119 protein-coding genes (2 of these 119 only partly in view) are annotated in these 109,383 nt (G+C 62.9%); 45 read left to right on the plus strand and 74 right to left on the minus strand.

Features of this window, described 5'->3' with window-relative positions; translation table 11 throughout:
- The 4 genes in view from Mame_RS19295 to Mame_RS19310 are tightly spaced (at most 8 nt apart) and all read right to left on the minus strand, a layout consistent with a single transcriptional unit that may run on beyond the window.
- Positions 1-2,869, minus strand: the 5' portion of a protein-coding gene (locus Mame_RS19295) for a sarcosine oxidase subunit alpha (RefSeq protein ID WP_018065483.1). It extends 83 nt beyond the left edge of the window; the window shows 2,869 of its 2,952 coding nt (coding positions 1-2,869); its start codon is at positions 2,867-2,869; its stop codon lies beyond the left edge, outside the window.
- A complete protein-coding gene (locus Mame_RS19300; protein ID WP_018065484.1) occupies positions 2,866-3,171 on the minus strand; it encodes a sarcosine oxidase subunit delta in 306 nt (101 codons plus the stop codon). The genes Mame_RS19295 and Mame_RS19300 overlap by 4 nt, the downstream gene beginning before the upstream one ends.
- Complete coding sequence (locus Mame_RS19305) at positions 3,172-4,008, minus strand: alpha/beta fold hydrolase (RefSeq protein WP_018065485.1); 837 nt, start codon at positions 4,006-4,008, stop codon at positions 3,172-3,174.
- 8 nt (positions 4,009-4,016) lie between these two features.
- Complete coding sequence (locus Mame_RS19310; RefSeq protein ID WP_018065486.1) at positions 4,017-5,270, minus strand: sarcosine oxidase subunit beta family protein; 1,254 nt, start codon at positions 5,268-5,270, stop codon at positions 4,017-4,019.
- A gap of 348 nt (positions 5,271-5,618) precedes the next feature.
- Between Mame_RS19310 and rpsU the strand changes: the two genes are divergently transcribed.
- Together rpsU and Mame_RS19320 are read left to right on the plus strand one after the other, a co-directional pair.
- Positions 5,619-5,831, plus strand: a complete 213-nt coding sequence (gene rpsU, locus Mame_RS19315) for a 30S ribosomal protein S21 (protein ID WP_026173590.1) — start codon at positions 5,619-5,621, stop codon at positions 5,829-5,831.
- Between the two features lie 176 nt (positions 5,832-6,007).
- On the plus strand, positions 6,008-6,883 hold the full coding sequence (locus tag Mame_RS19320) for a tetratricopeptide repeat protein (RefSeq protein WP_018065488.1): 876 nt from the start codon (positions 6,008-6,010) through the stop codon (positions 6,881-6,883).
- 17 nt (positions 6,884-6,900) lie between these two features.
- On the opposite strand, the gene Mame_RS19325 is transcribed toward Mame_RS19320, so the two are convergent.
- Both Mame_RS19325 and Mame_RS19330 read right to left on the minus strand, forming a co-directional pair.
- Positions 6,901-8,430 (minus strand): TonB family protein, encoded by a 1,530-nt coding sequence (locus Mame_RS19325; protein WP_018065489.1) that lies wholly within the window; start codon positions 8,428-8,430, stop codon positions 6,901-6,903.
- A 38-nt stretch (positions 8,431-8,468) separates the two neighbouring features.
- On the minus strand, positions 8,469-8,903 hold the full coding sequence (locus Mame_RS19330; protein WP_018065490.1) for a hypothetical protein: 435 nt from the start codon (positions 8,901-8,903) through the stop codon (positions 8,469-8,471).
- Positions 8,904-9,078: 175 nt separating this feature from the next.
- On the opposite strand from Mame_RS19330, the gene hemP reads away from it, so the two are divergent.
- Genes hemP through Mame_RS19355 form a run of 5 tightly spaced genes read left to right on the plus strand, consistent with a single transcriptional unit; the run spans position 9,079 to position 13,086 of the window.
- Positions 9,079-9,252 (plus strand): hemin uptake protein HemP, encoded by a 174-nt coding sequence (gene hemP, locus Mame_RS19335; protein WP_018065491.1) that lies wholly within the window; start codon positions 9,079-9,081, stop codon positions 9,250-9,252.
- Between the two features lie 2 nt (positions 9,253-9,254).
- Entirely contained in the window at positions 9,255-10,325 is a 1,071-nt protein-coding gene (locus Mame_RS19340) for a hemin-degrading factor (protein ID WP_018065492.1), read from the plus strand.
- An 8-nt stretch (positions 10,326-10,333) separates the two neighbouring features.
- A complete protein-coding gene (locus Mame_RS19345) occupies positions 10,334-11,206 on the plus strand; it encodes a heme/hemin ABC transporter substrate-binding protein (protein ID WP_018065493.1) in 873 nt (290 codons plus the stop codon).
- A 6-nt stretch (positions 11,207-11,212) separates the two neighbouring features.
- Entirely contained in the window at positions 11,213-12,298 is a 1,086-nt protein-coding gene (locus Mame_RS19350) for a FecCD family ABC transporter permease (protein WP_018065494.1), read from the plus strand.
- 2 nt (positions 12,299-12,300) lie between these two features.
- The gene (locus Mame_RS19355) at positions 12,301-13,086 is read left to right on the plus strand and encodes a heme ABC transporter ATP-binding protein (protein WP_018065495.1); all 786 of its coding nucleotides are present in this window, start codon (positions 12,301-12,303) and stop codon (positions 13,084-13,086) included.
- A 214-nt stretch (positions 13,087-13,300) separates the two neighbouring features.
- On the opposite strand, the gene rsmD is transcribed toward Mame_RS19355, so the two are convergent.
- Both rsmD and Mame_RS19365 read right to left on the minus strand, forming a co-directional pair.
- The gene (rsmD, locus tag Mame_RS19360) at positions 13,301-13,858 is read right to left on the minus strand and encodes a 16S rRNA (guanine(966)-N(2))-methyltransferase RsmD (protein ID WP_018065496.1); all 558 of its coding nucleotides are present in this window, start codon (positions 13,856-13,858) and stop codon (positions 13,301-13,303) included.
- Positions 13,839-15,410: a pseudouridine synthase gene (locus Mame_RS19365; protein WP_018065497.1), complete on the minus strand. Its 1,572-nt coding sequence runs from the start codon at positions 15,408-15,410 to the stop codon at positions 13,839-13,841. The genes rsmD and Mame_RS19365 overlap by 20 nt, the downstream gene beginning before the upstream one ends.
- Positions 15,411-15,500: 90 nt before the next feature.
- On the opposite strand from Mame_RS19365, the gene Mame_RS19370 reads away from it, so the two are divergent.
- Positions 15,501-15,935, plus strand: coding sequence for a nucleoside deaminase (locus tag Mame_RS19370; RefSeq protein ID WP_210162252.1), 435 nt, complete (start codon positions 15,501-15,503; stop codon positions 15,933-15,935).
- Here the strand turns inward: Mame_RS19370 and Mame_RS19375 are convergent.
- The 6 genes from Mame_RS19375 to chrA all read right to left on the minus strand — a co-directional run bounded on the left by Mame_RS19375 (position 15,927) and on the right by chrA (position 23,834).
- Complete coding sequence (locus Mame_RS19375) at positions 15,927-16,412, minus strand: GNAT family N-acetyltransferase (protein ID WP_018065499.1); 486 nt, start codon at positions 16,410-16,412, stop codon at positions 15,927-15,929. The two genes, Mame_RS19370 and Mame_RS19375, sit on opposite strands and share 9 nt — an antisense overlap.
- Before the next feature lie 19 nt (positions 16,413-16,431).
- On the minus strand, positions 16,432-17,100 hold the full coding sequence (locus tag Mame_RS19380; protein ID WP_018065500.1) for a hypothetical protein: 669 nt from the start codon (positions 17,098-17,100) through the stop codon (positions 16,432-16,434).
- A gap of 168 nt (positions 17,101-17,268) precedes the next feature.
- Positions 17,269-20,343, minus strand: a complete 3,075-nt coding sequence (gene ileS, locus Mame_RS19385) for an isoleucine--tRNA ligase (protein ID WP_018065501.1) — start codon at positions 20,341-20,343, stop codon at positions 17,269-17,271.
- 239 nt (positions 20,344-20,582) lie between these two features.
- On the minus strand, positions 20,583-21,563 hold the full coding sequence (locus Mame_RS19390; protein WP_018065502.1) for a bifunctional riboflavin kinase/FAD synthetase: 981 nt from the start codon (positions 21,561-21,563) through the stop codon (positions 20,583-20,585).
- A 20-nt stretch (positions 21,564-21,583) separates the two neighbouring features.
- Positions 21,584-22,432 carry a TIGR01459 family HAD-type hydrolase gene (locus Mame_RS19395; RefSeq protein ID WP_018065503.1) on the minus strand — a complete coding sequence of 283 codons (849 nt, stop codon included), beginning with the start codon at positions 22,430-22,432 and terminating at the stop codon, positions 21,584-21,586.
- A 37-nt stretch (positions 22,433-22,469) separates the two neighbouring features.
- Positions 22,470-23,834, minus strand: a complete 1,365-nt coding sequence (gene chrA, locus Mame_RS19400; RefSeq protein ID WP_018065504.1) for a chromate efflux transporter — start codon at positions 23,832-23,834, stop codon at positions 22,470-22,472.
- Between the two features lie 230 nt (positions 23,835-24,064).
- Here chrA and groES point away from each other — a divergent pair, with 230 nt between their 5' ends.
- The 3 genes from groES to Mame_RS19415 all read left to right on the plus strand — a co-directional run bounded on the left by groES (position 24,065) and on the right by Mame_RS19415 (position 27,066).
- Positions 24,065-24,361, plus strand: coding sequence for a co-chaperone GroES (gene groES, locus Mame_RS19405; RefSeq protein ID WP_018065505.1), 297 nt, complete (start codon positions 24,065-24,067; stop codon positions 24,359-24,361).
- Between the two features lie 79 nt (positions 24,362-24,440).
- The gene (groL, locus tag Mame_RS19410) at positions 24,441-26,093 is read left to right on the plus strand and encodes a chaperonin GroEL (RefSeq protein ID WP_018065506.1); all 1,653 of its coding nucleotides are present in this window, start codon (positions 24,441-24,443) and stop codon (positions 26,091-26,093) included.
- Between the two features lie 286 nt (positions 26,094-26,379).
- Positions 26,380-27,066 carry an outer membrane protein gene (locus Mame_RS19415; protein ID WP_018065507.1) on the plus strand — a complete coding sequence of 229 codons (687 nt, stop codon included), beginning with the start codon at positions 26,380-26,382 and terminating at the stop codon, positions 27,064-27,066.
- A 97-nt stretch (positions 27,067-27,163) separates the two neighbouring features.
- On the opposite strand, the gene Mame_RS27385 is transcribed toward Mame_RS19415, so the two are convergent.
- From Mame_RS27385 to Mame_RS19430, 4 genes are all read right to left on the minus strand, one after another.
- Complete coding sequence (locus Mame_RS27385; protein ID WP_033410695.1) at positions 27,164-27,367, minus strand: hypothetical protein; 204 nt, start codon at positions 27,365-27,367, stop codon at positions 27,164-27,166.
- A gap of 15 nt (positions 27,368-27,382) precedes the next feature.
- The gene (locus Mame_RS19420) at positions 27,383-28,099 is read right to left on the minus strand and encodes an IS110 family transposase (RefSeq protein WP_236953506.1); all 717 of its coding nucleotides are present in this window, start codon (positions 28,097-28,099) and stop codon (positions 27,383-27,385) included.
- A 396-nt stretch (positions 28,100-28,495) separates the two neighbouring features.
- Entirely contained in the window at positions 28,496-28,993 is a 498-nt protein-coding gene (locus tag Mame_RS19425) for a YciE/YciF ferroxidase family protein (protein ID WP_018065509.1), read from the minus strand.
- Between the two features lie 144 nt (positions 28,994-29,137).
- On the minus strand, positions 29,138-29,854 hold the full coding sequence (locus Mame_RS19430) for a glutathione binding-like protein (RefSeq protein WP_018065510.1): 717 nt from the start codon (positions 29,852-29,854) through the stop codon (positions 29,138-29,140).
- 313 nt (positions 29,855-30,167) lie between these two features.
- Here Mame_RS19430 and Mame_RS19435 point away from each other — a divergent pair, with 313 nt between their 5' ends.
- From Mame_RS19435 to Mame_RS19450, 4 genes are all read left to right on the plus strand, one after another.
- The gene (locus Mame_RS19435; RefSeq protein WP_018065511.1) at positions 30,168-30,875 is read left to right on the plus strand and encodes a 3-oxoacid CoA-transferase subunit A; all 708 of its coding nucleotides are present in this window, start codon (positions 30,168-30,170) and stop codon (positions 30,873-30,875) included.
- Positions 30,872-31,555, plus strand: a complete 684-nt coding sequence (locus Mame_RS19440) for a 3-oxoacid CoA-transferase subunit B (RefSeq protein ID WP_018065512.1) — start codon at positions 30,872-30,874, stop codon at positions 31,553-31,555. The genes Mame_RS19435 and Mame_RS19440 overlap by 4 nt, the downstream gene beginning before the upstream one ends.
- 2 nt (positions 31,556-31,557) lie before the next feature.
- Positions 31,558-32,757, plus strand: a complete 1,200-nt coding sequence (gene pcaF / locus Mame_RS19445; RefSeq protein WP_018065513.1) for a 3-oxoadipyl-CoA thiolase — start codon at positions 31,558-31,560, stop codon at positions 32,755-32,757.
- Positions 32,758-32,851: 94 nt separating this feature from the next.
- Positions 32,852-33,607 (plus strand): IclR family transcriptional regulator domain-containing protein, encoded by a 756-nt coding sequence (locus tag Mame_RS19450; protein ID WP_018065514.1) that lies wholly within the window; start codon positions 32,852-32,854, stop codon positions 33,605-33,607.
- 6 nt (positions 33,608-33,613) lie between these two features.
- Here the strand turns inward: Mame_RS19450 and Mame_RS19455 are convergent, their stop codons facing one another.
- Positions 33,614-34,561: a LysR substrate-binding domain-containing protein gene (locus Mame_RS19455; RefSeq protein WP_018065515.1), complete on the minus strand. Its 948-nt coding sequence runs from the start codon at positions 34,559-34,561 to the stop codon at positions 33,614-33,616.
- Positions 34,562-34,796: 235 nt separating this feature from the next.
- Between Mame_RS19455 and Mame_RS19460 the strand changes: the two genes are divergently transcribed.
- Positions 34,797-35,066 carry a YjiS-like domain-containing protein gene (locus Mame_RS19460; protein ID WP_079920940.1) on the plus strand — a complete coding sequence of 90 codons (270 nt, stop codon included), beginning with the start codon at positions 34,797-34,799 and terminating at the stop codon, positions 35,064-35,066.
- Between the two features lie 225 nt (positions 35,067-35,291).
- Here Mame_RS19460 and Mame_RS19465 read toward each other — a convergent pair whose 3' ends face one another.
- The 4 genes from Mame_RS19465 to Mame_RS19480 form a co-directional block, all read right to left on the minus strand.
- Entirely contained in the window at positions 35,292-35,642 is a 351-nt protein-coding gene (locus Mame_RS19465; protein WP_018065517.1) for a VOC family protein, read from the minus strand.
- Positions 35,643-35,705: 63 nt separating this feature from the next.
- The gene (locus tag Mame_RS19470; RefSeq protein ID WP_018065518.1) at positions 35,706-37,079 is read right to left on the minus strand and encodes a glutamate--cysteine ligase; all 1,374 of its coding nucleotides are present in this window, start codon (positions 37,077-37,079) and stop codon (positions 35,706-35,708) included.
- Positions 37,080-37,272: 193 nt separating this feature from the next.
- Complete coding sequence (locus Mame_RS19475) at positions 37,273-38,010, minus strand: 16S rRNA (uracil(1498)-N(3))-methyltransferase (protein WP_018065519.1); 738 nt, start codon at positions 38,008-38,010, stop codon at positions 37,273-37,275.
- A 90-nt stretch (positions 38,011-38,100) separates the two neighbouring features.
- Entirely contained in the window at positions 38,101-38,547 is a 447-nt protein-coding gene (locus Mame_RS19480) for an NUDIX hydrolase (RefSeq protein ID WP_018065520.1), read from the minus strand.
- A 260-nt stretch (positions 38,548-38,807) separates the two neighbouring features.
- Between Mame_RS19480 and Mame_RS19485 the strand changes: the two genes are divergently transcribed.
- Complete coding sequence (locus tag Mame_RS19485; RefSeq protein ID WP_018065521.1) at positions 38,808-38,972, plus strand: DUF1328 family protein; 165 nt, start codon at positions 38,808-38,810, stop codon at positions 38,970-38,972.
- Positions 38,973-38,979: 7 nt separating this feature from the next.
- Here Mame_RS19485 and Mame_RS19490 read toward each other — a convergent pair whose 3' ends face one another.
- Complete coding sequence (locus Mame_RS19490; RefSeq protein WP_018065522.1) at positions 38,980-39,885, minus strand: LysR family transcriptional regulator; 906 nt, start codon at positions 39,883-39,885, stop codon at positions 38,980-38,982.
- Positions 39,886-40,037: 152 nt separating this feature from the next.
- On the opposite strand from Mame_RS19490, the gene Mame_RS19495 reads away from it, so the two are divergent.
- Genes Mame_RS19495 through glcF form a run of 4 tightly spaced genes read left to right on the plus strand, consistent with a single transcriptional unit; the run spans position 40,038 to position 44,369 of the window.
- The gene (locus tag Mame_RS19495) at positions 40,038-41,474 is read left to right on the plus strand and encodes an FAD-linked oxidase C-terminal domain-containing protein (RefSeq protein WP_018065523.1); all 1,437 of its coding nucleotides are present in this window, start codon (positions 40,038-40,040) and stop codon (positions 41,472-41,474) included.
- On the plus strand, positions 41,467-42,690 hold the full coding sequence (gene glcE / locus Mame_RS19500) for a glycolate oxidase subunit GlcE (protein WP_018065524.1): 1,224 nt from the start codon (positions 41,467-41,469) through the stop codon (positions 42,688-42,690). The genes Mame_RS19495 and glcE overlap by 8 nt, the downstream gene beginning before the upstream one ends.
- The gene (locus Mame_RS19505; protein ID WP_018065525.1) at positions 42,687-43,064 is read left to right on the plus strand and encodes a DUF4870 family protein; all 378 of its coding nucleotides are present in this window, start codon (positions 42,687-42,689) and stop codon (positions 43,062-43,064) included. Before glcE ends, Mame_RS19505 begins: the two co-directional genes overlap by 4 nt.
- A 3-nt stretch (positions 43,065-43,067) precedes the next feature.
- Complete coding sequence (gene glcF, locus Mame_RS19510) at positions 43,068-44,369, plus strand: glycolate oxidase subunit GlcF (RefSeq protein WP_018065526.1); 1,302 nt, start codon at positions 43,068-43,070, stop codon at positions 44,367-44,369.
- An 18-nt stretch (positions 44,370-44,387) separates the two neighbouring features.
- Here the strand turns inward: glcF and Mame_RS19515 are convergent, their stop codons facing one another.
- A complete protein-coding gene (locus tag Mame_RS19515) occupies positions 44,388-45,332 on the minus strand; it encodes a nucleoside hydrolase (protein WP_026173593.1) in 945 nt (314 codons plus the stop codon).
- A gap of 32 nt (positions 45,333-45,364) precedes the next feature.
- Between Mame_RS19515 and Mame_RS19520 the strand changes: the two genes are divergently transcribed.
- Positions 45,365-45,841 carry an Hsp20 family protein gene (locus Mame_RS19520; RefSeq protein WP_235726828.1) on the plus strand — a complete coding sequence of 159 codons (477 nt, stop codon included), beginning with the start codon at positions 45,365-45,367 and terminating at the stop codon, positions 45,839-45,841.
- Positions 45,842-45,919: 78 nt separating this feature from the next.
- Complete coding sequence (locus Mame_RS19525) at positions 45,920-46,171, plus strand: BQ00720 family protein (protein WP_018065529.1); 252 nt, start codon at positions 45,920-45,922, stop codon at positions 46,169-46,171.
- A 16-nt stretch (positions 46,172-46,187) separates the two neighbouring features.
- On the opposite strand, the gene trmB is transcribed toward Mame_RS19525, so the two are convergent.
- From trmB to Mame_RS19645, 24 genes are all read right to left on the minus strand, one after another.
- On the minus strand, positions 46,188-46,895 hold the full coding sequence (gene trmB, locus Mame_RS19530) for a tRNA (guanine(46)-N(7))-methyltransferase TrmB (protein ID WP_018065530.1): 708 nt from the start codon (positions 46,893-46,895) through the stop codon (positions 46,188-46,190).
- Complete coding sequence (gene metK / locus Mame_RS19535) at positions 46,896-48,134, minus strand: methionine adenosyltransferase (RefSeq protein WP_018065531.1); 1,239 nt, start codon at positions 48,132-48,134, stop codon at positions 46,896-46,898.
- A gap of 180 nt (positions 48,135-48,314) precedes the next feature.
- Positions 48,315-48,728, minus strand: coding sequence for a helix-turn-helix domain-containing protein (locus Mame_RS19540; RefSeq protein WP_018065532.1), 414 nt, complete (start codon positions 48,726-48,728; stop codon positions 48,315-48,317).
- Between the two features lie 243 nt (positions 48,729-48,971).
- Positions 48,972-50,438 carry an apolipoprotein N-acyltransferase gene (gene lnt, locus Mame_RS19545; RefSeq protein WP_018065533.1) on the minus strand — a complete coding sequence of 489 codons (1,467 nt, stop codon included), beginning with the start codon at positions 50,436-50,438 and terminating at the stop codon, positions 48,972-48,974.
- 32 nt (positions 50,439-50,470) lie between these two features.
- A complete protein-coding gene (locus Mame_RS19550; RefSeq protein ID WP_018065534.1) occupies positions 50,471-51,679 on the minus strand; it encodes a hemolysin family protein in 1,209 nt (402 codons plus the stop codon).
- A gap of 13 nt (positions 51,680-51,692) precedes the next feature.
- Positions 51,693-52,199, minus strand: a complete 507-nt coding sequence (ybeY, locus tag Mame_RS19555; RefSeq protein WP_026173596.1) for an rRNA maturation RNase YbeY — start codon at positions 52,197-52,199, stop codon at positions 51,693-51,695.
- Position 52,200: 1 nt separating this feature from the next.
- Positions 52,201-53,232, minus strand: a complete 1,032-nt coding sequence (locus tag Mame_RS19560; protein ID WP_018065536.1) for a PhoH family protein — start codon at positions 53,230-53,232, stop codon at positions 52,201-52,203.
- Positions 53,233-53,478: 246 nt separating this feature from the next.
- Entirely contained in the window at positions 53,479-54,849 is a 1,371-nt protein-coding gene (miaB, locus tag Mame_RS19565; protein ID WP_018065537.1) for a tRNA (N6-isopentenyl adenosine(37)-C2)-methylthiotransferase MiaB, read from the minus strand.
- 61 nt (positions 54,850-54,910) lie between these two features.
- Positions 54,911-55,696 (minus strand): lyso-ornithine lipid O-acyltransferase, encoded by a 786-nt coding sequence (gene olsA, locus Mame_RS19570; RefSeq protein ID WP_018065538.1) that lies wholly within the window; start codon positions 55,694-55,696, stop codon positions 54,911-54,913.
- A 9-nt stretch (positions 55,697-55,705) separates the two neighbouring features.
- Positions 55,706-56,134, minus strand: coding sequence for a Fur family transcriptional regulator (locus tag Mame_RS19575; RefSeq protein WP_026173597.1), 429 nt, complete (start codon positions 56,132-56,134; stop codon positions 55,706-55,708).
- A 61-nt stretch (positions 56,135-56,195) separates the two neighbouring features.
- Positions 56,196-56,684 (minus strand): GNAT family N-acetyltransferase, encoded by a 489-nt coding sequence (locus Mame_RS19580; RefSeq protein WP_018065540.1) that lies wholly within the window; start codon positions 56,682-56,684, stop codon positions 56,196-56,198.
- Between the two features lie 311 nt (positions 56,685-56,995).
- Complete coding sequence (gene tsaB, locus Mame_RS19585; protein ID WP_018065541.1) at positions 56,996-57,649, minus strand: tRNA (adenosine(37)-N6)-threonylcarbamoyltransferase complex dimerization subunit type 1 TsaB; 654 nt, start codon at positions 57,647-57,649, stop codon at positions 56,996-56,998.
- Between the two features lie 8 nt (positions 57,650-57,657).
- Complete coding sequence (locus Mame_RS19590; RefSeq protein ID WP_018065542.1) at positions 57,658-58,224, minus strand: NifU family protein; 567 nt, start codon at positions 58,222-58,224, stop codon at positions 57,658-57,660.
- A gap of 109 nt (positions 58,225-58,333) precedes the next feature.
- Complete coding sequence (locus Mame_RS19595) at positions 58,334-58,825, minus strand: universal stress protein (protein WP_018065543.1); 492 nt, start codon at positions 58,823-58,825, stop codon at positions 58,334-58,336.
- 226 nt (positions 58,826-59,051) lie between these two features.
- The gene (trpS, locus tag Mame_RS19600; RefSeq protein WP_018065544.1) at positions 59,052-60,113 is read right to left on the minus strand and encodes a tryptophan--tRNA ligase; all 1,062 of its coding nucleotides are present in this window, start codon (positions 60,111-60,113) and stop codon (positions 59,052-59,054) included.
- Between the two features lie 99 nt (positions 60,114-60,212).
- Positions 60,213-61,778 carry a murein biosynthesis integral membrane protein MurJ gene (gene murJ, locus Mame_RS19605; protein WP_018065545.1) on the minus strand — a complete coding sequence of 522 codons (1,566 nt, stop codon included), beginning with the start codon at positions 61,776-61,778 and terminating at the stop codon, positions 60,213-60,215.
- A complete protein-coding gene (locus Mame_RS19610) occupies positions 61,775-64,684 on the minus strand; it encodes a [protein-PII] uridylyltransferase (protein WP_018065546.1) in 2,910 nt (969 codons plus the stop codon). The genes murJ and Mame_RS19610 overlap by 4 nt, the downstream gene beginning before the upstream one ends.
- Positions 64,685-64,738: 54 nt before the next feature.
- Positions 64,739-67,471 (minus strand): DNA mismatch repair protein MutS, encoded by a 2,733-nt coding sequence (gene mutS, locus Mame_RS19615; RefSeq protein WP_018065547.1) that lies wholly within the window; start codon positions 67,469-67,471, stop codon positions 64,739-64,741.
- Between the two features lie 358 nt (positions 67,472-67,829).
- A complete protein-coding gene (gene olsB / locus Mame_RS19620; RefSeq protein ID WP_026173598.1) occupies positions 67,830-68,693 on the minus strand; it encodes a l-ornithine N(alpha)-acyltransferase in 864 nt (287 codons plus the stop codon).
- A 289-nt stretch (positions 68,694-68,982) separates the two neighbouring features.
- On the minus strand, positions 68,983-69,471 hold the full coding sequence (gene lspA / locus Mame_RS19625; RefSeq protein ID WP_018065549.1) for a signal peptidase II: 489 nt from the start codon (positions 69,469-69,471) through the stop codon (positions 68,983-68,985).
- The gene (locus Mame_RS19630) at positions 69,468-70,325 is read right to left on the minus strand and encodes a TrmH family RNA methyltransferase (protein ID WP_018065550.1); all 858 of its coding nucleotides are present in this window, start codon (positions 70,323-70,325) and stop codon (positions 69,468-69,470) included. The genes lspA and Mame_RS19630 overlap by 4 nt, the downstream gene beginning before the upstream one ends.
- A complete protein-coding gene (locus Mame_RS19635; RefSeq protein ID WP_018065551.1) occupies positions 70,322-71,419 on the minus strand; it encodes an RsmD family RNA methyltransferase in 1,098 nt (365 codons plus the stop codon). The genes Mame_RS19630 and Mame_RS19635 overlap by 4 nt, the downstream gene beginning before the upstream one ends.
- Before the next feature lie 86 nt (positions 71,420-71,505).
- Entirely contained in the window at positions 71,506-71,853 is a 348-nt protein-coding gene (locus tag Mame_RS19640; protein WP_018065552.1) for a LapA family protein, read from the minus strand.
- A 28-nt stretch (positions 71,854-71,881) separates the two neighbouring features.
- On the minus strand, positions 71,882-72,178 hold the full coding sequence (locus tag Mame_RS19645; protein WP_018065553.1) for an integration host factor subunit beta: 297 nt from the start codon (positions 72,176-72,178) through the stop codon (positions 71,882-71,884).
- A 409-nt stretch (positions 72,179-72,587) separates the two neighbouring features.
- On the opposite strand from Mame_RS19645, the gene Mame_RS19650 reads away from it, so the two are divergent.
- The 7 genes from Mame_RS19650 (at position 72,588) to Mame_RS19680 (ending at position 78,427) form a co-directional block, all read left to right on the plus strand.
- Positions 72,588-73,244, plus strand: a complete 657-nt coding sequence (locus Mame_RS19650; protein WP_018065554.1) for a hypothetical protein — start codon at positions 72,588-72,590, stop codon at positions 73,242-73,244.
- An 8-nt stretch (positions 73,245-73,252) separates the two neighbouring features.
- On the plus strand, positions 73,253-73,816 hold the full coding sequence (locus tag Mame_RS19655) for an LptA/OstA family protein (protein WP_033410438.1): 564 nt from the start codon (positions 73,253-73,255) through the stop codon (positions 73,814-73,816).
- A gap of 7 nt (positions 73,817-73,823) precedes the next feature.
- Positions 73,824-74,648, plus strand: coding sequence for an LPS export ABC transporter ATP-binding protein (lptB, locus tag Mame_RS19660; protein ID WP_018065556.1), 825 nt, complete (start codon positions 73,824-73,826; stop codon positions 74,646-74,648).
- A gap of 116 nt (positions 74,649-74,764) precedes the next feature.
- Complete coding sequence (gene rpoN, locus Mame_RS19665) at positions 74,765-76,291, plus strand: RNA polymerase factor sigma-54 (RefSeq protein ID WP_026173601.1); 1,527 nt, start codon at positions 74,765-74,767, stop codon at positions 76,289-76,291.
- A 326-nt stretch (positions 76,292-76,617) separates the two neighbouring features.
- Positions 76,618-77,187, plus strand: coding sequence for a ribosome hibernation-promoting factor, HPF/YfiA family (gene hpf, locus Mame_RS19670; RefSeq protein WP_026173602.1), 570 nt, complete (start codon positions 76,618-76,620; stop codon positions 77,185-77,187).
- Positions 77,188-77,243: 56 nt separating this feature from the next.
- Positions 77,244-77,708: a PTS IIA-like nitrogen regulatory protein PtsN gene (ptsN, locus tag Mame_RS19675; protein WP_018065559.1), complete on the plus strand. Its 465-nt coding sequence runs from the start codon at positions 77,244-77,246 to the stop codon at positions 77,706-77,708.
- A gap of 236 nt (positions 77,709-77,944) precedes the next feature.
- Positions 77,945-78,427, plus strand: a complete 483-nt coding sequence (locus tag Mame_RS19680) for a hypothetical protein (RefSeq protein WP_155122153.1) — start codon at positions 77,945-77,947, stop codon at positions 78,425-78,427.
- Between the two features lie 61 nt (positions 78,428-78,488).
- Here Mame_RS19680 and grpE read toward each other — a convergent pair whose 3' ends face one another.
- Positions 78,489-79,121 (minus strand): nucleotide exchange factor GrpE, encoded by a 633-nt coding sequence (gene grpE / locus Mame_RS19685; protein ID WP_018065561.1) that lies wholly within the window; start codon positions 79,119-79,121, stop codon positions 78,489-78,491.
- A gap of 97 nt (positions 79,122-79,218) precedes the next feature.
- Positions 79,219-80,307 carry a heat-inducible transcriptional repressor HrcA gene (gene hrcA, locus Mame_RS19690; protein WP_018065562.1) on the minus strand — a complete coding sequence of 363 codons (1,089 nt, stop codon included), beginning with the start codon at positions 80,305-80,307 and terminating at the stop codon, positions 79,219-79,221.
- 151 nt (positions 80,308-80,458) lie between these two features.
- Between hrcA and rph the strand changes: the two genes are divergently transcribed.
- The 5 genes from rph (at position 80,459) to Mame_RS19715 (ending at position 84,076) form a co-directional block, all read left to right on the plus strand.
- On the plus strand, positions 80,459-81,181 hold the full coding sequence (gene rph / locus Mame_RS19695) for a ribonuclease PH (RefSeq protein WP_026173604.1): 723 nt from the start codon (positions 80,459-80,461) through the stop codon (positions 81,179-81,181).
- 4 nt (positions 81,182-81,185) lie between these two features.
- Positions 81,186-81,599 carry a VOC family protein gene (locus Mame_RS19700; RefSeq protein ID WP_018065564.1) on the plus strand — a complete coding sequence of 138 codons (414 nt, stop codon included), beginning with the start codon at positions 81,186-81,188 and terminating at the stop codon, positions 81,597-81,599.
- Positions 81,600-81,816: 217 nt separating this feature from the next.
- A complete protein-coding gene (rdgB, locus tag Mame_RS19705; protein ID WP_018065565.1) occupies positions 81,817-82,461 on the plus strand; it encodes an RdgB/HAM1 family non-canonical purine NTP pyrophosphatase in 645 nt (214 codons plus the stop codon).
- Positions 82,462-82,475: 14 nt separating this feature from the next.
- A complete protein-coding gene (gene hemW / locus Mame_RS19710) occupies positions 82,476-83,633 on the plus strand; it encodes a radical SAM family heme chaperone HemW (RefSeq protein WP_018065566.1) in 1,158 nt (385 codons plus the stop codon).
- 95 nt (positions 83,634-83,728) lie between these two features.
- Positions 83,729-84,076 (plus strand): hypothetical protein, encoded by a 348-nt coding sequence (locus Mame_RS19715; RefSeq protein ID WP_018065567.1) that lies wholly within the window; start codon positions 83,729-83,731, stop codon positions 84,074-84,076.
- A 35-nt stretch (positions 84,077-84,111) separates the two neighbouring features.
- Here the strand turns inward: Mame_RS19715 and mnmA are convergent, their stop codons facing one another.
- The 3 genes from mnmA to wrbA all read right to left on the minus strand — a co-directional run bounded on the left by mnmA (position 84,112) and on the right by wrbA (position 87,220).
- The gene (gene mnmA, locus Mame_RS19720) at positions 84,112-85,305 is read right to left on the minus strand and encodes a tRNA 2-thiouridine(34) synthase MnmA (RefSeq protein ID WP_026173606.1); all 1,194 of its coding nucleotides are present in this window, start codon (positions 85,303-85,305) and stop codon (positions 84,112-84,114) included.
- Between the two features lie 314 nt (positions 85,306-85,619).
- Positions 85,620-86,486: an N-acetylmuramoyl-L-alanine amidase gene (locus Mame_RS19725; protein WP_018065570.1), complete on the minus strand. Its 867-nt coding sequence runs from the start codon at positions 86,484-86,486 to the stop codon at positions 85,620-85,622.
- A gap of 134 nt (positions 86,487-86,620) precedes the next feature.
- Complete coding sequence (gene wrbA, locus Mame_RS19730) at positions 86,621-87,220, minus strand: NAD(P)H:quinone oxidoreductase (RefSeq protein WP_018065571.1); 600 nt, start codon at positions 87,218-87,220, stop codon at positions 86,621-86,623.
- 187 nt (positions 87,221-87,407) lie between these two features.
- On the opposite strand from wrbA, the gene Mame_RS19735 reads away from it, so the two are divergent.
- The 3 genes from Mame_RS19735 (at position 87,408) to gpt (ending at position 89,646) form a co-directional block, all read left to right on the plus strand.
- Positions 87,408-88,142 (plus strand): competence/damage-inducible protein A, encoded by a 735-nt coding sequence (locus Mame_RS19735; protein WP_033410455.1) that lies wholly within the window; start codon positions 87,408-87,410, stop codon positions 88,140-88,142.
- An 89-nt stretch (positions 88,143-88,231) separates the two neighbouring features.
- Positions 88,232-89,074 (plus strand): universal stress protein, encoded by an 843-nt coding sequence (locus Mame_RS19740; RefSeq protein WP_018065573.1) that lies wholly within the window; start codon positions 88,232-88,234, stop codon positions 89,072-89,074.
- 71 nt (positions 89,075-89,145) lie between these two features.
- Positions 89,146-89,646 carry a xanthine phosphoribosyltransferase gene (gpt, locus tag Mame_RS19745; RefSeq protein ID WP_018065574.1) on the plus strand — a complete coding sequence of 167 codons (501 nt, stop codon included), beginning with the start codon at positions 89,146-89,148 and terminating at the stop codon, positions 89,644-89,646.
- Between the two features lie 93 nt (positions 89,647-89,739).
- On the opposite strand, the gene Mame_RS19750 is transcribed toward gpt, so the two are convergent.
- From Mame_RS19750 to Mame_RS26780, 4 genes are all read right to left on the minus strand, one after another.
- A complete protein-coding gene (locus Mame_RS19750) occupies positions 89,740-89,946 on the minus strand; it encodes a hypothetical protein (protein WP_018065575.1) in 207 nt (68 codons plus the stop codon).
- Positions 89,947-90,054: 108 nt separating this feature from the next.
- Positions 90,055-91,365 (minus strand): replication-associated recombination protein A, encoded by a 1,311-nt coding sequence (locus tag Mame_RS19755; RefSeq protein WP_018065576.1) that lies wholly within the window; start codon positions 91,363-91,365, stop codon positions 90,055-90,057.
- Positions 91,362-92,768: a DegQ family serine endoprotease gene (locus Mame_RS19760; RefSeq protein WP_018065577.1), complete on the minus strand. Its 1,407-nt coding sequence runs from the start codon at positions 92,766-92,768 to the stop codon at positions 91,362-91,364. Before Mame_RS19760 ends, Mame_RS19755 begins: the two co-directional genes overlap by 4 nt.
- A complete protein-coding gene (locus Mame_RS26780; protein WP_155122154.1) occupies positions 92,768-93,010 on the minus strand; it encodes a hypothetical protein in 243 nt (80 codons plus the stop codon). The genes Mame_RS19760 and Mame_RS26780 overlap by 1 nt, the downstream gene beginning before the upstream one ends.
- Here Mame_RS26780 and Mame_RS19765 point away from each other — a divergent pair.
- Complete coding sequence (locus Mame_RS19765) at positions 93,009-93,374, plus strand: lysozyme inhibitor LprI family protein (protein WP_210162253.1); 366 nt, start codon at positions 93,009-93,011, stop codon at positions 93,372-93,374. The genes Mame_RS26780 and Mame_RS19765 overlap by 2 nt on opposite strands.
- A gap of 50 nt (positions 93,375-93,424) precedes the next feature.
- Here Mame_RS19765 and blaOXA read toward each other — a convergent pair whose 3' ends face one another.
- Together blaOXA and ilvD are read right to left on the minus strand one after the other, a co-directional pair.
- Positions 93,425-94,243, minus strand: a complete 819-nt coding sequence (gene blaOXA / locus Mame_RS19770) for a class D beta-lactamase (RefSeq protein WP_018065579.1) — start codon at positions 94,241-94,243, stop codon at positions 93,425-93,427.
- 92 nt (positions 94,244-94,335) lie between these two features.
- Positions 94,336-96,171 carry a dihydroxy-acid dehydratase gene (ilvD, locus tag Mame_RS19775; RefSeq protein WP_026173607.1) on the minus strand — a complete coding sequence of 612 codons (1,836 nt, stop codon included), beginning with the start codon at positions 96,169-96,171 and terminating at the stop codon, positions 94,336-94,338.
- A 312-nt stretch (positions 96,172-96,483) separates the two neighbouring features.
- Here ilvD and Mame_RS19780 point away from each other — a divergent pair, with 312 nt between their 5' ends.
- The 6 genes from Mame_RS19780 to Mame_RS19805 all read left to right on the plus strand — a co-directional run bounded on the left by Mame_RS19780 (position 96,484) and on the right by Mame_RS19805 (position 100,700).
- Positions 96,484-96,744, plus strand: a complete 261-nt coding sequence (locus Mame_RS19780) for a PepSY domain-containing protein (protein ID WP_026173608.1) — start codon at positions 96,484-96,486, stop codon at positions 96,742-96,744.
- Between the two features lies 1 nt (position 96,745).
- Positions 96,746-97,384, plus strand: coding sequence for a cytochrome b/b6 domain-containing protein (locus tag Mame_RS19785; protein ID WP_026173609.1), 639 nt, complete (start codon positions 96,746-96,748; stop codon positions 97,382-97,384).
- Positions 97,381-97,920, plus strand: a complete 540-nt coding sequence (locus tag Mame_RS19790; RefSeq protein ID WP_018065583.1) for a helix-turn-helix transcriptional regulator — start codon at positions 97,381-97,383, stop codon at positions 97,918-97,920. The genes Mame_RS19785 and Mame_RS19790 overlap by 4 nt, the downstream gene beginning before the upstream one ends.
- A gap of 148 nt (positions 97,921-98,068) precedes the next feature.
- Positions 98,069-99,046 carry a protein-methionine-sulfoxide reductase catalytic subunit MsrP gene (gene msrP / locus Mame_RS19795; RefSeq protein ID WP_018065584.1) on the plus strand — a complete coding sequence of 326 codons (978 nt, stop codon included), beginning with the start codon at positions 98,069-98,071 and terminating at the stop codon, positions 99,044-99,046.
- A gap of 10 nt (positions 99,047-99,056) precedes the next feature.
- Complete coding sequence (msrQ, locus tag Mame_RS19800) at positions 99,057-99,725, plus strand: protein-methionine-sulfoxide reductase heme-binding subunit MsrQ (protein WP_018065585.1); 669 nt, start codon at positions 99,057-99,059, stop codon at positions 99,723-99,725.
- A gap of 108 nt (positions 99,726-99,833) precedes the next feature.
- Positions 99,834-100,700 (plus strand): DUF817 domain-containing protein, encoded by an 867-nt coding sequence (locus Mame_RS19805; RefSeq protein WP_018065586.1) that lies wholly within the window; start codon positions 99,834-99,836, stop codon positions 100,698-100,700.
- 112 nt (positions 100,701-100,812) lie between these two features.
- On the opposite strand, the gene Mame_RS19810 is transcribed toward Mame_RS19805, so the two are convergent.
- The 14 genes from Mame_RS19810 to rpsN form a co-directional block, all read right to left on the minus strand.
- The gene (locus Mame_RS19810; protein WP_018065587.1) at positions 100,813-101,202 is read right to left on the minus strand and encodes a cupin domain-containing protein; all 390 of its coding nucleotides are present in this window, start codon (positions 101,200-101,202) and stop codon (positions 100,813-100,815) included.
- Between the two features lie 181 nt (positions 101,203-101,383).
- Complete coding sequence (gene rplQ / locus Mame_RS19815; protein ID WP_018065588.1) at positions 101,384-101,812, minus strand: 50S ribosomal protein L17; 429 nt, start codon at positions 101,810-101,812, stop codon at positions 101,384-101,386.
- Positions 101,813-101,857: 45 nt separating this feature from the next.
- Entirely contained in the window at positions 101,858-102,868 is a 1,011-nt protein-coding gene (locus tag Mame_RS19820; protein WP_018065589.1) for a DNA-directed RNA polymerase subunit alpha, read from the minus strand.
- A 98-nt stretch (positions 102,869-102,966) separates the two neighbouring features.
- Positions 102,967-103,356: a 30S ribosomal protein S11 gene (rpsK, locus tag Mame_RS19825; protein ID WP_018065590.1), complete on the minus strand. Its 390-nt coding sequence runs from the start codon at positions 103,354-103,356 to the stop codon at positions 102,967-102,969.
- 206 nt (positions 103,357-103,562) lie between these two features.
- On the minus strand, positions 103,563-103,931 hold the full coding sequence (rpsM, locus tag Mame_RS19830; protein WP_018065591.1) for a 30S ribosomal protein S13: 369 nt from the start codon (positions 103,929-103,931) through the stop codon (positions 103,563-103,565).
- Positions 103,932-104,197: 266 nt separating this feature from the next.
- Positions 104,198-104,788 carry an adenylate kinase gene (locus tag Mame_RS19835; RefSeq protein ID WP_018065592.1) on the minus strand — a complete coding sequence of 197 codons (591 nt, stop codon included), beginning with the start codon at positions 104,786-104,788 and terminating at the stop codon, positions 104,198-104,200.
- A complete protein-coding gene (gene secY, locus Mame_RS19840; protein ID WP_018065593.1) occupies positions 104,785-106,122 on the minus strand; it encodes a preprotein translocase subunit SecY in 1,338 nt (445 codons plus the stop codon). Before secY ends, Mame_RS19835 begins: the two co-directional genes overlap by 4 nt.
- 221 nt (positions 106,123-106,343) lie before the next feature.
- On the minus strand, positions 106,344-106,820 hold the full coding sequence (gene rplO, locus Mame_RS19845) for a 50S ribosomal protein L15 (protein WP_018065594.1): 477 nt from the start codon (positions 106,818-106,820) through the stop codon (positions 106,344-106,346).
- A gap of 14 nt (positions 106,821-106,834) precedes the next feature.
- Positions 106,835-107,035 (minus strand): 50S ribosomal protein L30, encoded by a 201-nt coding sequence (gene rpmD / locus Mame_RS19850; RefSeq protein WP_018065595.1) that lies wholly within the window; start codon positions 107,033-107,035, stop codon positions 106,835-106,837.
- Between the two features lie 11 nt (positions 107,036-107,046).
- Positions 107,047-107,616 carry a 30S ribosomal protein S5 gene (rpsE, locus tag Mame_RS19855; RefSeq protein ID WP_018065596.1) on the minus strand — a complete coding sequence of 190 codons (570 nt, stop codon included), beginning with the start codon at positions 107,614-107,616 and terminating at the stop codon, positions 107,047-107,049.
- A gap of 158 nt (positions 107,617-107,774) precedes the next feature.
- Positions 107,775-108,137, minus strand: coding sequence for a 50S ribosomal protein L18 (gene rplR, locus Mame_RS19860; protein ID WP_026173610.1), 363 nt, complete (start codon positions 108,135-108,137; stop codon positions 107,775-107,777).
- Between the two features lie 12 nt (positions 108,138-108,149).
- The gene (rplF, locus tag Mame_RS19865) at positions 108,150-108,683 is read right to left on the minus strand and encodes a 50S ribosomal protein L6 (RefSeq protein ID WP_026173611.1); all 534 of its coding nucleotides are present in this window, start codon (positions 108,681-108,683) and stop codon (positions 108,150-108,152) included.
- A gap of 41 nt (positions 108,684-108,724) precedes the next feature.
- On the minus strand, positions 108,725-109,123 hold the full coding sequence (gene rpsH / locus Mame_RS19870) for a 30S ribosomal protein S8 (protein ID WP_018065599.1): 399 nt from the start codon (positions 109,121-109,123) through the stop codon (positions 108,725-108,727).
- A gap of 11 nt (positions 109,124-109,134) precedes the next feature.
- On the minus strand, positions 109,135-109,383 hold the 3' portion of the coding sequence (rpsN, locus tag Mame_RS19875; protein WP_018065600.1) for a 30S ribosomal protein S14. Its footprint extends 57 nt past the window's final position; only the last 249 of its 306 coding nucleotides appear in the window; its start codon lies off the right edge, out of view; the stop codon is at positions 109,135-109,137.

Here is a 109,383-nt window from a genome sequence, read left to right on the forward strand (position 1 = left end):
CGTAAAGCGTCTGGTCCTTCAGCTTGTGGCCGTTCTTGACCACGGCCATGGCGATGCCGCTCTGCAGCGCCTCCGACCAGTAGGCCGAGGTGACGTGGCCGAGCATCGGCACCGGCTTGGCCGCGTTCGGATCGGCGACCACATGCGCGCCTTCCTCCAGCACCAGCCGGGGATTGTTCTTGACCATCAGGCCGACGAGTTGCTTGCGGCCCTCGGCGACGAGGTCCGGCCGCTTGAGGCCGCGCATGCCGACGAAATCCGGCTTCTTCTTCGAAACCGCCCAGCCCATGCCGACATCATAGGGCGTCACCGTGCCGTCGGTATCCTGACCGACCACGATATAGCCCTTCTCGGCGCGCAGCACATGCATCGTCTCCGTGCCATAGGCGCAGGCTCCGAAGGTCTCTGCGCGCTCGAAAACCGCTTCCCAGACCTTGAGCCCGTAATCGGCCGGCACGTTGATCTCGTAACCGAGCTCGCCGGTAAACGACACCCGGAACAGGCGCGAGGGAACGCCGCAGACCGTGCATTCGGCAAGGCTCATATGCGGGAAAGCCTCGTTGGAAATATCGACGCCTTCGACGAATGGCGCGATGATTTCCCGCGCCTTCGGCCCCTGCACCGCGATCACCGCCCATTGTTCGGTGGTGGAGGTGAGCCAGACTTTCAGATGCGGAAACTCGGTCTGGAGATAATCCTCCATCAGGTTCAGCACCCGCGGCGCGCCGCCGGTCGTCGTCGTCACGTGGAAGCGATCCTGCGCCAGCCGGCCGACGACGCCATCATCGTAGATATAGCCGTCCTCGCGCAGCATCAGGCCATAGCGGCATTTGCCGGGTTTCAGCGTCGACCAGGCATTGGAATACATAAGGTTCATGAAAGCCTCGGCATCCGGGCCGACGACCTCGATCTTGCCGAGCGTCGAGGCGTCGAACACGCCCGCCGCCGCGCGCACGGTCTGGCATTCGCGGTTGACCGCGTCATGCTTGGTCTCGCCGGCGCGCGGGAAATACCAGGCGCGCTTCCAGTTGCCGACATCCTCGAACGGCGCGCCCTGGGCTTCCGCCCAGGCATTGATCGGCGTCTTGCGCGCCGGATCGAACAGCTCGTTGCGCGAATGGTTTATCAGCGTGCCGAAGGTGACCGGCGTGAACGGCTGGCGGAAGGTGGTGAGCCCCACCTGCGGGATCGGTCGGTCCAGCATTTCAGCGGCGATCGCCAGCCCGTGCATGTTGGAGAGCTTGCCCTGGTCGGAGGCCATGCCGTTGGTGGTGAAGCGCTTGATATGCTCGATCGAGGCCATGCCCTCATGAACGGCCTGACGGATATCCTTGGCGCAGACATCATGCTGATAGTCGATGAACGCCTTGGCGTAGGGCTCCGCATCATCGCTTTCGCCGAGCATGCCGCCGGTCCAGGCGTGTTCGGTCGTGGCCGCGATCTCGGCAAAGCCGCCGCCCGCCGCCACAGCCTCCGAAACGAGGTCTGCCACGGCATCGGTTCCGTTGCAGGCGCCGACCGAGACCGCGTTCTGGGCATAGACGCTCGGCAGGAACCGCTCGTTTTCGGCATCGAAGGCAAGCTTGCCGCGCGATTGCGAAAACAGATGCACGGACGGCGTCCAGCCGGCCGACGTGATCAGAGCGTCGATATCGTAGTCGCGGGGCTTGCCGCCGCCCTTCACCCGCATCGACTTGACCCTGAGCCGGCCCTTTGTGCCTATAACCGTATGGCCGGAATGCAGCGTGATCCCGAGCGCCTTCGCCTCTTCGGCAAGACCCGGTCCGGGCTCGGGCCGGCTATCGATGATGGCCACCACCTTCACGCCCGCGCGGGCGAGATCAAAGGCCGCCTCATAGGCCGAATCATGGGCGCAGTAGACCCCGATCTTGGAGCCGACGGCGACGCCGTAATGATTGAGATAGCTGCGCGCGGCGGACGCCAGCATGATGCCCGGACGGTCATTGTCGGGGAACACCATCGGGCGTTCGATCGCGCCGGTGGCCAGCACCACCTTTTCCGCCCGCACCTGCCACAGCCGCTCGCGCGGGCCGTCGGCCTTCGCATTCGGCAGGTGGTCGGTCAGCCGTTCGCACAGGCCGAGGAAATTGTGGTTGTAGTAGCCGAAAGCCGTTGTGCGCGGCAGGTAGCGGACATTGTCCATGGCGGCGAGTTCGGCTGCCGCCGCAACCGCCCAGTCATAGCCTGGCTTGCCGTCGACCGTGGTGCCGCTCTCATATTGCAGCGCGCCGCCCGGTTCCGGTTTTTCATCGCAGATGATCACTTGCCTGCCGGTGCGCGCGGCCGAAAGCGCCGCCGTCAGCCCGGCAAGCCCCGCGCCGACCACCAGCATGTCGCAATGGACGTAGCGGCTGGCATAGCTGTCGGGGTCCTCCTCCGTCGGCGCCACGCCGAGGCCGGCAGCCTTGCGGATCGCGGGCTCGTAGAGCTTGTGCCAGGCGCTGAACGGCCACATGAAGGTCTTGTAGTAGAAGCCGGCGATCAGCATCGGCGAGACGATGTCGTTGATCGCCCCGACATCGAAGGACAGCGACGGCCAGCGGTTCTGCGAGCCCGCCTTCATGCCGTCGAACACTTCCTGCACCGGCCCGCGCACGTTGGGCTGGCGGCGGGCGCTGTCGCGGGCGATATCGAACAGCGCATTGGGCTCCTCGGAGCCCGCCGTCAGAAATCCGCGCGGACGGTGATATTTGTACGACCGGCCGACCAGATGCACGCCGTGGGCGAGCAGCGCCGAGGCCAGCGTATCGCCTTCAAGCGCCGTATAAGTCTTGCCGTCGAAGGTGAAGCGCACGGTCTTGGCAGGCGTCAGCCGGCCCTTGTCGGCAATCCGGAATGCGCCGCTCATTGGCCGTCTCCCATGCCGAGTTCGGCCGGATCGGGCTTCGGCTCGCCGGTCTTGTAGGTTTTCAGGAAGCGATCAGAAACGGTGTCGCGGGCGGCGTTGAAGAACCGGCCGCAGCCATGGGAATGACGCCAGCGCTCGAAATGCAGCCCCTTGGGATTGGTGCGCATGAAGAAATAATTGGCGAAGTCCGCGTCGGAGAGTTCGGCCATGTTTTCAGGCCGCGCGATATGCGCCTCGCCCGCGCCGGTAAATTCCAGCTCGCTGCGCGCTTCCTCGCAATAGGGACAGTAAATCAGCAACATTCAGTTTCCCTCCAGTTCGGGCAAGGCGTCGGGAATAGAGATAATCAGGTCAATGAGATCGCGCGGCGCTTCCATCTGCGGCAGGTGGCCCGCGCCCTTTAGCGGATGAAACGGCACGCCGATCCGGCCCGCCAGAAGATGGCCGCGCTCGATCGGGATCCAGGGATCGCGCTCGCCCCATATGATGGTGACCGGGCAGGCGATTTCCTTCAGTTTCTCGGCGAATTCATCGGTGAAGGCGTCGTCAGCCTGGGCAAACTGTCGATAGAAACTCTGGTGGCCTTCCGGCGTGAGCCAGGGGCTGACCAGCTCGCGCAGGTCGCTCGCATCGATCTCGTTGACCAACGCACCCTTGATATAGGCCTCGACGATTGCCGCGTGGATGTGCGGCGGCAGCGGCGCGAAGGCGTCGACGTGACGGCCGACATGGTCGAAGAATTCGGAGCCCCATGGGCTCAGCGCGACGACATTCATCAGGGTCAGGCTCGAATAGGCGACATCGTGGAGCAGATGCGCGCGCAGCGTCACCGCGCCGCCGAAATCATGGGCCAGCACATGCGGCGCGTCGAGCATCCAGTGGTCCAGCATTTCCTTGAACACCCGGCCCTGGACATCGAGCCCGGTGGCCTGTCCGGCATCCTTCGCCGAACGCCCGAAGCCCGGCATGTCGTACCAGTAAACGGTATAGGCATGCGACAGCGTCAGCAGGATGCGGTGCCAGGAAAACGACGACCACGGCCAGCCATGGGCAAGCACCAGCGGCGGCCCCTTGCCGACGCTGCCCCAGGCCACCATGCCGGCGCTGGTCTCGCATTTCCTGTTGACGTTCCAGAGCATGGCTTTTCCTAGTGCGCGACGGCGGCGGCGGCGGCTTCGTCGATCAGCCGGCCGGTGTTGTAGCGCTCGAGCGTGAGGCCGGCGGCGAGCTTATGCGGCTCGCCCTTGGCGATGAGATGGGCGAAGAGATGCGCTGAACCCGGCGTTGCCTTGAAGCCGCCCGTGCCCCACCCGCAATTGACGAACAGATTGGGTACCGGCGTCACGCTCTGGATCGGCGAACGGTCCGGGGTGTTGTCTGTGATGCCGCCCCACTGGCGCATCATCTTGACCCGGCGGAAGATCGGAAACAGCTCGCATATGGCGTCGAGCGTGTGGGTGATGATCTGAAGCCCGCCGGTCTGGGAATAGGAATTATACTGGTCGGTGCCGGCGCCGATCACAAGTTCGCCCTTGTCGGACTGGGAGATATAGGCGTGGACCGAATTCGACATCACCACGCAGGGGAAGATCGGCTTCAGCGGCTCGGACACCAGCGCCTGCAGCGGCTGGCTTTCGAGCGGCAGGCGGACATCCGCCATCGCCATCACCACCGAATTGTGACCGGAGGCGGAAACGCCGATCTTCTTCGCGCCGATGAAGCCGCGATTGGTCTCCACCCCCGTCACCGCGCCATCCGCGCCCCTGCGGATACCCTTGACCTCGCAGTTCTGGATGATGTGGACACCGCGATCCGAGGCCGCGCGGCCATAGCCCCAGACGACCGCGTCATGGCGGGCCGTGCCCGCGCGGCGCTGCAAGGCCGCACCGTTGACCGGATAACGCGCGGAGGCCGAGATATCGAGCGGCGGGCAGTATTCCTTGGCCTGAACCGGGGTCAGCCATTCATTGTCGATGCCGTAGAGCCGGTTGGCGTGAACATGGCGCTTGAACGACTGGCGGTCATGTTCGTTATGCGACAGCATCATCACGCCGCGCGGCGAGAACATGACATTGTAATTGAGATCGAGCGACAGGCCTTCCCACATCTTGAGCGAATGCTCGTAGATATCCATGCTCTCGTCATAGAGATAATTGGAGCGCACGATGGTGGTGTTGCGTCCGGTATTGCCGCCGCCGACCCAGCCCTTTTCGATCACGGCGATATTGGTAATGCCGTGTTCCTTGGCGAGGTAATAGGCAGCGCCCATGCCATGACCGCCGCCGCCGATGATGATGACGTCATATTCGCTTTTCGGCTCCGGCGAGGTCCAGTGCTTTTCCCAGCCCTTGTGGTGGCGCATGGCCTCGCGCGCGAGAGCGAAAACGGAATATTTGCGCATTATGGGGCTCCATCGGGGTTCGCCGGGTCGTTGCGACTATACCAATCGCAAATCGGAATACGAGGCAACGTCCTTTTTGCGACGCTTTTTCGATCCGCCTTCGACATCGTGATTTCCGGGGCGTCGTCTTTCAAAAAGGATTGCCTTTGGCGGCGAATCCTGTCAATCGGAGCCCGGATTTTTCGCCACACCGGTCCTTGTCTTGCGGTAAGGACTGGACTTATCGCCCGCGATCTGTTAATCGCGACGCCAGATATGGGCGGATTGTACCGCCTGAAGACCAATCAATGCCTGAACGTGCAAGTATTTGCCAGGCTCAGACACCAACGATTAAGGAACGGGATACACGTGCAAGTACTTGTCCGCGACAACAATGTTGACCAGGCCCTCCGCGCTCTGAAGAAGAAAATGCAGCGCGAAGGCATCTTCCGCGAAATGAAGATGCGCGACCATTACGAAAAGCCCTCGCAGAAGCGTGCGCGCGAAAAGGCAGAAGCCATCCGCCGCGTTCGCAAGCTGGCTCGCAAGCGCGCTGTTCGCGAAGGTCTGGTTTCTCGCTGATTGTCGCTTTTTCAGCACATTGATGCGTTCTTAGGGCGGGAGCACATGTTCCCGCCTTTTTATTTGGCAGAATTTTAACCTCGATCATGTAGATTGTGCGGAGCCTCTTTCGAAACCGGAGGGGGAACAAAAACTTCCCGCCGGCTGTTGTCGCAAAAGGCATGCAATTATTGGGGATGGATATGACGAAGATCACCAGCGCGCTTTCGGGCGGCTCGTTCATGGCAGCAAACGGCAGCGCCGTCAGGAATATAATCCTGGCGGGCACACTTGCCCTTCTCGCCGGTTGCCAGACCAGCCAGGTCATGAACCAGAACGTGGTCTCCATCGATGCCGCCCAGGGTTCCGAGCAGAACATCGCCTCGCTTTCGAGCGTGATCGCCGCCAACCCCAATGATCCCGGCGCCTACAATGTGCGCGGCGCGGCCTATGGCCGGGCCGGCGACGACCGCCGGGCGATCGAGGATTTCAACCAGGCGATCGCGCTCAATCCGAACTACTATCAGGCCTATGCCAACCGGGCGCTGATCGAGCGCAGCATGGGCCGGCAGATGGACGCGCTGAACGATTACAATCGCGCGATCCAGATCAACAGCAGCTATGATGTCGCCTATATCGGTCGCGGCAATCTCTACAGCGAATCGGGCCAGCTCGACGACGCGTTCAACGATTACACCCGCGCCATCCAGCTCAACACCACGGATCCGCGCGCCTACCACAGTCGCGGCCTGATCTACCAGAAGCGCGGACAGCAGGAACTGGCGATCACCGATTTTTCCAAGGCGATCTCGCTGTCGCCGAAATCGCCGCAGCCCTATAATGGCCGCGGCGTCTCCTATCTTGCGCTGAACGACGACCAGAACGCCCGCGCCGATTTCGACAAGGCGCTGGCGCTGGATCAATCCGTCGCCGAAAGCTGGGCCAATATCGGCCTGGTGTTCGAACGCCAGGGCGATTTCACCAAGGCTGCGTCCTATTATCAGAAGGCCAAGCAGCTCGATCCCAATTATCTGCCGGCCATCCAGGGCCTTCAGCGCACAATTGGTTCTTAAGCGAGCAACCGTCCACTTCAGCGACCGAGATTGAGCTGAATCGGCAGGGAGAAATTGTGGCTTGCGCCGCGATAGCTGGCCGGGAACGCGCCGAAGGGACCGGCCGCGCGGGCGCGCTGCAACACGATCGCATCGACCTTGCCATTGCCCGATGATCTTGCCAGCGACAGTCCGGCGATGGCGCCCGAACGGTTCAATCGCACATTGACGACAACGGTCGACTGCAGTTTTCCAACGCCGCGATAATAGCGTTCGGAGGCCACGGAGCGGCGCAGCTTGGCCCTGAGCCTGCCGGCATAATTGGCCATCTCGGCCTCGCCGTTTCCGCTGTTGCCGGCCCGCGCCTCGGCCGCCTGGCTCGCGCCACTGTTTGCCGTCCCCGAAGCCACGCCCTTGCGCGCATCGCGGTTGGACTGGCCGGAGGAGCCGGCCGAAGACCGCTTCACCACCTGCCGCTGTTCAACCGGTTTCGGCTTGGCGCGCTCCTCGGCCTTGCGCGCGGCCACCTGATCCTCGGGCAATGGCTCCGTCTTCCATGGCGAGGGTGCGGGCACGGGCGCATCGATATCGTAGGCCAGCTCCGGATCGTCTTCCTGCGCCTTGATCGTCTCGACCGGCTCGGTCTGCGCCATCATCGGCTCAGCGGTTTCGGCCGGCGGGTTGACCGGCGTCTCCTGCGGCGGCAGCGCTTCGGTGACAACGGGCGCGGATGCGGGGATTTCAGCAGGCGAGACGGCCTGCTCGACAACCGGCGGCGCCGGAGGAACCGTTGAAGGCGCAAGCGCCGTGGTTGGCGCTGCGGCAAGCACCGTCGGCTGGCTCGGCTGGGCGACGACCTGTTCGGCGGTCACCGGCGCGGCGGTTTCGGTCTGCGGCGGCGCCAGCGCCTCGGCCGGCGTGGGCGCCGCCTGTTCAACGGGCGCCGGCGGCTGAGGTTGAAGGGGTTCGACTGCGGTGGTCTCCAGCGGCTCGGCCTCGACCGCCGTCGCGGTTTCCACCGGCACCGGTTCGGCTTCGACCATGGCCGGCTCCGCGCCGCTTGCGGCCGCGTCAACATCGCCGTTGCCGACCATGATCACGCTGACGACGGTGCTGCCCTCTTCTTGAGGTGCTTCCGGCAGAACGCGCGCGACATGGAGGGCGAAAGCGAAGGCGGCGGAATGGAGCAGCAGCGAGACCAGCGTCGCCGCCGAAATGCGCTTGCCGGCGCGCGCGCTGCCCCTGTCGAGAAACCCCGTCTGCGGGACAACGCCGAGTTCGGCATCCTCCTGCGGCAATTCTACGGCATCGGTCTCGCCATCCCCGTCGCCGGGCTCCGTTTTACGGGCGGACCTGGCCGCGCTCGCCGCCGCCTTCAGCTCGAACACCACCTTATCAAGGTCGACGGACGACGCAGGCGCAACGCCGATTTCGGGGGCGATTTCGGGCGCTGCCGCGCCATAGGGGCTGCTATCCCGCACGACGGCATCGTCGAGCGCGTCATCATCGAGACGCTCGCGCATGCCGCCCGGCAAGCCCCTCGCAAACATGGCCTGGTCATTCATCATTGGGAGCTGTTGTCCACTCAATTACGGTCTGGCCGGTTTCAGCCGTCGAAGGGAATACCCGCCTTCGAACCGGTTTGAAGCGCGCCCATGCAATCCACGCCCTCGGCATCGCAGACCTTGATATCGTTCAAAAGCAACCCGCCAAGCGCGTCACAGCTTTCGCCGGGCAGTTCGAACTGGCGCACGCGCTTCTTGCCGGCCGGAAGGGTCAGGAAATCGAGCATGGTCAGCCTGTCGACGACGCCCTCACTGTCGAACAGCGCGACCTCTGCCTGAAGGCTTTCAATTGTCTCGGGCAGATCGTTTTCCACCAGGAATGTCAGCTTGCAGCCATTGTCGGTGCTCTCGAGCGTATTCAGCGAAATCGAAAGCCCGGTCGGTTCGCTCGCCGGCGCTTCACTGGCCGCTTCCTGCGCCAGTACGGGCTGTGAAAGGGCGAAAACGAGGGCGGTTGCGCAAATCGATAATCTCATCGTCAGGAATCTCCGGAAGTTGAAAAGGCCCTCAGGGGCATATCGCGATCGGCCACAATCCTATCCCTCAACAGGCAAAACGTCTATTGCGTGGATAGACAAAGGTGATTAATAGAGTCAACTTATAAAACATGATTTTCAGAATCAAGTATATACGGACGCAGGCAGCTTACCAATGAATCACGACAAGGAACCAGCAAAGACCGGCACGAAAGCCGGAGCGCGCGGCTTGCCGGTTCTGGAAAGCGAGACGCTCTTTCAGGGACGGAACGAGATCGTCATCCGCCATCAGGGCGCCGAGTACCGCATGAAGATCACCCGCCAAGGCAAACTCATTCTGAACAAGTAGGCATGAAAGACATGACTGAGACGACACCGGAACAGATCCGCGAATTCCGCAGCCAGAACCCGAAAATGCGCGAGCGCGATATCGCAGCCCGACTCAATATCAGCGAGGCGGCGCTGGTGGCGGCCGAAGTCGGCCTGACCGCGACCCGGATCGCGCCGGAGCCGTCCCACCTTCTTGACCACGCCGAAAGCTTCGGTGAAATCATGGCGCTGTCACGCAACGAGAGCGCCGTCCACGAGAAAATCGGCGTCTTCGAGAATATCAAAAACGGCAAGAACGCCGCGATCGTGCTCGGCGAGAACATCGATCTGCGAATTTTCCCGAGCCGCTGGGCCCACGCCTTCGCCGTGACCAAGACCGATGACAACGGCGCGGAAAAACTGAGCCTGCAATATTTCGACATGACGGGCACGGCGGTGTTCAAACTGCACCTGCGCCCCGCCTCCAATGTCGAGGCCTATCGCGATTTCGTCGAGAAATACCGGCTGGAAGACCAGAGCCAGACCGTCCTGACCGAGGCCTTCGCGCCCCATGACGCAGATCACGCCCGCGATGCCAATGCCGTCGATGTCGAGCTTCTGCGCGACCGCTGGACGGCGCTTACCGATACCCACCAGTTCTTCGGCATGCTGAACGACCTGAAGGTCCACCGCCAGACCGCGATCGCGACCGTGGGCGACGATTATGCCTACCGCCTTGCCGATGACGCCGTCGCGACCATGTTCCATGCCGCGGCCGAGACGCCGGACCTGCCGCTGATGGTGTTCGTCGCAAACAACGGCATCGTGCAGATCCATTCCGGCCCGGTGTCCAATGTCGTCGAGATGGGACCGTGGATCAACGTGATGGACCCGACCTTCCACCTGCATCTGCGCCGCGACCAGATCGCCGAGACCTGGCTGGTGCGCAAGCCCACCAGCGACGGTCATGTCACATCGATCGAAGCTTTCAACGCGAACGGCGAACTGATCATTCAGTTCTTCGGCAAGCGTCTGGAAGGCTATGCCGAGCGTCCCGTCTGGCGCGCGCTTGCCGAGAGCCTGCCGCGCCATGCGCAAACGGCAGCAGCGTGAGGATACCGATGACCGGACATTTTCTGAACCGCCCCCTCGCCGCCCTCCTGCTTCTCGCCGGGGCCACAACCGTCGGCGCGACCGAGCCACTTGCCGATCCCTCCCGCATCGTCACCATCGGCGGTTCGGTGACGGAGATCGTCTATGCGCTCGGCGCAGGCGACCAGATCGTCGGCCGCGACACCACCAGTACCTACCCGCCCGAAGCCGCGGCCAAGCCCGATATCGGCTATATGCGCCAACTTTCGCCGGAAGGCGTGCTGTCGATCAATCCGAGCGCCATCATCACCATCGAGGGCGCGGGACCGCCGCAAACGATGGATGTGCTGAAACAGGCGGAGGTCGAAATGGCGGTGGTGCCGGAGGATTACAGCCGCGACGGCATCATCGAGAAGGTCGAGATGGTGGGCGCGCTGATCGGCAGACAGGCCGAGGCGGAAGCGCTGGCCGACGACATCAAGGAAAGACTCGATCCACTTCTGGCGGCAAACGAGGCCCGGCCCGAAGAGGAGCGCAAGAGCGCGCTGTTCATCCTCAGCCTCAATGGCGGCAAGGTCATGGCGTCGGGCACCGGCACGGCCGCCAACGGCATGATCGAGGCCGCCGGTCTGGAGAACGCCGTCGGCGATTTTCCGGGCTACAAGGCGCTTTCCGACGAGGCGATCATCAAGGCCGCGCCGGATGTCATCATCCTGATGGACGAGAGCGCCGGCAGCCGCGCGCCGACCAATGACGACATTGCCGCCAACCCGGCCCTGTCGCTGACGCCGGCCGGCGAGGCCATGGCGATCTACCGGATCGATCCGGTCGGCATGCTGAATTTCGGCCCGCGCTTTGCCGAAAACCTCGCTGCGCTGACAACCGAGATCTACGGAGACTGAGCGGCGATGACGGTGATCGAAGCCTTGTCGGGCGCGCGCTGGCGCGATAGCGGAGACCGCTCCGATCTCGCTGTGGTCATGATCGCGGCGCTCGTCGTCGTCTCCGGGCTGGCGATCCTGATCTCGGTCGCCAACGGGGCCTCGGATGCCTCGCTCTTCGATGTCGCGAAAGCAATCGTCACGGGCGATAGCGCGTCGCTTGCGGCGCGCGACCGGATCATCATCTTCGATATCCGGCTGCCACGCGCGATCATGGGCTTTCTGGTGGGCGCATCGCTTGCCGTCTGCGGCGCGGCGATGCAGGGTCTGTTCCGCAATCCGCTGGCCGACCCCGGCCTTGTCGGGGTTTCGGCGGGCGCAGGGCTTGGCGCGGTGATTATGATTGTGCTCGGCGGCACCATCGCCGCACCCGTCTATGGCCTGCTCGGCTTCTATGCCCTGCCCGCCGCCGCCTTTCTCGGCGGGCTCGTCACCACGCTTCTGCTCTACCGGATTTCCACCAGCCACGGCCAGACCTCGGTCGCCACCATGTTGCTGGCCGGCATCGCGCTGTCCGCGCTGGCGGGCGCTGCCACCGGGTTTCTGGTCTATCTCGCCAACGACCAGCAATTGCGCGACCTCACCTTCTGGTCGATGGGCTCGCTTGCCGGCGCGACATGGACCAAGCTTGCGGCGATCAGCCCGATCATGCTGGCGGCCTTCGCCGTGCTTCCGTTCATGGCCAAGGGGCTGAACGCGATCACGCTCGGCGAGGCCACGGCCTATCACATCGGCATCCCGGTGCAGCGGCTGAAGAATATCACCATCATCGCCGTTGCCGCCGCCACCGGCGCGGGCGTCGCGGTCTCGGGCGGGATCGGCTTCGTCGGCATCGTCGTGCCGCATCTACTGCGGCTCGTCATCGGCCCCGACCACCGCTATCTGCTGCCGGCCTCGGCGCTGCTTGGCGGCGCGCTGCTTGTGCTCGCCGATCTGTTCGCCCGCACGGTCGTCGCCCCCGCGGAACTGCCGATCGGCATCATCACGGCGATTGCCGGCGGACCGTTCTTCCTGTGGATCCTCCTCAAAAACCGCTCGCGGCTCAATTTGTAATCATGATCGAAATCCGGAATATGAGCGTCACGCTTTCAGGCCGCGCGGTTTTGAAAGACGTCGCGCTGCAAGCCATCCCCGGCGCGCTCACCGCAATCTGCGGCCCGAACGGCTGCGGCAAGACGACAACGCTGAAGGTAATCGCCGGCGACCTCGCACCCGATCAGGGCGTGGTCGAGATCAATGGCGAGGCGGTGGCTGGGCTTCCGCCCTGGCGACTGGCGCAGATGCGCGGCGTGCTGCCGCAATCCTCCAACCTCGCCTTCCCCTTCACCGTCGCCGAGGTGCTGCGCATGGGGCTTTCGGGCCGCGCCCACCGCGCCGACGATCGCGCGACCATGACGAAGGCGCTCAGCGCCGTCGACCTCCACGGCTTCGAGGGCCGCTTCTATCAGGAACTTTCGGGCGGCGAGCAGCAGCGCGCCCAGCTTGCCCGGGTGCTGTGCCAGATCGAGGCGCCGGTCGCCCACGGCAAGCCGCGCTGGCTGCTTCTGGACGAGCCGGTGGCAAGCCTCGACATCCTGCACCAGCTTGCGATCATGCGGCTGGCGCGCGATTTCTGCCGCGCCGGAGGCGGGGTGATCGCGATCATGCACGACCTCAACCTGACGGCGCTGTTTGCCGATCACGTGGTGCTGATGCGCGAGGGACGGGTGATCGCGGCGGGCAGTCCGAAGGACACCATCACCGACGACAATCTCCACGCCGTGTTCGCCACAAGGCTATCCGTCAGCCAGAAGCCGAAGGACGACACGCCGTTCGTACTTCCGCATTCGGCTGCACAATAGGAATACAATCCTTGCGGGCACTCTCCCCATATTCTCTCTCGCTGGTGGGAGAGATGCCCTGAAAAGGGGCAGTGAGGGTGGTGTAGCATCTCAAATCGTGAGGGCGTTCGCGGTGATGGTCTCCCCCCTCACTGTCGCTTTCGCGACATCTCTCCCCTCCGGGGCGAGAAGATTGGGGGGCTTTGCGGAGAGGCTAGCCGATCACGGAAATAATTCAGGCGCGATACCGGTAGAAATGCATGCGGGTGTCGCCGAATTCGCGGGTCTCCAGCGGGACGTAGCAGGCGGCAAGCGCCGGCTCGACATCCGCGCGCTCTTCCAAGATCGCCAGCGCCCCGGGCTTCAGCCAGCCGCCATCATGGGCGGCGGCCATCGCCTTTTCGCCAAGCCCCTTGCCATAGGGCGGATCGGCGAACAGGAAATCATAGGGCTCTATCCGGTTGGCGGGGCCGAGACGCGTGGCGTCGCGGCGCATGATCCGGGTGCGGCCGGCAAGGCCAAGAGCCTCGATATTGGACCATAAAAGCCCCCTGCCCTCGACGCTGTTTTCAACGAACAGCACCGCCTTGACGCCACGCGAGAGCGCCTCGAGCCCCATCGCGCCGGTGCCCGCGAACAGATCGATCATCCGCGCGCCTTCAAGCGCCTCCGGATAGGCATGACTCAGAATATTGAACAGGCTTTCGCGGGTGCGGTCGGTCGTCGGCCGGATGTCGAAGGACTTCGGCGTGGCGAGCGCGCGCCCGCGAAACTCACCGCCGACGATCCGCATTGCCCTTCGGCCCCCTGCCCGGACCGCCCTCACGTGAACCGCCGGAGCGCGGCCTGTCGCCGCCCGGACGCTTGCCGCCTTCGGGGCGTCCGCCGCGCTTCTCGCCGGCAGGACGTTCGCCGCGTGGCGCTGCACCTTCCCGCTTCGGCCCATCGAAACGCTTGCCGCCTTCCGGCCGGCCCTCGCCACTGGCCGGACGGCCCTCGCCGCGCGGCCGCTTGGGGCCGTCGAAACGCCGCGCCTCGCCGGTATCTTCGGCACCGGCCTCACGCGGCTTGCGCGGTCCCCTGTTCGCCGGCTTGCCTGCCGGTTTGGCGAACGGCTTGCCCCGGCCGCCGGCCGGTCCGCGTGCGCGCGGCGCATCGCCATCGGCAGCGCTTGCGCGGCGACCATCGCGCCGCGCGTCACGGCGGGCATCTTCCTTGGCCTTGTCCTCGGCCTTCTTCTTGGCCTTGGGGCCAAGCGGACGGGCGCCCGGCGCCATCCAGACATTGGCGGCGCGATTGCGGGTCACGATATCCTTGAACGGCTTTTCGTCGTCGCCCTTGCGCTTGGTGTCGAGCCGATCGCGGCCGCGTTCGGCCCGCTCGCCGCGGTCGAGCTTGTCGGGACGGCGCTTGCCCGGCTCCGCCCGCTTGCCGGGCTCCGGCTTCCAGTTACCGCCGGATTTCGGGGCCTCGCTCTCCGCCTGCTTGTCATTGTAGATCGGCGCGTCGAAATTGGCGCCGGCCTCCTCGATCAGACGCGGGCCAAGCTGGTCGCGCAGCGTGCGGCCGCGCACTTCCATCACAGCGCCCTCGGCAATCTCGCCGAGCTGGAACGGTCCATAGGAGATGCGGATCAGGCGGCCGACCTCGAGCCCGAGCGCGCCGAGCACGTTCTTGATCTCGCGGTTCTTGCCCTCGCGAAGCCCCATGGTGATCCACACATTGGAGCCCTGCACCCGGTCGAGCGTGGCATCGATCGCGCCGTAGAGCACGCCGTCGACGGCAATGCCATCCTTGAGCTTGTCGAGATCCGCCTGTTCGATCTTGCCGTGGGCGCGCACGCGGTAACGGCGCAGCCAGCCGGTGGCCGGCAGTTCCAGCACCCGCGCAAGGCCGCCGTCATTGGTGAGTAGCAGCAGACCCTCGGTATTGATGTCCAGACGCCCGATCGAGATCACCCGGGGCAATTCGGCCGGCAGGTTGTCGAACACGGTCGGGCGGCCCTCGGGGTCGGAATTGGTGGTCACGAGGCCGGCGGGCTTGTGGTAGATCCACAGCCTGGTGCGCTCGATGCCGCGGATTTCTTCGCCATCGACCTCGATCTTGTCTTCGAGCGTGACATTGTGGGCGGGGGTGTCCAGCAGCTTGCCGTTGACCTTCACCCTTCCGTCGAGGATCATCCGCTCGGCATCGCGCCTGGAGGCGACGCCAGCGCGCGCGAGGATCTTGGATATCCGCTCGCCCTGCTTTTCCTCGCCGGCAGCGGCGGGCGCTTCAGCCTTGCGCGGCGGCTTGCCGCCGGCAGGTTTGTTGCCGCGTTTGGGAAACTTGTCTTTTTCGGTCATTGTGCTTTGCCTGTTTGTCCCGATCCTCTATCAGGTCGGGTCAAAGCCGTTAAGAGGAAAGTTACGATAATGCCCGTCGGCAATGATTTCATGGGATTGGCGCTCACCGAGGCCGAAGCGGCGGCAGCGCGCGGCGAGGTGCCGATCGGCGCGGTCGTCGTCATCGATGGCACGGTCATCGCCAGCGCCGGCAACCGCACCCGGGAGATGGCCGACCCCACGGCCCATGCCGAAATCCTGGCACTGCGCGAAGCCTGTCGCAAGCTCGGCTCCGAACGCTTGCCCGGCGCGCATCTCTACGTCACGCTGGAGCCCTGCGCCATGTGCGCTGCGGCGATTTCCTTTGCCAGGGTCGAGCGGCTTTACTATGGCGCGGCCGATCCGAAGGGCGGCGGGGTCGATCATGGCGGCCGGTTTTACGACCAGCCGACCTGCCACCACCGGCCCGATGTCTATTCCGGTTTTTCCGAAAGCCGCTCCGCCGAACTTCTGCGGAGCTTCTTCAGCGAAAAGCGCTCAGACTGAACCGTCGGCGACCTTGCGCAAGGTCTCGCCTTCCAGCCGGTAGCGGATCCATTCGTCCTGCGGCTTGCCGCCGATGCCGTCATAAACGCGGATCGCGCCCTCGTTCCAGTCGAGCACGCTCCATTCCATCCGGCCGCAGTTCCTGGCGACGCCGATCTCCGCGACCGCCTGCATCAGCGCCCGGCCGAGGCCCGCGCCGCGATGATCGGGCGTCACATAAAGGTCTTCCAGATAGATGCCGTTTCGGCCCTGCCAGGTGGAGAAGCTGAAATAGTAGACCGCGAAACCGACGGGCTCGCCATCGACTTCGGCAATCAAAGCGCCGGTCACCGAGCCCGCGCCGAAAATCGCCTCTGCAAGCCCTTCCTCGCTGGTTTCGACCTGATCGCGCGCTTTCTCGAACGCCGCTAGCTCGCAAACAAAACGATAAATTGCACCGGCGTCGCTCCGCGTCGCCGGCCGGATGGTGTAACCCATGGCGTCCTCGAAATTCAGGCTATCGCTGACCGGCGTTCTTCGACGATTCCAGGAAGTCGTCGGTCGCGCCGCTGTTGCAGTTGAAGAACAGGAAGCATCTGTCGGGGTCCTTGCCCTCGGCAAGCTTCTGCCGGCGGCGTTCCTTGGCGCGCTCCGGCTCGCCGAGATCGTTTACCGCCGCCGGATTGCTCGGCATGCGGTATTCCTGCGGCGGATCGATGAGATAGCGGCGCTGGCTGATGTCGATCGTGGTCGCTTCTTTCTTCGCCGCGCGGAAGGCCTCAAGCTGTTCCTTTTCGGTCATCTTGCTCGGATCGTCGCCTGCAAGCAGCGGCGAGCGATAGAACGGATTGTCCTTGTTCGCCTCGGCCTCCTCATAGAGTCGGTTGCGCTGCTCTTCCGGCGATTCGACCCAGTTGGGATTGTCGGCGGAGGCAAGCGATTTCTGCGGCGGCGCAAGCGAGGCCATGTTCGTGCCCTTGGTCGGCTTCACGAGGTCGGGGCGCGGCTCGTAATCGATGTCAGGCTGGTCCGGATTGATCACCAGAACGGCTTCACCCAGATCCTCGACAAGCTGGGTGGTCGCGGTCTTGCCGGTGCCATAGGTCGGCGCGCCAAGGCAGGCGGAAAGCGATGCCACGCCCGCAAGGGCAATTGCGATCTTCATCGAACGGAGAACGAATGTCATGCGCTGTCTACCAAACCTCCGCGCCGGCGGCGCTTCTTGTTATCAGGTCATCAACCACATTGTGGCGATGAATCCGGCGAAACCGCGACATTCCTAACGCAGAACCGCTGTTTTCGCAATTCGGCTTCTCAACCGGTGGAAAAAGCCGGGAAAGTCCCGGCCTTCGCCTCATCCGGCGAGCGCCGCAAGCTCCCTGAGCGCCGCCGCGTCGCGCGCCGACACATCCGGATAGTCCGGATCGGAGCCGACATCCTCGGTCACGCGCCAGGAGCGGGCGCATTTGGTGCCGGTTGCCAGCGCCGGGACCACGGCCACATCAGCCACCTCACGCAGGCGGAAGGCATCTTCCGGGCCCTTGCCGGCCTTGATGGTGATCGCAGAGGTGATGCAGATTTCCTCGAAATCGCGGCCATCGAGGGCTGCAAGCAGCGTCTCGTCGTCGACATAGACGATGGGTGCTGCCTCAAGCGAGGAACCGATGCGCTTTTCTCGGCGCTCGATTTCCAGCGCCCCGGTAACCACGGTGCGCACCGCGCGGATCTTCTCCCACCTGGCCGCAAGCCCATCGTCCTTCCATTCTGCCGGAACATCGGGGAACTGTTCCAGATGCACCGACACCGCATTCGGATTGCGCGACAGCCAGGCCTCGTCCATCGTGAACGGCAACATGGGGGCAAGCCAAGTGACGAGGCAGTCGAACAGCTTGCGGATGACATGCAGGGCCGCACGGCGGCGCAGGCTCGACGGCGCATCGCAATAAAGCGCATCCTTGCGGACGTCGAAATAGAAGGCCGACAGCTCGATATTGGCGAAATCGTTCAGCGCGCGGGTGATGCGCTTGAAGTCGAAATCGTCATAGCCCTTGCGCACCAGCGCGTCGAGTTCGGAAAGCCGGTGCAGCATCAGCCGCTCCAGTTCCGGCATATCGGTAAGCGCGATCTCCTCGCCCTGGTCATGGGCGAGCGTGCCGAGCATCCAGCGCAGCGTGTTGCGCAGCTTGCGGTAGCTGTCGACATTGGTCTTGATGATCTGGTCGCCGAGCCGCTGGTCGTCCCAGTAATCGGTGGTCATGACCCACAGACGCAGGATATCGGCGCCGGACTTCTTCATCACGTCCTGCGGCACGACGGTGTTGCCGAGCGATTTCGACATCTTGCGGCCATGCTCGTCCATGGTAAACCCGTGGGTGATCACCGTATTGTAGGGCGCGCGGCCACGGGTGGCGCAGCCTTCCAGCAGCGAGGAATGGAACCAGCCGCGATGCTGGTCGGAACCTTCCAGATAGACGTCGGCCGGCCATTTCAGGTCCGGACGATCCTCCAGCGTAAAGGTGTGGGTCGAGCCACTGTCGAACCAGACATCGAGAATGTCGGTGACCATGTCCCACTCTTCATTTGCCCTGTCGCCAAGGAAACGCTCGCGCGCGCCTTCGGCGAACCAGGCATCCGCGCCTTCCGCCTCGAAGGCTTCGAGGATTCGGGCGTTGACGGCATCATCGACCAGCACATTGCCGGCCTTGTCGGCAAACACGCAGATCGGCACACCCCAGGCGCGCTGACGGGAGAGCACCCAGTCCGGGCGGTTCTCGATCATGCCGCGCAGCCGGTTCTTGCCGCCGGCCGGCACGAAACGGGTATTGTCGATGGCCTTGAGCGCGCGGGTGCGCAGCGTGTCGCCCCCCTCACCCTGGCCCTCTCCCCCCTGGGGAGAGGGGACTGAGAGGCCCCGCGCCGCCGCCTTGTCGCCGTTGAGGGCCGAAGCGTCGCCGCTTGCCGCAGCCTCGCCCTTCTCCCCTGAGGGGAGAAGGTGGCCCGAAGGGCCGGATGAGGGGTTGCCGAGGTCCTTGTCCATATAGACGAACCATTGCGGCGTGTTGCGGAAGATCACCGGCTTCTTGGAGCGCCAGGAATGCGGATAGTCGTGCTTGATCCGGCCGCGGGCAAACAGCATGTCGGCATCGATCAGCGCCTTGATGACCCGGTCATTGGCATCGCCCTTCTTGCCGTTGTCATCCATGACGCGGGCAGCACCGCCTTCGGCGGATGGACCGAAGCCCGGCGCTTCGTCCGTGTAGAAACCGTCATCGCCGACCGTGAACGGAATCTTCGCCGAGATGCCGCGCGCCTCAAGCTCGCGGGACTTCTCCATCCACGCGTCAAAGTCCTCGCGGCCGTGGCCGGGCGCGGTGTGGACGAAGCCGGTACCGGCATCATCGGTCACGTGATCGCCATCGAGCAGCGGGACCAAGAAGTCATAGCCAAGACGCGCAAGAGGATGAGTACATGTAACACCGGCCAACTCGCTCGGGTCGAGGTCCCTCATCAACTTTAGTGAGAGTTTAGCCTTGGCTGCACACTCCTCCGCGAGTCTTTTCGCAAATAGAAGTTTTTCACCGACCCTCGGTCCAAAATCGTTCGTGGCTTCGACAACTTCGTAAAGCCCGTATTCAAGGCGGGAAGAGAACGAGATACCTCGATTACCGGGAATAGTCCACGGCGTGGTAGTCCAAATAACCACACAAGCGTCCAGAAGATCCGTCATTTCAGGTCCGTCTCGAACCACGAACTTGACTGGAAACTTCACCCAAACCGTATCCGACTGAACCTCGTGATACTCCACCTCGGCCTCGGCCAGCGCGGTGCGCTCGACCACCGACCACATCACCGGCTTCGATCCGCGATAGAGCTGGCCGGACTTGGCGATCTTCAGCAGTTCGCCGGCGATGCGGGCCTCGGCGTGGAAGGCCATCGTGGTATAGGGGTTTTCGAAATCGCCCTCGATGCCGAGGCGCTGGAACTCCTTGGTCTGGACATCGATCCACCCTTGAGCGAATTCGCGGCACTGGCGGCGGAATTCGTTGATCTCGACCTCGTCCTTGTTCTGGCCCTTGGCGCGGTAGGCCTCTTCGATCTTCCACTCGATCGGCAGGCCGTGGCAGTCCCAACCGGGAACGTAATTGCTGTCATAGCCGCGCATCTGGAACGAGCGGGTGATGACGTCCTTCAGGATCTTGTTCAGCGCGTGGCCGATATGGATGTTGCCATTGGCATAGGGCGGGCCGTCATGCAGCACGAATTTCTCGCGGCCCTTGGCGTCCTCGCGCAGCTTCTTGTAGAGGCCGATTTCCTGCCAGCGGGCAACCGTTTCCGGCTCCTTCTCGGGCAGACCGGCGCGCATCGGGAAATCGGTCTGCGGCAGATAGAGGGTCTTGGAATAATCGATGGTGTCTTTTGTATCGCTCATGGGTTCGCGGCCTTCTGGCGGCGCGTATCGCGCGCATTTATAGGGGAATTTGAGACGGTCGAGGCGCTTGAAGCGCCGAAATCCCGGACCTTCCGGCGCTCAAACCTCAAGCAGCGCGGAAAGCCGGGCCAATAATTCGTATGGTGCGAAACCGGTACCCAGTCATCATGCGCCGTCTTTACTGATTTTTCGCGGGGATGAAAAGAGCCATGCGCGAGAAACTGCCGGAGGCACAATCATCAGAACGCAATCTTCGCGTCGAGTTCCGAAAACGGCTTCACGCCGGACAGCAGCGCCCGCGCCTGATCGGAATCACGATGCATCTGGGCGACGAGCGCTTCGAGACCGTCGAACTTGAGTTCGTCGCGCAGCCGGCCGAACAGCGAGACCGCGCCCTCCTCGCCATAGAGGTCGCCCTTGAAGTCGAAGATATAGGTTTCGAGCAGCGGGCGGCCGTCTTCCACCACGGTCGGGCGGCGGCCGAAGCTTGCAACGCCGTCATGCAGCGTCCCGCAGGGGCGGCGGTAGCGCACGGCATAGATGCCGGGGCGCAGCTTGGCGTGGGGATCAAACGCCATGTTGGCGGTCGGGAAGCCCAACGTGCGGCCAAGTTTCTCGCCGTGAATCACCTCGCCCGTCACCGTATAGCGATAGCCGAGCAGGCCGGACGCCTGAACCACCTCGCCCCGCGTCAGGAGATCGCGGATACGGCTTGAGGAGACGACATCGGCGCCCTCGTCGCGAAAGGCATCCATCAGCGTGACGCCGAAGCCGTGGCGCTTGCCGGCGGCCATCAGATAGGCCGGACCGCCCTCGCGGTTGCGGCCGAAATGGAAATCGAAGCCGGTCACCACCTCGCTGGCGGCAAGCCAGTCGATCAGCACCGTGGTGACGAATTCTTCCGGTGAGCGCTGCGAGAACGTTCGATCGAAGGGATATTCGATGACGGCGTGATAGCCCATCGCCTCCAGCAGCCGCGCCTTCATCGGCGCCGGCGTCAGCCGGAACACCGGGTTCTGCGGATTGAACACCGAGCGCGGATGCGGCTCGAAGGTCAACACCAGCGCCGGCACGCCGCGCTCCTCGGCAATGGCGAGCGCGCGATTGAGCACGCTTTGATGGCCGCGATGGACGCCATCGAAATTGCCGATCGCAACCACCCCGCCCTTCAGCGTTTCAGGCAGCGGTTCACGAAATTCATTGCGATGGAATACGGTCATGCTTTGCGTCCGGCGCGTGTTCAGGCGAGTTTCGTCATCCAGTATTTCGGATGCGCGCCGTGTTGCGTCAAGAACCGATCGAGCGACGCTTCGTCAACTTTACCGTTCACGGCGTAATCGGCCTCGTGGATGCCTTCGGCCACGAACAGCAGATCGAGACCGTAATCGATCGCGCCGCGCACATCCGTCGGCATGCCGTCGCCGATGGCGAGCACGCGGGCGGGATCGACATCGCCGCGGAGCTCCGTGGCCTTGGCCAGCGCCGCGTCATAGATCGGCTTATGCGGCTTGCCGGCGATGCGGGTCTTGCCGCCGAGTTCGCTGTAAAGCGCCGCGAGCGCGCCGGCGCAGGGCACGAGCCGGTTACCGCGCGAGACCACGAGATCGGGATTGGCGCAGATCAGCGGAAGGTCGCGTGCGGCAAACCGCGTCAGCAGGTCGCGATAGTCTTCCGGCGTTTCGGTTTCATCATCTTTGAAGCCGCTGCACAGAATGCCCTCGGCGTCGGCCTCGTTGACGTTCTCGACCCCGGTATCCCCGTAAAGGTCGGCGTCGCGCTCCGGCCCCAGATAATAGAGCTTGCGCGGACCTTCAGCGACCAGCGTCCGGGTGACATCGCCGGAGGTCACGATGGCGTCGAAGCTTTCATCCGTCACGCCGAGCGCTGCAAGCTGCTCCTTGACCGACGGTCCAAGCCGCGGCGAATTGGTGAGCAGGATCACCGTCTTGCCGGCGCGGCGCGCCTCGGAAAGCGCAACCTTCGGCGTATCGAAGGAGGCCACGCCATTGTGAAGAACGCCCCAGACATCGCAGAGCATGACATCGTAATCGGCATGAAGCGCACGGAGAGCGTCGATCGGTTTCGGCATGGATTTTCCTTGTTCCTTGGAAGGCGCGGACAAATGGTCACAACAGCGTGCCGATGGCAAGCCCCGTAAGCGCTGCGCCGGCAAGAAGCGGCAAAATGCCGACCCTGAATTTGATGAGCGCGACAATCCCCGCGACGCTGATGGCAAGCGAGGCCAGATCGAGGCTAGCCCCGTCCGGCCATATCAGGCTCGCGCGAAGAAGCGGCGGCAGCGAAAACAGCGCGATCCGGTCGACCGAGCTGAACAGGACGTTGAGCGCGAACCAGAGCGAAAGATTGGCAATCACGCCGACGATCGCCGCGCCGATGCCGGCAAGCGCGCCGGAAAGCGCCGCATTGCGGCGCAGGTCCTCGACATAGGGCGCGCCGGCGAAGATGAACAGGAAGCTTGGCACGAAGATCGCCCAGGCGGTCAGAACCGCGCCGATGAGGCCGGAGACAAGCGGCGCGGCGAAGACCGGCGCGGCATGGGCCGCCAGAAAGCCGACGAAGCACAGCACCAGCACCAACGGCCCCGGCGTCGTCTCGGCAAGGGCCAGCCCGTCCATCATCTCGGCCGGCGTCAGCCAGTGATAGGTGGCCACCGCCTCCTGCGCCACATAGGTCAGCACCGCATAGGCCCCTCCGAAGGAAAACAGCGCGATCTTGACGAAGAAGCCGAAAATATCGGCCAGCGTGTGGAATTCGCCGAACGGGACCAGCACGATGAGCGGCAGCAGCCAGATCGCGGTCCACAACAGCAGCGTCGCCGCGGTGGAGACGCCGCGCCTGCGCCAATCCCGCTTCACCGGGATATCAGGCGCGGCCGCCACCGGCCGCCGCATGAACACATAGCCGACGAGCCCGGCCGCCAGCACCACGACCGGAAAGGCCACGCCGAAGACGAACAGCGCCAGAAAGGCCGCGAGCGCGAGCCCCACCGACACCGGCCCCTTCAGCGAGCGCCCCGCCATGCGCCACAACGCCTGCACGACGATGGCGAGCACCGCCGCCTTCAGCCCCATGAAGATCGCTTCCAGCCAGGCGGCATCGCCGAGCGTGGCATAGAGCGCCGCGAGCGCGACGATCAGGACGAAGCCCGGCAGCACGAACAACAGGCCCGCGGCGATGCCGCCCCGCACGCCATGGAGCATCCAGCCGACATAGGTCGCCAGTTGCTGGGCCTCGGGACCGGGCAGCAGCATGCAGTAGTTGAGGGCGTGAAGGTATCGGTCGGGCGGAAGCCAGCGCTTCTCGTCAACGATGATCCGATGCATCAGCGCGATCTGGCCGGCCGGCCCGCCGAAGGACAACAGCCCGATACGCGCGAAAACGCTGACAAGCTCGCTGAAGTCCGGCTTTTTATCCTCTGTTGCAGCGGCCGTCACAATGTCCTCGCAATCCGAGTGGAAATGATTCCGCATTGATATCAAGGGCCGGGGTTACGATCACGGCATAAAACCTGTATGAAGCCCGGCAATAGGCGGCCTGAAAAAGTTCCGACGGCGATCAAAAAAACTTGAAGCCGTTTCTTGACACCGCTTCTTCCCCTTCTTAAATCACCGCTATTAGCACTCTCTAGTGAGGAGTGCTAACACTGATCCATGCGACCGCAAAAACGGTCGCGAATGTCATTCGATCGAGGGTATAGACAATGGCAAGCATTTCTTTCCGCCCCCTGCACGACCGCGTCGTTGTACGCCGCGTGGAGTCTGAAGAAAAGACCAAGGGTGGCATCATCATCCCCGACACCGCCAAGGAAAAGCCGCAGGAAGGCGAAATCGTCGCCGTCGGCAACGGCGCCCGTGACGACAGCGGCAATGTTGTCGCGCTCGACGTCAAGGTCGGCGACCGCGTTCTGTTCGGCAAGTGGTCGGGCACCGAAGTCAAGCTCGACGGCGAAGACCTTCTGATCATGAAGGAAGCCGACATCATGGGCATCGTCGCTTAATCAAGCGCCTTCCCACGATCCACCTTTCCAACCAGCCGGGCATATGCCCATAAGGTTTTGATAAACCAGGAGTTTTCAAATGGCTGCTAAAGAAATCAAATTCGGCCGCTCTGCGCGCGAAAAGATGATGCACGGTGTTGACGTGCTCGCTGACGCCGTGAAGGTCACGCTTGGCCCCAAGGGTCGCAACGTCGTTATCGAAAAGTCCTTCGGCGCGCCGCGCATCACCAAGGACGGTGTTTCGGTCGCCAAGGAAATCGAACTGGAAGACAAGTTCGAGAACATGGGCGCCCAGATGGTCCGCGAAGTTGCTTCGAAGACCAACGACATCGCCGGTGACGGCACCACGACGGCAACCGTTCTCGCTTCCTCGATCATCCGCGAAGGCAACAAGGCCGTTGCCGCCGGCATGAACCCGATGGACCTGAAGCGCGGCATCGACCTCGCCGTCGCCGAAGTCGTCAAGGACCTCCAGGCCAAGGCCAAGAAGATCAACACGTCGGAAGAAGTCGCCCAGGTCGGCACCATTTCCGCCAATGGCGAAAAGCAGATCGGCGAAGACATTGCCGCCGCCATGCAGAAGGTCGGCAACGAAGGCGTCATCACGGTTGAAGAAGCCAAGACCGCCGAAACCGAACTCGAAGTCGTCGAAGGCATGCAGTTCGACCGCGGCTACCTGTCGCCCTACTTCGTGACCAACTCCGAGAAGATGGTCGCAGAACTGGAAGACGCCTACATCCTGCTGCACGAAAAGAAGCTCTCCAACCTTCAGGCTCTCCTGCCGGTTCTGGAAGCTGTCGTTCAGTCCAACAAGCCGCTCCTGATCATTGCTGAAGACGTTGAAGGCGAAGCACTTGCGACCCTCGTCGTCAACAAGCTGCGTGGCGGTCTCAAGATCGCAGCCGTCAAGGCGCCTGGCTTCGGCGATCGCCGCAAGGCCATGCTCGAAGACCTCGCCATCCTGACGGGCGGCACGGTCATCTCCGAAGATCTCGGCATCAAGCTCGAAAATGTCACCCTCGACATGCTCGGCACTGCCAAGAAGGTCTCGATCACCAAGGAAAACACCACGGTTGTCGACGGTGCCGGCCAGAAGTCCGACATCGAAGCCCGTGTTGCCCAGATCAAGGCCCAGATCGAGGAAACCACCTCCGACTACGACCGCGAAAAGCTGCAGGAACGTCTTGCCAAGCTCGCCGGCGGCGTTGCCGTGATCCGCGTTGGCGGCTCGACGGAAGTCGAAGTGAAGGAAAAGAAGGACCGCATCGACGACGCTCTGAACGCGACGCGCGCGGCCGTTCAGGAAGGCATCGTGCCCGGCGGTGGCGTGGCCCTGCTGCGCTCCTCCACCAAGATCGCCTCCAAGGGCGAGAACGACGACCAGGAAGCCGGCATCAACATCGTTCGCCGTGCGCTCCAGTCGCTGGTTCGCCAGATCGCGACCAATGCGGGTGACGAAGCTTCGATCGTCGTCGGCAAGATCCTCGACAAGAACGACGACAACTTCGGCTACAACGCCCAGACCGGCGAATATGGCGACATGATCGCCATGGGTATCGTCGACCCGGTCAAGGTTGTCCGCACGGCCCTGCAGAACGCAGCCTCGGTTGCCTCGCTGCTGATCACCACCGAAGCCATGATCGCCGATGCTCCGAAGAAGGAAAGCGCCGGCGGCGGCATGCCCGACATGGGCGGCATGGGTGGAATGGGCGGCATGGGCGGCATGATGTAATCAGGCAAAAGCCTGATTACAGAATAGCACGCCCATCATGCTCAATGGTTTGGCGCGGCAAGCGCGCCAAACTGGCGGCATGATGTAACCAGGCGATAAGCCTGATTACAGAATAAAGCCCGGTCCTATCCGGAATAAGAAAGGCGGCGCTTCGGCGTCGCCTTTTTGTGTTCTATCTGCAACACGCCCGTTCGGTTCTTGCGTCTTAGCAGCCCGAAAGCTTCATCTCGGCGAGCAGGATGATATTGCCTTTCATCAACTCCGCTCGCTCAGATGAAAGATCCCGATGAAGCTCCTCCCCTGCACAGTTCTTGCCGCCTTCCTTGCCGCTTCCGCTGCGGGAGCAGCGGATATCTCCATGCCCGCCGCGCCGCCATCGCTGGCGGTTGTTGACTGGTCGGGCTTCTATTTCGGCGCGGAAGGCGGCTATGGCTGGCTGGCCGGGGAAATACCGGAAACCGTCTTTACCGCCGGCAAGACCGAGGCGGCCTCCGGCGGCACGGCGGGCGTTTTCGTCGGTTACGACCATCAGCTCGACAACCGCATGGTGATCGGCATCGAAGGCGCCTACAGCTATAACTGGAACGACAATGACTACGTCGTCTCCTCCCCGCTCCCGATCCTGAACGGCCAGAGCGTGACTTTCGGGACCGAGTGGCGGGCAAGCGTGGAGGGACGGCTTGGCTATGCCTGGGGCAAGGCGCTCGTCTATGCCTCGGGCGGCTTCGTCTCGACCCGGCTAGAGGGCAGCTTTTCGCTCACCGGTCAGGATTACGATGATGTGTTGAACGGCTGGACCGCTGGCCTCGGCGTTGATTACGCCTTCAACGAACATGTCTTCGGGCGACTGAAGGCGAGCTATAGCGATTACGGCAAGACCGATCTCGTCACTCAGGCGACCGGCCTACCGGGCCTTGATGATACGAAACTGTCTCAGGCCAGCATCACCGCCGGCATCGGTTTCAAGTTCTGATAGAACGGACCGCAAAAAAGGGCGGCGAACCGCCCTCCGTTTGCTGACATAGCCGTCAGTCTCGGAGTTCGTGATACTCGGTCCCCCACCTGTGTCATCAACTCTGTTGGATGACTTTCTCTGTGAACCTTGCATTGAGGGTCACGACGATTTTTCGCATGACTGCTGCGATCGCGACGATTGGCTTTTTGCCGGCTTCGACAAGGCGCTTGTAGAAGGCGGCGAACTCGCCCCTTCCGCGGGCGGCCTGCATGGCCGGCATGAACAGGATGGTGCGCATGACGGGTCTGCCGCCGCGCATTCTCCGGTAACCGATCTAGTTGCCGCTCTCGTTTGGGTGCGGCGCCAGGCCGGCCAGCGCCGCCGCCTTCTTTCGATCCAGCGTCCCGAGTTCGGGCATTGTGGCGATCAGGGCGGCGGCGGTTGTCTCCGCGATGCCGGTCATCGCCATTGCGATGCTGGCCCTGGCTGCAAAGGCTTCGCTGCGCATGAGCATGCGGATTTCCTTGTCGAGCAGCGCGATCTGGCGATTGATGGCAGCGAGCATGGCCTTGAAGGTGACGGCAAGTTCACGTCCGCCCGGCGCCATGGCGCGGTTTTGCTCGGCGACCCTGATGGCGACCAGATCGGCGCGGCGGCGCACAAGGGCCTTGAGCCTTGCCTCTTCAGGGTTTTCAGCCTGCCACAGGGACAGGCTTGCCCAGCGTTCCATGCCATAGGCGACCATTTCCCGGGCATCGATCGCATCGCTCTTGCCGACCCGTCCACGCGAACGAATGAAGGCCTTGAGCCTGCGCGTATCGGCCCGGTGGACGGCAAGGCCGCGCCGCAGGCACTCTTCGATCAGGACGGTTTCATACCCGCCGGTGGGTTCGCAGATGACCAGATCTGCCTCGCAGTTTCGCAGGAAGCGACGAATATCCCTGCTGCGATTGGCGATGACGGTGGCCGGACCGCCGCAGGAAACGGCGATCGTGTCCTTTGCAACGTCGCAACCAAGACAGATGTGCGGAGGGTGATGCAAAACGACCATGGCGATGCTATCCTTTCAAGGCATGCTTGGGATTGTTTGCGGGCGTGGCAATCAGCGGCCCAATCAACTCTTCAAGCGGTTGCTCGGTGCAACAGTGACCTTGATGACAGCGGGTGTTCCACCCAATGCTCGGACGGTCGGCTGTTGCAGCAGCTGCGGGCAAGCCAACGGCCCGCAGCTGCATCACAACAATAGCGCAGATCCGACAAACAATGCTCGGGCTTGACACGAGCATCCATACTGCGGATCCGGTGCTCAGAGTGGTACCGTTAATTCTGTGCTGTTCCGCCTGGATCCTCGGGTCAAGCCCGAGGATGACGCAAGATAGGCGACACGGTCCGCCAACAAGCTGAAGGTTGACGGACCGGCCTTCTTCGCGAGGGCGCGAATTCGGCCTTAAGCCGCCTCGGCGCTGGCGTTGACGGATTTTTCCGCCAGTTTCGACAGCTCCAGATCGGCCTTGGATTCCTGCTCGAAGGTTTCCTCGAGAAGCTTGACCACATCTTTCTTGCCAAGCTGGCGGGCCCAGGCGAGCAGCGTGCCGTAGCGGGCCATTTCGTAGTGTTCTACAGCCTGGGCGGACGAAATCAGGCCGGCGTCCAGCGCGGGCGCGCCCTTGAACTCCTCGATGATTTCCTCGCCCTCGGCGATGATGCCCTGGATCGCCTCGCAGGTCTTGCCGCGAGCCGGCTTGCCAAGAATTTCGAAAACCTGCTGCAGGCGTTCCACCTGGCCCTCGGTTTCCTCCTTGTGGTTGCGGAAGGCTTCCGCCAGGTCTTCGGAACTCGCCGCGCGGGCCATTTTCGGCAGCGCCTTCAGGATCTGGCGTTCGGCGAAATAGATATCTTTCAGCGTATCAAGAAACAGGTCGTCGAGCGTTTTCTGCTTTGTCATTGGATTCTCCTCGGTTGGCACCCGTCATTCGGATACCCATCAAACGTCCCGTTCGCCGAAGCGGTTCCATGCCGAATGCAGAACCTCAAATATAAAGGGCGCAGCCTTCGCCGCGCCCGAAATCATAAGCCATCAGACCGAAACTCAGCCGGCGGCAGGCACCGTGAAGCCCTTCACGCTGGCCGGACGATCGGCGCAGCGTTCGACCCAAGCCGAAACGGCCGGGAAATCGGCAAGCTTCAGTGCATCCTGCGCTTCATAATGGACGGACAGGCCCCGCACCCAGGGAAAGATCGCGATATCGGCAATGCTGTAATCGGAAGGTTCTTCACCCATGATGAACTTGCGGTCCCTGAGCCGCCCTTCCAGCACGCCGAGAAGCCTGCGCGATTCATTGGTGTAGCGCTGCACCGGATAGGGGTTGTTCGCGACCTTGTCGGCGGCATGTTTGAAGAAGTGACCAAACTGGCCGAACATCGGGCCGACGCCGCCCATCTGGAACATTACCCACTGGATCACCTCATAGCGGCCAACCGGGTCATTGGGCATCAGGCGACCGGTCTTTTCGGCGAGGTAGATCAGGATCGCGCCCGATTCGAACAGGCCGATCGGCTTTCCTTCCGGTCCTTCGGGATCGATGATCGCGGGAATCTTGTTGTTCGGGTTGAGCGACAGAAATTCCGGCGTCATTTGATCATCCCTGTCGAACGCCACCCGATGGGCCTCGTAAGGCAATTCCATCTCTTCCAGCGCAATCGAGACTTTCACGCCGTTGGGCGTCGGCAGGGAGTAAAGCTGGATGACATCCGGGTTCTCGGCCGGCCAGCGTTGCGTAATGGGAAATTCCGACAGGCGAGACATGGACGCTCCTGCAATATGTTTGATTGAAAGTAATGGCGAGATGTGAAGTGGATTGTCATTTCGCAAGACCTCTCATGTCATTTTTATGGCAAAAACGCGTCATCTCGCCAAAAAAGATGACGTTTTTTAAAAATCGTCACTTGTTTGTGCGGTTGCAGCAAATGTTCGACACCGCTGGCAAGACGATATCGGGAAAGTTCACAATGCGCACAGTTTCGCACCCCTGTTGAACAAAGATCGCACTATGAACTTTTCGTCTGGCTGTCGACGCGCGCTGTCTTTAAAAACGCCCCAATGGAAGGAGATCCAGCACATGGACAAGACAGCGACGTCCCTGAGGGACACCGTCGCCGATATCTTCGACGGCGCGACCGTGATGATCGGCGGCTTCGGCGGTTCCGGCTCGCCGATCGAACTGATCCACGCCCTGATCGACCAGGGCGCGCGCGACCTGACCGTGATCAATAACAATGCCGGCAACGGTCATATCGGCCTGGCCGCGCTGATCGAGCAGGATCGTGTCGCCAAGATCATCTGCTCGTTTCCGCGCTCGTCCAATGCGACGGTGTTCAATGAACGCTATCTCGCCGGCAAGATCGAGCTGGAGATCGTGCCGCAGGGCACGCTTGCCGAGCGCATCCGCGCCGGCGGCGCCGGCATTCCCGCCTTCTACACGCCTACCAGCTATGGCACCGAGCTTGCGGAAGGCAAGCCGGTCGAGGAATTCGAAGGCCGGCATTATGTGCGCGAGCGCTGGCTGAAGGCCGACTTCGCGCTGATCAAGGCCGAGTGCGCGGACCCTCACGGCAATCTCACCTATCGCATGGCCGCGCGCAACTTCTCGCCACTGATGGCGATGGCGGCGGCGAAGACGATCGTGCAGGCCTCCCGCATGGTGCCGCTGGGCGGCATCGACCCGGAACACGTCATCACCCCCGGCATCTTCGTCGATACCGTGGTGGAGGTTCCGCACCCGGTTCAGGAGGAAGTCCTGATGCGCGAGGAGGCGCGTTACCCATGAACGACTTTTCCGACATCAAGCTCTCCAACGCCCAGATCGCCTGGCGCGCCGCGCAGGACATCGAGGATGGCGCCTATGTCAATCTCGGCATCGGCTTTCCCGAAATGGTCGCCAAGTTCCAGCCGGAAGGCAAGCAGGCGATCTTCCATACCGAGAACGGCGTGCTGGATTTCGGCCCCGCCCCGCCCGAAGGCGAGGAGGACTGGGACCTGGTCAATGCCGGCAAAAAGGCGATCACGCTGAAGCCGGGCACATCCTTCTTCCACCATGCCGACAGTTTCGCCATGGTGCGCGGCGGCCATCTCGACGTCGCCATTCTGGGCGCATACGAGGTTGCCGAGAACGGCGATCTCGCCAACTGGTCGACCGGCAAGGGCGGTATTCCCGCCGTCGGCGGCGCGATGGATCTGGTCCATGGCGCGGGCCGCGTCGCGGTGCTCACCGAGCACACTACCAAGAAGGGCCAGCCCAAGCTGGTCCAACGCTGCTCGCTGCCGCTGACCGGCGTCGGCTGCGTGACCCGCGTCTATACCTCGCTCGCCGTGGTCGATATCGCCGGCGGCCGCTTCATCCTGCGGGAGAAACTGCCGGGACTGTCGGTTGAAGAGCTGCAGTCGGTCACCGGCGGCACGCTACATATCGAGGGCGATGTGAAGGACCTGAAGGCACCGGAGATTTGACCATGAGAGACGTTTATATCTGTGACTATATCCGCACCCCGATCGGCCGCTATGGCGGCGCGCTCTCTTCCGTGCGCACCGACGATCTGGGCGCGATCCCGCTCAAGGCCCTGATGGCGCGCAATGCGGAGGTCGACTGGGCTGCGGTCGATGACGTCATCTATGGCTGTGCCAACCAGGCGGGCGAGGACAACCGCAATGTCGCGCGCATGGCGCTGCTGCTGGCCGGCCTGCCGGAGAGCGTTTCCGGCACCACGATGAACCGGCTGTGCGGTTCGGGCATGGATGCGGTGATCACCGCCGCCCGCGCGATCAAGGCCGGGGAGGCGGAACTGATGGTGGCAGGCGGCGTCGAATCGATGTCGCGCGCGCCCTTCGTCATGGGCAAGGCCGAAACCGCCTTCAGCCGGTCTGCCGAAATCTTCGACACCACCATCGGCTGGCGGTTCGTCAACCCGCTGATGAAGGCGCAGTACGGCGTGGATTCGATGCCCGAAACCGGCGAGAACGTCGCCGAGGACTTTTCCGTCAGCCGCGAGGATCAGGACAGGTTTGCGCTTGCTTCCCAGCAGAAGGCCGGCAAGGCAATGGCATCCGGCCGGCTGGCGCGGGAGATCACCCCGGTCTCGATCCCGCGCCGCAAGGGCGATCCGGTGATCATCGACACCGACGAGCATCCTCGACCCGACACCACTCTGGAAGCGCTGGCGAAGCTCAAAACCCCGTTCCGCGAAAACGGCACGGTCACCGCCGGCAATGCCTCGGGCGTCAATGACGGCGCGGCGGCCCTGATCGTGGCAAGCGCGGAGGCGGCAAAAAAGCACGGCCTCACGCCGATCGCCCGCGTGCTCGGCGGCGCGACCGCCGGCGTAGCACCCCGGATCATGGGCTTCGGGCCGGCCATCGCCTCGAAAAAGTTGTTGGCCCGCCTCGGCCTTTCGACGGACGACCTTGCCGTGATCGAGCTCAACGAGGCCTTCGCCTCGCAGGGCCTTGCCACGCTGCGCGACCTGAACATCGCCGATGACGATCCGCGCGTGAACCCGAATGGCGGGGCGATCGCGCTCGGCCATCCGCTCGGCATGTCGGGCGCGCGCATCACCGGCTCGGCGATGCTCGATCTCAAGCCGGGCGAGAAATCGCTGTCGACCATGTGCATCGGCGTCGGCCAGGGGATCGCGATCGCACTGGAACGTGTCTGACGACGGATGGGCGGCGCACGAACGCCGCCCTGCCGCCATTGCAGCCCGGCGGGACCTGTGCACAATGTGACCATTGTTCACGATGAGACCACCTATGCTCAAGTCCACGGATCATATCGCCTCCTTCGCCAAGGGATTGCGCGTCATCACCTGCTTCGGCGCATCAACGCCCAGGCTTTCGATCGCCGAGGTGGCGGCGGCGACCGGCTATGACCGCGCCACCGCGCGGCGCTGCCTGCTGACGCTCCATGCAGAGGGTTATGCCAGCTATGACGGCAAGTATTTCGCGCTGACCCCGCAGGCGCTGCGCCTCGGCATGAGCGCGCTCAACGCGCTGCCGCTGCCGCAACGGGTCCAGCCCTGGCTCGATCAGGTTTCAGAGCAGATCGGCCAGTCCTGCTCGGTGGCGATCCTCGATGAAACCGAGATCGTCTACATCGCCCGCGCCGCTCAGCGGCGGGTGATGTCGATCGGGCTGATGCCGGGTTCGCGCCTGCCGGCCCATGCCACATCCATGGGCCGGGTGCTGCTTGCCTCGCTTCCCGAAGCCGAGGCCCGCGCCCTGATCGCGCGCGCCGACCTGACCCCGCGCACGCCGAAAAGCCTGACCGACCCGGATGATATCATGGCAAGCGTCAGAGCGGCGCATCGCAACGGCTACTGCCTGATCGACGAAGAGGTGGAGACCGGCCTGCGTGCCATCGCCGTGCCCGTTCTCGACGGACGGGGACGCACCGTGGCAGCGCTCAACACCGGCATGGCGGTGACCCGTGCGCCCGCCGAAAGCCTGATCGAAACCTACCTGCCGGCCCTTTTGAAAGTGCAGCAGAACCTCAAGCGGATCGTATAAGGCCCTTCACCAGCTCGCGAGCATCTGGCCGGGCTTGGAACGCGCTAGCCGCTGATGGGCTCTTTCCGGCTCCATTTCCGGCATCATTTCCGCCTGACTGATATTGTCGAGCGAGGCGATGATGTGGTTGGAGAGCGCGGTGGTCAGCGATGCCGGCGCGCCCGGCCGCTTCATCAGGCCGATCTGGACCGGCTCCAGCGTGGGAAAGCCATCCGCCGGCGTCAACACCCGCATGCCGTTCCGGACCGCCGATTCGGGCAAGACCGAAACCGCCATGCCGGCGAGAACCGCCGAGGCCAGCACGGTTGCCGACCAGCTTGTGAACAGGATCCGGTATTCGCGCCCCACCCCATCCAGCGCCTTCACCGCCAGATCGCGCCAGCAGCAATCGCGGCGCCCGACGGCGAGCGGCACCGGCCGGTCCACCGGCAAAGGGTGGTTGGCGGAGGCAACCCAGCACAGCGCCTCGGTGCGCACCACTTCCGACTGGCGGGTGCGCGCATTATGCGTGACCAGCGCCAGGTCCAGCTCTCCCTGCTTCAGCCGTTCGGCCAGATCGACGGAGTCCTCGCAGACGATGTAGAGCTCGACATTGGGATGGCTTCTGGCGAACCGGTTGATGATATCCGGCATATAGCGGTCGGCGTAATCGTCCGGCGTGCCGATCCTGAGCGAGCCCTGAAGCCGGTTCTCGTCAAAGGCGGTGATCGCCTCGTTGTTGAGGCGGATGATCCGGCGGGCGTAGTTCAGAAGCTTGTCGCCCTCGTCCGTCAGCCTCACCCCGCGCCCATCCTTGGTGAAGAGCTGCTTGCCGATCCGTTCCTCCAGCCGGCGCATCTGCATCGAGACGGCCGATTGCGTCTTGAACACATGCTCGGCCGCCCGCGTGAACGATCCGTAATCGACGATCGCGACGAAGGTCTGGAGCTGATCGATATCGAGTGGCGCTGCCATGGTATCACCCATCAAGTTCTATGATGAGTGATATTAGAAACATTCGTTGGACTGATCAATAAGAAATCGTCACTTTGTAACACAACGAAGCGAGCAGCGGCTCAGCGCCACCGGCAAGAATCGGGTGGCTGTCCGGGTGATAATACAGTTTGTTCGCTTTGAAAGGAAGCCATGAGGCTTCCGCCCGCAAGCCGTGCAAAGCCGAAAAGGTTCGGCGCACACCAAGGAGGCGACAATGTCGTTGATTGAAAGGACATCCGCGAGCCGGATGAGCATCGGACATTCACTCTGGACTGGCATCAGCGCGTTCATTCGTGCTGCGCGGCGCTTTACGAAAAACCGACTGGCCCTGCAGCGCATGGCCGAGATGGACGATGCGCTGCTGAAGGATATCGGGCTATCGCGCCACGAAATCCATCGCGCCCATATGGCCCCGCTCTCCGAGGACCCGATGGCCGAGCTGCGCAAGGCAGCCGCCAATCGCGCCGCGCGCATGTATGTGTGAACGCATTCCGGCCACCTTCCAAGGCCACAAGATCACGCTCCGCTGCCTTGGCGGCGGAGCCTTGCCGCCCCTGGTGGCGGCACACCGGATTGGCGTTATTTGAAGGCCGTACGTCCCAACCACGGTCCGAGAAGGCGTCATTTTCCCCGCAGGGTGGTTCAGCCTTCACTCTGCATTTTGCCCGGAAGCACTTGTGTTTCCGGGCTTTTTTGTGCGGTTTGGGCTTCAATCGGGTTGCCAGAGTTCGATTGGATTGCCTTCGGGATCATGGATCCTGGCAAAACGGCCGACGCCCGGCATGTCCCAATCGGGATTTGTGACGACGTCGATGCCGGCGGCGGTCAGGCGCGCCGAGAGGGCGTCGAGATCATCCACCCGGAAGTTGAGCATGAAACCCCGGTCTTCGGGAAAGTAGTCGCTGGTCGCCGGAAACGGAGCAAAGACCAAGGGGCCGGCAGCGGTTTGCCAGGGGCCGCCGGTCCCGGAGCCAACGCCCAGATGTTCAGCGTACCACGCGCCGAGCATCTCCGGGTCATGCGCGCGAAAGAAAAAACCGCCAATGCCGGTAACGCCCATTCGAACCTCCACATCGCAGCCGTAGAATACCGGCGCGCGCGAAAGCCGTCCATGCCTGAAAATTCAGTACTGGAATTCTTCGAACAGCGGATCGACGGAGCCCTTCCAGCGACCGTGATAGAGTGCCAGCAGGTCTTCGGCGAAGGTGGTCTTCTTGGCGATGATTTCATCGAGCGGATTGAGGAACACGCTTTCGTCCTGACCGTCGCCGTTGAGGTTGCCGCGCGATTTCAGACCGGCGCGGGCGATACCGACAACCTCGCGGGCGATATCCACCAGCGGACGGCCGCCGATTTCCGCCTTCAGCGCCAGGCGCGGCACCTCGTCGCGCAGCCGGTGGATGTCCTCCACCTGCCAGTCAGCCGTCAACTGCTCGGCGGCATCCATCGCGCCGTGATCATAGAGCAGGCCGACCCAGAAGGATGGCAGCGCGCAGATGCGCCGCCATGTGCCGCCGTCGGCGCCGCGCATTTCCAGGAAGCGCTTCAGCCGCACGTCCGGAAACAGCGTCGAGATATGGTTGGTCCAGTCGCCCATGGTCGGCTGCCATTCATCGATTTCGCCCTTCAGCGCGCCATCCATGAACTGGCGGAAGGTGATATGCGTGCAATCACGGTAACGACCGTCGCGGATGATGAAATACATCGGCACGTCAAGCGCCCAGTCGACATAGCGTTCGAAGGTGAAGTCGTCGCGAAAGGCGAAATCGAGCAGGCCAGCCCGGTTATTGTCGGTGTCGCGCCAGATATCGCCGCGCCATGACAGGAGGCCGTTGGGCTTGCCCTCGGTGAACGGCGACGAGGCGAACAGCGCGGTTGAAAGCGGCTGCAGCTTCTGCGACAGCGCCATCTTGCGGCGCATGTCGGCCTCGGAGGAGAAATCGACATTCACCTGGATGGTGCAGGTGCGATACATCATGTCGAGACCCTGGCTGCCGACCTTGGGCATGTAGCGGGTCATGATCTCGTAGCGCGATTTGGGCATGCGCGGCGTTTCCGCGCGCGTCCATTTCGGGCTGCCGCCAATGCCGAGAAAGCCGATGCCCATCGGCTCGGCGACGCCGCGCAGCACGGCCAGATGCCGGTTCGATTCGCGACAGGTCTCATGCAGGGTCTTGAGGGCCGCGCCGGAAAGCTCGAACTGCCCGCCCGGCTCCAGCGAGATCGCGCCCATGCCATGGGGCTCGGCAAGGCCGATGATATTGTCGCCATCCATGATGGCGTCCCAACCGAGCTTGTCCTTCATGCCCTTCAGGATCGCCGAGATCGAGCGCTCGCCGTCATAGGGAACGGGGGTATTGTCGCCCTTGAAGAACGGAAATTTCTCGTGCTCAGTGCCGATCCGGAATTCGGACTCAGGCTTGCACCCGGCTTCCAGATAGGCGACCAGTTCCGCCTTGCCGGTAATCGGCGTCCCGTCGGATGTGTCACGGGCCATGCAAGCTTCCTCGTTCTCAACACAAACAGATAGAGCGTTTTCGCATTTCAGCGAATGGAGCAACCGCCCTCGTCTTCAGGGCCTGAGCCCGCGCAATCCGCTCTTGAACCGGATCGCCGGGGCAATCAAGTCAATTTCTTTGATTGATGATGAAACGCGCGAAAACCGCATCAGGTCCGCGATCGGACCGGCGTCAGCGCCAGTCGCCGATCGTCGCCTGGATCACGGCAAGGGCGGCCACCGCCGCGGTATCCGCGCGCAGGATCCGCGGCCCGAGCGGAATGGCCGTGACGAAGGACAGACCACGCAAAAGTGAACGCTCCTCGTCCGAAAACCCACCTTCCGGGCCAACGATCAGCGCCAGCCGCGCGGCCTCCACCGTTTCAAGCGCTGCAAGCGGGTTCTGCGTTTCCGCTCCCTCGTCGCAGAAGATCAGTTGCCGGCCGGGCTCCCAGTTTTCGAGAAGCTCTTCGAGCCGGGCGGGTTCACGCAGTTCCGGCACGCTCAGCACGCCGCATTGCTCCGCCGCCTCGATGATGTTGGCGGCAAGGCGCTCGGATTTGGCCGGCTTGCCCTGCACATGGCGGGTCATCACCGGCTGGATGATGCCGGCGCCCATCTCCACCGCCTTCTGCACCATATAGTCCATCCGCCCGGTCTTGAGCGGCGCGAACAGGTAATGGAGGTCGGCGGCAGCCGGCTGTGGGCGGGTCTGTTCAACGGCGGTAAGCGTGATCTTCTTGCGCGTCGGGAAGGTAAGCCGCATCAGCCATTCGCCATCCCTGCCGTTGAAGGCCAGGAGTTCGGTCCCCTCCGCGGCCCGCAGCACGTGGGCCAGGTAATGAAACTGATTCTTGTCGGCCTCGATCTCGGCATTGGGCCCGAGATCGGCTTCGACAAACAGGCGTTGCAGGCGGTAGTTCGCGCGCATGGCAGGCTCGCATGGATATGACGCGTCGCCGCGGCTACGCGTTGAAAAGGTGCTGGCGCTTTTCTTGCATAAGCCGGCAGGCAGATGCAACTAGCCGCCCAGACGACCGGCGAAATCGATCAGCAGCGATTTCAACTCGCTCTCATCCACCATTTCGGCGGCCTCTTCGGGACTTGCCCATTTGCGCACGCGTTCATCGCGCTCCGGAAAACGCGCCTTCGCCTTGCGCACCAGAAGCGGAAATATCTCGACAACGCAGGTGACGGATGTGCCGTCACCGAGACGCTTGAGATAGCGGAAATTACCGACCGGCGTGTCGGAAACCTTGCCCTTGATGCCCGCTTCCTCGAAAGCCTCCTGCTCGGCCACCTCGTGCGGCGCCTTGTTGGCCATCGGCCAGCCCTTCGGCGTCACCCAGCGCCCGGTGTCGCGGCTGGTGATCAGCAGGACTTCGATGGTCTTCTTTTTCTTGGTTTTGGCCAGCCGGTAGCACAGCGCCGCATATTGCTGGCGGGCTTCATCGATTTCATCTGCCAAGTTTTCACTTGATGGCATGACGTTCCTTCCGGCGAATCAGGACCAATACGATCGGGATCGTGTGTTTTAACACACGATTGCAGACCGTTTCTTACGGATGCGTGAAGCTTTTGTGAATTTTGATTGCACACGCGCGCAACAGATAGAATCGTCCTCCGGGTGACATCTGTCAAGTCCGATACCCTTCTCCGGAACTTTAGCGTCGCCGCCGCCGTTGACATGTCGAAATGCCGGATCGGCCAATATTGAGAGGACACATCATGCTTGAATGGATTCTGATACTGTTGATCATCGCGGCTGTTGCCAGCCTGTTGGGTTTTCGCGGCGTTGCGGGCCTTTCCGCAGGCATTGCCCGCATTCTGATCTTCATCGTCCTCGTGGTCATTCTGATTTCGCTGATCACCGGCGTGTTGATCATCGCCTGACCGATTGTCACAGCACGGCCCTGTCCCAATAGGGGGACGGGCCGTAGAGCCCGGCCATGAAGTCGATGAACAGCCGCACCTTGGCCGGCAGAAAATTCCTGGAGGCATAGACCGCGAAAAGCCCGACATTGTCCGGGCTTTTATAGTCCGGCAGCACCTGGACGAGTTCGCCCGCCGCCAGTTCCGGCCCGATATCCCAGGTCGACCTCAGCGCGATGCCCATGCCAGCCAGCACAGCCTCGCGGATAACCTCGCTGGAATTCGTCACCAGCCGCCCGACAGGGCGGAACGACACCGGCCCCTCCGGACCTTCAAGACGCCAGTATTCGCCATTATGCGCCGGCAGGCAGACATGATCTTCCAGCGCCTCCAGGCTTTGGGGAGCGCCGAAGCGCTCGACATACTGGCGCGAGGCGCAGAGCACGCGGCGGACCGGGGCAAGCTTGCGGGCAACCAGCGTGGAATCCGAAAGCTCCCCGATCCTCACCGCAAGGTCAAAGCCATCGGCGACGATATCAACGAAGGCATCGCTGAGAATAAGCTCGATTTCCAGCCCCTCATGGGCATTCATGAAGTTCGCCAGATGCGGCGCGATATGCATCCGCCCGAACGAAGTCGGCGCCGAAATCCTGAGCCGGCCCCGAACTTTGGACGTATGGCCTTCGACGAAGGCCTCGGCCTCCTCGATACCGGCCAGCACGGGCAGCAGGCGCTCGTAGAACCCGCGTCCGGTCTCCGTCAGGGTGATCATCCGCGTCGTGCGCTGCAGAAGGCGCACCCCGAGTTGCTCTTCCAGACGTCGAATGCTTTTCGACACCACAGCCGGCGAAAGCCTCAGCGTCCTGCCCGCATCGCTCATGCTGCCGGTCGCGGCCACCTCCGCGAACACTTCCAGATCCTGCAGATTTTTCATAATCACCGCGATTGTTGCCGTTGTGGAATAAGTATTAGCATTTGTCTCGCAGTGAGGCCAATGTTAGAGAATGAGTTGCAGCCGTGATGCTGCGATTATCCCGTTTTGCGTGGCGTCCGGAAGCAAGCCCGGGCGCGATCTGGAGGTCCGCTTTGACAGGCACAATCGCGTTTCGCGAACCCGATGCCGGCATTCTGGCGCGGCGCGAGACAATCATCGAGGAATTGCAGGCGCTGCTGCCTGAAGACGCGCTGGTGCACGAGGCGCGCGAACTGGTGCCGTTCGAGACCGATGCGTTTCTCGCCTATCATCGGGTGCCGCTGGCGGTCTGCCTGCCGGAGACCACCGAGGATGTCGCCAAGGTGCTGCGCTACTGCCATGAGAACGGCATTCCCGTTGTACCGCGCGGGGCCGGAACCTCGCTTGCCGGCGGCGCGATCGGCCAGGAGGATGCGATCATTCTCGGCCTGTCGCGGATGAACCGGATTCTCGACATCGACCTGCCAAACCGGGCCGCGGTGGTGCAGGCCGGCGTCACCAATATCGCGATCTCGGAAGCCGTCGCGCCGGAAGGCTTTTTCTACGCGCCGGACCCGAGTTCCCAGCTTGCCTGCACGATCGGCGGCAATATCGGCATGAATTCCGGCGGCGCGCATTGTCTGAAATACGGCGTCACCACCAACAACTTGCTCGGCGTCAAGCTGGTGCTGGTCGACGGCACGATCATCGACCTCGGCGGCAAGATGTTGGACTCGGGCAGCCTCGATCTTTTGGCGCTGGTCTGCGGCTCGGAGGGCCAGCTCGGCATCATCACCGAGGCCACCGTGCGGCTGCTGGCCAAGCCCGAGGGCGCGCGGCCCGTGCTGTTCGGCTTCCCCTCCTCCGAAAGCGCCGGCGCCTGCGTGACCGATATCATCGCCGCCGGCATCATTCCGGTCGCGATCGAATTCATGGACAAGCCGGCGATCGAGATCTGCGAGGCCTTCGCCCATGCCGGCTATCCGCTGGATGCCGCCGCCCTTCTGATCATCGAGGTCGAGGGTTCCGAGGAAGAGATGGAGGCGATGCTCGGCCGGATCGTGACGATCGCCGAGAGCCACGGCGTGATGGCCGTGCGCCGCTGCCAGTCGGCCACGGAGGCCGCGCTGATCTGGAAGGGGCGCAAATCCGCCTTCGGCGCGACCGGGCGGATCGCCGACTATATCTGCATGGACGGCACTGTGCCGCTCAGCCAGCTTTCCTACGTGCTGCGGAAGACCAGCGAGATCACCGACCGCTACGGCCTGCGCGTCGCCAATGTGTTTCATGCCGGCGACGGCAACATGCACCCGCTGATCCTCTACAACATCAACGATCCGGAGGACGCCGCGCGCGCCGAGGAGGCCGGGGCGGAAATCCTGAAGCTTTGCGTGGAAGCCGGCGGCTGCCTGACCGGCGAGCACGGCGTCGGCATCGAGAAACGCGACCTCATGCGCCACCAGTATGGCGAGGCCGACCTTCGCCAGCAGATGGCGGTGCGCGCCGCATTCGATCCCGCATGGTCGCTGAACCCCTCCAAGGTGTTTCCGCTGGAGGGACGCAATGACTGAGCTTCTGACGCCCGAAACCGAGGCCGAGGCGGCCGCGATCATCGCCCGCCATCACGACAGCGGCGCGCCGCTGCGGCTGTGCGGCGGCGACACCCGCTCCGGCTTCGGCAACCCGGTCGAAGCGGAGGTGACGCTGAGTTCGCGCGCGCTCTCCGGCATCGTGGCCTATGAGCCATCCGAAATGGTGATGACAGCGAAGGCCGGCACGCCGGTTGCCGAAATCGAGGCGGCGCTGGCCGAAAACGGCCAGTTCCTCGCCTTCGAGCCCATGGATCATCGCGGCATGATAGGAACCGAGGGCACGCCCACGATCGGCGGCGTGTTCGCGGCCAATGTCTCGGGGCCGCGCCGGTTCGCGCTGGCGGGGGCCGCCCGCGACCACCTTCTCGGCGCCCGCTTCGTCAATGGCCGCGGCGAGGCGATCCGCGCCGGCGGGCGGGTGATGAAGAATGTCACCGGCCTTGATCTCTCACGGCTGATCGCCGGCTCGCACGGCACGCTCGGCTTCCTGACCGAAGTGACGTTCAAGGTTCTCCCCGCGCCCAAATCCGCCGCCACGCTGATTGTCACGGACCTCACCGAAGAAGATGCCGTGAAGCTGATGGCCGCTGCGATGGCGCTGCCGCTCGAAGTCTCGGGCGCGAGCCACCTGCCCTATAGCGTGCGATCCGCATTTCTGAACGACGGAATCAATGGCGACAGCGCCACCTGCCTGCGACTGGAAGGACTGCCGGAATCGGTTTCGGCCCGCCTCGACAAGCTTGCGGCCTATGCCGAGCCTTTCGGCCCCCTCACCCGGCTCGGCGATGCGGACACGCGCGAATTGTGGCGCGAAATCCGCGATGTCGCGCCCTATCAGGACCGCTCGCTCCGCCCGCTCTGGCGCGTCAGCGTCACGCCGTCCGAAGCGGCGGCGCTGGTCGGCGCGATGCGGCTGGAGGCGGCGGTGGACGCGTTCTACGACTGGCAGGGCGGGCTCGTGTGGATGCGGATGGATGGCGCGCCCGAGGCCGATATCCTGCGCGCGCTGCTGAAGAAGCACGGCGGCGGGCATGCCACGCTGATGCGCGTCGATCCGGCCGCACGCAAGCTGACGCCCGCCTTCGAGCCGCAACCGGCGGCGGTCGCGGCGCTTGACGCCCGCATCCGCGCGAAACTCGACCCCAGGGGCATTTTCAATCCCGGCAAGATGGCACAACAGGAGATGGCAGCATGAGCGACCCGCACTATGACGCGCCCAAGCGTTTCGGCGACGGCTGGATGGACCCGAGCAAGAACAACGTCATTCTCATCTATATTCTCTACCTGGTCGGCTGCGTGATTTTCGTCGCCGGCGTGATCGGTCTGATTGCGGCCTATCTGAACCGCGACAAGGCGGAAGACTGGCTCAAGACGCATTACACCTGGGCGATCCGCACCTTCTGGATCGCGCTGCTGTTTTCGGCGATTTCGTTTGTGCTGACCTTTGTGCTCATCGGCGTGCTCGGCTTTGTGGCCACCGGCGTCTGGGTGATCGCGCGCGTGATCGTCGGCCTGCAGAAGGTGAACCGCAACGAGCCGATCGCGAACCCGCAAAGCTGGCTGATCTGATCGATGCAAACCAGTTTCTCATCCGCCCAGCTTGCCGATCCGAAGGTCGCGGAGGCCGAATCGATCCTGCGCAAATGCGTGCATTGCGGCTTCTGCACCGCCACCTGTCCAACCTATGTCACGCTCGGCAACGAGCTCGACAGTCCACGCGGGCGCATCTACCTGATCAAGGACATGCTGGAAAACGATCGGCCGGCGGACAGGGAAACCGTCACCCATATCGACCGCTGTCTCTCCTGCCTGTCCTGCGTGACCACCTGCCCCTCGGGCGTCGATTACATGCATCTGGTCGATCATGCGCGGGTGCATATCGAAAAGACCTACAAGCGCCCGCCGATCAACCGGTTTACCCGCGCTGTGCTGGCAGCCGTGCTGCCCTATCCCGGGCGGTTTCGGGCCGCGCTCCGGCTCGCGCGTCTCGGCCGTCCGTTCGCCGGGCTTTTCTCCGGGCGTGAGGCGCTGAAGCCGTTCGAGGCGATGCTGAAGCTTGCGCCGAAACGGTTGCCCGCTCCCTCGGCGATTTCCAAACCCGCGTCGCACGCGCCCGAGACTGACAAGCGCGGCCGCGTGGCACTGCTGACGGGCTGCGCCCAGTCCGTCCTCGATCCCGGCATCAACGAGGCGACCGTCCGGCTTTTGACCCGGCTCGGCATCGAGGTGGTGGTGCCGAAGGGCGAAGGCTGTTGCGGCGCGCTGGTCCATCATATGGGCCGCGAGGAGCAGGCGCTTGCCGAGGCCCGGCGCAATGTCGATGTCTGGACGCGGGAAATCGAGGCCGGCGGGCTGGATGCCGTGATCATAACCGCGTCGGGCTGCGGCACGACGATCAAGGATTACGGCCATATGCTGGCGCAGGACCCGGCCTATGCAGAAAAGGCCGCCCGCGTCTCCGCGCTGGCGAAGGACATCACCGAATATCTGGCAGGGCTCGCGCTCGGCGACCAGCCGCGAAAGGGCGTCACGGTGGCCTATCACTCGGCCTGTTCCATGCAGCACGGCCAGCAGATCAAGGCCGCGCCGAAGCTGCTGCTGGAGGCAGCAGGCTTTGCCGTTGCCGAACCGGCCGAGGGGCATCTGTGCTGTGGCTCGGCCGGCACCTACAACATCATGCAGCCGGAGATCTCGGCCAAATTGAAAGCCCGCAAGGTCAAGAATATCGAGGCGCTGAAGCCGGATATCATCGCGACCGGCAATATCGGCTGCATCACCCAGATCGCCAGCGGCACCAAGACGCCGATCCTGCACACCGTCGAACTGCTCGACTGGGCCTATGGCGGGCCGAAGCCGGCGAAGCTCGCCGGCTGACCCTTCGCGTTCAGCACCTCAGAGCCGCGCCAGCCGCTCCGTCAGAAGCGCGAAGAAGCCATCGGCATCGGCCTTGCCGATGACGAGCGCATTGGGCTTGCGGTCGGTGACGCGCCACCAGTCGATGACGGTCGCGCCCAAAGTCAGCGGCGATTGCGTCTCGATCTCGACATTGCAGTGTCTGCCGGAGAAAAGCTCCGGGCGGATGAGATAGGCGGTCACCGCCGGGTCATGCAGAGGCCCGCCATCGGAGCCGTATTTCTCGACATCGAAGCGCTCATAAAAGCGCAGCATCGCGGCCATGGCCTTCGCCGCCGGACGCCCGATCGCATCAATGCGATCGACCCGCTCCTTGAGGCAGAGCAGCTGATGGGTCACGTCGAGCGGCATCATCACGATCGGAATGCCCGAGCGGAACACGATATCGGCGGCTTCCGGATCGACATAGATGTTGAATTCGGCGGACGGGGTGATGTTGCCGCCCTCGAAATAGCCGCCGCCCATCATCACGATTTCCTGGACCCGGTCCACGATATCCGGCGCCTTTTCAAACGCCGTCGCGACATTGGTGAGCGCGCCGAGCGTGCAGAGCGTGACCGTCTTTTCAGGCTCAGTGCGCAGCGTCTCGATGATGAAATCGACGGCATGCTGCTTCTGGAGCGGCATGGTCGGCTCGTCGAGCTCCGTGCCATCGAGCCCGGTCGAGCCGTGCACATGTTCCGCCGTGACCAGCGGACGGCGCATAGGCTTGTCGCAGCCGGCGAAGACCCTGATATCCGGACGCCCGGAAAGCTCGCAGACGATGCGGGCATTGCGCTCGGTTCTGGCAAGCGGCACATTGCCGGCCACGGCCGTGATGCCGAGCACCTCGATCTCCTCGGCGCTTCCAAGCGCGAGCATGATCGCGGCCGCGTCGTCCTGGCCGGGATCGGTATCGATTATGATTTTCCGTGGGCTCATTATATAAATCCGAATTGAACAGGCAGGCGCTGTGAATGGACACTCGCTCGCGGATTGTCAAGGCGAACCGCGCTTGGCAAACTGCAAGGCAAAAGACGGAAACGACCATGCCCAGAATTGACCTCAGATTCGACCCAAGGTTCGCCGAAAGGCAGGATAGCTCGAACGCGGTAAAAGGCGCATCCGGATACCCGCCCTTCGACGTCGCCTGGTTTCCCGGCGGGAAGGAGCCTGGTTTTCTGCGCCTCACGCTCGCCGTTGCCGGTTTCGCCGCGAGCGAGCTCGACGTCGTGATCGAGGGTTCGGTGCTCATCGTCAGCGGCAAGGCGGAGGAGCGCGATGAGGGCGAATATCTGTTTCGCGGCATCGCCGGCCGCCAGTTCCGCCGCCAGTTCGCGCTTGCCGACGGCATGGAGGTGATCCGCGCAAGCCTGGAGCGCGGATTATTGTCGATCGACCTCGCGCAACATCCTCAGGAGGTACGAAAAATTAAGATTTCCGTTTCACAATAGGCTCGTAAAAACAAAGGGCTCCCGACCTTTCCGGACGGTTTGCCTGAATGTCTCAGGTCTTTTGCAGGAAATCGCTTCATGAAAATCCCGGGTGCGGAACAATCCCTCGAAAGTCTCGCGGAATTCGGTACGGGGCATCTCGGCTATTTTCGAGAGTTCGAGCGGACCGAGGCGTTGCGCCATTTCCCGGATGCCGCCAACCTCAAGTCCGCCGACAAGCTTTGGGCCCTTTTCAGCGCGGACGGCGCGCTGCTGCTTCTGACCGAAAACCGCACCAGCGTGTTCTTCAAGGCGATGGAAGACGACCTGAAGACGGTCACGCTGCACTGAGCCGGTAACCTGGCTCTCAAAGCCTTTTGAACGTCAGATAGGCGCTGCCGCGCCCTTCCCGCTTCGCCTTGTCCTCATAGCGCGTTCCCGGCCAGTTGTCGTAGGGCGTCAGCCAGTCGGCAGCCCCGCGCGCCTGCCATTCAAAACCGCCATGCCGCCGGCAATGCAGCAGCGTCCAGTTGATGTAGCTGTCGATATCGGAGGCGAAGCAGAACGTCGCGCCCGGCTTCAGCACCCGGTGGAACCGCTCAAGATTCGGCTGCGAGACGAAGCGGCGCTTCCAGTGTTTCTTCTTCGGCCACGGGTCCGGATAGAGCAGGTCGATCTGGTCGATCGAGGCATCCGGCAGCCAATCCAGAATATCGACGGCGTCATCGTCGTAGAGCCTGAGATTGCCGGGCGTGCGTTCCTCCACCCGGCCAAGCAGCTTGGCCATGGAATTGACGAAGGGCTCGACGCCGATGAAGCCGGTCTTCGGGTTTTCCTCGACGCGGTGGAACAGATGCTCGCCGCCGCCAAAGCCGATCTCGAGCCGCACCCGCTCCACCGGCGCCGCGAAAGCCGCGCGGAGGTCGGCGGGCGCAGGTTGGCCGGGATCGATGGCGAGCGTGGGCAAAAGCTCAGCGAGGTTACGCGCCTGTCGGTCGCGCAGCGGCTTGCCCTTGCGGCGGCCGAAAAACGCCCGCCCGGTTGAATTCTGACTGTCGCCGGTCACCTTACGCAATCAGCCTTTCAAAGCCAGTTTCAGCGGCTTCACCAGATCGAGCCGTTCCCAGGAGAACGACCCGTCGCGCCCGGCCTTGCGGCCGAAATGGCCGTAGGCAGCGGTCTTGGCATAGATCGGCTTGTTGAGATCGAGATGGCGGCGAATGCCGGAGGGCGACAGATCCATCACGGCGCGGATCGCCTTTTCGACCTCTTCCTCGGTCACCTTGCCGGTCCCATGCAGATCGACATAGACGGCCAGCGGCTGGGCGACGCCGATCGCATAGGCAAGCTGGATGGTGCATTTTTCGGCAAGGTTGGCCGCGACCACGTTCTTCGCGAGATACCGCGCTGCATAGGCCGCCGAGCGGTCGACCTTGGTGGTGTCCTTGCCCGAAAACGCGCCGCCGCCATGGGGGGCCGCGCCGCCATAGGTGTCGACGATGATCTTGCGGCCGGTAAGGCCAGCGTCGCCATCCGGCCCGCCGATGACGAACTTGCCGGTGGGGTTGATGTACCACACGCAATCATCGGCAATCGGCAGTTCGCCGAGCGCTTCGCGGATATAGGGCTCGACCACGCTGCGGACCTTTTGCGAATCCCAGCTTTCGTCGAAATGCTGGGTCGACAGCACGATCGAGGTCACGGCCGCGGGCTTGCCGTCCTTGTAATGCACCGTGACCTGGCTCTTGGCGTCGGGCCCGAGCTTTGCCACCTCGCCCTCGCCGCCCTTGCGGGCTTCCGACAGGGTCTGGAGAATACGGTGGGCGTAGTAGATCGGGGCCGGCATCAGTTCTGGGGTTTCGCGGCAAGCGAAGCCGAACATGATGCCCTGGTCGCCGGCGCCCTCGTCGCCCTGCCGGTCGGCGGCGCTGTCGACGCCCTGGGCGATATGGGCGGACTGGGCATGCAGCAGCACATCGATGCGCGCGGTCTTCCAGTGGAAGCCGTCCTGCTCGTAGCCGATATTGCGGATGGCGCGGCGCGCGGCCGACTTGAACCGCGAGGGATTGACGATCTCGTTGCCGTTCTTGTCCAGCTTCATCAGGCTCGGCGGCAGACGGACCTCGCCGGCGATGACGACGCGGTTCGTGGTGGCCAGCGTTTCGCAGGCGACGCGCACCGACCACGGATCAACGCCGGTCTTCACGGCCTCGCGATAGACGAGGTCGACAATTTCGTCGGAAATTCTGTCGCAGACCTTGTCCGGATGGCCTTCTGAAACGGATTCGGAAGTGAAAAGATAGTTGGCGCGCATCGGGATTCCCCACATAGAAATTGGCCCGATTTTGATAAACGCTTCGCGTGGCTATGACAAGCGCACAACGATATCAGTATATCTTTATGTCCCCGAAACCCAGGTGGATTTTGACGCATGCCTTGACCCGAGGAGAGCAGAGCGCTCTCCCCCACAATGCGTCAAAATCACCCTGTTACCTCATTCCGCTTCAGCCGCCAGTGACTTGACCAGATCCACAAGCCTGCGCCGCACTTTGGCGTCGTTGATCTTCACAAAGGCCCGGTTCAGCTGAAGCCCTTCCGAAGACGAGAGAAAATCGATCACATAGCTCGAGCTCGAAGCCTCCGCCATTCCCGCGGCGCCAATGCCCTGTTCGCCGGGTGCGTCCTCGAAAAAGAATGAAACCGGGACATTGAGAATGGTCGAGATGTTCTGCAATCGGCTGGCGCCAACGCGATTGGTGCCCTTTTCGTATTTCTGAATCTGTTGAAAGGTGATGCCAAGGCTCTCGCCGAGTTTCTCCTGGCTCATTCCTAACATTGTCCGGCGCAACCTGATCCGACTCCCGACGTGCACGTCAATGGGGTTCGGCTTCTTCTTGTTTTCTGTCATTGTTCGTCCTGTTTTTTTAACCTGACATAAAGGCCCCGTCACTGTGCCGGAGAGCTATGCAACCCATCGATTAAGCGACCAAAAAGCCATAGTTGAGTGCCAAGTGCGGTCACTATGCAATTTTGGAGTAAAGCGGTCAATTCTGCGCGAAATATAAAACCATGAGATGAGTAAAGATTTGCTAATTCAGCATATAGTGTGGCAATTTAAGGACACGCAGGACCGCGCGCATCTTTTAATTTCCTAACGTAAGCTGACCCTACCATCGAGTACGCCACGCCGGTCAAATGGCAGCCGGTCGATGATCCGTCCATAGGGATCAACCATCGCGGTTACGCCGTTTTCGCCGACGCGTATCAACGGCTTGCCGGCCTCGACCGCCCGCAATCTCGCCTGGGCGAAGTGCTGGAAGGGCCCGGGCGTTCGCCCGAACCAGGCGTCATAGGTAACGTTTACCAGCGCTGACGCACCAGCCGCCTGCCCCTCCACCAGCCGCGGAAAAACCGCCTCATAGCAGATGAGCGGATAGAGCGCGGCGCCATCCGGGAGCAGCAGCATCTGGCGGTTATCAACAGGAACATAGCTGCCCGGCAAGGTCGTCAGCGCATCGAGCCCGATCGCGCGGAAGAAATCCTCGAACGGCAGATACTCGCCAAAGGGCACGAGATGGGTCTTGCCGGAAACGGAAACGGTTCTCCCGGCGTCATCCAGCACATAGACCGCGTTGTAGAATTCGGGCCAGCCATCGGGTTTGCGCCCGGCGAAGCTTGCCGCGCCGAACACAAGTGTCTGCCCCGGCTTGAGCATCTCGCCGATCGCGGTGCGGGCATCGGGCCGCGCTTCGATCGTGAAGGGAAGAACGCTTTCCGGCCAGATGATGATATCGGGGCTCTTTCCGTCATATCCGGCGGGATCGGAAGAAAGCTCCAGCAGCGTGGCGAACACCCGCTCGCGGCCTTCCTCGGTACGCCAGTCGGCCTCTTCGAAAGCCGGCTGAACCAGCCGAAGCCCTACCTCGCGCCCGTCGGCAGGCTGCACGTTTGCGAGCCGATGCCAGCCGTAGCCGATATCGACGGCCACGAAAACGAGGGCAAGCGTCAATCCGATACGTCGGCCGGATCGCGCGGCAAGAAGCGCGGGGCTTGCGAAGACATAGACGGCAAAGCCGCCCATCACATAGAGCCCGGTCAACCGGATCGCCTGCATGAACAGCGGCGTCGGCATCGCGGTATAGGCGATCGCGTTCCAGGGAAAGCCGGTGGCGAGATGCCCGCGCAGCCACTCCGCCGCGACCATCGCCACGCCGAGCGCGATCAGGCGCACCGGCCCCGGCCGCCAGAAAGAGGCCGCCAGCGCGCCCGCCAGTCCGTAAAACAGCGCAAGTCCGGCCGGAAAGCCAAGAACGGCAAGCGGCAGCGCCCAATACGCGCCATCCTTCCAGATCGCGACGCCAAGCCACCACAGGCCGAAAACGAAATAGCCAAAGCCGAACCACCAGCCGACCGCGAAGCCGGCCCTGAGGCGCGGCCTCAGCGCCTTGCCCGAAAGCGCACCGTCCATGACCATGACCATGAGCGGCAGGGCGATGAACATCACGGGCGTCAGCCCGAAAGGCGCCAGCGCAAAGGTTGCGACCGCGCCGGCGGCAAACAGCATCCGCCGCCGCGGCCAGCCCGTCAGATTTGCCAGATAGGCCGAAAGCCGTTGCAAAGGCGCAGTCCCTTCCGGCGGGTCAGCGCCGCCTATCGCTCGTCATGCGTTTCGCTGTCGATGTCCTCGTCATAGGAAGCATCATGCTCCTCATGCCGGGCGGCATCGCGGCTTTCATCCTGGCTCTCCGCGCGGGCGACGGAACGGCGGCGCGCCGGGCCGCGCTTGCGCAAAATCCTGACGCGGCGGATGCGGCGCGGATCGGCATCGAGAATGTGAACCTCGAAGCCCGAAAGCTGGATCACCTCGCCGCGCGCCGGAATGCGGCCGATGGTCGAGAAGATCAGCCCGCCCAGCGTATCGACATCCTCGGCATGCTCGCCGATCTCGAAATCGGGACCGATCGCCTCGGCGATATCCTCAAGCTCGACGCGCGCATCGGCGAGATAAACATCGTCGGAGACGCGCGTGAACATCGCTTCCTCGGAATCATGCTCGTCGTCGATCTCGCCGATCACCATTTCGACGATATCCTCATGCGATACCAGCCCGTCGGTCCCGCCATATTCATCGATCACCAGCGCCATCTGGGTGCGGCCCGCCTGCATGCGCTGCAACAGGTCGGAGGCAAGCATGGAGGGCGGCACGAACAGCACCGGCCGGATCAACCCGGCTTCGAGGATGGTTCTGTCGAGATTGACCTTGCCGAGATCGAAAGTGTTCTGGGCGGGCTTGGTCTGGCGCTCCGTCGGCTTGACTTCGCTTGCCTTCAGCGATCCGTTCTTGGCGGCCTCGCGGGCATTGGCCGGGCGACCGCGCCGGCGACCGCGCGCCTGCTTGGAAAGATAGGCCAACAAATCGCGTATATGGACCATGCCGCGCGGATCATCCAACGTTTCGCAGAACACCGGCATGCGCGAATGGCCGCAATTCTCAAACACCAGCAGCAGCTCGCCGATCGTCATCGACTGGTCCACCGCGTCGATATCGGCGCGCGGCACCATCACATCCTCGACCCGCACCTCGCGGAAGGACAGGATGTTGTTGAGCATCGCCCGCTCTTCGGGCGAGAAGTCGTTGTCGCTGGAATTGTTGGGGGAAAGCGCATCCTCAAGGTCTTCGCGCAGGCGCGAGGAACCGTGCCCGTTGCGCTTGAAGTACAGGAGAAGGCCCTTGAGGGGCGAGGCTGACGATTTCTGAGTATTTCTGCCCGTCTCCGGACTGTTAGGCTCGTCGAGCTCGGATCCGTCGTCGGAATCCTGACCGCTGTCACCGAGCGGTACAATCTGTTGCTGGTTCATCGTTCCTTAGGCGTTAGAGAGGGTCGCTGCCCTGATAGGGATCAGATAGGCCAAGTGTGGCCAAAATGCGAGTCTCGAGACGCTCCATAACCTCCGCATCGTCGTTTTCAATGTGATCATACCCCAAAAGATGCAGAAATCCATGCACCAGAAGGTGGGTAAGATGATCGTCGAAGCTCTTTTCGAGCTCCCCGGCCTCGCGCGCCACGGTTTCCCGGGCAATCACGATATCGCCGAGCATCGGCCCCGGCATCGCGCCGGGCGTGACCGGAAAAGCGGGGAAGGACAGCACATTGGTGGGCTTGTCCTTGTCGCGCCACTCCGCATTGATCTCCCGTATCGCTTCATCGTCGGTGAACACCAGCGACAATTCGACGGGCTGGGCGGGAAACGGCTGCCCCTCCTCCTTTTCCAGAAAGAGCGCCGCAACCCGGATCACGTCGGAAACCAGCGCTTCCAGTTGCGTCTCGTCGGGCCAGCCCTCGGCCTCCCGGCTCACCTGAAAATCGAATGCGGCCATATCAGCCGGCGCCGCCTTCATTCGTCTCGGGCGTGCGTCCCCTGCCCTCATAGGCCGCGACGATGCGCGCCACCAGCGGATGGCGCACGACATCCTTGTCGGTAAAGCGCGTGGTCGACACGCCTTCCACGCCCTGAAGCACACCGAGCGCTTCCACGAGGCCGGACTTGACGCCGCGCGGCAGGTCGACCTGGCTCGGATCGCCGGTGACGATCATGCGCGAATTCTCGCCAAGCCGGGTCAGAAACATCTTCATCTGCATCGAGGTCGTGTTCTGCGCCTCGTCGAGGATCACCGCCGCATTGGTCAGCGTGCGGCCGCGCATGAAGGCGAGCGGCGCGATCTCGATCACACCCGCCGTCATCGCCCGCTCCACCCGGTCGCCCGGGATCATGTCGTAGAGCGCGTCATAGAGCGGACGGAGATAGGGATCGACCTTCTCCTTCATGTCGCCCGGCAGGAAGCCGAGCCGTTCGCCGGCCTCGACGGCAGGACGCGACAGGATGATCTTCTCGATCGCCCCGCGTTCCAGAAGCTGGGCGGCATAGGCGACGGCGAGATAGGTCTTGCCGGTGCCCGCAGGGCCAACGCCGAACACCAGTTCGTTGCGCTCCATCGCCCTTATATAGCCATCCTGCGCCGGGGTGCGGGCGGCGATCGACTTCTTGCGCGTCGAAATCTGCGACATCGAAAGCCGCGCCTTGCGCTCCAGCGTCGGCAGGGTCAACTGGTCGTCGGCCGCCCGCGCCATGCGGATCGCGCCCTCGACATCGGATTTCTCCAGCTGCGCGCCTTTTTGAAGCTGGGCGTAGAGATAATCCAGCGCGCGGCGCGCCTGATGGGTGGCGAGCGTCGGACCGCTCAACGCCACGGAGTTGCCGCGCGCCACGGCATCGACGCCAAGCTCCTTCTCCAGCAATTTCAGATGCTCGTCAAACTGACCGAACAATTCACTGGCATAGCGATTGTTCTCAAAGGTGAGCACGAAGTGGCTGGCATCCGGGCCCGCCGGTTTTCCGTGCGATACAACCATTTCAGTAGCGGTCAAGCGGTTCTGCTCCTCGGTTCAACGCAAAGCGCTCCGCTGTCCGGGTTCAGGCCGGCAGCGTCCTCTTCGATACGATACATAGGGGATCGTTCAGTCAAAGACAGAAGGAAAACGGCAGAAATGTGAGTCTCTGTTCGCCAATCAAGCTTCATGTGGGAAGGCTAATCGCGATTCTCGACTTTGTGAAGCGATTTGTATTTCGCCCCGACAAATTCATGGGACTGTCATCAATCAGGCGATCCGCACGCCGGCGAGGCTGTTGGTGGCCGCATCGGTGATGCGCACCCGCACCAGATCGCCGATTTCGGCCTCTCCGCCATCGATCACGACGGATTGCAGCCAGGGCGAACGGCCAATGAGCTGGCCCGGATTGCGGCCCGGCTTTTCCAGCAGGATATCCATCTCCATGCCGATCCGCGATTGCGCGAATTCGAGCTGATGGCGGGTGAGCATCGCCTGAAGCCGCTGCAGCCGGTCAGCCTTTTCGGCCTCCGGCACCTGATCGCCGAGCTCCGCGCCGGGCGTGCCGGGCCGGGGCGAATATTTGAACGAGAAGGCCTGGACGTAGCGCACCTTTTCCACGAGCGCGAGCGTCGCCTGGAAATCCTCCTCGGTCTCACCGGGAAAGCCGACGATGAAATCGCCCGACATCGCGATATCCGGGCGCGCAGCGCGGATGCGTTCGATCAGCGCCAGATACTCTTCCGCGGTATGACGGCGGTTCATCGCCTTCAGAATCCTGTCGGAACCCGCCTGAACCGGCAGGTGGAGATAGGGCATCAGCTTCGGCAGGTCGCGATGGGCCTGCATCAGCCGGTCGTCCATGTCGCGGGGATGGCTGGTGGTGTAGCGCAACCGGGCAATGCCCTCGATTTCGGCAAGGTGGAACAGCAGGTCGCCGAGACCCCAGTCCGCGCCGTCGGCGCTCTCGCCATGCCAGGCATTGACGTTCTGGCCGAGCAGCGTGATCTCGCGCACGCCGTTTTCGGCGAGCCGCCGCGCTTCATCGACGATCTGCTTCGTCGAGCGCGAGATTTCAGAGCCACGGGTATAGGGCACCACGCAGAAGGTGCAGAACTTGTCGCAGCCTTCCTGAACGGTCAGGAACGCCGAAACATTCTTCGGGCGGACGCCGCGTTCCTTCTTCGGCAGGTAATCGAACTTGTCCTCGACCGCATATTCGGTATCGACCACGCGCTCGCCGGTCTTGGCCTTGCGCAGCGCCTCCGGCAGGCGGTGATAGGTTTGCGGTCCGATGACCACGTCGACATCCGGCGCGCGGCGGAGGATTTCCTCGCCCTCGGCCTGGGCGACGCAGCCCGCGACCCCGATCATCGTCTCGCGGCCCTGCTTCAGGCGTTCCGCCTTCAGGTCGCGGTAACGCCCGAGCGCGGAATAGACCTTCTCGGCGGCCTTTTCGCGAATGTGGCAGGTGTTGAGCAGGATGAGGTCCGCATCCTCGATCACCTCCGTCTGCCGATAGCCGTCGGCGGCCAGCGCCTCGCCCATGCGTTCGCTGTCATAGACGTTCATCTGGCAGCCATAGGTCTTGATGAAGACCTTGCGCTGATTGTCGACCGGAAGTGTTGTCTGTTCGCTCATGCCGGCCTTTTAACGCGCTTTGGCCGCAGAGAAAATGAAAAAAGAGAAAATCAAAAAATGGTCAGCGTCCGCGCAGCCGCTCGGCAAGCAACGTGCGCATGCGGGCCTCGACCATGGCGGCCGCCTCCTTGCGCCGGGTCTCGGCATCGAACACCACGGGCTCGCCGAAACAGACATCAACATCGAGCGCGCGCGCCTTGATGACGCCGGCAAGCGAAGGGAGCATTTCGACATCGCCGGGCCAGGCCACGATCGGGCGCAGGAACCGCCCCATCGGAAAGCCCCGGATGCCGGTATAGGCGACAGCGACCGGCTGGACATGAACCTTGCCCGTGGGCGACAGCGGAACGGCGGAGGAGGCCGCGCCGAACAGCGAATATTTGATCGGATAGATCCGGTTGCCGTCAGAGGTCGTGCCTTCGGGAAACAGGATGATGATCTCGCCGCCGGCAAGCCGGTCGGCGATCGATCCCACCTGCCGTCCCGTGCCGCGCTTGTCGGCGCGCTCGATGAACACCGAATTCTGCAACCGCGCGAACAGGCCGAAGATCGGCCAGGTCTTGACCTCCGACTTGGCGATGAAGGAGACCTCGGCAACCCGGCCCAGCACGACGATATCAAGCCAGGTGGTGTGGTTGGCCGATAAGAGCAGCGGGCGCTGCCGCTCGATCTCGCCATGAACATGAATGCGGATGCCGAGCACGAAACAGGCGACGACATGCCAGTAACGCGGTAGCTTGCGCGCGATCTTCCAACCGCGCCACAGCGCCACGATCTGCAATGGCGACAGGATAATGGTTGTCAGGAACAGAACGAGGGCGACATAGGCATAGCGCAGATAGATCATGCGCCCCGCCTACTCGCCCCTGCCCTTGATCGGGACGCCGTAAAGCTCGAGCCGGTGATCGACGAGCTTCAGGCCGTATTCGCGGGCGATCCGCTCCTGAAGCGCCTCGATTTCGGGCGACTGGAACTCGATCACCGTCCCGCTCTTGAGGTCGATCAGGTGGTCGTGATGCTCTTCGGGCAGGGTCTCGTAACGCGAGCGGCCGTCGCGGAAATCATGGCGGGCGATGATGCCGGCATCGTCGAACAGCTTCAGCGTGCGGTAGACGGTCGAAATCGAGATGCGCGAATCAATCAGCGCGGCGCGGCGGTGCAGTTCCTCGACATCGGGATGATCCTCCGCCTCCTGCAGAACGCGCGCCACGACCCGGCGCTGCTCGGTCATGCGCATGCCGCGTTCGGCGCAGATTTCCTCAAGCGTTTTCGTCAGATCGTTCATCGAGAGCGCACCGGCGGTTGAGGCCGGCAATGCCGACCGAGCGTCGTTCCACGGTCTCGGGTTAGCCGAGTTCGCGCCGCATGACAAGCGCGGTGGTCCGCGTTCCGTCATCGTGGGTGTAGTAGGCCTTTCGCTGGCCGACCTCGACAAAGCCGAGCTTGCGATAGAGCGAAAGCGCAGCGGCGTTTTCCGCCGAGACCTCGAGCAGCATGGCCTCAGCCCCCATCGCGCGCGCCTCCTGCATGGATGCCACCATCAGCCGCCAGCCGAGACCGTTCCTGGAAAACTGCCGATCGACGCAGATCGTGAGGATCTCCGATTCGTCGCCGACGCTGCGCGCCAGCACGAACCCGGCCGCCTCCGCCACCCGGCGGTTTGGCCGCGCGATATGGCCATAGACCGGGCTTTGGGCCAGCAGCTTGCGGAATTCGCCCGCGCTCCAGGACGGAGAGAAACGCTTGCGATGCAGATCGGCGGCGAGGGTGAGATGCTCCTCCTCGAGCGGGAAGAGATCGAATTCGGGGGGACGCTTCAGGAAGGAAGGCAGCATGGCATGCCTCCCTCGTGACAAAAATACTCTCGATTGGAGATGGAGCGATCAAGGGCATCAAGCGTCCTCGCCGATCTCATCAGCAATGAGACGACACGGGGAGGCCGGAACTCGCTCCCGATATTCTCTCCCGCTGGCGGGAGAGATGCCCCGAAAGGGGCAGTGAGGGTGGTGCAGCACGTCGGTCTCGTGAGGGCGCCCGTGTGGACGCGCTCCCCCCTCACTGTCGCTATTGCGACATCTCTCCCCTCCGGGGCGAGAAGATTGGGGGGCTTTGCGGCTGATGTGTGGGCGAGAGGCATGAGCGGCCCTCACGCGCGGGCGACGGCGAAGCCGAGTTGCGGCTTGGCGTCGGGGGCGCGCAGATAGAGCGGCGAGACCGATGGGCCGGGGACGACGCTTGCGCCGAGAACGGCGATTGTTTCGATCGTCACGCGATCTTCGGGCATCGGCTCCGCGAGACCAGCGACGATGGCGCCAGCTCCGACCGGAACCGCCCCGTGCCGCCGGGCAAGCCCGGCGAGATCGTCATAGGCATGGGCTGCGGGCTGTGTCAGCGGATCGCCGTCGGCGTCGAACACCTGGGCAAAGGCCTCGCCGCGGCGGGCATCGAGGGTTGCCGTCACGGCGCTGCCCGGCCGCGCGGTGCGGTGCTGGAAAGCGATGGCCGCAAGCGAGGACACGCCGACGCACTCGGCCTTGACTGCCAACGCCAGAGCCCGCGCCGCCGCCACGCCGATGCGCACGCCGGTGAAAGACCCCGGACCGATATTGACGGCGATGCGGTCAATATCCGCGGGCTTCCTGCCGGCCTCAGTGAGTGCTGAGTCGATCACGGCCATCATCCGCTCGGCGTGGCCCTTGCCGATGGTCTCGACACAACGGCCAACGAGCGAATCCGACGCGCGGTCGAACACTGCGGCCGAGCAATCCGCCTGGGCCGTATCGAGCGCCAAAATCAGCATTGCAAACCTCAGACGGCTTCGACTTCCCGCACTTCGGGAACGAAGTGGTGCAGCAGGTTCTGGACGCCGTGCTTCAGCGTCGCCGTCGATGACGGGCAACCCGAGCAGGCCCCCTTCATGTTGAGAAACACCGTGCCCTCACGATAGCCGCGGAAGGTGATGTCGCCGCCATCCTGGGCAACGGCCGGGCGAACGCGGGTTTCCAGCAACTCCTTGATGGTTGCGACGATGGTCTCGTCGCCTTCATCGAAGAATTCCTCGTCGCTGTCGGGATCGATCGCGGGCGAAGCGCCCTCGGCCATCACCGGCGCGCCGGACAGGAAATGCTCCATGATCGCGCCAAGGATCGCCGGCTTCAGGTGCTGCCACTCGGGCTCGCCCTTGGTCACGGCGACGAAATCATAGCCGAACATCACGCCTTCCACGCCGGGCACGGCGAAAAGCCGGGTCGCGAGCGGCGAAACGATGGCATCGTCGGCGCTGCGGAAATCGGCATTGCCGGCTTCCATGACAACGCGGCCGGGCAGGAATTTCAGCGTCGCGGGATTGGGCGTCGTTTCCGTCTGGATGAACATATCCATCTCCAAATCAGTTCGGGCGGCTGGCGCGTCCAGCGGTCAAGCGTTTTGACCAACAATGCCCGTTTTGTTCCTATATCGGCCTTCGGGCAGGCAAACGCAAGGGTCAGCAGAGCGCATCGATATCGGCGTCATCGAGCCCATCTGGCAGAACGGTGACCGGTATCGTAAACGCGTTGCCGCGTCCGGCGAGCATCGAGACCAGCGGCCCCGGCCCTTCCTTGGCGGGACCGGCGGCCAGAACCAGGATCGCGATATCGCGGTCTTCCTCGACCACGGCATTGATCTCCTCGGCGCGGTCGCCCTCGCGGATCACGATTTCCGGATCGATGCCGATCGCCTCGCGCACATTCTCGGCGGCCCGGTTGGCGATCGTCTCGGCCTCCTCGCGCGCCTCGGCGCGGATGATTTCCTGAACCCCGATCCACTCCTGCGCATCATGCTGCGGAATGATATAGCACAGCACCAGCCCGCCATTGGAATTCTTGGCGCGGCGGCCGGCATAGCGCACGGCGCGAATGCATTCGGGCGTATCATCCACGATGGCCATGAATTTTCGGCGATGTCCGGCCTCGCCGGAAAGACGTTTGGAAACCATTGTGTCACCCCACCAATCTCAAGAAAGCCCGCGCGGCTGTTGAAGACAAGACTGCGGCTGGAACGCGTCCGCGAGGAAAACGCTCCATCCCATCGCTTTCGCCGCATTCCGGCGGAGGTCAGGCGTTTCCGCCAGACTGCGAAATGCGGCAGGCCGGGCCGGCCCATGCCGGCGGCCAAGCCGACATCATATCATAGATCGCAGAAAATCAAGCGCCGGGGCGCTATCAGAGCAGGCCGACGATCTCGTGAACGTCCTTCATGGTCTTCTGCGCGATGGCCCCTGCCCGCTCGCCGCCATCCTTCAGGACGGCATCGATATGGCCCGGATCGGCGTGAAGACGCCGCATCTCGGCCGTGATCGGCGACAGCACGGTAACGGCAAGATCGGCGAGCGCGGGCTTGAACTGCGAGAACTGCTGGCCGCCGAATTCGGAAAGAACATCGGCCTTGGTGCGATCGGCAAGGGCCGCGAAAATGCCGACAAGATTGTCGGCCTCGGGCCGCCCCTTCAGCCCCTCGACCTCGCTCGGCAGCGCATCCGGATCGGTCTTGGCCTTGCGGATCTTGCGCGCCACGGTCTCGGCATCGTCGGTCAGGTTGATGCGCGAGAGATCGGACGGGTCCGATTTCGACATCTTCTTGGTGCCGTCCTTCAGGCTCATCACCCGGGGCGCGGGGCCTTCGATCAGCGGTTCCACCATCGGGAAGAAGGCATGCACCGGCTGATCGCCGACCGTGATGTCGATGCCCGTCCCGGCCGCGCGGATTTTCTTCTCGAAATCGAGATTGAACTTCATCGCGATATCGCGCGTCAGCTCCAGATGCTGCTTCTGGTCGTCGCCGACCGGCACGTGGGTGGCGCGGTAGACCAGAATATCGGCCGCCATCAGGCTCGGATAGGCAAGCAGGCCGAGCGAGGCGTTCTCGCGATCCTTGCCGGCCTTGTCCTTGAACTGGGTCATCCGGTTCATCCAGCCGATGCGGGCGACGCAGTTGAAGATCCAGGCAAGCTCGGCATGCTGCGGCACCGCCGACTGATTGAACACGATGTGCTTTTCGGGATCGATGCCGGCGGCGAGATAGGCGGCGGTGATCGCGCGCGTCTGCCCCTTCAGGTCTTCATGCACAAGCTGCGCGGTGATCGAATGCATGTCGACCACGCAATAGATGCAGTCCATCTTGTCCTGAAGCGCCACGAATTTTCTGAGCGCGCCGAGATAATTGCCGAGATGCAGATTGCCGGTCGGCTGGACGCCGGAGAAGATTTGCGGCTTGAATTCACTCATGTCAGTTCTCTTTCGGACGGGTGGAGGGCCCGGTTCATCGGGTTTTGCTGGCAGCGCTTATGCACCGCAGCGCGCGGCGCGTCAAACTGAGAAGCGGTCCTATCCGCGGCGGCGGCGGACGAGTTTCATGATCAGCGCCCGGTTGACCCCGCCGGTGGCGAGCACCAGGCCGAAATAGACCGCCATGGCGATCGCGATCAGGATCAGCACCCCGCCGAGCTGCTGCATGAAATGAGCCCCCGGCGCAAACCAGGCCGCAAGCTTCACCGCCGCGAATTTCACCGCCGCCGCCATCGCGGCGCCGCTCAGGACGATCAGCGGTATGCGGCGCATCAGAAGGCTGTCGAACTTCAGATGACCGGAGATCACGAGCGTGGTCGCCAGCAGAACCACATTGGTCCAGCCGGAGACCACCTCGGCAAGCGCAATGCCGCGCTCGGCAAGGATCGGAAACAGCGAGATGGCGAGCACGGAATTTATTCCTACCGCTATCATCGTGAACCGCATCGGCAGTTTGGTGTTTTCGCGCGCGTAAAAGGCTGGCTGGAGGGCTTTGGTGAGCGCGAAGGCCGGCAGGCCGAAGGCGTAGACCGTCATGATCGCGGCCACCAGCGTCGTGGTCTCGGGCGTGAACGCGCCGCGTTCATAAAGCACCCGCGTGATCTCGGTCGAGATCATCATCAGGCCGAACGCCGCCGGAACGGTGAGAAACAGCACGAATTCGATGGTGCGGTTCTGGATGTGCCCGGCTTCCTTGAAATTACCGCCCTTCAGCGCCCGCGACAGTTCCGGCAGCAGCACCACGCCGCCCGCCACGCCGACGACGCCGAGGGGCAACTGATAGAGCCGATCGGCATATTGCAGCGCGGAGATCGCGCCGTCCTTGCCCGACGCCACCGCCTGGCCGATCAACTGGTTGATCTGGATGACGCCGCCGGTCACCGCCGCCGGCACGGCGAGCGCGACGAGCCGCCTGATCTTCGGCGTTATCTTCGGCATGCGCAAGGTGAAGCGCATGCCGGCGCGGCGGACATCGATCCAGACGACTGCAAGCTGGATGATGCCCGCGCCGAGCACGCCCCAGGAAAGATACTCGGCCATCGTCTGCGGATCGGCCTTGACCCAGACGCCATAGGCCAGCACCGCGATCAGCACGACGTTGAGGAACACCGGGGCGATCGCGGCGGCGAAATAGCGGTGCAGCGAGTTCAGCATGCCGCTCATCATCGCCATCAGCGACATGCAGATCAGATAGGGAAACATCACCGATGACAGCCTGACCGTCATCTCGAACTTGTCGGCATCATCGGCAAAGCCCGGCGCGATGATGAAGCGCACGATCAGCGGCATCGCCAGTTCCATCACCACGGTGATCAGGAACAGCGCCGTGAACAGAACGCCGAGAACCTGCTCGGCGAAGCGCTTGGCGCCGTCGACGCCGCTTTCCTCGATCTCCTTGGAAAACAGCGGCACGAAGGCGGCGTTGAACGCGCCTTCGGCAAACAAGCGGCGAAACAGGTTCGGGAAGCGGAAGGCGGCGTAGAACACGTCGGCCATCGGCCCGTTGCCGAGCGCCGCCGCCATCATGGTTTCGCGCGCGAAGCCGAACAGCCGGCTTGCGAAGGTGGCGCCGCCAACGGTGGCGAACTTGCCGACAAGGCTCATTTCTCGCGCCCGTCCTTGGCGTCGACGCGCCGCGCCTGCGTGCCGATTTCAGCCGGCAGCAACATGCCCGGCGGCATGCCCCTGCGGTAATCGTCGCCCTTTTCCTCAAGCACCGCCTTCATCCGCTCGACAATCGCCGCCTGCCGGCTTTCGCTGGTGATCTTCGCGCCGACAAGGTCGGTCACGTAGAAGCTGTCGATCACCTTCTCGCCGAAAGTGGTGATCCGGGCGGTCTGGATGTCGAGCGAAAGCTCGGACAGCGTCTGCGTCACATCGGCAAGCAGGCCGGTGCGGTCAAGGCATTCGATCTCGATGACCGTGAAGATATTGGAGAGCTTGTTCGACACCGACACATGAGTCGGTACCGAGAACGGCCGCACCGAACGGCGCTCGCGCTGGCGCGCGGCGATCAGCTGGTTGAGGTGCTTGTGGCCGGACAGCAGGTCCTCGATCAGCTTGCCGATCGTGTTGGCGCGCCGCAGCTCGTCGGCGTCATCGTCAAAGGCCCGGTTCAACAGGATCGTATCGAGCGCCCGCCCGTCCGTGGTGGTGAATATCTGGGCATCTGCAATGTTCGCTCCGGTCGCGGCACAGGCGCCTGCGATGATCGACAGCAGCCGCGGATGGTCCGGCGCCAGAAGCGTGATCTCGGTGATATCGTGGAACGCGTTGGTGCGCACCATGGTGGAGAACAATTGCCGCGACTTGTCGGCCTCGCGGATAAAACGGGCGTGACGGACCTGGTCTTCCAGCGGCACCGTGAGCAGATAGTTCTGGTATTGCAGATTGGCGTATTTGCGCCGCTCGGCATCCTCCCAGCCGGTGAGCGAATCTTCCAGCCGCTCGATGGCGTGCTCGGTCCGCGCCTTGCGGGAAACGGCGGAGAAGCCGCCCGACAGCAGGATTTCGGTTTCGTAATAGAGGGTGCGCAACAACTGCCCCTTCCAGCCGTTCCAGACATCCGGACCGACAGCGCGGATATCGCAGACTGTCAGGATCAGCAGGAGGTTAAGCCGTTCGAGCGACTGAACCTTGTCGACGAAATCGACCACCGTCTTGCGGTCGTTGAGATCGCGGGTCTGCGAGGTCATCGACATCAAGAGGTGATATTCGATCAGCCAGGCGACCTGTTCGGTCTGCTTCGCCGTCATCCCGAAACGCGGGCACAGCTTGCGCGCAACCCGGGCGCCGGCGATCGAATGATCTTCCTTGCGACCCTTGGCGATATCGTGCAGCAGCACCGCGACATAAAGCACGGCCCGATCCTCGACCGACTGGATCAGCCTTGCGGCAAGCGGATGGAGTTCAGACTCGCCGCCGGCATTGTCGATCTCCGACAACACGGCAACCGCGCGGATCAGGTGCTCGTCGACGGTGAAATGATGATACATGTTGAACTGCATCATCGCGACGATACGGCCGAATTCCGGGATGAACCGGCCGAGCACGCCGGCCTCGTTCATGCGCCTCAGATAAAGCGCCGGGTCGTTGCGGGAAGTCAGGATCGAGAGAAACAGCCGGTTGGCCTCCTCGTTTTCCCTGAGCTCGGCATTGATCTGCGACAGCGAGCGCGTCACCACCTTCAGCGCATCCGGGTGGAATTCCAGATCGTTGATCACCGCGACATAGAAGAAGCGGATGATGGCGACCGGGTCCTTCTTGAACACGTCCGGTTCGGCGAGCGCGATCCGGCCGCTGTCGGAGACGAATTCGAGCGAACCCGGTATCTTGCGCTGGCGTTTATATAGCTTAGACCAGACCACCTGCCCGAACGTCGGCGAGGCCTTGGCCTGCTGCTCCTCAAGGTCGGAGCAGAAGATGCGCGTCAGGTCGCCGACATCCTTGGCGACCAGGAAATAATGCTTCATGAACCGTTCGACCGCCGAAAGGCCGGGCCGATCCTGATAATCGAGGGCGGCGGCGATTTCGGCCTGCACGTCGAAGGTCAGCCGCTCCTCGGCCTTGCCGGTCAGGAAATGGAGGTGGCAGCGCACCGTCCACAAAAAGTCCTCGGCGCGCAGGAACAGCTTCAGCTCCTGGCGCGACAGAACGCCGAGTTCAACGAGCTGAGCGGTGTCGCGCACCCGGTAATAATATTTCGCGATCCAGAACAGCGTGTTGAGATCGCGAAGCCCGCCCTTCCCCTCCTTGACGTTGGGGACCACGAGATAGCGCGTGTCGAAGGACTTCTGGTGGCGCTGGTCTCGCTCGGCGAGTTTGGCGGCGATGAAATCCGGGCCGGTATCGGCCACCACCTCCTTGTCAAAACGCCGTTCCAGCGCGTTGGCAAGCGCCTTGCGCCCGGTGATATAGCGCATTTCCAGGATCGAGGTACGGATGGTCATGTCCGCCTTGGACAGCTTGATGCACTCCGTGACGCTGCGGGTCGCATGGCCGACCTTCTGACCCATGTCCCAGAGCATGTAGAGGATATATTCGATCGCCTTCAGCGTATCGGCCCGGTCGGTTTCCTCGATCAGGAACAGGAGGTCGATATCGGAACCCGGCGCCAGCGTGTCGCGTCCGTAGCCGCCGACGGCGGTGATCGCAAATTCCTTGCGGGTATCGGGAAAGATCGTGCGGGTGACCAGATCATGCAGCGCGATCAGCATCTGGTCCTCGAGCCAGGAGATGCGCCGCGCGCATTCCAGTCCGCCGCCATCGGCTTTGAGCAGTTCATAGGCGCGGGCGCGGCCGGCGGCATTGACCTCCTTCAGTCGTGCCAGGATCGCCTGACGCGTCGCATCCGGATTGCCGTCATTCTTGCGCGCGATCGCCCGCAGCTCGTTGCGCAGCGCCGCAGGCTCGAACACCTCCGTCATGGCATAGGAATCGGCTTGTAGCGGCGCGGCCTTCACGGTGTTCTGCGCCGCGCGCTCGCGCTGCTCTGCCCTTTTTGTCTGCATGGACCTGCCTTTTCATCGGCGGTTCTCGCGCCGCCGCAGGTTTCTTAAAGCAAATCACTCATCAATGGAAACGGCATCATGCATTTTCCGCTTCAGCGCGTAGAGCGTTTCCAGCGCCTCGCGGGGGGTCATGTCGTCGGGCCGGATATCGGCGAGCATGGCCTCGACCTCGGAGGCTTTTGGCGCGGGCTCGGGCGCGCGCATGGCGGACTGGAACAGCGGCAGATCATCGATCAGGCTCGCGGCCGGGTTCTTGCGGTCGGCATCCTCCAACCGCGTGAGCACGTTCTTCGCGCGCTTGACCACGGCAGCCGGCAGGCCGGCGAGACGGGCGACCTGAATACCGTAGGAGCGATCCGCAGCACCGGGCCCGACCTCGTGCAGAAACACCACGTCGCCCTTCCATTCCTTGACCCGCATCGTCGCGTTCACAAGGCGCGAAAGCTTTTCCGAAAGCGCGGTCAGCTCATGGAAATGGGTGGCGAACAGGCCGCGGCAGCAATTGACGTCGTGGAGATGCTCGACCGCCGCCCAGGCGATCGACAGCCCGTCAAAGGTAGCGGTGCCCCGGCCGATCTCGTCGAGGATCACCAGCGAACGGGGACCAGCCTGATTGAGGATCGCCGCCGTCTCGACCATCTCGACCATGAAGGTCGAGCGCCCGCGCGCCAGATCGTCGGAGGCGCCGACACGCGAAAACAGCCGGTCGACGATGCCGATATGGGCCTTTACCGCGGGCACATAGGCGCCGATCTGGGCAAGGATCGCGATCAGCGCATTCTGGCGCAGGAAGGTCGATTTACCGCCCATATTGGGACCGGTCAGCAGCCAGAGGCAGCCGTTTTCGCCCGTCACCGGCGACAGCGTGCAATCATTCGCGACAAACGGGCCCGCCGATTGCTTGCGCAACGCCTGCTCGACGACGGGATGACGTCCGCCCTCGATTTCGAAGGCCGTGGTGCCATCGACCTGCGGCCGGCAATAGGCCTCCGCCTCGGCGAGCACGGCGAGGGCGGCCGAGACATCGATGATCGCGAGCGCATGCGCGCCCTGCTTCAGGCTTTCGGCGGCGGCCACGACGTTGCGGCGGAGCGTTTCGAAAGCCGTGAGCTCGATCACCAGCGCCTCGCCCGCCGCATTGGCGATCCGGCTTTCGAGATCGGCAAGCTCAGCGGTGGTGAACCGCATCGCGTTCGCCATGGTCTGGCGATGGATGAACTTCGCCTTGGCCGCATCGCCCTCGGTCAGCGCGCGGGCATTGCCGGCGGTGACCTCGATGAAATAGCCGAGCACGTTGTTGTGCTTGATCTTCAGCGCCTTGACGCCAGTCTCCTCGGCATATTGCGCCTGCAGCCCGGCGATGATCCGGCGGGATTTGTCGCGCAGCCCCCGCGCCTCGTCGAGCGCATTGTCGGCGCCTTCGCGCACGAAGCCACCGTCCCGCTTCAGGAGCGGCAGCTCCTCGTCAAGGGTTGCGGCAAGCTGCTGCTCAAGGTCGTGCGGCAGGGCCTGAAGCGATGCCAGCGCGGCGGAAAGTTCACCCGGCTGATCAGCGCCGGACAGCACATCGGCGATCGCGCGGGCAACCGTGAGGCCGCGTTGGATCGCGCCGAGATCACGCGGGCCGCCGCGATCAAGCGCCAGACGCGACAGCGCGCGCGGCATGTCGGGAAGCTGCTTCAGATGGTCGCGCACGGCATCCGAGCGCGCGACATCGGACAGGAAGAAGCCCACCGAATCGAGCCGTGCATGGATGGTCTCGACATCCGTCAGCGGCGACATCAGCCGTTCGCCGAGAAGGCGCGCGCCGCCGCCGGTCACCGTGCGGTCGATCGCCTTTAGGAGCGAACCGTCGCGCCCGCCGGCCATGGTGCGCACCAGTTCGAGATTGGAACGGGTGGCGGGGTCGATGAACATCGCGCCGGACGCCCCATCCTGCTCGGGAATGCCGATCGGCGGGCGTTCGTTGATCTGGGTCTTTTCGACATAGGCGACGGCCGCGGCGGCGGCGGAAAGCTCCGGCCGCGAAAACCGCCCGAAGCCATCGAGCGTGGCGACGCCGAAGAACCGGCCGAGCCGGTCCTGCGCTGTCGCGCCGTCAAACAGCACGGCCGGCTGCGGCGAGACCGCGCGGCCCAGAAGATCGAAGACCGGCCGCAGTTTCTCATCGGCGAACACGGTATCGGCGACGACCAGCTCGCGCGGTTCAACGCGCATGATATCGGCGGCGAGCCTCCCTTCGGAGGACGCGCTGACGCGGAAGACGCCGGTGGAGATATCGATCCAGGCGAGGCCGTAATTGTTCTCCCCCTCGCCGCCCTTCACCCGCGACAGCGCCATCAGGTAATTGCTTTCACCGGGCGCGAGCAGCTTGTCCTCGGTGATCGTGCCCGCCGTCACCAGCCTTGTGACATCGCGCCGGACGACGGACTTCGAACCGCGCTTCTTGGCCTCGGCAGGATCCTCGGTCTGCTCGCAGACGGCGACCCGGAAGCCAAGGCCGATGAGCTTCTGCAGGTAGTCGTCGGCGGCATGGACCGGCACACCGCACATCGGAATGTCGCGGCCGAGATGCTGGCCACGCTTGGTGAGCGTGATCGACAGCGCGCGGGCCGCCTCGACGGCGTCATCGAAGAACAGCTCGTAGAAATCGCCCATCCGGTAGAACAGCAGGAGATCGGGGTTTGCGGCCTTGATCTCGATATACTGCTCCATCATCGGCGTTGCCGATGCCCGGCTTTCCTCGGAGATCAGTTCTTCGGTCGGGATACGATTATCGTCTGCCACGGCGCACGCTCGATATGAAGGGAATTGCCCTCTTCATCTGTCACGAATTTTTACGGCTCGAAAGTGTCGGTCGCAAGAAAGCTGGGCAAAACGTAAATGGCTGAGGTTGGTTGAAAGCGGCCCGACGTATTCCTGCTGAAAGTTCAGCCGATTTCTGGGTGTATGTTGCCGCCGGGGCTTGGCAGCCCACAATCTCTCCCCTTGAGGGAGAGATGCCCCGACAGGGGCAGAGAGGGGTGAACCCTATCGGCAAATTCGGAGCTTGCGGCTTATGCCCATACCCCTCTCTGTCGCTTTCGCGACATCTCCCCCTCAAGGGGGGAGATTGATGGGGGCTATGCGGCGCGCTCCGAAAAACTCAGCTCGCGAACCGTCCGGCGTCGGCGCCGTAATAATTCAGGTAGCGATCCGAGATCGAGCTGATGGGCAGCACGATCAGCACGTCGGTGGTGTTGAAGGCGTGATCGATGACCGCGCCTTCGCCGACCATCGCGCCGAGGCGCAGATAGCCCTTGATCAGCGGCGGCAGGCCGGTGAGCGCGCGCCGACCCGAGGCTTCCTCAGCCGGCATCAGGTTCATGTCGACCGCCAGTTCGGGACGGGCGGCAACCGCCCAGTCGCCGGTGGCGCGGGCATTGTGGTGCAGGAACGAAAGCGCCATGGCGTGGTCCGCGGGATCGGTGCCATGGAAGGAGGCGCAACCGAACATCACGCCGATATCGTGTTTCAGCGCATAGGCCCAGTTGCCCTGCCAGAGCAGTTCCACGGTGCGCTTGCTGCGGTAATCCGGCAGCACGCAGGACCGGCCAAGTTCCATGAACCGCACTTCGGGATGGCGGGCGACGAGATCGGCGGTCTGGAACTCGGAATCGGAATAAAACCCGCCGTGCTCCATCGCCACTTCGTGGCGCAGCAGGCGGTAGGTGCCGACGATCTGGTCTTCGGGCTCGCCCTCGATCTTGTGGTCGACGACCAGAAGATGGTCGCAGATATCGTCCCAGCGGTCGAAATCGCGCTTGGCGCGCATCGCCGCTTCCGGCAAACGCGCCTGCATTTCCTCCACGAAAACGCGGTAACGGATGGATTGAGCGGCGTCGATCTCCGCCGCGGTTTCCGCAATCCGGGTCTCCAGACTGCCGATGCGGCCGAGCACGTTGTTACCGGCCACCGCGATCGAAGCGTCTGCTGGGACCGATGGTTGCAGAAGATCAAGGACTTCCATCGTCATCGCACGTTCCGGATCATTTGTCTTGGGTGTCATAAAGCACTTTACTGCGACAGGTTCGTGACAGCCGCATCCCGTAATCTGAGGGCAGAAGAAGGTCTGACGCAAGACCTCCGCGCGCCGTTTCCGTGCTATCCGGGCAACGGCCCGATTGGGAGAAACTGTAATACAAGGCGTGAGCGAGGTCCAGCCGCTTTTGACGAAACGCCAATCACCAGGCGACGCCAGAGGACCTTTCAACTCATTGAATGCCAAGGTTTTCCGCTAATATACCCGCCGCTGCCCCTCAGGCCTTGTCCTTGCCCGATCCGTTCAACAGGAACTCCTGGATGAAGATCATGACGGCGCCGATGGTGATGTAGCTGTCGGCGAGATTGAAGATCGGAAACGTCCAGTCGCCGACATGGAAGCGGATATAGTCGACGACGTGGCCATAGATGAAATGATCGAGAATGTTTCCGAGCGCGCCCGAAACCACCAGCGCGAAGCCGATCAGCGCGAACACCTGCCCCGGCGCGGTGCGGCGCCAGAGATAGATCACGACGGCCACGATCGCCAGCCGCATCGCGACCAGCGCCCAGCCATTGGTGTCCGACAGCAGCGAAAAGGCGATCCCCGGATTGTAGGTCTTGAACAGGCCGAGGAAGGGCAGCACGTCATAGGTCCGGTGCAGCGGCAGATAGACCTCGACCGCGAACTTGATCGCAGCGTCGATGAGAACGGCGATCACGATGAACAGGACTGCGGGGCCAGGACGGGAAAGCGGCGAGGTCATCGGCCGGGCTCCTCAAGAGACAGAAGGTGGCGGCGGGCTTCATAGAGCATCACCGCGGTGGCGACCGCCAGATTGAGCGAATCGGCCCTGCCCTGCTGCGGTATGCGCGCGAGCCGGCCCGCGCCCTCGGCAAGTTCGGGCGGCAGGCCCTGCTGCTCATTGCCCATCAGCAGCACGATCGGCTTCTTGGTGTAATCGATGGTGCGGTAATCGACGGAGCCGGCCAGATGGGTGGCGACGATTTCCGCGCCGCTTTTCTTCGCCCAGTCCAGAAACGCCTTCGGCTCGGCGCGCGAGACCGGCAGCGCGAAGACAGAGCCCATCGTCGCCCGCACCGTTTCCAGCGAGAACGGATCGGTGGTCTCGCCGACAAGAATGATGCCCGACGCGCCGGCGGCATCCGCGGTACGGATGATCGTGCCGAGATTGCCCGGATCGCGCACCCGGTCGAGCGCGATATAGGTCTCGTTCTTCTGCGGCGCGATCTCGGCAAGCGGGCGGTAATGGCTCTCAAAAACGCCGGCGACCATCTGCGGATTGTCGCGCCGCGTGATCGCACCGAGCACCTTCTCGGAGACCTCGAGCACCAGACCGCCGGAGGCAACCGTCTTGGCGGCGGCCTTTTCCACCGGCGGCTTGCCCTTGGCGGCCTTGGCGTAGATCAACGTGCGGATCGTCCAGCCGAGCTCAAGCGCGTCGATGATCAGCTTCAGGCCCTCGGCCAGAAACGTGCCGCTTTCCTCGCGGTGCTTCTTCTGGCTGAGCGCCCTGATATCCTTGATGATCGGATTGGAGAGGCTGGTGACCTCCTTGACCGTGCCGACGCGCGGGGCGCGTTCCTTCTCGAAGCTCATTGTGGCAACCACCGCGCATAAAGGGATGTGGAGAGCGCCCTGCCCGGCTCGGTCCCGGAAAGCCCGCCCTCGCGGATGACGAGTTCGCCCGATTCGACCACGCCGCCAAAGCCGCGCATGGTTTCCATCATCAGTTCATGGACGGAGTAGAAGCTGGCGCGGATCGAATAGGCGGTCAGCACCAGGCCGAGTGCATCGGGCTTCAGGATCGCGCGGCAGAGATCGAGCATGCGTGGCAGATGTTCGAACAACTGCCAGACCTCGCCATTGGGCCCCCGCCCGAATTTCGGCGGGTCGGTGAGGATGATGTCGTAGTGGTTGCCGCGCCGCTCCTCGCGCTCGATGAACTTCATCGCGTCGTCGCAGATCCAGCGGATCGGCCTGTCGTTAAGGCCGGACAGGGCCTGGTTCTCGCGCGCCCAGCCGATCGCCTTCTTCGAGGCGTCCACATGGGTCACCTCGGCGCCCGCCGCAGCCGCAACCAGCGAGGCAACGCCGGTATAGCCGAAGAGGTTCAGTACCTTCGGCCTGTCGCCGCCGCGCCTTGCCTCCAGCACGTCGCGCATCCACTGCCAGTGGGCGAGCTGTTCGGGGAACACGCCGACATGGCGAAAGGCGGTGAAGCGGCCGAGAAAATCGATATCCATGATCCGAAGCGGCCAGGTCTCGCCCAGCGCCGCCTTCGGAAACTGCCAGCGGCCCATGCCCTCTTCATCGGTATCGCCGGTAAACACCGCATCCGCATTGGCCCACACTTTTTCTTCAAGCAGCGGCGGCCACAGCGCCTGCGCTTCGGGGCGCACGATGCGATAATCGCCATATTGCTCGAGCTTCAGCCCATGGCCGCTGTCGATCAGGTGAAAGCCGTCGGCCGATGCCGATTCGAGAATGTGGGGAATCCGCTCTGCCGGCCGCTCGCCGGGCTTCATCGCAACCCATTGCGGTTCCGGCTGGCTTTTCTTGCGCTCGGCGGGCTCGCGCTGTTCTTCGCGGCGGCGCGGGGCCTGACTGCGCGCGGGCTTGGACGAAGGCGCGTTGCGGCGATCACCCTTGCCGGGCTTGCGGCGTGTCTTGTCCTGTTTCGGAGGCGTCATGAAAGGCCGTCATCCCGGATTGGTCGAAAGCACGCGGTTTATCAGCCCTGCCGGGAAAATGGCAAGCCTTGTCGGCTGCCGCCGCCTCAGGCCGAGGGCAGCCGGTCGAGCGGACGCGTCTGCGGCAATTCGGCGGGCTGGGTCTTCTGGCGATCGGCCTCGGCGCGCCATTGCGCGGCCTCGCGCTTCTTGGCCTTCGCGGTCTTGCGGTGCTTATGCTGGGAAAACCACGTGGCCAGCGAACCGAAAACAAGGCCCAGGATGAAGGCGATGAAGATATAGACGAAGAATGGCGCGGAGACGGAAAGCACCTGATCTTCGGCGTTGAACGGATTGAGCGCCATGGTCACCGACTGGCGGTTGGCCACGCAGAGCACGATGAGCACGACCCCGATCGGCACCAGAATGAGAATGTTGATCAGTTTCTTGGTCATGATGCGCGCCTGTTATTCTTTACCGCCGTCAGTTGTCGTTTTTCTGGTCCGGATTGAGGCGCTCGCGCAACTCCTTGCCGGTCTTGAAGAACGGCACCCACTTCTCTTCAACGAAAACGGCATCGCCGGTGCGCGGGTTCCGGCCCGAGCGCGAGGGCCGGTTCTTGACCGAAAAAGCGCCGAAACCGCGCAGTTCGACCCGGTTGCCCGCGGCCAGCGCATCGGCGATTTCATCGAGTATGGCGTTCACGATGTTCTCGACATCGCGGTGATAAAGGTGCGGATTGCGCGCCGCCACAATCTGAACCAGCTCCGACTTGATCACATTCGACCCCTCAAATCCATGATTTTCATTGCCAATTAGTCTGCCCCACAGACCATGGCCCGTCAACAAGTCCGATCCGCCCAAGGACGATTTCGCCCCTCCCCGTCGTCTTTGCGTCGCCCGTCTTATTCCGTTCCGTCCAGAAAAGGCCTCAAACTCGACCTGTTTACGTTATACGGCTGACCGAGTTCAAGTGGCCGAAGGCATAAGATGACGCGATTTGGCAAACCGGCACATCTTGCTGGCGGGGATGTCGCCGCGATACCACAGGGCACGGGCGCGCCGCGTTTCTTCGCCGCTTGATTGCGGCCCTGCCAATGCCTAGATGGGCAGCTTGTTCTCGACCGCGAAACATAATAACCGTGGGGCTTCGAGTGCACGCACGCAATGGACACCGAAACGACACGGCATGACAATTTCCGAGGCAACAGACCGGGCATCGATCGACCAGGCTTTCCGCAGGGCGGCAAAGCACACGCGATCCGTGCGGCGGCTGAAGATCTTGCTGCCGATCGCCGCCTTCGCGATCGCCATCGCACTGATTGCCACGGCCTTCGTGCAGTCGCTGGTGCCGGACAACGTTTCGCTCGGCTCCGCCACCATTGAAGACGGCATGATCGTCATGACCAATCCCGGCATAACCGGCCGCAATCGCGACGGCATACCGTATTCACTGAAGGCCGACCGGGCGCTTCTGCCCGCCGCCAATCCGGATGACAGCACCGTGCTCCTGGAAAACGTCACGGCGCAGGTGCCGGTCGAGGATTCGGTGACGGCGGTCGTCGATGCAGCGCGCACGCTCTACGACCGGGCGACCGAATATCTCAATATCGACGAGCCGTTCACAATCAAGCTTTCGAACGGCATGCATGCAGAGTTCAACTCCGCCGCGATCGATATCCAGGGCGGCACGCTTAAAAGCGACGACCCGGTGACCGTGACCGCGCCGCAGGCTTCGGTGGTTGCCCGAAACGTAAATATCACCGATAACGGACAGAAAATTCGGTTCGGGGGCGGTGTTCATGTTACACTTTCTCCGTCTGCCCTCGGTCAGGGCAATCAGTGAGGTTATCGATGGCGTTGGGTATTTCTAGATTCAGAACCGGCATGATCCCGGCGGCCGTGGCTTTCGCCGCGCTCTGCGCAGCGGGGCTCCCTGCCGATACGGCGTTCGCACAAGCCACCGAAACCACCGGTTTCCAGCTCGCCGGCGACCAGCCCATCGATATCGATGCCGATGAATTCGAGGTCGATGACGCGACCAAACTGATTACCTTTTCCGGCAATGTCGTTGCCGTGCAGGGCGTCAACACGGTGCGCGCCGCGAAGATGACGGTGCGTTACGAAGGCGGCTCCACCGGGATTGCCTCGGGTCAGGGCGATATCGACCGGATCGATCTCACCGGCGGGGTTCGCCTCGATACCGACACCCAGTCAGCGACCGGCGACACCGGCCGTTTCGACATGCCGAGCCAGCAATTCGTGCTGGAAGGCAAGGAAGTCGTGCTCAAGGAAAACGGCAACGTCTTTGTCGGCTGCAAGCTGACGGTCAACATGGCGACCAGCCAGGCCAAGCTCGACGCCTGCGGCAAGCGCGTCCAGATTCGCCTCAATCCGCAATCGCGGCCCGGCAACTGACCCGGGGGTGCATGTGAACAAGGCAAAATCCGCAGCGCCGCGGCCGGCTGCCCCGACGGCAGAGACCGCGCAGCCGAAGACCAACAATGGCCGCCCTCCCGTCAACTACGAAGGCACGCTGATCGCCGAAGGCCTGACCAAGTCCTACCGCAATCGCCGCGTGGTGAATGGCGTGTCGCTGGTCGTGCGCCAGGGCGAGGCCGTCGGACTGCTCGGCCCGAACGGGGCGGGCAAGACCACCTGCTTCTATATGATCACCGGCCTCGTTCCCGTGGATGAAGGCCGCATCGCGCTGCACGGGCGCAATGTTACCGGCCTGCCGATGTATCGCCGCGCCAGGCTCGGCGTCGGCTACCTGCCGCAGGAAGCCTCGATCTTCCGCGGCCTGACGGTGGAAAACAACATCCGCGCCGTTCTGGAACTCACGCCGCTGAACAAGCGCGAACGCGAGGACAAGCTGGAACAGCTCATGGAAGAGTTCGGCATCGCGCGGCTGAGGAAGTCGCCGGCGGTCGCGCTTTCCGGCGGCGAACGGCGACGGCTCGAAATCGCCCGGGCGCTGGCCACCGACCCGGCCTTCATGCTGCTGGACGAACCTTTTGCCGGCGTCGACCCGATTTCGGTCTCCGATATCCAGGGGCTTATCCGTCACCTGACGCAGCGCGGCATCGGCGTGCTGATCACCGACCACAATGTGCGCGAGACGCTCGGCATGATCGACCGCGCCTATATCATTCACGCCGGCGAGGTGCTGACCCACGGCAAGGCCTCGGAAATCGTTGCCAACAGCGATGTCCGCAGACTTTATCTCGGCGACAATTTCAGCCTCTGAAGACAGCGCTCGCCTCGCCAGCGATTCGGCCTTGATCATCAAGCAATTTTTATGCCAATCTCGCGGACTGAAATGGCCGGCACGTGCCGGCTGCGCATTTTTCGTGGGGCGTATACATGGCACTTGGCGCCAAACTGTTTCTGAAACAAAGCCAGTCGCTGGTCATGACCCCGCAATTGATGCAGTCGATCCAGCTTCTGCAGATGCCCCATGCGGAGTTGACCGCCTTTATCGCGCAGGAAGTGGAGAAGAACCCGCTTCTGGAGATGGGGGGCGAGGAAGGCCATGCGGAGGAAAAACCCGAGCCCGCCGAGCTTGCGACCCATGAAAGTGGGGAGCCTGCAAGCGACTGGTATCGCGAGGACCGCCAGACCTCCGAGAGCCTGAAGGAAAGCCTCGACAGCAATTACGACAGCGCTTTCACCGAGGATGCCCCGGCACCGCGTCCCGACGCGCCCGAGCTGATGAGCCAGTGGAAATCGATGCCCGGCGGCGGTGGCGACGATCACGTGGATCTCGACGAGTTCGTCGCTAGCCGTCCCTGCCTGCGCGGCCACCTGACCGACCAGATCGCCCTGACCTTTCGCGATGCGCGCGCCCAGGCGATCGCCCGTCATCTGATCGACTATCTCGACGACGCCGGATATTTTCGGGGAGAGCCGTACGAGATCGCCGGCAATATCGGCATCGACGTCGACGATGTGACGCATGTGCTCGAAAGGCTCAAATCGCTCGATCCGCCCGGCGTCTTCGCCCGGTCGCTGGCCGACTGCATGCGCGAGCAGCTCAGGCAGCGCGGCCGGCTGGATCCGGCCATGGAAGCGCTGGTCGACAATCTCGATCTGGCGGCGCGGCGGGATTTCCAGAAGCTGCGGCGCATCTGCGGCGTCGATGACGACGATCTGCTCGACATGATGACGGAGCTGCGCAGGCTGAACCCAAAGCCTGCCAGCGCCTTTTCCAGCGACCCGACAGAATCGGTGCTGCCCGACGTGATCGTCACCGCGCGGCCCGGCGGCGACTGGCAGATCGAGCTCAACAGCGACACCCTGCCGCGGGTGCTCGTCAACCGCCCCTACCTGGCCGAGGTCAAGGCATCGCGTGGCATGTCGGAAGCGGACCAGACCTTTCTCAACACCTGCCTGCAGAACGCCAACTGGCTGACCCGCAGCCTCGACCAGCGGGCCCGCACCATCATGAAGGTCGCCGGCGAGATCGTGCGCCTGCAGGACGGCTTTCTGCGGCATGGCGTCGATCATCTGCGGCCGCTCAATCTCAGAACGGTGGCCGATGCGATCAAGATGCATGAATCGACCGTCAGCCGCGTCACCTCCAACAAGTACATTCTCACGCCGCGCGGGCTGTTCGAACTGCGCTATTTCTTCACCGTTTCGATCGCCGGAGCCGATGACGAGGCCGCAAGCCATTCCGCCGAAGCCGTACGCCACCGAATAAAGCGGCTGATCGACGACGAGACGCCGGCCGCGGTGCTTTCCGACGACGATATCGCCGCGGTGCTGAAGGAGGACGGGATCACGCTCGCCCGGCGGACGGTTGCAAAATACCGCGAGGCGATGAACATCCCCTCCTCCGTCCAGCGTCGGCGGGAGAAGCGGGCCCTTGCGCGGGTTGCAGCCGGTTAAAACGGTTAGAGCAGACAAAACCGGGGTCGCATTGACTTCGCGGTCCATGAACGATAGAGCATCCGCCGCAAAGGGCGCGAACCGACATTTGAATGGTTTCGTGACTGGACGCCGGCGCCGAGATGGCGAGCCCAACGGACGGACGGCATGAAGAACGCGGAACGAATTGCAGATTTCCCGCTGGCAAACGGCTGAAAAAAGCCCAAATAGATATTGATGGCCGTTTGTCATCACACTGCCAACAGGGCCAGTGATCCGACCCTCTTGGAGGAGATCGAAGCTTGGCCTAAAGTGGCTCGTGGAAACACAAGAAGAAGGGCATAACCATGAGTGTTCGCGTCTCGGGCAAGCAAATGGAAGTCGGCGAGGCTTTCCGCCAAAAAATCGAGGATCAGATCGAGGAAGCGGTCACCAAATATTTCGACGGGGGCTATTCCAGCCAGGTGACCGTGGAAAAGGCCGGCGGCGGCTTCGAGGCCGATTGCAAGGTCCATCTCGACAGCGGCGCCGTGCTGCACGCGGCCGGCAAGGCGCATGATCCCCAGGCCGCCTTCGAGGCAGCCTTCGAGCGGATCGCCAAGCGCCTGCGCCGCTACAAGCGCAAGCTCAAGGATCACCACAACGGCCAGGCCGTTTCCGCCGAGTTCGCCTATTCGGTGATGGACACGCCGCCCGAAAACGACGACGAAATTCCGGAAGATTACGCGCCGGCAATCGTCGCCGAGGCCAAGGCCGAGGTGCGCACCATGGCCGTCGCCACCGCCGTCATGGCGCTCGACATGACCGACAAGCCGCTGATGTTGTTCCGCAACCCGGACAACAAGACGCTGAACATCGTTTATCGCCGCCCGGATGGCAATATCGGCTGGATCGACACAGCCGGCATTCAGGGCTGACCCTCAAACCGGCGGGCGCCGCATGGCGTCCGCTTTTCACGCCAGGATACCAGGACATGGCACTCGACGACCTGCTGAAACAGGAAGCGATCATCCCCGCCCTCAAGGCCAATTCCAAGAAGCAATTGCTGCAGGAACTCGCCGCCCGCGCGGAAGCCGTGACCGGTATACCGGAGCGTGAAATCTTCGACGTGGTTCTGCAGCGCGAGCGTCTGGGGTCCACCGGCGTCGGCAACGGCATCGCCATTCCGCACGGCAAGCTGCCGAAGCTCGACCACATTGCCGGCGTGTTCGCCAGGCTTCAGCATCCCGTCAATTTCGACGCGCTCGACGACCAGCCCGTCGACCTCGCCTTTCTGCTGCTGGCCCCGGAAGGCGCCGGCGCGGACCACCTGAAAGCGCTCTCACGCGTCGCCCGCCTCTTGCGCGACCAGGAGCTCACCCGCAAGCTGCGCGCTTCCGACAGCGACAGCGCGATCTACGCGTTTTTGAATTCGGACCCCGATTCCTCGGCAGCGTGAGATAAAGCCTTTTGCCGCTCTTTTTCTGAGCATAGAGAGCCTTTACCCACCCGCACGCAATTCTATACATTCACCTCGCGCCAACCCGAAAAAAGCCACATCGTGCTCGAAGTTTATTTCCATAACCGAGGTGTCGCGGCGGCTTCTTTGTGAAGCCGCTGTTAAAACGTCGCACCGCTCGGCAATTATAGAGTCCTGTCGGCTTCGAGCCGGACAAGACCATGAGGCGGGACAGCATGAAACGTTATCACTTTGCACTCATGCTCTCGTTTCTCGCGTTTGCAGGATGTGGCCGGCAGGTCGAGGATGGACTGCTGCGAATTTTAGCCGAGGCCCTGCCTGAAGGCGCAGAGCCCGAAGTACTTTCAACCTGCTACAGTTTCCTGGGACTCGGACCAACAGTCGCGTTGTTCAGGTACCCTGTGAAGGGGGTGACTGATGCGCCTGCCACATCCCTCAACCCGGATGGTTCCAAAGGATGGACATGGCAACCTTCTCTCGGGGATTTCGTCGAAAAACAGAGCAAAGAGCCGGTGCTCGGCCTTGCAATGACCGTCCTGGACGGAAAGCAATGTCTGCGAGACATGACCGATGACGCCAATTCCATACTTTTCGAGGAACATCCGGGACTTTACTATTCCACCAATAGGGAGGAGGTCATCATCATATTGTTTGACGGACCAGAAAGAGAAGGCGTGATCTTTATCCAGGCGCCCTGATCCCGCGGGGAGAGCTTCTGCTCCACGAAGGCAAAGCAGTCATCCCCCGCGCTTCCGTCAATCACTCGTCCTTCGGCGCTTCGTCGGCCGGCTGGGCCGCTTCCGGCTTCGGGCCACCCTTGGAGACGCCGACCATGGCCGGGCGCAGAACGCGCTCGCCGATCATGTAGCCGGCCTGCACCACTTGAACCACCGTGTTTGCGGGGATTTCGGGGTTCGGAACCTCGAACATCGCCTGATGGATATTGGGGTCGAAGCGCGCGCCCTCGGCCTCGATTTTCTTCACGCCGTGGCGTTCGAGGCCTGACAGCATCGAGCGTTCGGTCATCTCGACGCCCTCGATGAAGCCCTTGATCTCCTCGGTGCGCTTGTCTTCCGGGATCGCATCCAGCGCGCGGCGCAGATTGTCGGAAACGCCGAGCATGTCGCGCGCGAACGCGGTCACGGCATAGGCCTTGGCGTCCTTGACGTCGCGGGCGGTGCGGCGGCGCAGGTTCTCCATTTCGGCGGCAAGGCGCAGAAGCTGGTCGCGCTGCTTTTCGTTCTCGGCCTTCAGGACTTCAAGCGGATCGGGCTCGGGCTGAGCCTCCTCGGCGATATCCTCGGCGGCCGCAGCATCCATCTCGGCTTCGAGATCGAGCACCGTTTCCTTGATTTGTTCGTCAGTTCCGTTTTTCTTGGTCTCGTCGGTCATGACGTCTCCGCAGATTTCATTTCAATGGTGAATTTCTTGAGCCCCGATATCGAGGTTCAGCCTTGAAAAATCAAGGGCTGATATGGGGTCGTCGCGATCAGCGCGTGCTGGAAAGCCGCGACAGCAGATGCGCGGTATAATCCACCATCGGCACCACCCGGGCATAATTAAGGCGGGTCGGTCCGATCACGCCGACCGCGCCGACGACCTGATTGTCGCTGTCGCGATAGGGCGCGACCACCAGCGACGAGCCCGACAGCGAAAACAGCTTGTTTTCCGAGCCGATGAAAATCCTGACACCCGAGCCGCTTTCGGCGAGATTGATCAGCTCGATCAGGCTGTCCTTCTTTTCAAGGTCGTCGAACAGCATGCGCAACCGGTCGATATCCGCGGCATCGGCCACCCCTTCCAGCAGGTTGGCACGCCCGCGCACGATCAGCCGCCCCGGATTGCCGTCCTCGGCGCTTCCCGACCACACGGCAAGCCCGCGCCCCACGAGATCCTGCGACAGCTGGTCCAGTTCCTGACGCACACGATCCTTCAGCCGAGTCAGCACGGATTTCAGCTCCGGCAGGGTCTGGCCGTTGAGATGCGCGTTCAGGAAATTCGCCGCCGCCGTCAGTTGCGACGAGGTGGTGCCGGCCGGCAGATCGATGATCCGGTTTTCGACCTGGTTGTGCTCGCCCACCAGCACGGCCAGCGCCTTGGTCGGCTCCAGCCGGATGAATTCGACATGTTTCAGAACGGTGTCGCTCTTGGAGGTCATCACCAGTCCCGCCCCGCGCGACATGCCGGAAAGCATCTGGCTCGCCTCGTCCAGCAGCGTCTCCACCGGCTGGCCGCTGCCAACGCGGCCCATCTGGCGCTCGATTTCCGCGCGCTCGCCCTCGGCCAGATCGCCGATCTGCATGTAGGCGTCGACGAAGAAGCGCAGGCCGCTTTCGGTCGGCAGCCGTCCGGCGCTGATGTGGGGCGCGTAGATGAGGCCGAGTTCCTCCAGATCGCTCATGACGTTGCGCACCGAGGCCGGCGACAGCGACATCGGCAGAAGCCGCGACAGGTTGCGCGAGCCGAGCGGCTCGCCGCTCTCCAGATAGGTTTCGACAATCCGGCGGAAGACCTCGCGCGAACGGTCATCGAGCGAGATGGCGGGCATATCAACCTTTGCTTTGCGATTTGTGGTCATGCACTCTTTGCCGAAACGTGAGAAAGCTTCCCGCCTAATATAGTGCGAAGGCGTCGCCACGCAATTGACCCGTGTCGGCGACGCGTTTTTCTTTGCAAAAGCGGGCGCATGCTCGTAGAACGCGGCCAAAAGCAACCGGAAGGATTCCACCATGCGGCCATCAGGCAGACAACTTACCCAGATGCGCAAAGTCTCGTTCGAGCGCGGCTTCTCCAAGCACGCCGAAGGCTCCTGCCTGGTGAAGTTCGGCGACACCCATGTGCTGTGCACCGCATCGCTGGAAGAGCGCGTGCCGCCGTGGCTGCGCAATGGCGGCAAGGGCTGGGTGACGGCCGAATACGGCATGCTGCCGCGCGCCACCGGCGAGCGCATGCGCCGCGAGGCTTCCGCCGGCAAGCAGGGCGGGCGCACGCTGGAAATCCAGCGCCTGATCGGCCGTTCGCTGCGCGCGGTCGTCGACCTCGAAGCGCTGGGCGAACGCCAGATCAGTGTCGACTGCGACGTGATCCAGGCCGATGGCGGCACCCGCACGGCATCGATCACCGGCGCATGGATCGCGCTCCATGACTGCCTGAAGTGGATGGAAGCCCGCAGCATGGTCAAGACCGGCAAGGTGCTGAAGGACCATGTCGCGGCGATCTCCTGCGGCATTTTCGCCGACCAGCCGGTCATCGACCTCGATTATCTGGAAGATTCCTCCGCCGAAACCGACGCCAATTTCGTCATGACCGGCACCGGCGGCATCGTCGAGATCCAGGGCACCGCCGAAGGCAAGCCGTTCAGCCAGGACGAGTTCCTGACGCTTCTGGACCTCGCCAGAAACGGCATTGCCGAGCTTGTCGACCTCCAGAAGAAGACCGTCGAGGGCGCGTAACGCCATGGAGAGCCCGATCGCCGCCATTCTGGAAACCGCGCTCTACGTCGATGATCTCGACGCAGCAGAAGCGTTTTACGGCGGCGTTCTGGGGCTTGAACAGATTTCGCGCGCCGGCAACCGGCATATCTTTTTCCGCTGCGGCCCGGGCGTTCTTTTGATCTTCAATCCGGACGAGACGGTCATCCCCGCCCCGCCGGACGCCCTGCCCGTTCCTGCCCACGGCGCGCGCGGCCAGGGCCATATCTGCTTCCGGCTTGCGGGCGATGATTTCGCCTCCATGCTCGATCGCCTGAAGGAAAACGGCATCGCCATCGAAAGCGATTTCCTCTGGCCGAACGGCGCCCGCTCGATCTATTTCCGCGATCCCGCCGGCAACAGTCTGGAATGCGCCGAGGGCAAGCTCTGGGGACTGTGATGGCAAAGTCTATCCGCCTCCCGTCAATCTCCCCCCTTGAGGAGGAGATGCCCCGACAGGGGCAGAGAGGGGTGAACCCTTTCCGAGAGCACGGCGTTTGCGGCATATGCCCATTACCCCTCTCTGTCGCTTTCGCGACATCTCCTCCTCAAGGGGGGAGATTGTTTTGGGGGCTTTGCGGCCCACCCCTCACCACCACCGCTCAACGGGACCTGACATGCGCACACTCGATACCAAGACCATCGTCGTTGCCAGCCACAATGCCGGCAAGATCGCGGAGATCGCGGATCTGATCGTTCCGCTCGGCTTTTCCGCCAAATCGGCGGCCGAACTGAATTTCGACGTGCCCGAGGAAACCGGTACGACATTCGAGGAAAACGCGGCAATCAAGGCGCTGGCCTCCGCCTGCAAATCCGGCCTGCCGGCGCTTGCCGATGATTCCGGCATCGCCGTCGATGCGCTCGATGGCGCGCCCGGCGTCTACACCGCCGACTGGGCGGAAACGGCGGATGGCAGCCGCGATTTCGCCATGGCGATGGAGAAGGTCGAAAACCTGCTTGCCGAAAAGGGCGCAACCGCGCCCGAGCAACGCACCGCCCGTTTCGTCTGCGTGCTTTGCCTTGCATGGCCGGACGGCCACACCGAGACCTTCCGGGGCGAGGTCGAGGGCACGCTGGTCTGGCCGCCGCGCGGCGACAAGGGCCACGGCTACGACCCGGTGTTTAAGCCCGCCGGCCATGACCGGACCTTCGGTGAAATGGAAACCGACGAGAAGACCCATGGTGGCCCGCAGGATGGCGGCGCGCTGTCGCACCGCGCCCGCGCCTTCCGCCTGTTCGTGGAAAAGGGGCTGGCACGCTGAGCGAACCGCAAACCATGGCCCGCGACAATGGCGAACCGGGCTTCGGCGTCTACCTGCACTGGCCGTTCTGCGCGGCCAAATGCCCCTATTGCGATTTCAACAGCCATGTCCGCCACCAGCCGGTCGACCAGAAGCGCTTCATGGCCGCCTTCGCCCGCGAGATCGACCATATGCGCGCCCTTTCCGGCCCGCGCGAGGTCACCAGCATCTTCATCGGCGGCGGCACGCCCTCGCTGATGGCGCCGGAAACGCTCGGCGGCATTCTCGAGGCCGTGGCGAAGGCATGGCATGTGCCGGACGGGATCGAGATCACGCTGGAGGCCAATCCCTCCAGCGTCGAGGCGACGCGTTTCCGCGGCTATAGGGCCGCCGGCGTCAACCGCGTCTCCATGGGCGTGCAGGCGCTCGATGACCGGCAGTTGCGGTTTCTCGGCCGGCTGCACAATGTCGAGCAAGCGCTCGGCGCGATCGGGCTTGCGCGCGAGATATTTCCGCGCATGTCGTTCGACCTGATCTATGCCCGCCCCGGCCAGACCATTGACGACTGGGTGGCCGAACTCAACCGCGCCATTGACCTCGCCGCCGATCACCTCTCGCTCTATCAGCTCACCATCGAGGAAGGCACGGCCTTTTACGCGCTGCACAAGGCCGGGAAACTCACCGTGCCCGATGAGGATCACGCCGCCGAACTCTACGAGATCACGCAGGCCGTGACGGCGGAACGCGGCCTGCCGGCCTACGAGGTCTCCAACCACGCCCGTCCCGGCGCGGAAAGCCGGCACAACCTCACCTACTGGCGTTACGGCGATTATGCCGGCATCGGCCCCGGCGCCCATGGCAGGCTGACGACCGCCGAGGGCAAGATCGCCACCGCCGCCGAACGCCATCCGGAAACCTGGCTGGGCATGGTCGAACAGGCTGGCCACGGCACCAGCGAACAGAGCATGCTCACCGGCGAGGAACAGGCCGACGAGCTGCTGCTAATGGGCCTGCGGGTCAAGGAAGGCGTCGACCTTTCGCGCTGGTCGTCGCTTTCCGGCAGGTCCGTCGATGCCGAGCGCGAGGCGTTTCTGATCGACCTCGGCCTTGTCGAGCGCATCGGCAACCACAGGCTGCGGGCAACGCCCGAAGGCATGCTGGTCTTGAACCGTGTGGTTGCAGAGCTATCCTGATCGACAATCATGACTGAACGTGAGATATCGGGAACCGGTGCCCCGCATCCGCGTTCCTCTAGCGTTGAGCGCCCGCATCACAAGGGAGATCGAGAATGGCAAGCGCGTCCTATACCCACCGCAAGATCCGCGACCGGCTGAGTGCAGCGGTCTGCATCATCTTCGCGCTTTATATGGGCTATCTCGCCCATCAGGACGGCGTGGCGCTGGCGCCCTCGATCTTCTACGGGCTGATCGCCTTCGTGCTGCTCGCCATCGTGCTGATGGTGCTGCGCAGCTTCATCTACGCGCTGATCATAGCGGCGCTCCTGGTCTGGCTCGCCGCCTATATGGGCTTCGACTGGGCCGACAGGCTGATCGCCTATGTCGACCAGCTCTTGACCCTCGGCTACCAGGAATCGCTGAAGCTGTTCATGGAAGCGAAGGAGCCGATCGCCACGTGACCCGGCGGCCTGCCGCCGCCGGGAGGCGATGACGATCAAGCCGCGAGCCCATCCATGAGGCTCTTCAGCGCCGCCTCGGCTTCCGCCGAGCGTTCGGAACGATCGATGAAGCCGCCGCCGAAGACGCGGGCCTCGTTGCCGGGGGCGTCGTAGAGCACGCAGGCCTGTCCGTTCGCAATCCCGGCCTCGCCTTCCAGCAGGTCGACATAGACGCCGTTTTCATCGACGCGCAGCATGACCGGCAGCGGCGGGCGCGTGGAGCGCACCTTGGCGAAACACGCGAAACCGTCGGCCGCCTCGTCGGCAAGCGGGCGATCGCCCAGCCAGTTGACGTCGCGCAGATAGATCCGCCGGGTTTCCAGGGCCTCGCGCGGGCCGACGACGACGCGGCGCGAGCGGGCGTCGAGATGGACCACGTAGAGCGGCTCGCCGGTGGCAACGCCAAGCCCCTTGCGCTGACCGATCGTGTAACGGACGATGCCCTCGTGACGGCCGAGCACGCGGCCATCGAGATGGACGATCTCGCCGGAAAGCTCGGCATTCGGCCTCAGCTTGGCGATGACATCGGAATACTTGCCCTGCGGCACGAAACAGATGTCCTGGCTGTCCGGCTTGTCGGCAACGATCAGACCCATTTCTTCCGCCAACTTACGGGTCTCCGCCTTCGGCAGGCCGCCGAGCGGAAAGCGCAAGAAATCGATCTGCTCCTGCGTGGTCGCGAACAGGAAATAGCTCTGGTCGCGCTCGGCATCGACCGGACGGTAAAGCGCACGCCGCATCGGGTTGTCGGCGGTCGGATTGGGCGCGGAGCGGATATAGTGGCCGGTCGCCAGCGCATCGGCGCCGAGTTCGCGCGCCGTCGTCAGAAGGTCTGCGAACTTGACCGTCTGGTTGCAGGCAACGCAGGGGATCGGCGTTTCGCCTGCGATATAGGCCTCGGCGAAGGGGTTGATCACCGTTTCGCGAAACCGCGCTTCGTAATCCAGCACATAATGCGGAATGCCGAGCCGCTCGCTGACGCGGCGCGCGTCATCGATATCCTGTCCCGCGCAGCAGGAGCCGGCGCGGTGCACGGCCGCGCCGTGGTCGTATAGCTGAAGCGTGATGCCGAGAACGTCATAGCCCTCGCGCTGCAAAAGCCCGGCCACGACCGAGCTGTCGACGCCGCCGGACATCGCCACGACAACGCGCGTGTCCTCAGGCTTCTTGTCAAAACCGAGTGTGTTCATGATCCGCCAGTCCAGTTCAAGGTTGGATGTGAATCCGATATTTTCCGCTGATATAGAGGCCTTCAGCCAAAGACGCAAGAATACCAGCCTTTCAAGCCGCCAGGCTGCTGACAAACCCCTGAATGTGCAGTTTGATACCTTCCTGACCTTCCTCACAGGGGTCATGCTCGGACTTGATCCGAGCATCCAGGCGATCCAAGCCATTGAATTTGATAAGAGCTATTGCGAAGCCTTGCCGCGCTGCCTGGATCCTCGTGACAAGCACGAGGATGACGCCGAATTTGAGGACAGGTTTCTTAACAAACTGCCGGTCCTCAGGCCGCGATCATTGGCGCGATATAGCCGCCATGCACCCAGCCGCGAATGGCCCCCTCCTCGCCATCAGCCCGTTCGGGCGCGACGAAGGCCCAGTCGCCCTCGCGCTTCAGAACCCTAAGCCGGGTGCCGCGCAGCAGCATGCCGGGCGGCACGATCTTCTCGAAGCCAGTTCCGGGACCGCCGCGCAGGTTCAGCCGACCGGCCGTCACGACATAGGCCTCTTCCCGGCCGGCCGCCTCGCCCATCAGCCCCTGAAACCGGGCCATCGGGAAGGCCGGTCCCGGATCGGTCTTCCAGCCGCGGGTGTCGATCTCCTCATGGCTGACGATCGCGGCGATCGGATAGGCGGCGATGAGCGCCTGGACGATCTCCAGCCCGGTCTCAAGCTGGGCTTCCGGGTAGAGCGGCCAGGCGAAGGAGCCCGAGCCGACGCGGGCATGCGGGGCGAGCGTGTAGCCGCCGGCCTTTTTCAGGGCGCGGTCGTTCATCCGCCGTCCATAGGCATCGATGTAATCGCCAAGGCCGTTCGGCTTCATCCAGCCGGCATTGACGAATTCGATGCCGACGGAATGGCTATTGAGCCCCTGCAACTCGCCATAGCGCGATGGCCCCGCATGCCAGGCCGTGCGGTTGAACGGGGCGATCTGCCAGGCCGTGCCATCACGATCGACCACGACATGGGCGCTGGAGCCGCGATTGGTCGTGCCGCCCGCCTCGCCCATCAGCCAGTCGCGGCTCGCCTTGCCGTTCCAGCCGGTGGTGTAATGCAGCACGATGACGACCGGCGGCTTTTCGCGCGCGGCGCCCAGATTGGATGACTGTCTGTGCCAGATGCCCGGAATTCTGTGGTTCTCGATGCGCATGACGCCTGCCTTTCGATACGGTTCGCGATGACCGGAATCGTATGGGCGGCGGCGGCGGCGGGATTTCGCGGGGAAAAACGGGCACAAAAAAAGCGCGGCCGTTGAAGGCCGCGCTCAAAAGTCCGGGAGGTCGATCAGGCAGCCGTCTTGGCAGCGATCTTGGCCACGTGCTCGCCCTGGTAGCGGGCGGCGGAAAGTTCGGTTTCGGACGGCATGCGCGAGCCGTCGCCATCAGTGATCGTCGAAGCGCCATAGGGCGAACCGCCCTTGACTTCCTCGACGCCCATCTGGCCGGCAAAGGCATAAGGCAGGCCGACGACGACCATGCCGTGGTGCAGCAGCGTGGGAATGAAACCGAGAATGGTCGATTCCTGACCGCCATGCTGGGTCGCCGACGAGGTGAATACCGAACCGACCTTGCCAACCAGCTTGCCCTGGGCCCACAACCCGCCGGTCTGGTCGATGAAGTTGCGCATCTGCGAGGCGACCGTGCCGTAACGCGTGCCGCAGCCGAAGATGATGGCGTCGTAGTCCGCCAGTTCGTTGGGATCGGCAATCGGCGCTTCCTGATCCAGCTTGAAGCCGGAGTTCTTGGCAACCTCTTCCGGCACCAGTTCGGGCACGCGCTTCAGGGTTACGTCCGCGCCAGCGGCTTTCGCCCCTTCGACAACGGCCTTGGCCATGGCTTCGATGTGGCCATAGGCGGAATAGTAGAGGACGAGAACTTTTGCCATTTGATTGCTCCGGTTTCACTGTTTCAAGTGTTGCATCTTGATATGGCGCGGACAAGGCCGTTGTCGAGACAGCCGGCGATAGACGCACTGTTCACAGTCTCGAGCCCGGCAGCGAAAATGCATGCTTGATCAAAATCGCCGTAGGGTCCAGAAATCAGTTCCCCGGCATATCACGGACCAGACCGACATGACCCAGCAGCCCACCGCAGCCATGCTCGCCATCGGCGACGAATTGTTGTCCGGACGGACAAAGGACAAAAATATCGGCTATCTGGCGGACGCCATGACGCTGGCGGCGATCGAGCTGAAGGAAGTCCGGATCGTCGCCGACGACCAAGAGGCAATCGTGGAGGCGGTCAATGCGCTGAGAGCCCGCTACACCTATGTCTTCACCTCCGGCGGCATTGGCGGCACCCATGACGATATCACCGCCGACTCGGTCTCCGCCGCCTTCGGCCTGCCGTGCATCTACAATGACGAGGCGATAAAGCGGCTGGCGGAAAACTATGCCCGGCGCGGGATCGAATTCAACGAATCGCGCCGGCGCATGGCGCGCATGCCAGAAGGCGCGGCGCTGATCGACAATCCGGTCTCCACCGCCCCCGGCTTCGTGATCGGGAATGTCCATGTCATGGCCGGCGTGCCGCAGGTGTTCCAGGCGATGCTTGCCAATGTCATCCCCACGCTTCAGGGCGGCGTCGCGATCATCTCGGAGGCGATCGACTGCCCCTTCGGCGAGGGTGATATCGGCACAGAGCTTGCCGCGATCCAAAAGGCCCATCCGCACACCTCTATCGGCTCCTATCCGCGCTTTTCCGACAAGGGCTTCAACACCCAGCTCGTGGTCCGCGCCCGCGAACGCGCGCTCGTCGATGCGGCGGCGATCGACATTCGGGCCATGATTGCAGCGCTTCAGGGATGATTTTGACACTAGTCAATGCTTTGACCTTCGCAATCGGCGATACCAACGCTACAGTAAGATAACGCAGCAGTATTCGTGAGGAGGTTTCGATGAGCTACAAGACCATTCTGGCGGTGATGGAATCTCCCGCGCAGCAGGGCGGATTTCTCGATTTCACCTTCGAGGTCGTGCGCAGCTTCGATGCGCATCTGATCGGCCTTCATGCCGAGGCCGTGACCCCGACCCCGATCGTCGCGCCGATGGAAATCCCGGACCCGATCTCGGTTCAGTCGATGCAGGAGCTCGCCGAAAAGCGCAGCGCGGAGATCGGCGAGATTTTCCGCACCCGGACCGAAAGAGAAGGCATTTCCTGCGACTGGCGCAACATCGTCTCGGCCTCCGGCTTCGCCGGCCCCTCGGTGATCGACAGTGCGCGCGCCGTCGACCTGATCATAGCCCCGCAGCTTGCTTCCGACGCGCCCGGCGATATCCGCACCAATTTCGAGAACTTCCTGTTCGAAAGCGGCCGGCCGGTGCTGATGGTTCCGCATGTGGCCAAGGCCGCCAAGCCGTTCTCCAAGGTAATGGTTGCCTGGAACGGCTCGCGCGAGGCCGCGCGCTCCACTTTCGACGCCCTGCCCTTCCTGAAGAAGGCGGACGAGGTCGAGATCTTCTCGGTCAATCCGCGTGAGAGCGCGGATGAGGATAGCGGACTTTCCGGCGCGGAGATCGCGGCAACGCTCGCCCGCCACGGCATCAATGTCGTCGCCACCACGGCGCATGCCGACAAGGCCAAGGCCGGCGAGATCATCGAGAACCGGCTCTCCGACAACTCCGTCGATCTGCTGGTGATGGGGGCCTATACCCATTCCAGGCTGTGGGAGCTGCTTTTCGGCGGCGTCACCCGCACCCTGCTCGGCTCGATGACGGCGGCAACGCTGATGTCGCGGTGATGACGGCGCAGGCCTTGCAATAAAGCCGGGAATGCGGCTATTAGCCCGCATTGTTTGTTGCGGAGCCTGCCATGTCCCTACCCGAAAAAGCCTTCCCCGTTTCGTGGGACCAGTTCCATCGAGACGCCCGCGCGCTCGCCTGGCGTCTTGCCGGCCTTGAACAGACCTTCACCGCGATCGTCTGCGTCACCCGCGGCGGTCTTGTTCCCTCCGCGATCATCTCCCGCGAGCTGGAAATCCGCCTGATCGAAACGGTGTGCATCGCGAGCTATCACGATTACACTGATCAGGGCGAAACCCTGCTCTTGAAGGGCATCTCCGAAGAATTGAAGAAGAATGGCGGCGAGGGCGTCGTGATCATCGACGACCTGACCGATACCGGCAACACCGCCCGCGAGGTGCGCGAAATGCTGCCCAAGGCCCATTTCGCCTGCCTCTACGCCAAACCGCAGGGCGTGCCCATGGTCGACACTTTCGTCACCGAGGTCAGCCAGGACACCTGGATCTATTTCCCCTGGGACATGGGCTTCACCTATCAGGCGCCAATCAAGAAGGCCCCTTCGGACAAGTAAGGCGGTCTGCTTTTACACTCATCGCCGAAAACAACGAACGCCTGACCAGCTTCCCTTCTGGTCAGGCGTTCGCTTCGCGCGGCCGGGGGGTACTTACCGCTTGCGGAGACCGGGGGCTTCCTGCGGAGCCAGATAATGGGTCAGGAGCGGGCCGGAAACCCAGGCGATCAGCAGCATTGCCGGCAGGAGGAATATCCTGGCCTCGTAGAGCACCGGCACAGTGAGGATGATCCCGACAACCATGGCGCAGCAAAGCACGATGACGGCATAGGCAAGAACGCGTAAGGGCAGGTTTTCCATTTCGAGTTCTCCAATTCGTGTTGCATGGTAAACGCGAAGTGAAGACCGGAGTTCCCTGGGGTTGGCGCTTTTTGCAGATCTCTGCGATTGGAGCCGCTGGCGGATGGCTCAGCCGCCGCGCTCCTTGCGCAGCTTGTCCCACCATTGCAGGCGCTTGTTGATCTCGCGTTCGAAGCCGCGGTCGGGCGGGTTGTAGAATTTCTGGCGGCCCATTTCGGTAGGAAAATAATCCTGTCCGGAGAAGGCATCGGGCTGATCGTGATCGTAGCGATAGCCGTCGCCATAGCCTTCCGTCTTCATCAGCTTGGTCGGCGCATTCAGGATATGCTTGGGCGGCAGCAGCGAGCCGTTTTCCTTCGCCGCCCGCATCGCCGCCTTGTAGGCGGTATAGACGCCGTTCGATTTCGGCGCGGTGGCGAGATAGACGCAGGCTTCCGCCAGCGCCAGTTCGCCCTCCGGCGAACCGAGAAAATCATAGGCGTCCTTGGCGGCATTGGCGATCACCAGCGCCTGCGGATCGGCAAGGCCGATATCCTCGCTCGCCATCCGCACCAACCTGCGGCCGAGAAACAGCGGGTCCTCGCCGGCATCGAACATGCGCGCGAGATAATAGAGCGCGGCATCGGGATCGGAGCCGCGCACCGCCTTGTGCAGGGCCGAAATCAGATTGTAGTGACCATCCTGGCCCTTGTCGTAGATCGGCGCGCGGCGCTGGACGATGTTGAGCAGGCTCTGCGGATCGAGCATCTCGCCCTCGCGCGCGGCGCGCCAGACCTCCTCCGAAAGCGTCAGGATCGCGCGGCCGTCACCATCGGCCATCATCAGCAGCGTCTGGCGGGCGGCCTCATCGAGCGGCAGTTTCTTACCCTCGGCCTCCTCGGCGCGGGCGACGAGCTCGGCAAGGCTTTCGGCGTCATGCGGCCGGAAGGTCAGCACGCGGGCGCGCGACAGAAGCGCGGCGTTGAGCTCGAAGGACGGGTTCTCGGTGGTGGCGCCGACCAGAATGATTGTGCCGTCTTCCATCACGGGAAGAAAGCTGTCCTGCTGGGCCCTGTTGAAGCGGTGAATCTCGTCCACGAACAGTAGCGTCTGCCGCCCGTTCATGCGCCGGGCGCGGGCCGCCTCGAACACCTTCTTGAGATCGGCGACGCCGGAGAAGATCGCGGAAATCTGCTCGAAGGCGAGGCCTGCCTCGCCCGACAGCAGCCGGGCGACCGTGGTCTTGCCCGTGCCCGGCGGCCCCCAGAAGATCATCGAGCCGAGCGAACCGGACGCGATCATCCGCGTCAGCACGCCATCTGGGCCGGTCAGGTGCGGCTGGCCGGTGACCTCGGCGAGGTGCTTCGGCCGCAGCCGGTCGGCCAGCGGCCGCTTGCGCTCGATATCTTCCGGAACTTTGGGGGCAAACAGGTCGCTCATCTGAAGATCTGGTTTATCATCCTGCCGCCGCGATTGATGGAAAGGCGCCAGAGGCCGGGACTGGCGGCGGCCTGATCTTCCAGCGTGCCGGTAGTATCGATCTCGGTTCCGTTGACCGCGACGATCACATCCCCGCGGGAAAAGCCGATACGGGCGGCGGGCGAGCCGGCTTCAACCTCCGCGACGACGACACCATCAGATATGTCGGGCAGGCGCAACTCCTCGACCACGCGCGGCGAGATGTTTTCCACCGTCAGGCCGGAAAACGGGCTGTTGCCGTCAATCGTGCGGGTATCGCGCGGCGGATCCTCCGGCGCGAGGCCGAGCGGCAACGCGACGTGGCTGGCCTTGCCGTCGCGCTCGACCGTGAGGTCCGCCTTCTCGCCGATGCCGATCACGGTGAGGCGATAAAGCAGGGCGTCGGGGTGTTCGACCGGCACGCCGTTGACCGCGGTGATGACGGAACCGGGTTGGAGCCCAGCCTTTTCCGCAGGGCTTGCGTCCCGCACCGCCGAGATAATCGCCCCGCGCGCCGCCTTCAGCCCCAGCGCCTCGGCCATGTCGGAGGTGACCGGGCCGAAGGTCGCGCCGACATAGGGGCGCTGGAACCGCTCATCCCCGCGATCGGCGGCGGCGAGGAACACCTTGACCATGTTCGCCGGTATGGCGAAGCCGATGCCGTTCGACCCGCCGCCCTTGGAGAAGATCGCGGTGTTGATGCCGATCAGCTCGCCCTGCATATCGAGCAACGCGCCGCCCGAATTGCCCGGATTGATCGCCGCGTCGGTCTGCAGGAAGAAGCCGAACTCGCCATCGGTGATGGAATTGCGCGCAAGCCCCGAAATGATGCCGCTCGTGACCGTCTGGCCGACGGCGAACGGGTTGCCGATCGCCAGCGACAGGTCGCCGACCTCGACCGCATCGGAATCGCCGATCGGGATCGTCGGAAAATCCTCGTCCGAATCGATCTTCAGCACCGCCAGATCATAGCGGTCGTCCTTCAGCAGCACGGTGCACGGAAACTCGCGGCCGTCGGCAAGCGCGACCCGCACATCGTCAGCGCCGGCGATGACGTGGTTGTTGGTGATGATCGTGCCGTTCTTCTCCACGATCACCCCGGAGCCGAGCGAGGTCTGCTTCTCCGAACGGCCCGGCATCTGCTGGCCGAAGAACTGGCCGAAGAACGGATCGGAAAAAAGCGGCGACATGCGGCGCGTCACCATGCGCTCCGCATAGACATTGACCACCGCCGGCGCGGTCTGCTTCACCAGCGGCGCATAGGAATATTGCAGTTCGGCATCGCTGCCGGGAACCACTCTGTCGGCAGCAAGGGCGGGCTGCATGGTCAAGGCCATACCGGCGAAAAGAGCCGCGGCGGAAATGCGTGTGAAGTGTGCCGTCATCAGTCACCTGTCTCTTCATGAATTTCATCCGGAGAACCCGGAGGGTGCACCACCATCATCGCCCGATATAGGGTGAAAAAGCGGCAGATGCGACAAATCAGGCGCGGTTTTGGGGGCCTATTCATTTCACATTCACGATTGAAGCGGAAGATTGCCGTCATCGTCGGGCTGCAACCGCCCGCCACAAAATCGCCGGGCGACAAGAGCAGGCTCGGGCCGCAACCAAAAGGAGGTAATTCCATGAGACACACCCCCACAGCACTCGCCCTTGTGGCTTCGCTTGCCATCGTCGGCGGCGCGGCCCTGATGACCACGCCGGCCTCCGCCGCGAGCTTCGATTGCAGCGCCTCCGGCCTGACACCGAATGAAAAGACCATCTGCTCCAACCTCACGCTCAACGACGACGACGTGAAGATGGCGACGATGTACACCATGCTCAAAGGTCTGTTCGCCATGGGCATGTCCGGCAACATGGCCGACGACCAGAAGGCCTGGCTGACGGAGCGCGAAGCCTGCGGCACGAATGTCGCCTGTATCGAAAAGGCCTACGACACCCGCATCGACCAGTTGCAGAAGATTTATGACGGGATCGACAAGCCGATCTGAGGATAGACGCGAGGGAAGCGCGCGCATCCGCGTTTCCCTCGCCCCAAGGATCAGCGTGGCGCGTTCAGCGCCCGCCTGGACAAGGCCGGCCATTGCTCCAAAAGAGCCTCCCGGGTCCGGATCCCCGGCGACTGCTTGCCGCGCTGCTCCGTCTGCGTGAGCGTCACGAACACCAGCGTGTCCTCGCCGCGTTCGGCCCAGCCGACATACCATCCCCAGCCGTGGTCGTAATCAAAACTGCGATCGGCGCGCCGGGGATAGGCCGCGCCCGTCTTGCCGCGCAAAACCCAACCGTCGACGATGTTCTGTTCGAGCAGACTGCGCGTCTTTGCCATGGCCTCATCACTTGCCGGCAAGGTTCCGAGCACCAGCCCGCGCAGAAAGGCGGCCTGCTGATACGGCGAAATCTTCAGCGATGACGCGATCCAGGCACGGTCCAGCCCGTTGTCGTAACCCGGATCGCCGGAAAAATCGGCATTGCCATAGCCGAACGCCTCGCCATAGCGAGTAAGCCTCGCAGCTCCGAGAATATGGGTCAGGCGCTGCGAATACCAGACGACGGAATAGCGGATCCAGCGCTCGGGATCGGTATCCTGTTTCCAAGCTGCCCCACCCCAGTCGGGATCGCCTTCGCGATAGGCCATGACCGGGTGATGAGCGTCCTGCAGCACGCCGGCATCAAAACCCATCACCGCCAGCGCCACCTTGAAGGTCGAGGCCGGCGTGACCTCCGATCGGCAATCCCCCTCCTCTACCAGAACCGCCCCGGATGTTGCGTTCACCATGAGCGTACAGACCGGCGCCGCCTCGGCGGAACGCGCCAGCGCCGGCAACAGGAAAAGCACCAGACCAACAAACAATCGCAGCATTTTCGCCTCCACCACGCAAAGTTTCGGGTCGACCTTTGCAGGACGACCCGAACAGTTTCACAAGCCCCGCATGTGATGCGGGAAAGCTGGCACTATTCCGGCAATATCCGCACCGCGCCCTTGTCGGCGCTGGCGGCGAAGGCTGCGTAGGCCTTCAGCGCGGTCGTCACCTTGCGGCGGCGCGGGCCTTCGGGTTTCCAGCCCTTTTCGTCCTGTGCCGAGCGCCGGGCTTCGAGCTCGGAGGGCGAGATGCGCAGGGAGATGGTACGGCCGGGGATGTCGATGTCGATCATGTCGCCATTGCGAACAAGACCGATCGCGCCGCCCTGGGCCGCTTCCGGCGAGACGTGACCGATCGAAAGACCGGAGGTGCCGCCCGAGAACCGGCCATCGGTGATCAGCGCGCAATCCTTGCCGAGGCCCTTCGACTTCAGATAGCTGGTCGGATACAGCATTTCCTGCATGCCCGGCCCGCCCTTCGGTCCTTCATAGCGGATGACGACGACGTCGCCGGCCTTGACCTCGTTGGAGAGAATGCCCTTCACCGCCGCGTCCTGGCTTTCGTAGACGACCGCCGGGCCGGAGAATTTCAGGATGCTCTCGTCAACGCCGGCCGTCTTCACGATGCAGCCGTTGAGCGCGATATTGCCCTTCAGCACGGCAAGCCCGCCATCCTTGGAGAACGGATGCTCGGCATTGCGGATCGCACCGGAAACGCGGTCGAGGTCGAGTTCGGCCCATCGGCGCTCCTGCGAGAACGCCTGCTGCGAGGGCACGCCGCCCGGTGCCGCCATGAAGAATTTCCGCACGCTTTCGGAATTGGTGCGCACGATATCCCACTGGTCGATGGCGTCGCCCAGCGTCGCCGAATGAACGGTCGGGCTGTCGCGTTTGATCAGCCCTGCCCGGTCCAGCTCGCCAAGGATCGCCATGATGCCGCCGGCGCGGTGGACATCTTCCATATGAACATCATTCTTGGCCGGAGCGACCTTGCAAAGGCACGGCACATGCCGCGACAGCCGGTCGATATCGTCCATGGTGAAATCAAGCTCGGCCTCATAGGCGGCCGCGAGAATATGCAGCACCGTATTGGTCGAGCCGCCCATCGCGATATCGAGCGTCATCGCGTTTTCGAACGCGGCCTTGCTGGCGATATTGCGCGGCAGCGCGCTTTCATCGTCCTGCTCATAGTAGCGGCGCGCCAGATCGACGATCTGGTGGCCGGCCTCGACGAACAGGCGGCGGCGGTCGGCATGGGTGGCAAGCGTCGAGCCATTGCCCGGCAGCGACAGGCCGAGCGCTTCCGTCAGACAGTTCATCGAATTGGCGGTAAACATGCCCGAGCACGAACCGCAGGTCGGGCAGGCCGAACGCTCGATCGCCTGGACATCGTCATCGGAATATTTGTCGTCGGCGGCGGCGACCATGGCGTCGACCAGATCGAGCGCCTGTTCCTTGCCGTTCAACACAACCTTGCCGGCTTCCATCGGGCCGCCGGAGACAAAGATCGTCGGGATGTTGAGGCGCAGCGAGGCCATCAGCATGCCGGGGGTGATCTTGTCGCAATTGGAGATGCAGACCATGGCATCGGCGCAATGGGCGTTGACCATATATTCGACGCTGTCGGCGATGACCTCGCGCGAGGGCAGCGAATAGAGCATGCCGTCATGGCCCATGGCGATGCCGTCATCGACGGCGATCGTGTTGAATTCCTTGGCGACGCCGCCCGCGCTTTCGATCTCGCGGGCCACGAGCTGGCCGAGGTCCTTCAGGTGGACGTGACCGGGCACAAACTGGGTGAAAGAATTGACGACGGCGATGATCGGCTTGCCGAAATCACCATCCTTCATGCCGGTTGCGCGCCAGAGACCGCGCGCGCCGGCCATGTTTCGACCATGGGTCGTCGTTCTTGAACGATAGGCAGGCATGGGGCTTCCTTTCTTAAATCCGGCGTTCAGCACATATGACCGATCCGGTCCTCCTCAATGTGCTCCCTGCGTCACAGGCAGGCATCGCCGCTTGTGGTGGTGGTAACCCATATCGGACGGGCTGTCACTATCGGTTGGCGGCAAAACGGTACTCTCCGGTACGGTTAGTCAGAAAACCGGTGTTTTCGCCCTAAGCAATCGCTTACGCGGGCCCGGCTCAGCCATAAGCAGATGGACGGGGAGGCATTCGAGCAGCAGATCGGGGTCGTTGCGCTCCACTTCCGGCGCGCCTTCCCAAGAAAGGAAATTATCATGATCCGTTCCATGGTTCTCGCGGTCTCGCTCATTGCCGCTCCAGTCGCCGCATTCGCAATGCCCGCCGTCGGCGATATCGTTGGCACCAACCCGACGGATGCCGCCGCCGCGCTGCAAAAGGCAGGTTGCAACCTCAAGGGCTTCGAGGCCGAGGGCGGCATGATCGAGGCGAAGTGCTATGATGAAAACAACAAGATGCACGAAGTCTACATCAACCCGAAGACCGGCGCGATCGCCAGCATCTCCGGGAAGGACTGAAATGTTCGCCGGTAGACAAACAGGGACCGGGGCAGCGATTGCCCCGCCCGACCCGTGGGACCCGGTGGTGCGCCTCAGTCACTGGTTGATCGCCGCCGCCGTCATCATCAACGGCCTGATTTCAGAGCCTGGCGGAACCCTTCATATCTGGATCGGCTGGATCGCGATGGCGGTGCTGGTCATTCGCCTGGTCTGGGGGGGCATCGGCCCGAGGGAAGCCCGGTTTACCGCCTTCCTCCCGGATCCGCGCGCGGCGGTCTCGCATCTCTTCTCGCTGTTGCGCGGCAAGCCCAAGGAATATCCCTCGCACAACCCGGCCGGCGCGATCATGGTCTATGCGCTCTGGGCCTGTCTTGCCGCGGTGATCGCGACGGGACTGATCATGACCGACGCCAAAACACCAATCACCATCGCCAAGGAGCGGGCCGCGGTCGAACAGGGCGACTGGTCCGTGCTTGCCGGGGGTGACGAGGGCGACGAATCCCCCGAGGACTCCGGAGAAATCGTGAAGGAGATCCACGAGACAGCGGCCAATCTCATGCTAATATTGGCGCTCGTTCATGTCGCAGGCGTTGCGGCCGAAAGCTACGCGCTCAGGAGAAATCTTGTGCGCCCGATGATCAAGGGTCCACCGCGTTGACGAAAACCCGGAAACCGACACGGCAAGGGCGGTCGCAAACGATCGCCCTTGCCATCTTCATGATGCTGCAGAGCGTGGCGGCCCTGTTCTTCGTCGCCGATGCCATTCGGGACCTTTCCAATGCCCCGGTGAACGCCGAGTCGATCATCGAGGCGCTGACGGCATTCGTTCTCGTGCTCGGCATCTTCATGGCCGGCTGGCAGCTTCGGCTGACACTTGAACGCATGGCCGCACAGGGACGCGCGCTCGATATCGCCCGCGGCGATTTCGTCCGCATCATCGAAACGCAATTCGATGTCTGGGGACTGACGGCGGCGGAGCGGGAGGTCGGCATGCTCGCGCTGAAGGGCATCGATCTGGCGGAAATCGCGCGCCTTCGGGGATCGGCCCAGGGCACGGTGCGCGCCCAGATGACCCGGATCTATGCCAAGGCCGGCGTTTCCGGCCGCGCGCAGTTTGCGGCATGGTTTGTCGAGGAGCTTCTGGGAGACGGCATTTCACCGCCCGAGGCGGGTGAAAAACAACAGTCGACTTGAGCCGCAGGCACAGCCCTTGCCGGGCAATCCCGCCCCGGCCTCACGCCCGATACACAAAAATGTGGTCGGAAAGTTTCTTGTTAAAGCTGAAACTATCGACGATCTTCCAACGTAACAGTTCATGACGAACATTACGGGAGACATTTCGATGTCCGCTTACAAGCCGCCCCATATCCCCGCATCCCAGATCACGCCGGAGCATATCTACCTTAAGCGCCGGACCCTTCTGGCAGGCCTTGCGGCGGGCGCAACCTTTGCCGCCGCCCCCGGAGCCTTCGCCGCCGGCGAAGACCTCAGCCAGGGCGACGCGCTGAAAACGGTGAAGGGCCCGATCCCCGCCCCCGCCGACCGCAAGGTGACGAGCTACGAGGACATCACCCACTACAATAATTTCTACGAATTCGGGACCGGCAAGGAAGATCCCTATCGCAATTCCGGCGAATTCCAGCCTTACCCCTGGACCTTCGAGATCGACGGCATGGTGCAGAAGCCGCAGACCGTCGACATCGAAACCCTGCTGACGAAGTTTCCGCTGGAAGACCGCACTTACCGGATGCGCTGCGTGGAAGCATGGTCGATGGTGATCCCGTGGGTCGGCATACCGCTGAAATCGATCCTCGATCTCGCCGAACCCACGGGCTCGGCGAAATATGTCGCCTTCCAGACCGTGGTGCGCCCCGACCAGATGCCCGGCCAGCGCGGTTTCGGCCAGCCCATGCCCTGGCCCTATGTCGAAGGGCTGCGGCTGGACGAGGCCAACCACCCTCTGACCATCATCGCGGTCGGGCTTTACGGCAAGACGCTCCTGAACCAGTCCGGCGCGCCGATGCGTCTGGTGGTGCCGTGGAAATACGGCTTCAAGGGCATCAAGTCGATCGTCAAGATGACGCTCACCGACAAGCAGCCGCCCAATAGCTGGAACCTGCTCCAGTCAAACGAATACGGCTTCTATGCCAATGTGAACCCGGATGTGCCGCATCCGCGCTGGAGCCAGGCCTCCGAGCGCGTGATCGGCGAAGGCGGTGGCTTTTTCGGCGGCGAGCGGATTCCGACGTTGATGTTCAACGGATATGGCGATGAGGTGGCGAGCCTCTATGCGGGCATGGACCTCAAGGCCAATTATTGAGCACCCGCCCATGACCGATATCGCAGCCAGAAAGCATCCGGCCAGCAAAACCAACTGGTGGCGCCCGGCTTCCGTCTGGGCGCTCTACGCGCTCGGTCTGGCGCCGGCCGTGTGGTATTTCTACCTCGGCGCAACCAACCAGCTCGGCGTCGACCCGGTCAAGACCTTCGAGCATGTGCTGGGCATCTGGGCGCTGCGCTTCATCCTCGCGACGCTCTGTATCACGCCGCTGCGCGATCTCGCGGACATCAACCTGATGCGCTACCGCCGGGCGCTGGGTCTGCTCGGGTTTTATTACGTCTGCTTCCATTTCCTGGTCTATCTCGTTCTCGACCAGCGCATGGATATCTCCATGGTGATCGAGGACATCATCAAGCGGCCCTTCATCACCTTCGGCATGATGGCGCTGGTGATGCTGATCCCGCTTGCCGTCACCTCCAACAACTGGTCGATCCGTACCCTGAAGAAGGGCTGGATTCTGATCCACTCCTTCATCTACGAAATCACGGCCCTTGCCACCCTCCACTTCGCCATGTCGCGCAAGGTCATCGGCCCGGAGATCATGCTCTACATCGCGATCGCCGTGCTGCTGCTCGGCTACCGCTTCGCGCGGCCCGCGATCACGGAACGCAAGCGCGCGAGGAAGAAGGCGGCGCGGATGCGGAAGGGCACGAAATAGCGCGCCGCTCTCAGCCGGGTGGCGGGATGACGCGCGCCGCCAAATCCAGGCCATAATATCGCCCCTCCCCTGCGTAAACGTGCCAGCGACATGACAGCGCGAGGGGACATGACGGATTTCGCGACAACCGTAAAACCATGGTCGCCCGACCGGTGGCTGACCGATATCGCGCCAAATCCGGCGCTCAGGGGTTTCCGCCGCTTCTGCGTGGAATTCCTGTTCTTCGGCCTCAAGGAGGCGCGCGCCTGCCTGTTTGCGGGCCTGTTCTTCATCGCGATCTTTGCCGTGCCGCACGCTGGTCTCGCCGGCATTCCGCGCTATGATCTCTTGCTGATCATAGCGCTCGCCATCCAGTTCGCGATGATCCGGTTCGGGCTGGAGACGATGGACGAGTTCAAGGCGATCTGCCTTTTTCACGTCGTCGGCTTCGCGCTCGAGGCGTTCAAGACATCGGGGGCGATCCAGTCCTGGGCCTATCCGGACTTCGCCTATACCAAGCTTCTCGGCGTGCCGCTGTTTGCCGGTTTCATGTATGCCGCGGTCGGCAGCTATATCATTCAGGCGTGGCGCATCCTCGATGTCCGCATCATCCACCATCCGCCCTACTGGATGGCGACGCTGGTGGCGCTGGCGATCTACCTCAACTTCTTCACCCACCACTATATCGGCGATTATCGCTGGTATATCGCGGCGCTCGCCATCGGCCTCTATGCCCGCGCCACGGTGATCTTCCGCCCCTATGACCGCGACCGCAAGATGCCGATGCTGCTCGCCTTCGTGCTGATCGGCTTCTTCATCTGGCTTGCCGAAAACATCTCGACCTTCTTTTCGGTCTGGCAATATCCGGACCAGCTCGGCGCCTGGTCGACCGTCCATATCGGCAAATGGAGCTCCTGGACGCTGGTCATCATCATGACCTTCACCATCGTCGCCTTTCTGAAGCATATCCGGGCGACGATCGATGTGCCGAGGTAGAGTTGAGGGACACATAGCTCGATCCCTCCACCGCTGAACAAGATGCTATTGCGGTTTCGGAGACTGCCACCGTGAGATGAGATCGCGACATCGCGCCAGCGGCGCGGCGCTGTCAGGTTTCCGGAAAATCGAACCCATTCGGCAGCGAAATCCAGATGACGGTCTGCGCCGCCGGAGAATGGCGCGAGAGATGCCCCTTGCCGTGCGTATCCGTTACCAGAACGAAGTTGCCTGCCGCGACATGGCGGACCTCTCCATCGCTCGTCTCATAATCCACGGAGCCATCCAGTCTTACCGTAAGCACCGGTTCCGGGACTGTGTGCCAGGCAACCTCGCGCATGCCTGCCGGGATGTGGGTAAGGCGAACGCGAGAGGCGGGATAGCTGGCGGTAACGTCGAATGCCACGGCATCGGGATGAACAGATCGTTTTGTCGTGGGCAATTCGATCTCGTCGAAATGGGATTCACCATCCGTGGTGGCATAAATGCGCAGGCACTTCATCGCTACAATCTCCGTCATCGTGAATGGACTGGAGGCAAGACGTGCATATCACGTAGATAGAGGCGAAACCACCGACCTCGTGAAGCTGCGCCGTGAGGTAACGCCCGGACAATGCAAAAGACAGAAAAAGCCGGGCGCTTTCGCACCCGGCTCTTCAATTCACCACACTTGAAAGCGCTGCTTACGCGGCTTCCATTTCCGAATCGGCTTCGGCAGCTACGCGGGCCTTGTCTTCAGCGCCCTTGGCGTCGACATCGCGGTCAACGAATTCGATGACGGCGATCGGGGCGTTGTCGCCGTGGCGGAAGCCGGCCTTCATGATGCGGGTGTAGCCGCCATTGCGGTCGACATAGCGCGATGCCAGAACGTCGAACAGCTTCTTGACGGCGTCGACGTCCTTGATCTGCGAGATCGCCTGACGGCGGGCATGCAGATCGCCGCGCTTGCCGAGCGTGATCAGCTTCTCGACGATCGGACGGATTTCCTTGGCCTTGGGCAGCGTCGTGACGATCTGCTCATGAACGATGAGCGAGACGGCCATGTTGGCAAACATCGCCTTGCGATGGCTTGCCGTTCTGTTCAGCTTGCGGCCTGCACTTTTATGGCGCATTGCTATTCTCCTTCACTTGCAGGCATCTACCTGCAGTATGACGTGTTAGTACTGATCCTCGTACCGCTTGGCGAGGTCGTCGATATTTTCCGGCGGCCAGGCCGGCACTTCCATGCCCAGATGCAGGCCCATGGAGGCCAGCACTTCCTTGATCTCGTTCAGCGACTTGCGGCCGAAATTCGGGGTCCGCAGCATTTCCGCTTCCGTCTTCTGGATGAGATCGCCGATGTAAACGATGTTGTCGTTCTTCAGGCAGTTGGCCGAACGGACCGAAAGCTCGAGTTCGTCGACCTTCTTGAGAAGGGCCGGGTTGAAGGCGAGTTCGGTGACGTCGTCTTCCTCGGTATCCTTCTGCGGCTCTTCGAAATTGACGAAGACCGAGAGCTGATCCTGCAGGATGCGGGCGGCGAATGCGACCGAATCCTCGCCGGTGACCGAACCATCGGTTTCGATGGTCATCAGCAGCTTGTCATAGTCGAGAACCTGGCCCTCGCGGGTGTTCTCAACCTTGTAGGAGACCTTACGGATCGGCGAATAGAGGCTGTCGACCGGGATCAGGCCGATCGGCGCGTCTTCGGCGCGATTGCGCTCGGCCGGCACATAGCCCTTGCCGTTGTTGACGGTGAATTCCATGCGGATTTCAGCGCCTTCATCGAGCGTGCAGAGCACCAGATCAGGGTTCAGGATCTCGATATCGCCAACCGTCTGAATGTCGCCGGCGGTGACAACGCCCGGGCCCTGCTTGCGCACGACCATGCGCTTGGCCTCGTCGCCTTCCATGCGGATGGCGATTTCCTTGATGTTCAGGACGATGTCGGTGACATCTTCGCGAACGCCGGGGATCGACGAGAATTCATGCAGAACGCCATCGATCTGAACCGCGGTCACGGCAGCGCCGCGCAGCGAGGACAGAAGGATGCGGCGCAGCGCATTGCCGAGCGTCAGGCCGAAGCCGCGTTCCAGCGGCTCGGCGACGAGCGTCGCCTTCTTCGGGCCGCTCGAGGTGAATTCCACCTTCGACGGCTTGATCAGTTCCTGCCAGTTTTTCTGTATCATGATTTCTACCTTTCGTTCGCCGCACTATCCAATCGTGACGGCCGACCTTCGTAGAACCGGCGCCTCTTGCGAGGCCACCGGAGCAAATTGACAGATGATTAGACGCGACGCTTCTTGCGCGGGCGGCAGCCATTGTGCGGGATCGGCGTCACATCGCGGATCGAGGTGATGACGAAACCGGCAGCCTGGAGCGCGCGCAGAGCCGATTCACGACCCGAACCCGGACCGCAGACTTCGACTTCCAGCGACTTCATGCCGTGTTCCTGAGCCTTCTTGGCGCAGTCTTCGGCGGCGATCTGGGCAGCGAACGGCGTCGACTTGCGCGAGCCCTTGAAGCCCTTGGCGCCAGCGGACGACCAGGCAATCGCGTTGCCCTGAGCGTCGGTGATGGTGATCATCGTGTTGTTGAACGAGGAGTTCACGTGGGCAACGCCCGACGAAATATTCTTACGTTCGCGACGGCGAACGCGGGTGGCTTCCTTGGCCATGGTATTCCTTTCGTTGATCTCGACACCGCCGTAACGCCAGCGGCTCCACCGGGAAAGTTTCGCCTTGGACGAAAACCCTCCTGATCCGTTTCATCGCGGCGGCATTCCCGCCTCACCGCAAACCGGCCCCTTGAAGGCCCAGTCATCTACGCAGAAAGCCGGCGCAAACCCGCCGGCTCTTTCCGGAACAAAATGTCCCGTAAAACTTACTTCTTCTTGCCTGCAATCGCCTTTGCCGGGCCCTTGCGGGTGCGGGCATTGGTGTGCGTGCGCTGGCCGCGAACCGGCAGGCCGCGACGATGACGCAGACCGCGGTAGCAGCCGAGGTCCATCAGGCGCTTGATGTTCATGGAATTCTCGCGACGCAGGTCGCCTTCAACCATGTAATCGCGGTCGATCGCTTCGCGGATCTGAAGGACTTCGGCGTCCGTCAGCTCATGCACGCGGCGCTCGGCCGGGATGGAAGCCTTTTCGCAGATTTCCTGCGCGAATTTCGGTCCGATCCCGTGAATATACTGCAGCGCGATAACAACGCGCTTGGCAGTCGGGATGTTGACGCCAGCAATACGAGCCACGCCGATTCTCCTTAGCATTTTCTGTTGGCAGCTTGATGTCGCAAGAAACTGCCGGTTTCTTTGGCGGATAACCCGCCTGTCATTGCTCGGCCGCGACCGATATTCGTAACAAGACGCGTCCTGAAAGAATCTAAAAGGACCGTTAACCGTCTTGCCCCATGTCGCGAGTTGGAGCGCTCATAGCGGAAACAGCGCCGTATTGCAACCGATTCCTCAAATTTTATGACGTCAGGCCGCCGTCTGGCGGCGGCCTGCGTACAATCGCGTCAGGCCGAAGCGTCGGCCAGAATTTTCTCCACTTCGGCGGTCACGGCATCCATGTCCGCCATGCCGTCAACCGTGCGCAGTTTGCCCTTGGCATAATAATAGCCGATCAGCGGCGCCGTGCTCTTGTAATAGGCGCGAAGCCGGTCGGCATAGACCTCCGCGTTGTCATCCTTGCGGACCGGCTCACCGCTGGCCTTGGCCTCTTCCGCGCGTCGGAGAATGCGACCGACCATCGCCGAATCATCGACGGCGAGTTCGATGGCAACGTCGAGGGACAGCCCTTTCTCGCTCAGCATGGCGTCGACTGCGTCGGCCTGCACCAAAGTGCGGGGATAGCCGTCGAGAATGAACCCGCCAGCGCAGTCCGGCTGCTCGATCCGATCGGACACGATCGCGTTGACCACATCATCAGGCACGAGTTCGCCGGCATCCATAAGCGCCTTCGCCCTCTTGCCGACCTCGGTCCCGGCAGCCACGGCCGCACGCAGCATATCGCCCGTGGAAAGCTGCGGAATGCCATGCCTAGCAACGATGCGCTGCGCCTGCGTCCCCTTGCCGGCGCCCGGCGGTCCCAGAAGTATAAGTCTCATCGTCCCCTCTTTCCTCCCCGCAATTTCGATTTCTTGATCAGCCCCTCATACTGCTGGGCAATCAGATGTCCCTGGATCTGCGATACGGTATCCAAGGTCACGCTGACGATAATGAGCAGCGAGGTACCGCCAAGCGCCAGAGACACGCCGGTGCGGGCCACGAGAATCTCCGGCAGAATGCAGACGAAGACCAGATAGATCGCGCCAACAACGGTAATGCGAGTCAGAACATAGTCTATGTATTCGGCGGTGCGCTCGCCCGGACGGATGCCCGGAATGAAGCCGCCGTGCCGCTTCAAATTATCCGCCGTTTCCTTCGGGTTGAAGACGATGGCGGTGTAGAAGAAGGCGAAGAACGCGATCAGCAGACCGTAGACGATCATGTAGAGCGCCTGACCATGGCCGAGCGATGCGATGATGGCGGTCGCCCAGCTCGGCAGTTCCGAAGATGTGAAACCAGCAAGCGTCGCCGGCAGCAACAGCAGCGAGGACGCGAAAATCGCCGGGATAACGCCCGAGGTGTTGAGCTTCAGCGGCAGGTGCGAGGTATCGCCCTGGAACATGCGGTTGCCGACCTGGCGCTTCGGATACTGGATCAGCAGCCGACGCTGGGCGCGTTCCACGAACACGATCAGCGCGAACACAGCGATCACGACGACGAGAATCAGGATCGTGACGAAAGCCGAGATCGAACCGACGCTCGAAAGTTCCAGCATGTTGCCGACGGCGGCCGGAAGGCCCGCGACGATGCCGGAGAAGATGATCAGCGAGATGCCGTTGCCGATGCCGCGCGAGGTGATCTGCTCACCAAGCCACATCAGGAACATGGTGCCGCCAACAAGCGTGACGACGGTGGAGAGAATGAAGAACCAGCCGGGATCGGTGACCAGATTGGCGCCGGACTGCAGGCCGATCGCAATGCCGTAGGCCTGCGCCGTCGCCAGCACCACCGTGCCGTAGCGGGTATACTGGTTGATGATCTTGCGGCCCTGCTCGCCTTCCTTCTTCAGCGCTTCCAGCGACGGCACGACGGCGGTCAGGAGCTGCACGATGATCGAGGCCGAGATATAGGGCATGATGCCAAGCGCGAAGATCGCCATGCGCTGCACCGCGCCGCCCGAGAACATGTTGAACATGCCGAGGATGCCCTCGGACTGGCCCTGGAAGGCCTGGGCATAGGCATCGAGATTGATACCGGGAAGCGGGATATGCGTACCCAGCCGGTACACGAGAAGCGCCAGAAGGGTGAACCAGATCCGCTTCTTCAGATCCGTCGCCTTGGCAAAGGTCGAGAAGTTCAGATTGGATGCGAGTTGTTCCGCTGCAGAAGCCATGCGTATCTCCGCGTCGCCGCACGGCCGCAGAAGAGCGCCCGGTGCGAAAAATTGCCCGATTCGTAACAGGCGACATCGCTCCATTTCGAACGTGGGCCGTCTTCACGATAAACCACCCGCTTGGCTTTTTTTGGGGGCCAGCCGGTGGTCGAGGCACATATGGAAGAAAAAACGCCCGGTGTGAAGCACTCCGGGCGTAGATTTTTCAAATAGAAGCCGAATTATTCGGCGTTTTTGGCGCCGGAGGCAACGGTGATCGAGCCGCCGGCCTTTTCGATCTTCTCGATCGCGGCCTTGGAAGCGCCTGCGACTTCGAGCGTCAGCTTGGCCTTCAGTTCGCCGTCGGACAGCACGCGAACGCCGTCCTTGACGCGGCGAATCACGCCGGCTTCCTTGAGGGTTTCGGCGGTGACCGTCTTCTTGGCGTCGAGCTTCTTGGCGTCAACGGCGGCCTGGAGGCGGCCGAGCGACACTTCAGCGAAGTCCTTCGAAAAGATGTTGACGAAGCCGCGCTTCGGCAGACGACGATAGATCGGCATCTGGCCGCCTTCGAAGCCGTTGATGGCAACGCCCGAACGGGACTTCTGGCCCTTGACGCCGCGACCGCCGGTCTTGCCGGAGCCCGAACCGATGCCGCGGCCGAGACGCTTCTTGGAATGCGTCGCGCCTTCGCGATCCTTGATTTCGTTCAGTTTCATGATGGTCTCCCGTCTCACTTCTCGTCGACGACGCGGACGAGATGGGGAATGCTGTTGATCATGCCGCGAACGGAAGGCGTATCTTCCAGGGTGCGCACACGATGCATCTTGTTGAGGCCGAGGCCGATCAGCGTCTGGCGCTGTACGGCGGGACGGCGGATCGGGCTGCCGATCTGCTCAACGGTGACAGTCTTCTTGGTGCTAGCTTTGGCCATGGTTGCCTCCCTTACTCGTCGACAACAGCGCCAGCGGCCTGGCGGCGAGCCTGCAGCGTGGCGTATTTCAGGCCGCGCTGGGCTGCGATGTCCTTCGGATGCATCTGGCTCTTCAGGGCATCAAAGGTGGCGCGAACCATGTTGTAGGGATTGGACGAGCCGGTCGACTTGGCGACGACGTCGGCAACACCCAGGGTTTCGAAAACGGCGCGCATCGGACCACCGGCGATGATGCCGGTACCGGCCTTGGCGGTGCGCAGCAGAACCTTGCCGGCGCCGTGACGGCCCTTGATGTCGTGATGCAGCGTACGGCCGTCGCGCAGCGGCACGAAAATCATCTCGCGCTTGGCGGCTTCCGTCGCCTTGCGGATGGCTTCCGGCACTTCGCGGGCCTTGCCGTGGCCGAAGCCGACGCGGCCCTTGCCGTCGCCGACGACGACGAGCGCTGCAAAGCCCATGCGGCGACCGCCCTTGACGGTCTTGGCAACGCGATTGATGGCAACGAGCTTGTCAACGAATTCGCTGTCGCGCTCATCCCGGTTGTGGCGATCGTCGCGCGATCCCCTTCTGTCCTGTGCCATTGTCCTGTTCCTTTTTCTTTTCCGGGTGCAATCGGCATATGGAAAGGCCGCTAGCCTCTAGCGTGGCGGCCGGCGAACGGTCGGGCGACTTGGCTCTTCAAGAGCAGTATCGGCCCGCCGGGTGCGAGACGCGCTGAGACGCGCGCCTCATAACTTCATCAGAAGCTCAGGCCGCCTTCGCGGGCGCCGTCGGCCAGAGCCTTGACGCGACCGTGAAAGATGAAGGCGCCGCGATCGAACACGACTTCCTTGACGCCGGCCTTGGTGGCGCGCTCGGCGACGAGCTTGCCAACGGCTTCGGCAGCCGCGCGGTCAGCGCCCGTCTTGAGATCGCCACGCAGCGAAGCGTCGAGCGTCGATGCGGCGGCCAGCGTACGGCCGGCGGCGTCATCGATGATCTGGGCATAGATGTTCTTCGAAGAACGATGGACCGACAGACGCGGACGGCCGTTTGCGACCTTCTTGACCTGGCGGCGCACGCGGCTGGCGCGGCGTGCAATGGTTTCTTTCCTGCTAGCCATAACGCGTGATCCTTACTTCTTCTTGCCTTCCTTGCGGACGATGCGCTCTTCCGCGTATTTCACGCCCTTGCCCTTGTAGGGCTCGGGACCGCGATATTCGCGAATGTTCGCAGCGACCTGGCCGACGACTTGCTTGTCGATGCCGGTGACGGTGATTTCCGTCGGCTTCGGGCAAGCGAGCGTGATGCCTTCCGGCGGCTGATACACAACTTCGTGGGAGAAGCCGAGCGAGAGCTGCAGGTTCTTGCCCTGCATCGCCGCGCGGTAACCAACGCCGTTGATCTCGAGCTTGCGCTCGTAACCGTCGGTGACGCCCTTCATGATGTTTTCAACCATGGTCCGGGACATGCCCCACTTGGAGCGGGCTTCCTTGGACTGGTTGATCGGGGAAACGACGATCGCGCCGTCTTCCATTGCAACGCTGACTTCGTCATTGGCGACGAAGAACAGTTCGCCCTTCGGGCCCTTGGCTGTGATCTTCTGGCCGTCCACCGACGCAGTCACACCCTTGGGAACCTGAACGGGCTTTTTACCGATACGAGACATTTGTTTTACCTGTCTGTTTCGCTAGGAGGATCTGCGCGATCTTAGAAGATCGAGCAGAGAACCTCGCCACCAACATTCTGTTCGCGCGCCTGATGATCAGCCATCACACCCTTGGGGGTGGAGAGGATCGTGATACCCAGACCGTTTGCGACCTGCGGAATGGACTTGACCGAGACATAGACCCGGCGGCCCGGCTTGGAAACGCGGGCGATCTCGCGGATCACGGACGCGTTTTCATAATACTTCAGCTCGATTTCGATCTCGGACTTGCCGTTGTCGAAGTCGGTCTGGGTGTAACCGCGGATGTAGCCTTCAGCCTGCAGAACGTCGAGAACGCGGGCGCGCAGCTTGGAAGCCGGCGTGGTCACGGACGTCTTGCGGCGCGAGGCGCCGTTGCGGATACGGGTGAGCATATCGCCCAGGGGATCGGACATTGCCATGAGGCGCCTCCTTACCAGCTCGACTTGACAATACCGGGCACTTTGCCGGTGTTGCCAAGGTCACGAAGTGCGATACGGGACATGCCCAGCTTGCGGTAATACGCACGCGGGCGGCCTGACACTTGGCAACGGTTGCGGATGCGCGTCTTGGAGCCGTCGCGCGGCATATCGGCAAGCTTCAGGGTCGCGCGGAAGCGCTCCTCGATCGGAAGCTTCTGGTCCTTGATGATCGCCTTCAGCGCGGCACGCTTTTCAGCATC

Source organism: Martelella mediterranea DSM 17316 (assembly GCF_002043005.1).
Taxonomy (GTDB): Bacteria; Pseudomonadota; Alphaproteobacteria; order Rhizobiales; family Rhizobiaceae; genus Martelella; species Martelella mediterranea.

Coding starts and splice junctions, on each gene's coding strand:
- Mame_RS19300 (WP_018065484.1), bottom strand. CDS start 3,171: ATGTTGCTGATTTACTGTCCCTATTGCGAGGAAGCGCGCAGCGAGCTG.
- Mame_RS19305 (WP_018065485.1), bottom strand. CDS start 4,008: ATGCTCTGGAACGTCAACAGGAAATGCGAGACCAGCGCCGGCATGGTG.
- Mame_RS19310 (WP_018065486.1), bottom strand. CDS start 5,270: ATGCGCAAATATTCCGTTTTCGCTCTCGCGCGCGAGGCCATGCGCCAC.
- Mame_RS19320 (WP_018065488.1), top strand. CDS start 6,008: ATGGATATGACGAAGATCACCAGCGCGCTTTCGGGCGGCTCGTTCATG.
- Mame_RS19325 (WP_018065489.1), bottom strand. CDS start 8,430: ATGATGAATGACCAGGCCATGTTTGCGAGGGGCTTGCCGGGCGGCATG.
- Mame_RS19330 (WP_018065490.1), bottom strand. CDS start 8,903: ATGAGATTATCGATTTGCGCAACCGCCCTCGTTTTCGCCCTTTCACAG.
- hemP (WP_018065491.1), top strand. CDS start 9,079: ATGAATCACGACAAGGAACCAGCAAAGACCGGCACGAAAGCCGGAGCG.
- Mame_RS19340 (WP_018065492.1), top strand. CDS start 9,255: ATGAAAGACATGACTGAGACGACACCGGAACAGATCCGCGAATTCCGC.
- Mame_RS19345 (WP_018065493.1), top strand. CDS start 10,334: ATGACCGGACATTTTCTGAACCGCCCCCTCGCCGCCCTCCTGCTTCTC.
- Mame_RS19350 (WP_018065494.1), top strand. CDS start 11,213: ATGACGGTGATCGAAGCCTTGTCGGGCGCGCGCTGGCGCGATAGCGGA.
- Mame_RS19355 (WP_018065495.1), top strand. CDS start 12,301: ATGATCGAAATCCGGAATATGAGCGTCACGCTTTCAGGCCGCGCGGTT.
- rsmD (WP_018065496.1), bottom strand. CDS start 13,858: ATGCGGATCGTCGGCGGTGAGTTTCGCGGGCGCGCGCTCGCCACGCCG.
- Mame_RS19365 (WP_018065497.1), bottom strand. CDS start 15,410: ATGACCGAAAAAGACAAGTTTCCCAAACGCGGCAACAAACCTGCCGGC.
- Mame_RS19370 (WP_210162252.1), top strand. CDS start 15,501: ATGGGATTGGCGCTCACCGAGGCCGAAGCGGCGGCAGCGCGCGGCGAG.
- Mame_RS19375 (WP_018065499.1), bottom strand. CDS start 16,412: ATGGGTTACACCATCCGGCCGGCGACGCGGAGCGACGCCGGTGCAATT.
- Mame_RS19380 (WP_018065500.1), bottom strand. CDS start 17,100: ATGACATTCGTTCTCCGTTCGATGAAGATCGCAATTGCCCTTGCGGGC.
- ileS (WP_018065501.1), bottom strand. CDS start 20,343: ATGAGCGATACAAAAGACACCATCGATTATTCCAAGACCCTCTATCTG.
- Mame_RS19390 (WP_018065502.1), bottom strand. CDS start 21,563: ATGACCGTATTCCATCGCAATGAATTTCGTGAACCGCTGCCTGAAACG.
- Mame_RS19395 (WP_018065503.1), bottom strand. CDS start 22,432: ATGCCGAAACCGATCGACGCTCTCCGTGCGCTTCATGCCGATTACGAT.
- chrA (WP_018065504.1), bottom strand. CDS start 23,834: ATGCGGAATCATTTCCACTCGGATTGCGAGGACATTGTGACGGCCGCT.
- groES (WP_018065505.1), top strand. CDS start 24,065: ATGGCAAGCATTTCTTTCCGCCCCCTGCACGACCGCGTCGTTGTACGC.
- groL (WP_018065506.1), top strand. CDS start 24,441: ATGGCTGCTAAAGAAATCAAATTCGGCCGCTCTGCGCGCGAAAAGATG.
- Mame_RS19415 (WP_018065507.1), top strand. CDS start 26,380: ATGAAGCTCCTCCCCTGCACAGTTCTTGCCGCCTTCCTTGCCGCTTCC.
- Mame_RS27385 (WP_033410695.1), bottom strand. CDS start 27,367: ATGCGCGGCGGCAGACCCGTCATGCGCACCATCCTGTTCATGCCGGCC.
- Mame_RS19420 (WP_236953506.1), bottom strand. CDS start 28,099: ATGGTCGTTTTGCATCACCCTCCGCACATCTGTCTTGGTTGCGACGTT.
- Mame_RS19425 (WP_018065509.1), bottom strand. CDS start 28,993: ATGACAAAGCAGAAAACGCTCGACGACCTGTTTCTTGATACGCTGAAA.
- Mame_RS19430 (WP_018065510.1), bottom strand. CDS start 29,854: ATGTCTCGCCTGTCGGAATTTCCCATTACGCAACGCTGGCCGGCCGAG.
- Mame_RS19435 (WP_018065511.1), top strand. CDS start 30,168: ATGGACAAGACAGCGACGTCCCTGAGGGACACCGTCGCCGATATCTTC.
- Mame_RS19440 (WP_018065512.1), top strand. CDS start 30,872: ATGAACGACTTTTCCGACATCAAGCTCTCCAACGCCCAGATCGCCTGG.
- pcaF (WP_018065513.1), top strand. CDS start 31,558: ATGAGAGACGTTTATATCTGTGACTATATCCGCACCCCGATCGGCCGC.
- Mame_RS19450 (WP_018065514.1), top strand. CDS start 32,852: ATGCTCAAGTCCACGGATCATATCGCCTCCTTCGCCAAGGGATTGCGC.
- Mame_RS19455 (WP_018065515.1), bottom strand. CDS start 34,561: ATGGCAGCGCCACTCGATATCGATCAGCTCCAGACCTTCGTCGCGATC.
- Mame_RS19460 (WP_079920940.1), top strand. CDS start 34,797: ATGTCGTTGATTGAAAGGACATCCGCGAGCCGGATGAGCATCGGACAT.
- Mame_RS19465 (WP_018065517.1), bottom strand. CDS start 35,642: ATGGGCGTTACCGGCATTGGCGGTTTTTTCTTTCGCGCGCATGACCCG.
- Mame_RS19470 (WP_018065518.1), bottom strand. CDS start 37,079: ATGGCCCGTGACACATCCGACGGGACGCCGATTACCGGCAAGGCGGAA.
- Mame_RS19475 (WP_018065519.1), bottom strand. CDS start 38,010: ATGCGCGCGAACTACCGCCTGCAACGCCTGTTTGTCGAAGCCGATCTC.
- Mame_RS19485 (WP_018065521.1), top strand. CDS start 38,808: ATGCTTGAATGGATTCTGATACTGTTGATCATCGCGGCTGTTGCCAGC.
- Mame_RS19490 (WP_018065522.1), bottom strand. CDS start 39,885: ATGAAAAATCTGCAGGATCTGGAAGTGTTCGCGGAGGTGGCCGCGACC.
- glcE (WP_018065524.1), top strand. CDS start 41,467: ATGACTGAGCTTCTGACGCCCGAAACCGAGGCCGAGGCGGCCGCGATC.
- Mame_RS19505 (WP_018065525.1), top strand. CDS start 42,687: ATGAGCGACCCGCACTATGACGCGCCCAAGCGTTTCGGCGACGGCTGG.
- glcF (WP_018065526.1), top strand. CDS start 43,068: ATGCAAACCAGTTTCTCATCCGCCCAGCTTGCCGATCCGAAGGTCGCG.
- Mame_RS19520 (WP_235726828.1), top strand. CDS start 45,365: ATGGACACTCGCTCGCGGATTGTCAAGGCGAACCGCGCTTGGCAAACT.
- Mame_RS19525 (WP_018065529.1), top strand. CDS start 45,920: ATGAAAATCCCGGGTGCGGAACAATCCCTCGAAAGTCTCGCGGAATTC.
- metK (WP_018065531.1), bottom strand. CDS start 48,134: ATGCGCGCCAACTATCTTTTCACTTCCGAATCCGTTTCAGAAGGCCAT.
- Mame_RS19540 (WP_018065532.1), bottom strand. CDS start 48,728: ATGACAGAAAACAAGAAGAAGCCGAACCCCATTGACGTGCACGTCGGG.
- Mame_RS19550 (WP_018065534.1), bottom strand. CDS start 51,679: ATGAACCAGCAACAGATTGTACCGCTCGGTGACAGCGGTCAGGATTCC.
- ybeY (WP_026173596.1), bottom strand. CDS start 52,199: ATGGCCGCATTCGATTTTCAGGTGAGCCGGGAGGCCGAGGGCTGGCCC.
- Mame_RS19560 (WP_018065536.1), bottom strand. CDS start 53,232: ATGGTTGTATCGCACGGAAAACCGGCGGGCCCGGATGCCAGCCACTTC.
- miaB (WP_018065537.1), bottom strand. CDS start 54,849: ATGAGCGAACAGACAACACTTCCGGTCGACAATCAGCGCAAGGTCTTC.
- olsA (WP_018065538.1), bottom strand. CDS start 55,696: ATGATCTATCTGCGCTATGCCTATGTCGCCCTCGTTCTGTTCCTGACA.
- Mame_RS19575 (WP_026173597.1), bottom strand. CDS start 56,134: ATGAACGATCTGACGAAAACGCTTGAGGAAATCTGCGCCGAACGCGGC.
- Mame_RS19580 (WP_018065540.1), bottom strand. CDS start 56,684: ATGCTGCCTTCCTTCCTGAAGCGTCCCCCCGAATTCGATCTCTTCCCG.
- tsaB (WP_018065541.1), bottom strand. CDS start 57,649: ATGCTGATTTTGGCGCTCGATACGGCCCAGGCGGATTGCTCGGCCGCA.
- Mame_RS19590 (WP_018065542.1), bottom strand. CDS start 58,224: ATGTTCATCCAGACGGAAACGACGCCCAATCCCGCGACGCTGAAATTC.
- Mame_RS19595 (WP_018065543.1), bottom strand. CDS start 58,825: ATGGTTTCCAAACGTCTTTCCGGCGAGGCCGGACATCGCCGAAAATTC.
- trpS (WP_018065544.1), bottom strand. CDS start 60,113: ATGAGTGAATTCAAGCCGCAAATCTTCTCCGGCGTCCAGCCGACCGGC.
- murJ (WP_018065545.1), bottom strand. CDS start 61,778: ATGAGCCTTGTCGGCAAGTTCGCCACCGTTGGCGGCGCCACCTTCGCA.
- Mame_RS19610 (WP_018065546.1), bottom strand. CDS start 64,684: ATGCAGACAAAAAGGGCAGAGCAGCGCGAGCGCGCGGCGCAGAACACC.
- olsB (WP_026173598.1), bottom strand. CDS start 68,693: ATGGAAGTCCTTGATCTTCTGCAACCATCGGTCCCAGCAGACGCTTCG.
- lspA (WP_018065549.1), bottom strand. CDS start 69,471: ATGACCTCGCCGCTTTCCCGTCCTGGCCCCGCAGTCCTGTTCATCGTG.
- Mame_RS19630 (WP_018065550.1), bottom strand. CDS start 70,325: ATGAGCTTCGAGAAGGAACGCGCCCCGCGCGTCGGCACGGTCAAGGAG.
- Mame_RS19635 (WP_018065551.1), bottom strand. CDS start 71,419: ATGACGCCTCCGAAACAGGACAAGACACGCCGCAAGCCCGGCAAGGGT.
- Mame_RS19640 (WP_018065552.1), bottom strand. CDS start 71,853: ATGACCAAGAAACTGATCAACATTCTCATTCTGGTGCCGATCGGGGTC.
- Mame_RS19650 (WP_018065554.1), top strand. CDS start 72,588: ATGACAATTTCCGAGGCAACAGACCGGGCATCGATCGACCAGGCTTTC.
- Mame_RS19655 (WP_033410438.1), top strand. CDS start 73,253: ATGGCGTTGGGTATTTCTAGATTCAGAACCGGCATGATCCCGGCGGCC.
- rpoN (WP_026173601.1), top strand. CDS start 74,765: ATGGCACTTGGCGCCAAACTGTTTCTGAAACAAAGCCAGTCGCTGGTC.
- hpf (WP_026173602.1), top strand. CDS start 76,618: ATGAGTGTTCGCGTCTCGGGCAAGCAAATGGAAGTCGGCGAGGCTTTC.
- ptsN (WP_018065559.1), top strand. CDS start 77,244: ATGGCACTCGACGACCTGCTGAAACAGGAAGCGATCATCCCCGCCCTC.
- Mame_RS19680 (WP_155122153.1), top strand. CDS start 77,945: ATGAAACGTTATCACTTTGCACTCATGCTCTCGTTTCTCGCGTTTGCA.
- grpE (WP_018065561.1), bottom strand. CDS start 79,121: ATGACCGACGAGACCAAGAAAAACGGAACTGACGAACAAATCAAGGAA.
- hrcA (WP_018065562.1), bottom strand. CDS start 80,307: ATGACCACAAATCGCAAAGCAAAGGTTGATATGCCCGCCATCTCGCTC.
- rph (WP_026173604.1), top strand. CDS start 80,459: ATGCGGCCATCAGGCAGACAACTTACCCAGATGCGCAAAGTCTCGTTC.
- Mame_RS19700 (WP_018065564.1), top strand. CDS start 81,186: ATGGAGAGCCCGATCGCCGCCATTCTGGAAACCGCGCTCTACGTCGAT.
- rdgB (WP_018065565.1), top strand. CDS start 81,817: ATGCGCACACTCGATACCAAGACCATCGTCGTTGCCAGCCACAATGCC.
- hemW (WP_018065566.1), top strand. CDS start 82,476: ATGGCCCGCGACAATGGCGAACCGGGCTTCGGCGTCTACCTGCACTGG.
- Mame_RS19715 (WP_018065567.1), top strand. CDS start 83,729: ATGGCAAGCGCGTCCTATACCCACCGCAAGATCCGCGACCGGCTGAGT.
- mnmA (WP_026173606.1), bottom strand. CDS start 85,305: ATGAACACACTCGGTTTTGACAAGAAGCCTGAGGACACGCGCGTTGTC.
- Mame_RS19725 (WP_018065570.1), bottom strand. CDS start 86,486: ATGCGCATCGAGAACCACAGAATTCCGGGCATCTGGCACAGACAGTCA.
- wrbA (WP_018065571.1), bottom strand. CDS start 87,220: ATGGCAAAAGTTCTCGTCCTCTACTATTCCGCCTATGGCCACATCGAA.
- Mame_RS19735 (WP_033410455.1), top strand. CDS start 87,408: ATGACCCAGCAGCCCACCGCAGCCATGCTCGCCATCGGCGACGAATTG.
- Mame_RS19740 (WP_018065573.1), top strand. CDS start 88,232: ATGAGCTACAAGACCATTCTGGCGGTGATGGAATCTCCCGCGCAGCAG.
- gpt (WP_018065574.1), top strand. CDS start 89,146: ATGTCCCTACCCGAAAAAGCCTTCCCCGTTTCGTGGGACCAGTTCCAT.
- Mame_RS19750 (WP_018065575.1), bottom strand. CDS start 89,946: ATGGAAAACCTGCCCTTACGCGTTCTTGCCTATGCCGTCATCGTGCTT.
- Mame_RS19755 (WP_018065576.1), bottom strand. CDS start 91,365: ATGAGCGACCTGTTTGCCCCCAAAGTTCCGGAAGATATCGAGCGCAAG.
- Mame_RS19760 (WP_018065577.1), bottom strand. CDS start 92,768: ATGACGGCACACTTCACACGCATTTCCGCCGCGGCTCTTTTCGCCGGT.
- Mame_RS19765 (WP_210162253.1), top strand. CDS start 93,009: ATGAGACACACCCCCACAGCACTCGCCCTTGTGGCTTCGCTTGCCATC.
- Mame_RS26780 (WP_155122154.1), bottom strand. CDS start 93,010: ATGGAATTACCTCCTTTTGGTTGCGGCCCGAGCCTGCTCTTGTCGCCC.
- blaOXA (WP_018065579.1), bottom strand. CDS start 94,243: ATGCTGCGATTGTTTGTTGGTCTGGTGCTTTTCCTGTTGCCGGCGCTG.
- ilvD (WP_026173607.1), bottom strand. CDS start 96,171: ATGCCTGCCTATCGTTCAAGAACGACGACCCATGGTCGAAACATGGCC.
- Mame_RS19780 (WP_026173608.1), top strand. CDS start 96,484: ATGATCCGTTCCATGGTTCTCGCGGTCTCGCTCATTGCCGCTCCAGTC.
- Mame_RS19785 (WP_026173609.1), top strand. CDS start 96,746: ATGTTCGCCGGTAGACAAACAGGGACCGGGGCAGCGATTGCCCCGCCC.
- msrP (WP_018065584.1), top strand. CDS start 98,069: ATGTCCGCTTACAAGCCGCCCCATATCCCCGCATCCCAGATCACGCCG.
- msrQ (WP_018065585.1), top strand. CDS start 99,057: ATGACCGATATCGCAGCCAGAAAGCATCCGGCCAGCAAAACCAACTGG.
- Mame_RS19805 (WP_018065586.1), top strand. CDS start 99,834: ATGACGGATTTCGCGACAACCGTAAAACCATGGTCGCCCGACCGGTGG.
- Mame_RS19810 (WP_018065587.1), bottom strand. CDS start 101,202: ATGAAGTGCCTGCGCATTTATGCCACCACGGATGGTGAATCCCATTTC.
- rplQ (WP_018065588.1), bottom strand. CDS start 101,812: ATGCGCCATAAAAGTGCAGGCCGCAAGCTGAACAGAACGGCAAGCCAT.
- Mame_RS19820 (WP_018065589.1), bottom strand. CDS start 102,868: ATGATACAGAAAAACTGGCAGGAACTGATCAAGCCGTCGAAGGTGGAA.
- rpsK (WP_018065590.1), bottom strand. CDS start 103,356: ATGGCCAAGGAAGCCACCCGCGTTCGCCGTCGCGAACGTAAGAATATT.
- Mame_RS19835 (WP_018065592.1), bottom strand. CDS start 104,788: ATGAGACTTATACTTCTGGGACCGCCGGGCGCCGGCAAGGGGACGCAG.
- secY (WP_018065593.1), bottom strand. CDS start 106,122: ATGGCTTCTGCAGCGGAACAACTCGCATCCAATCTGAACTTCTCGACC.
- rplO (WP_018065594.1), bottom strand. CDS start 106,820: ATGAAACTGAACGAAATCAAGGATCGCGAAGGCGCGACGCATTCCAAG.
- rpmD (WP_018065595.1), bottom strand. CDS start 107,035: ATGGCCAAAGCTAGCACCAAGAAGACTGTCACCGTTGAGCAGATCGGC.
- rpsE (WP_018065596.1), bottom strand. CDS start 107,616: ATGGCACAGGACAGAAGGGGATCGCGCGACGATCGCCACAACCGGGAT.
- rplR (WP_026173610.1), bottom strand. CDS start 108,137: ATGGCTAGCAGGAAAGAAACCATTGCACGCCGCGCCAGCCGCGTGCGC.
- rplF (WP_026173611.1), bottom strand. CDS start 108,683: ATGTCTCGTATCGGTAAAAAGCCCGTTCAGGTTCCCAAGGGTGTGACT.
- rpsH (WP_018065599.1), bottom strand. CDS start 109,123: ATGGCAATGTCCGATCCCCTGGGCGATATGCTCACCCGTATCCGCAAC.